This is a genomic window from Nocardioides ureilyticus (assembly GCF_051280745.1).
Classification (GTDB): domain Bacteria; phylum Actinomycetota; class Actinomycetes; order Propionibacteriales; family Nocardioidaceae; genus Nocardioides.
Window position 1 is genome coordinate 1 of sequence record NZ_JBNCOG010000017.1, and the last position, 93,022, is coordinate 93,022.

At 72.0% G+C, this 93,022-nt stretch carries 117 protein-coding genes and 1 pseudogene; 41 read left to right on the top strand and 77 right to left on the bottom strand.

Going from position 1 to position 93,022, the window contains the following annotated elements:
- The 3 genes from ACSMHG_RS10995 to ACSMHG_RS11005 form a co-directional block, all read left to right on the top strand.
- A partial coding sequence (locus ACSMHG_RS10995; RefSeq protein ID WP_435744773.1) for a DUF6912 family protein occupies positions 1 to 339 on the top strand: 339 nt, incomplete at its 5' end.
- Between the two features lie 35 nt (positions 340 to 374).
- Positions 375 to 2,003 (top strand): L-glutamate gamma-semialdehyde dehydrogenase, encoded by a 1,629-nt coding sequence (pruA, locus tag ACSMHG_RS11000; protein WP_435744776.1) that lies wholly within the window; start codon positions 375 to 377, stop codon positions 2,001 to 2,003.
- Positions 2,004 to 2,031: 28 nt separating this feature from the next.
- Positions 2,032 to 2,166, top strand: coding sequence for a hypothetical protein (locus ACSMHG_RS11005; RefSeq protein ID WP_435744778.1), 135 nt, complete (start codon positions 2,032 to 2,034; stop codon positions 2,164 to 2,166).
- 32 nt (positions 2,167 to 2,198) lie between these two features.
- On the opposite strand, the gene ACSMHG_RS11010 is transcribed toward ACSMHG_RS11005, so the two are convergent.
- Together ACSMHG_RS11010 and ACSMHG_RS11015 are read right to left on the bottom strand one after the other, a co-directional pair.
- Positions 2,199 to 2,693 carry a DUF2505 domain-containing protein gene (locus tag ACSMHG_RS11010; protein ID WP_435744780.1) on the bottom strand — a complete coding sequence of 165 codons (495 nt, stop codon included), beginning with the start codon at positions 2,691 to 2,693 and terminating at the stop codon, positions 2,199 to 2,201.
- Between the two features lies 1 nt (position 2,694).
- A complete protein-coding gene (locus tag ACSMHG_RS11015) occupies positions 2,695 to 3,174 on the bottom strand; it encodes a DUF2505 domain-containing protein (RefSeq protein ID WP_435744782.1) in 480 nt (159 codons plus the stop codon).
- An 81-nt stretch (positions 3,175 to 3,255) separates the two neighbouring features.
- Here ACSMHG_RS11015 and ACSMHG_RS11020 point away from each other — a divergent pair, with 81 nt between their 5' ends.
- A complete protein-coding gene (locus ACSMHG_RS11020) occupies positions 3,256 to 8,151 on the top strand; it encodes an NAD-glutamate dehydrogenase (protein WP_435744785.1) in 4,896 nt (1,631 codons plus the stop codon).
- A gap of 69 nt (positions 8,152 to 8,220) precedes the next feature.
- Positions 8,221 to 8,475: pseudogene (locus ACSMHG_RS11025) on the top strand (sigma factor); the annotation flags it as partial.
- A gap of 100 nt (positions 8,476 to 8,575) precedes the next feature.
- On the opposite strand, the gene ACSMHG_RS11030 reads toward ACSMHG_RS11025, so the two are convergent.
- Positions 8,576 to 9,049: a hypothetical protein gene (locus ACSMHG_RS11030; RefSeq protein WP_435744787.1), complete on the bottom strand. Its 474-nt coding sequence runs from the start codon at positions 9,047 to 9,049 to the stop codon at positions 8,576 to 8,578.
- Positions 9,050 to 9,391: 342 nt separating this feature from the next.
- On the opposite strand from ACSMHG_RS11030, the gene ACSMHG_RS11035 reads away from it, so the two are divergent.
- Positions 9,392 to 9,949: a DUF2238 domain-containing protein gene (locus tag ACSMHG_RS11035; protein WP_435744789.1), complete on the top strand. Its 558-nt coding sequence runs from the start codon at positions 9,392 to 9,394 to the stop codon at positions 9,947 to 9,949.
- Positions 9,946 to 10,695: a glycosyltransferase family 2 protein gene (locus ACSMHG_RS11040; RefSeq protein WP_435744791.1), complete on the top strand. Its 750-nt coding sequence runs from the start codon at positions 9,946 to 9,948 to the stop codon at positions 10,693 to 10,695. The genes ACSMHG_RS11035 and ACSMHG_RS11040 overlap by 4 nt, the downstream gene beginning before the upstream one ends.
- A 77-nt stretch (positions 10,696 to 10,772) precedes the next feature.
- Here ACSMHG_RS11040 and ACSMHG_RS11045 read toward each other — a convergent pair whose 3' ends face one another.
- The 6 genes from ACSMHG_RS11045 to idi are packed head-to-tail and all read right to left on the bottom strand — an operon-like array spanning position 10,773 to position 15,423.
- The gene (locus ACSMHG_RS11045; RefSeq protein ID WP_435744793.1) at positions 10,773 to 11,645 is read right to left on the bottom strand and encodes a prenyltransferase; all 873 of its coding nucleotides are present in this window, start codon (positions 11,643 to 11,645) and stop codon (positions 10,773 to 10,775) included.
- Positions 11,642 to 11,950: a lycopene cyclase domain-containing protein gene (locus tag ACSMHG_RS11050; RefSeq protein WP_435744795.1), complete on the bottom strand. Its 309-nt coding sequence runs from the start codon at positions 11,948 to 11,950 to the stop codon at positions 11,642 to 11,644. The genes ACSMHG_RS11045 and ACSMHG_RS11050 overlap by 4 nt, the downstream gene beginning before the upstream one ends.
- Positions 11,947 to 12,306: a lycopene cyclase domain-containing protein gene (locus ACSMHG_RS11055; protein WP_435744797.1), complete on the bottom strand. Its 360-nt coding sequence runs from the start codon at positions 12,304 to 12,306 to the stop codon at positions 11,947 to 11,949. Before ACSMHG_RS11055 ends, ACSMHG_RS11050 begins: the two co-directional genes overlap by 4 nt.
- Positions 12,303 to 13,931 carry a phytoene desaturase family protein gene (crtI, locus tag ACSMHG_RS11060; protein ID WP_435744800.1) on the bottom strand — a complete coding sequence of 543 codons (1,629 nt, stop codon included), beginning with the start codon at positions 13,929 to 13,931 and terminating at the stop codon, positions 12,303 to 12,305. Before crtI ends, ACSMHG_RS11055 begins: the two co-directional genes overlap by 4 nt.
- Positions 13,928 to 14,842 carry a phytoene/squalene synthase family protein gene (locus ACSMHG_RS11065; protein WP_435744802.1) on the bottom strand — a complete coding sequence of 305 codons (915 nt, stop codon included), beginning with the start codon at positions 14,840 to 14,842 and terminating at the stop codon, positions 13,928 to 13,930. Before ACSMHG_RS11065 ends, crtI begins: the two co-directional genes overlap by 4 nt.
- Positions 14,839 to 15,423, bottom strand: coding sequence for an isopentenyl-diphosphate Delta-isomerase (gene idi, locus ACSMHG_RS11070; RefSeq protein ID WP_435744804.1), 585 nt, complete (start codon positions 15,421 to 15,423; stop codon positions 14,839 to 14,841). Before idi ends, ACSMHG_RS11065 begins: the two co-directional genes overlap by 4 nt.
- Positions 15,424 to 15,608: 185 nt before the next feature.
- On the opposite strand from idi, the gene ACSMHG_RS11075 reads away from it, so the two are divergent.
- From ACSMHG_RS11075 to ACSMHG_RS11095, 5 genes are all read left to right on the top strand, one after another.
- Positions 15,609 to 16,556, top strand: coding sequence for an ABC transporter ATP-binding protein (locus ACSMHG_RS11075; RefSeq protein ID WP_435744806.1), 948 nt, complete (start codon positions 15,609 to 15,611; stop codon positions 16,554 to 16,556).
- Positions 16,553 to 17,614, top strand: coding sequence for an ABC transporter permease (locus tag ACSMHG_RS11080; protein ID WP_435744808.1), 1,062 nt, complete (start codon positions 16,553 to 16,555; stop codon positions 17,612 to 17,614). The genes ACSMHG_RS11075 and ACSMHG_RS11080 overlap by 4 nt, the downstream gene beginning before the upstream one ends.
- An 8-nt stretch (positions 17,615 to 17,622) precedes the next feature.
- Entirely contained in the window at positions 17,623 to 18,522 is a 900-nt protein-coding gene (locus ACSMHG_RS11085) for an SDR family NAD(P)-dependent oxidoreductase (protein ID WP_435744810.1), read from the top strand.
- Positions 18,523 to 18,590: 68 nt separating this feature from the next.
- Complete coding sequence (locus ACSMHG_RS11090; RefSeq protein WP_435744813.1) at positions 18,591 to 19,103, top strand: RsiG family protein; 513 nt, start codon at positions 18,591 to 18,593, stop codon at positions 19,101 to 19,103.
- A complete protein-coding gene (locus ACSMHG_RS11095) occupies positions 19,100 to 19,825 on the top strand; it encodes a FliA/WhiG family RNA polymerase sigma factor (protein WP_435744815.1) in 726 nt (241 codons plus the stop codon). The genes ACSMHG_RS11090 and ACSMHG_RS11095 overlap by 4 nt, the downstream gene beginning before the upstream one ends.
- Here the strand turns inward: ACSMHG_RS11095 and ACSMHG_RS11100 are convergent.
- The 3 genes from ACSMHG_RS11100 to ku form a co-directional block, all read right to left on the bottom strand.
- Positions 19,819 to 22,248: a sensor domain-containing protein gene (locus tag ACSMHG_RS11100; RefSeq protein WP_435744817.1), complete on the bottom strand. Its 2,430-nt coding sequence runs from the start codon at positions 22,246 to 22,248 to the stop codon at positions 19,819 to 19,821. The genes ACSMHG_RS11095 and ACSMHG_RS11100 overlap by 7 nt on opposite strands.
- The gene (locus ACSMHG_RS11105) at positions 22,245 to 23,000 is read right to left on the bottom strand and encodes a hypothetical protein (protein WP_435744819.1); all 756 of its coding nucleotides are present in this window, start codon (positions 22,998 to 23,000) and stop codon (positions 22,245 to 22,247) included. Before ACSMHG_RS11105 ends, ACSMHG_RS11100 begins: the two co-directional genes overlap by 4 nt.
- Before the next feature lie 88 nt (positions 23,001 to 23,088).
- Positions 23,089 to 24,168, bottom strand: coding sequence for a non-homologous end joining protein Ku (gene ku / locus ACSMHG_RS11110; RefSeq protein WP_435744821.1), 1,080 nt, complete (start codon positions 24,166 to 24,168; stop codon positions 23,089 to 23,091).
- A 17-nt stretch (positions 24,169 to 24,185) separates the two neighbouring features.
- Between ku and ligD (ACSMHG_RS11115) the strand changes: the two genes are divergently transcribed.
- From ligD (ACSMHG_RS11115) to ACSMHG_RS11125, 3 genes are all read left to right on the top strand, one after another.
- Positions 24,186 to 25,112, top strand: coding sequence for a non-homologous end-joining DNA ligase (gene ligD / locus ACSMHG_RS11115; protein WP_435744824.1), 927 nt, complete (start codon positions 24,186 to 24,188; stop codon positions 25,110 to 25,112).
- Positions 25,109 to 26,026, top strand: coding sequence for a non-homologous end-joining DNA ligase (gene ligD, locus ACSMHG_RS11120; RefSeq protein WP_435744827.1), 918 nt, complete (start codon positions 25,109 to 25,111; stop codon positions 26,024 to 26,026). The genes ligD (ACSMHG_RS11115) and ligD (ACSMHG_RS11120) overlap by 4 nt, the downstream gene beginning before the upstream one ends.
- Positions 26,027 to 26,123: 97 nt before the next feature.
- A complete protein-coding gene (locus ACSMHG_RS11125; RefSeq protein WP_435744829.1) occupies positions 26,124 to 26,813 on the top strand; it encodes a response regulator transcription factor in 690 nt (229 codons plus the stop codon).
- Between the two features lie 38 nt (positions 26,814 to 26,851).
- Here ACSMHG_RS11125 and ACSMHG_RS11130 read toward each other — a convergent pair whose 3' ends face one another.
- The gene (locus tag ACSMHG_RS11130) at positions 26,852 to 27,751 is read right to left on the bottom strand and encodes an alpha/beta fold hydrolase (protein ID WP_435744832.1); all 900 of its coding nucleotides are present in this window, start codon (positions 27,749 to 27,751) and stop codon (positions 26,852 to 26,854) included.
- Between the two features lie 97 nt (positions 27,752 to 27,848).
- On the opposite strand from ACSMHG_RS11130, the gene ACSMHG_RS11135 reads away from it, so the two are divergent.
- From ACSMHG_RS11135 to ACSMHG_RS11150, 4 genes are all read left to right on the top strand, one after another.
- Complete coding sequence (locus tag ACSMHG_RS11135) at positions 27,849 to 28,748, top strand: ABC transporter ATP-binding protein (RefSeq protein ID WP_435744834.1); 900 nt, start codon at positions 27,849 to 27,851, stop codon at positions 28,746 to 28,748.
- Positions 28,745 to 29,557 carry an ABC transporter permease gene (locus ACSMHG_RS11140; protein WP_435744837.1) on the top strand — a complete coding sequence of 271 codons (813 nt, stop codon included), beginning with the start codon at positions 28,745 to 28,747 and terminating at the stop codon, positions 29,555 to 29,557. Before ACSMHG_RS11135 ends, ACSMHG_RS11140 begins: the two co-directional genes overlap by 4 nt.
- A 219-nt stretch (positions 29,558 to 29,776) precedes the next feature.
- A complete protein-coding gene (locus ACSMHG_RS11145) occupies positions 29,777 to 30,448 on the top strand; it encodes a hypothetical protein (RefSeq protein ID WP_435744839.1) in 672 nt (223 codons plus the stop codon).
- 73 nt (positions 30,449 to 30,521) lie between these two features.
- Positions 30,522 to 31,187, top strand: coding sequence for an Ig-like domain-containing protein (locus tag ACSMHG_RS11150; protein WP_435744841.1), 666 nt, complete (start codon positions 30,522 to 30,524; stop codon positions 31,185 to 31,187).
- Between the two features lie 13 nt (positions 31,188 to 31,200).
- Here ACSMHG_RS11150 and ACSMHG_RS11155 read toward each other — a convergent pair whose 3' ends face one another.
- From ACSMHG_RS11155 to ACSMHG_RS11170, 4 genes are all read right to left on the bottom strand, one after another.
- Entirely contained in the window at positions 31,201 to 31,647 is a 447-nt protein-coding gene (locus tag ACSMHG_RS11155; protein WP_435744842.1) for a pilus assembly protein TadG-related protein, read from the bottom strand.
- Positions 31,631 to 32,110, bottom strand: coding sequence for a hypothetical protein (locus ACSMHG_RS11160; RefSeq protein ID WP_435744845.1), 480 nt, complete (start codon positions 32,108 to 32,110; stop codon positions 31,631 to 31,633). Before ACSMHG_RS11160 ends, ACSMHG_RS11155 begins: the two co-directional genes overlap by 17 nt.
- Positions 32,107 to 32,523 (bottom strand): TadE/TadG family type IV pilus assembly protein, encoded by a 417-nt coding sequence (locus ACSMHG_RS11165; protein ID WP_435744847.1) that lies wholly within the window; start codon positions 32,521 to 32,523, stop codon positions 32,107 to 32,109. The genes ACSMHG_RS11160 and ACSMHG_RS11165 overlap by 4 nt, the downstream gene beginning before the upstream one ends.
- 114 nt (positions 32,524 to 32,637) lie before the next feature.
- Positions 32,638 to 32,922, bottom strand: a complete 285-nt coding sequence (locus tag ACSMHG_RS11170; RefSeq protein ID WP_435744849.1) for a DUF3263 domain-containing protein — start codon at positions 32,920 to 32,922, stop codon at positions 32,638 to 32,640.
- A 70-nt stretch (positions 32,923 to 32,992) separates the two neighbouring features.
- Here ACSMHG_RS11170 and ACSMHG_RS11175 point away from each other — a divergent pair, with 70 nt between their 5' ends.
- Positions 32,993 to 33,202 (top strand): hypothetical protein, encoded by a 210-nt coding sequence (locus ACSMHG_RS11175; protein ID WP_435744851.1) that lies wholly within the window; start codon positions 32,993 to 32,995, stop codon positions 33,200 to 33,202.
- A 100-nt stretch (positions 33,203 to 33,302) separates the two neighbouring features.
- On the opposite strand, the gene ACSMHG_RS11180 is transcribed toward ACSMHG_RS11175, so the two are convergent.
- Both ACSMHG_RS11180 and ACSMHG_RS11185 read right to left on the bottom strand, forming a co-directional pair.
- On the bottom strand, positions 33,303 to 34,001 hold the full coding sequence (locus ACSMHG_RS11180; RefSeq protein ID WP_435744853.1) for a thermonuclease family protein: 699 nt from the start codon (positions 33,999 to 34,001) through the stop codon (positions 33,303 to 33,305).
- Positions 33,998 to 34,285, bottom strand: a complete 288-nt coding sequence (locus ACSMHG_RS11185; RefSeq protein WP_435744855.1) for an excalibur calcium-binding domain-containing protein — start codon at positions 34,283 to 34,285, stop codon at positions 33,998 to 34,000. The genes ACSMHG_RS11180 and ACSMHG_RS11185 overlap by 4 nt, the downstream gene beginning before the upstream one ends.
- A 145-nt stretch (positions 34,286 to 34,430) precedes the next feature.
- On the opposite strand from ACSMHG_RS11185, the gene ACSMHG_RS11190 reads away from it, so the two are divergent.
- The 4 genes from ACSMHG_RS11190 to ACSMHG_RS11205 are packed head-to-tail and all read left to right on the top strand — an operon-like array spanning position 34,431 to position 35,715.
- The gene (locus ACSMHG_RS11190) at positions 34,431 to 34,730 is read left to right on the top strand and encodes a hypothetical protein (RefSeq protein WP_435744857.1); all 300 of its coding nucleotides are present in this window, start codon (positions 34,431 to 34,433) and stop codon (positions 34,728 to 34,730) included.
- A 24-nt stretch (positions 34,731 to 34,754) separates the two neighbouring features.
- On the top strand, positions 34,755 to 35,162 hold the full coding sequence (locus ACSMHG_RS11195; RefSeq protein ID WP_435744859.1) for a DUF6941 family protein: 408 nt from the start codon (positions 34,755 to 34,757) through the stop codon (positions 35,160 to 35,162).
- 32 nt (positions 35,163 to 35,194) lie between these two features.
- Complete coding sequence (locus ACSMHG_RS11200) at positions 35,195 to 35,407, top strand: hypothetical protein (protein ID WP_435744862.1); 213 nt, start codon at positions 35,195 to 35,197, stop codon at positions 35,405 to 35,407.
- The gene (locus tag ACSMHG_RS11205; RefSeq protein WP_435744864.1) at positions 35,404 to 35,715 is read left to right on the top strand and encodes a DUF2283 domain-containing protein; all 312 of its coding nucleotides are present in this window, start codon (positions 35,404 to 35,406) and stop codon (positions 35,713 to 35,715) included. Before ACSMHG_RS11200 ends, ACSMHG_RS11205 begins: the two co-directional genes overlap by 4 nt.
- A gap of 77 nt (positions 35,716 to 35,792) precedes the next feature.
- Here ACSMHG_RS11205 and ACSMHG_RS11210 read toward each other — a convergent pair whose 3' ends face one another.
- A complete protein-coding gene (locus tag ACSMHG_RS11210; protein ID WP_435744866.1) occupies positions 35,793 to 36,017 on the bottom strand; it encodes a DUF2188 domain-containing protein in 225 nt (74 codons plus the stop codon).
- 430 nt (positions 36,018 to 36,447) lie between these two features.
- Between ACSMHG_RS11210 and ACSMHG_RS11215 the strand changes: the two genes are divergently transcribed.
- On the top strand, positions 36,448 to 36,786 hold the full coding sequence (locus ACSMHG_RS11215) for an STAS domain-containing protein (RefSeq protein ID WP_435744868.1): 339 nt from the start codon (positions 36,448 to 36,450) through the stop codon (positions 36,784 to 36,786).
- 32 nt (positions 36,787 to 36,818) lie between these two features.
- Here the strand turns inward: ACSMHG_RS11215 and ACSMHG_RS11220 are convergent, their stop codons facing one another.
- The 6 genes from ACSMHG_RS11220 to ACSMHG_RS11245 all read right to left on the bottom strand — a co-directional run bounded on the left by ACSMHG_RS11220 (position 36,819) and on the right by ACSMHG_RS11245 (position 40,092).
- Positions 36,819 to 37,094 carry a hypothetical protein gene (locus ACSMHG_RS11220; RefSeq protein WP_435744870.1) on the bottom strand — a complete coding sequence of 92 codons (276 nt, stop codon included), beginning with the start codon at positions 37,092 to 37,094 and terminating at the stop codon, positions 36,819 to 36,821.
- Between the two features lie 278 nt (positions 37,095 to 37,372).
- Positions 37,373 to 37,738, bottom strand: a complete 366-nt coding sequence (locus ACSMHG_RS11225) for a hypothetical protein (protein WP_435744872.1) — start codon at positions 37,736 to 37,738, stop codon at positions 37,373 to 37,375.
- Positions 37,735 to 38,433, bottom strand: coding sequence for a hypothetical protein (locus ACSMHG_RS11230; protein WP_435744875.1), 699 nt, complete (start codon positions 38,431 to 38,433; stop codon positions 37,735 to 37,737). The genes ACSMHG_RS11225 and ACSMHG_RS11230 overlap by 4 nt, the downstream gene beginning before the upstream one ends.
- A complete protein-coding gene (locus ACSMHG_RS11235; RefSeq protein WP_435744877.1) occupies positions 38,430 to 39,089 on the bottom strand; it encodes a hypothetical protein in 660 nt (219 codons plus the stop codon). The genes ACSMHG_RS11230 and ACSMHG_RS11235 overlap by 4 nt, the downstream gene beginning before the upstream one ends.
- Positions 39,090 to 39,160: 71 nt before the next feature.
- Positions 39,161 to 39,667, bottom strand: coding sequence for a hypothetical protein (locus ACSMHG_RS11240; RefSeq protein WP_435744879.1), 507 nt, complete (start codon positions 39,665 to 39,667; stop codon positions 39,161 to 39,163).
- A gap of 8 nt (positions 39,668 to 39,675) precedes the next feature.
- Complete coding sequence (locus tag ACSMHG_RS11245; RefSeq protein WP_435744882.1) at positions 39,676 to 40,092, bottom strand: hypothetical protein; 417 nt, start codon at positions 40,090 to 40,092, stop codon at positions 39,676 to 39,678.
- Positions 40,093 to 40,370: 278 nt separating this feature from the next.
- Between ACSMHG_RS11245 and ACSMHG_RS11250 the strand changes: the two genes are divergently transcribed.
- Positions 40,371 to 40,817, top strand: a complete 447-nt coding sequence (locus ACSMHG_RS11250) for a hypothetical protein (protein ID WP_435744885.1) — start codon at positions 40,371 to 40,373, stop codon at positions 40,815 to 40,817.
- Positions 40,818 to 40,928: 111 nt separating this feature from the next.
- On the opposite strand, the gene ACSMHG_RS11255 is transcribed toward ACSMHG_RS11250, so the two are convergent.
- The 17 genes from ACSMHG_RS11255 to ACSMHG_RS11335 form a co-directional block, all read right to left on the bottom strand.
- On the bottom strand, positions 40,929 to 43,499 hold the full coding sequence (locus tag ACSMHG_RS11255; RefSeq protein ID WP_435744887.1) for a Kelch repeat-containing protein: 2,571 nt from the start codon (positions 43,497 to 43,499) through the stop codon (positions 40,929 to 40,931).
- Positions 43,499 to 43,873: a hypothetical protein gene (locus ACSMHG_RS11260; protein ID WP_435744889.1), complete on the bottom strand. Its 375-nt coding sequence runs from the start codon at positions 43,871 to 43,873 to the stop codon at positions 43,499 to 43,501. Before ACSMHG_RS11260 ends, ACSMHG_RS11255 begins: the two co-directional genes overlap by 1 nt.
- A complete protein-coding gene (locus ACSMHG_RS11265; protein WP_435744891.1) occupies positions 43,870 to 46,374 on the bottom strand; it encodes an RHS repeat domain-containing protein in 2,505 nt (834 codons plus the stop codon). Before ACSMHG_RS11265 ends, ACSMHG_RS11260 begins: the two co-directional genes overlap by 4 nt.
- Positions 46,375 to 46,788: a hypothetical protein gene (locus ACSMHG_RS11270; protein WP_435744894.1), complete on the bottom strand. Its 414-nt coding sequence runs from the start codon at positions 46,786 to 46,788 to the stop codon at positions 46,375 to 46,377.
- Complete coding sequence (locus ACSMHG_RS11275) at positions 46,788 to 50,852, bottom strand: phage tail tape measure protein (RefSeq protein ID WP_435744896.1); 4,065 nt, start codon at positions 50,850 to 50,852, stop codon at positions 46,788 to 46,790. Before ACSMHG_RS11275 ends, ACSMHG_RS11270 begins: the two co-directional genes overlap by 1 nt.
- Before the next feature lie 28 nt (positions 50,853 to 50,880).
- Positions 50,881 to 51,264 carry a hypothetical protein gene (locus tag ACSMHG_RS11280; RefSeq protein WP_435744898.1) on the bottom strand — a complete coding sequence of 128 codons (384 nt, stop codon included), beginning with the start codon at positions 51,262 to 51,264 and terminating at the stop codon, positions 50,881 to 50,883.
- Between the two features lie 29 nt (positions 51,265 to 51,293).
- Positions 51,294 to 51,935 (bottom strand): SNARE domain-containing protein, encoded by a 642-nt coding sequence (locus tag ACSMHG_RS11285; protein WP_435744899.1) that lies wholly within the window; start codon positions 51,933 to 51,935, stop codon positions 51,294 to 51,296.
- 122 nt (positions 51,936 to 52,057) lie between these two features.
- Positions 52,058 to 52,576 carry a phage tail tube protein gene (locus ACSMHG_RS11290; RefSeq protein WP_435744901.1) on the bottom strand — a complete coding sequence of 173 codons (519 nt, stop codon included), beginning with the start codon at positions 52,574 to 52,576 and terminating at the stop codon, positions 52,058 to 52,060.
- 4 nt (positions 52,577 to 52,580) lie between these two features.
- Positions 52,581 to 52,802 carry a hypothetical protein gene (locus ACSMHG_RS11295; protein ID WP_435744903.1) on the bottom strand — a complete coding sequence of 74 codons (222 nt, stop codon included), beginning with the start codon at positions 52,800 to 52,802 and terminating at the stop codon, positions 52,581 to 52,583.
- 37 nt (positions 52,803 to 52,839) lie between these two features.
- Entirely contained in the window at positions 52,840 to 53,325 is a 486-nt protein-coding gene (locus tag ACSMHG_RS11300) for a hypothetical protein (RefSeq protein WP_435744906.1), read from the bottom strand.
- Positions 53,325 to 53,690: an HK97-gp10 family putative phage morphogenesis protein gene (locus ACSMHG_RS11305; RefSeq protein ID WP_435744908.1), complete on the bottom strand. Its 366-nt coding sequence runs from the start codon at positions 53,688 to 53,690 to the stop codon at positions 53,325 to 53,327. Before ACSMHG_RS11305 ends, ACSMHG_RS11300 begins: the two co-directional genes overlap by 1 nt.
- A gap of 28 nt (positions 53,691 to 53,718) precedes the next feature.
- A complete protein-coding gene (locus ACSMHG_RS11310) occupies positions 53,719 to 54,153 on the bottom strand; it encodes a DUF6093 family protein (RefSeq protein ID WP_435744910.1) in 435 nt (144 codons plus the stop codon).
- On the bottom strand, positions 54,153 to 54,518 hold the full coding sequence (locus tag ACSMHG_RS11315; RefSeq protein WP_435744912.1) for a hypothetical protein: 366 nt from the start codon (positions 54,516 to 54,518) through the stop codon (positions 54,153 to 54,155). The genes ACSMHG_RS11310 and ACSMHG_RS11315 overlap by 1 nt, the downstream gene beginning before the upstream one ends.
- 89 nt (positions 54,519 to 54,607) lie before the next feature.
- Complete coding sequence (locus ACSMHG_RS11320; protein ID WP_435744914.1) at positions 54,608 to 54,973, bottom strand: hypothetical protein; 366 nt, start codon at positions 54,971 to 54,973, stop codon at positions 54,608 to 54,610.
- Between the two features lie 10 nt (positions 54,974 to 54,983).
- Positions 54,984 to 56,114: a phage major capsid protein gene (locus tag ACSMHG_RS11325; protein ID WP_435744915.1), complete on the bottom strand. Its 1,131-nt coding sequence runs from the start codon at positions 56,112 to 56,114 to the stop codon at positions 54,984 to 54,986.
- An 11-nt stretch (positions 56,115 to 56,125) separates the two neighbouring features.
- Entirely contained in the window at positions 56,126 to 56,527 is a 402-nt protein-coding gene (locus ACSMHG_RS11330; RefSeq protein WP_435744917.1) for a DUF2190 family protein, read from the bottom strand.
- 2 nt (positions 56,528 to 56,529) lie between these two features.
- Positions 56,530 to 57,822 carry a hypothetical protein gene (locus ACSMHG_RS11335; protein ID WP_435744919.1) on the bottom strand — a complete coding sequence of 431 codons (1,293 nt, stop codon included), beginning with the start codon at positions 57,820 to 57,822 and terminating at the stop codon, positions 56,530 to 56,532.
- Positions 57,823 to 57,858: 36 nt separating this feature from the next.
- Here ACSMHG_RS11335 and ACSMHG_RS11340 point away from each other — a divergent pair, with 36 nt between their 5' ends.
- Both ACSMHG_RS11340 and ACSMHG_RS11345 read left to right on the top strand, forming a co-directional pair.
- On the top strand, positions 57,859 to 58,056 hold the full coding sequence (locus tag ACSMHG_RS11340; RefSeq protein WP_435744921.1) for a hypothetical protein: 198 nt from the start codon (positions 57,859 to 57,861) through the stop codon (positions 58,054 to 58,056).
- Complete coding sequence (locus tag ACSMHG_RS11345; RefSeq protein WP_435744923.1) at positions 58,056 to 58,220, top strand: hypothetical protein; 165 nt, start codon at positions 58,056 to 58,058, stop codon at positions 58,218 to 58,220. Before ACSMHG_RS11340 ends, ACSMHG_RS11345 begins: the two co-directional genes overlap by 1 nt.
- On the opposite strand, the gene ACSMHG_RS11350 is transcribed toward ACSMHG_RS11345, so the two are convergent.
- From ACSMHG_RS11350 to ACSMHG_RS11375, 6 genes are all read right to left on the bottom strand, one after another.
- Positions 58,184 to 59,254 carry a phage minor head protein gene (locus ACSMHG_RS11350; protein ID WP_435744925.1) on the bottom strand — a complete coding sequence of 357 codons (1,071 nt, stop codon included), beginning with the start codon at positions 59,252 to 59,254 and terminating at the stop codon, positions 58,184 to 58,186. The genes ACSMHG_RS11345 and ACSMHG_RS11350 overlap by 37 nt on opposite strands.
- A complete protein-coding gene (locus ACSMHG_RS11355; RefSeq protein ID WP_435744927.1) occupies positions 59,254 to 60,870 on the bottom strand; it encodes a hypothetical protein in 1,617 nt (538 codons plus the stop codon). The genes ACSMHG_RS11350 and ACSMHG_RS11355 overlap by 1 nt, the downstream gene beginning before the upstream one ends.
- A 44-nt stretch (positions 60,871 to 60,914) precedes the next feature.
- Entirely contained in the window at positions 60,915 to 62,432 is a 1,518-nt protein-coding gene (gene terL, locus ACSMHG_RS11360) for a phage terminase large subunit (protein ID WP_435744929.1), read from the bottom strand.
- A 190-nt stretch (positions 62,433 to 62,622) separates the two neighbouring features.
- The gene (locus ACSMHG_RS11365; protein ID WP_435744932.1) at positions 62,623 to 63,534 is read right to left on the bottom strand and encodes a DNA adenine methylase; all 912 of its coding nucleotides are present in this window, start codon (positions 63,532 to 63,534) and stop codon (positions 62,623 to 62,625) included.
- Positions 63,531 to 64,880, bottom strand: a complete 1,350-nt coding sequence (locus ACSMHG_RS11370) for a ParB N-terminal domain-containing protein (protein ID WP_435744934.1) — start codon at positions 64,878 to 64,880, stop codon at positions 63,531 to 63,533. The genes ACSMHG_RS11365 and ACSMHG_RS11370 overlap by 4 nt, the downstream gene beginning before the upstream one ends.
- 134 nt (positions 64,881 to 65,014) lie before the next feature.
- A complete protein-coding gene (locus tag ACSMHG_RS11375; RefSeq protein ID WP_435744936.1) occupies positions 65,015 to 66,457 on the bottom strand; it encodes a hypothetical protein in 1,443 nt (480 codons plus the stop codon).
- A gap of 45 nt (positions 66,458 to 66,502) precedes the next feature.
- Between ACSMHG_RS11375 and ACSMHG_RS11380 the strand changes: the two genes are divergently transcribed.
- Positions 66,503 to 66,946: a hypothetical protein gene (locus ACSMHG_RS11380; protein ID WP_435744938.1), complete on the top strand. Its 444-nt coding sequence runs from the start codon at positions 66,503 to 66,505 to the stop codon at positions 66,944 to 66,946.
- Here the strand turns inward: ACSMHG_RS11380 and ACSMHG_RS11385 are convergent.
- Entirely contained in the window at positions 66,915 to 67,304 is a 390-nt protein-coding gene (locus tag ACSMHG_RS11385; protein ID WP_435744940.1) for a hypothetical protein, read from the bottom strand. The two genes, ACSMHG_RS11380 and ACSMHG_RS11385, sit on opposite strands and share 32 nt — an antisense overlap.
- 260 nt (positions 67,305 to 67,564) lie before the next feature.
- Here ACSMHG_RS11385 and ACSMHG_RS11390 point away from each other — a divergent pair, with 260 nt between their 5' ends.
- Complete coding sequence (locus ACSMHG_RS11390) at positions 67,565 to 67,870, top strand: hypothetical protein (RefSeq protein WP_435744942.1); 306 nt, start codon at positions 67,565 to 67,567, stop codon at positions 67,868 to 67,870.
- A gap of 58 nt (positions 67,871 to 67,928) precedes the next feature.
- On the opposite strand, the gene ACSMHG_RS11395 is transcribed toward ACSMHG_RS11390, so the two are convergent.
- The 10 genes from ACSMHG_RS11395 to ACSMHG_RS11440 all read right to left on the bottom strand — a co-directional run bounded on the left by ACSMHG_RS11395 (position 67,929) and on the right by ACSMHG_RS11440 (position 73,987).
- Positions 67,929 to 68,315, bottom strand: coding sequence for a DNA N-6-adenine-methyltransferase (locus ACSMHG_RS11395; protein WP_435744943.1), 387 nt, complete (start codon positions 68,313 to 68,315; stop codon positions 67,929 to 67,931).
- Positions 68,270 to 68,491: a hypothetical protein gene (locus ACSMHG_RS11400; RefSeq protein ID WP_435744945.1), complete on the bottom strand. Its 222-nt coding sequence runs from the start codon at positions 68,489 to 68,491 to the stop codon at positions 68,270 to 68,272. The genes ACSMHG_RS11395 and ACSMHG_RS11400 overlap by 46 nt, the downstream gene beginning before the upstream one ends.
- Positions 68,488 to 69,144, bottom strand: coding sequence for a hypothetical protein (locus ACSMHG_RS11405; protein ID WP_435744947.1), 657 nt, complete (start codon positions 69,142 to 69,144; stop codon positions 68,488 to 68,490). Before ACSMHG_RS11405 ends, ACSMHG_RS11400 begins: the two co-directional genes overlap by 4 nt.
- 286 nt (positions 69,145 to 69,430) lie before the next feature.
- Entirely contained in the window at positions 69,431 to 71,038 is a 1,608-nt protein-coding gene (locus ACSMHG_RS11410) for an AAA family ATPase (protein WP_435744949.1), read from the bottom strand.
- Positions 71,039 to 71,196: 158 nt separating this feature from the next.
- The gene (locus ACSMHG_RS11415; protein ID WP_435744951.1) at positions 71,197 to 71,709 is read right to left on the bottom strand and encodes a hypothetical protein; all 513 of its coding nucleotides are present in this window, start codon (positions 71,707 to 71,709) and stop codon (positions 71,197 to 71,199) included.
- Complete coding sequence (locus ACSMHG_RS11420; RefSeq protein WP_435744954.1) at positions 71,706 to 71,981, bottom strand: hypothetical protein; 276 nt, start codon at positions 71,979 to 71,981, stop codon at positions 71,706 to 71,708. The genes ACSMHG_RS11415 and ACSMHG_RS11420 overlap by 4 nt, the downstream gene beginning before the upstream one ends.
- On the bottom strand, positions 71,978 to 73,213 hold the full coding sequence (locus ACSMHG_RS11425) for a hypothetical protein (RefSeq protein WP_435744956.1): 1,236 nt from the start codon (positions 73,211 to 73,213) through the stop codon (positions 71,978 to 71,980). The genes ACSMHG_RS11420 and ACSMHG_RS11425 overlap by 4 nt, the downstream gene beginning before the upstream one ends.
- Entirely contained in the window at positions 73,213 to 73,383 is a 171-nt protein-coding gene (locus ACSMHG_RS11430; protein WP_435744959.1) for a hypothetical protein, read from the bottom strand. The genes ACSMHG_RS11425 and ACSMHG_RS11430 overlap by 1 nt, the downstream gene beginning before the upstream one ends.
- Positions 73,383 to 73,865, bottom strand: coding sequence for a RusA family crossover junction endodeoxyribonuclease (locus tag ACSMHG_RS11435; protein WP_435744961.1), 483 nt, complete (start codon positions 73,863 to 73,865; stop codon positions 73,383 to 73,385). The genes ACSMHG_RS11430 and ACSMHG_RS11435 overlap by 1 nt, the downstream gene beginning before the upstream one ends.
- On the bottom strand, positions 73,862 to 73,987 hold the full coding sequence (locus ACSMHG_RS11440) for a hypothetical protein (protein ID WP_435744964.1): 126 nt from the start codon (positions 73,985 to 73,987) through the stop codon (positions 73,862 to 73,864). The genes ACSMHG_RS11435 and ACSMHG_RS11440 overlap by 4 nt, the downstream gene beginning before the upstream one ends.
- A gap of 51 nt (positions 73,988 to 74,038) precedes the next feature.
- On the opposite strand from ACSMHG_RS11440, the gene ACSMHG_RS11445 reads away from it, so the two are divergent.
- Positions 74,039 to 74,194: a hypothetical protein gene (locus ACSMHG_RS11445; protein ID WP_435744967.1), complete on the top strand. Its 156-nt coding sequence runs from the start codon at positions 74,039 to 74,041 to the stop codon at positions 74,192 to 74,194.
- A gap of 8 nt (positions 74,195 to 74,202) precedes the next feature.
- Here ACSMHG_RS11445 and ACSMHG_RS11450 read toward each other — a convergent pair whose 3' ends face one another.
- From ACSMHG_RS11450 to ACSMHG_RS11505, 12 genes are all read right to left on the bottom strand, one after another.
- On the bottom strand, positions 74,203 to 74,592 hold the full coding sequence (locus tag ACSMHG_RS11450) for a hypothetical protein (protein ID WP_435744970.1): 390 nt from the start codon (positions 74,590 to 74,592) through the stop codon (positions 74,203 to 74,205).
- Complete coding sequence (locus tag ACSMHG_RS11455; protein WP_435744973.1) at positions 74,589 to 75,233, bottom strand: hypothetical protein; 645 nt, start codon at positions 75,231 to 75,233, stop codon at positions 74,589 to 74,591. Before ACSMHG_RS11455 ends, ACSMHG_RS11450 begins: the two co-directional genes overlap by 4 nt.
- Entirely contained in the window at positions 75,230 to 76,108 is an 879-nt protein-coding gene (locus ACSMHG_RS11460; protein ID WP_435744975.1) for a 3'-5' exonuclease family protein, read from the bottom strand. Before ACSMHG_RS11460 ends, ACSMHG_RS11455 begins: the two co-directional genes overlap by 4 nt.
- A gap of 26 nt (positions 76,109 to 76,134) precedes the next feature.
- Complete coding sequence (locus ACSMHG_RS11465) at positions 76,135 to 76,404, bottom strand: hypothetical protein (RefSeq protein ID WP_435744978.1); 270 nt, start codon at positions 76,402 to 76,404, stop codon at positions 76,135 to 76,137.
- Entirely contained in the window at positions 76,401 to 77,600 is a 1,200-nt protein-coding gene (locus ACSMHG_RS11470) for a recombination directionality factor (protein WP_435744981.1), read from the bottom strand. The genes ACSMHG_RS11465 and ACSMHG_RS11470 overlap by 4 nt, the downstream gene beginning before the upstream one ends.
- Before the next feature lies 1 nt (position 77,601).
- A complete protein-coding gene (locus ACSMHG_RS11475; protein WP_435744983.1) occupies positions 77,602 to 78,507 on the bottom strand; it encodes a hypothetical protein in 906 nt (301 codons plus the stop codon).
- Positions 78,504 to 78,827, bottom strand: coding sequence for a hypothetical protein (locus tag ACSMHG_RS11480; RefSeq protein ID WP_435744986.1), 324 nt, complete (start codon positions 78,825 to 78,827; stop codon positions 78,504 to 78,506). The genes ACSMHG_RS11475 and ACSMHG_RS11480 overlap by 4 nt, the downstream gene beginning before the upstream one ends.
- Positions 78,824 to 79,186, bottom strand: a complete 363-nt coding sequence (locus ACSMHG_RS11485; protein ID WP_435744988.1) for a hypothetical protein — start codon at positions 79,184 to 79,186, stop codon at positions 78,824 to 78,826. The genes ACSMHG_RS11480 and ACSMHG_RS11485 overlap by 4 nt, the downstream gene beginning before the upstream one ends.
- Complete coding sequence (locus tag ACSMHG_RS11490; protein ID WP_435744991.1) at positions 79,183 to 79,509, bottom strand: hypothetical protein; 327 nt, start codon at positions 79,507 to 79,509, stop codon at positions 79,183 to 79,185. Before ACSMHG_RS11490 ends, ACSMHG_RS11485 begins: the two co-directional genes overlap by 4 nt.
- Complete coding sequence (locus ACSMHG_RS11495; protein ID WP_435744994.1) at positions 79,506 to 80,060, bottom strand: hypothetical protein; 555 nt, start codon at positions 80,058 to 80,060, stop codon at positions 79,506 to 79,508. Before ACSMHG_RS11495 ends, ACSMHG_RS11490 begins: the two co-directional genes overlap by 4 nt.
- Before the next feature lie 92 nt (positions 80,061 to 80,152).
- A complete protein-coding gene (locus ACSMHG_RS11500; RefSeq protein WP_435744996.1) occupies positions 80,153 to 80,344 on the bottom strand; it encodes a hypothetical protein in 192 nt (63 codons plus the stop codon).
- Positions 80,344 to 80,586 (bottom strand): helix-turn-helix domain-containing protein, encoded by a 243-nt coding sequence (locus tag ACSMHG_RS11505; RefSeq protein ID WP_435744998.1) that lies wholly within the window; start codon positions 80,584 to 80,586, stop codon positions 80,344 to 80,346. Before ACSMHG_RS11505 ends, ACSMHG_RS11500 begins: the two co-directional genes overlap by 1 nt.
- A gap of 283 nt (positions 80,587 to 80,869) precedes the next feature.
- Between ACSMHG_RS11505 and ACSMHG_RS11510 the strand changes: the two genes are divergently transcribed.
- From ACSMHG_RS11510 to ACSMHG_RS11525, 4 genes are read left to right on the top strand one after another with little or no spacing between them, the layout of a single operon-like run.
- On the top strand, positions 80,870 to 81,319 hold the full coding sequence (locus ACSMHG_RS11510; protein WP_435745000.1) for a helix-turn-helix domain-containing protein: 450 nt from the start codon (positions 80,870 to 80,872) through the stop codon (positions 81,317 to 81,319).
- 46 nt (positions 81,320 to 81,365) lie between these two features.
- The gene (locus ACSMHG_RS11515) at positions 81,366 to 81,782 is read left to right on the top strand and encodes a hypothetical protein (protein ID WP_435745002.1); all 417 of its coding nucleotides are present in this window, start codon (positions 81,366 to 81,368) and stop codon (positions 81,780 to 81,782) included.
- Between the two features lie 10 nt (positions 81,783 to 81,792).
- Positions 81,793 to 82,029: a hypothetical protein gene (locus ACSMHG_RS11520; RefSeq protein WP_435745004.1), complete on the top strand. Its 237-nt coding sequence runs from the start codon at positions 81,793 to 81,795 to the stop codon at positions 82,027 to 82,029.
- A 3-nt stretch (positions 82,030 to 82,032) separates the two neighbouring features.
- Entirely contained in the window at positions 82,033 to 83,493 is a 1,461-nt protein-coding gene (locus ACSMHG_RS11525) for a recombinase family protein (protein ID WP_435745006.1), read from the top strand.
- Between the two features lie 6 nt (positions 83,494 to 83,499).
- On the opposite strand, the gene ACSMHG_RS11530 is transcribed toward ACSMHG_RS11525, so the two are convergent.
- From ACSMHG_RS11530 to ACSMHG_RS11550, 5 genes are all read right to left on the bottom strand, one after another.
- The gene (locus tag ACSMHG_RS11530; protein ID WP_435745008.1) at positions 83,500 to 83,628 is read right to left on the bottom strand and encodes a hypothetical protein; all 129 of its coding nucleotides are present in this window, start codon (positions 83,626 to 83,628) and stop codon (positions 83,500 to 83,502) included.
- Positions 83,629 to 83,670: 42 nt separating this feature from the next.
- Positions 83,671 to 84,612, bottom strand: a complete 942-nt coding sequence (locus ACSMHG_RS11535) for a type II secretion system F family protein (RefSeq protein WP_435745011.1) — start codon at positions 84,610 to 84,612, stop codon at positions 83,671 to 83,673.
- Complete coding sequence (locus ACSMHG_RS11540) at positions 84,609 to 85,463, bottom strand: type II secretion system F family protein (RefSeq protein ID WP_435745013.1); 855 nt, start codon at positions 85,461 to 85,463, stop codon at positions 84,609 to 84,611. The genes ACSMHG_RS11535 and ACSMHG_RS11540 overlap by 4 nt, the downstream gene beginning before the upstream one ends.
- Positions 85,463 to 86,743 (bottom strand): TadA family conjugal transfer-associated ATPase, encoded by a 1,281-nt coding sequence (locus ACSMHG_RS11545; RefSeq protein WP_435745015.1) that lies wholly within the window; start codon positions 86,741 to 86,743, stop codon positions 85,463 to 85,465. The genes ACSMHG_RS11540 and ACSMHG_RS11545 overlap by 1 nt, the downstream gene beginning before the upstream one ends.
- Positions 86,744 to 87,056: 313 nt before the next feature.
- Entirely contained in the window at positions 87,057 to 87,695 is a 639-nt protein-coding gene (locus tag ACSMHG_RS11550) for a TetR/AcrR family transcriptional regulator C-terminal domain-containing protein (RefSeq protein WP_435745019.1), read from the bottom strand.
- Between the two features lie 133 nt (positions 87,696 to 87,828).
- Between ACSMHG_RS11550 and ACSMHG_RS11555 the strand changes: the two genes are divergently transcribed.
- The 6 genes from ACSMHG_RS11555 to prfB all read left to right on the top strand — a co-directional run bounded on the left by ACSMHG_RS11555 (position 87,829) and on the right by prfB (position 92,944).
- A complete protein-coding gene (locus tag ACSMHG_RS11555; protein WP_435745022.1) occupies positions 87,829 to 88,485 on the top strand; it encodes a DUF2306 domain-containing protein in 657 nt (218 codons plus the stop codon).
- A gap of 185 nt (positions 88,486 to 88,670) precedes the next feature.
- On the top strand, positions 88,671 to 89,963 hold the full coding sequence (locus ACSMHG_RS11560; RefSeq protein ID WP_435745024.1) for a hypothetical protein: 1,293 nt from the start codon (positions 88,671 to 88,673) through the stop codon (positions 89,961 to 89,963).
- A gap of 8 nt (positions 89,964 to 89,971) precedes the next feature.
- Positions 89,972 to 90,685 (top strand): class F sortase, encoded by a 714-nt coding sequence (locus tag ACSMHG_RS11565; protein WP_435745027.1) that lies wholly within the window; start codon positions 89,972 to 89,974, stop codon positions 90,683 to 90,685.
- 10 nt (positions 90,686 to 90,695) lie between these two features.
- Positions 90,696 to 91,175 (top strand): CAP domain-containing protein, encoded by a 480-nt coding sequence (locus ACSMHG_RS11570; protein WP_435745030.1) that lies wholly within the window; start codon positions 90,696 to 90,698, stop codon positions 91,173 to 91,175.
- A gap of 67 nt (positions 91,176 to 91,242) precedes the next feature.
- Entirely contained in the window at positions 91,243 to 91,734 is a 492-nt protein-coding gene (locus tag ACSMHG_RS11575; protein ID WP_435745032.1) for a CAP domain-containing protein, read from the top strand.
- A 91-nt stretch (positions 91,735 to 91,825) separates the two neighbouring features.
- Positions 91,826 to 92,944: a peptide chain release factor 2 gene (gene prfB, locus ACSMHG_RS11580; protein WP_435745034.1), complete on the top strand. Its 1,119-nt coding sequence runs from the start codon at positions 91,826 to 91,828 to the stop codon at positions 92,942 to 92,944.
- The last annotated feature ends 78 nt before the right edge of the window (positions 92,945 to 93,022 follow it).

The following is a 93,022-nucleotide window of genomic DNA, read 5'->3' on the forward strand; positions in this document are numbered from 1 at the left end:
ACCCCCCCCCCCCCCCGCCCCGGCCTGCCCCCCCCCCCCCCCCCCGGGGGGGGGCCGCACCGCCCCGACCGGCTCGTCGCACCGGACGCCACCGAGGAGGGGGAGTACGCCGCGCTGCTGGGCGCCGCCGACGCCTCCGCCGCCCTGCTCGAGGGGCCGGGCCGCCGGGTGGTGGTCGTGGCCGAGCTCGACGACGCGGCCGACCCCGACGGGAAGGTGGTGCTGCAGCAGGTCGTCGCCGTGCACGCCGACGTCGAGGACCGCGCCCCCGACGCCGACCCCGACGAGGACCTCGCCTGGTTCGCGACCCAGGAGATCCCCTTTCTCATCGGGTGCTGACCTCATCGTGGGCTGAGCCTCGTACCGTGGGATCCATGGACGCCATCACCACGCCGCCGGTCCCGGTCAACGAGCCGAACCTGACCTACGCCCCGGGTAGTCCGGAGCGGGAGGCATTGTCGGCGGAGATCGCCGTGCTGGAGAAGGACCGTAGGGACCTGCCGGCGCGGATCGGTGGGGAGTGGCGGGCCGGTGGTGGTGGTGAGATCGAGGTGGTGCAGCCGCACGACCACCAGCACGTGCTGGGGGTGATGCGGAACAGCACGCGCGCCGATGCGGAGGCCGCGGTGGAGGCTGCGCGGGCCGCGGCGCCGGGGTGGCGGGGCCTGCCGTTCGACGAGCGGGCGGCGGTGCTGTTGCGGGCGGCGGACCTGTTGGCGGGTCCGTGGCGGCAGCGGTTGAACGCGGCGACGATGCTGGGGCAGTCGAAGACGGCGTTCCAGGCGGAGATCGACGCGGCGTGCGAGCTGATCGACTTTTGGCGGTTCAACGTCGGCTACGCGGCGCAGATCATGGGCGAGCAGCCGATCGCCAACAGCCCCGGGGTGTGGAACCGCACCGACCACCGGCCGTTGGAGGGGTTCGTCTACGCGATCACGCCGTTCAACTTCACCGCGATCGCGGGGAACCTGCCCACGGCGCCGGCGTTGATGGGCAACACGGTGGTGTGGAAGCCCTCGCCGACCCAGCAGCTGGCGGCGTCGTTGACGATGGAGCTGCTGGAGGAGGCGGGGATGCCGCCGGGGGTGATCAACATGCTTCCCGGCGACGGGCTGGAGGTCTCCGAGGTGACCCTGTCCCACCCGGACCTGGCGGGGATCCACTTCACCGGTTCCACGCCGACGTTCCAGCACCTGTGGCGCACGGTGGGGGAGAACATCGGCTCCTACCGGTCCTACCCGCGGCTGGTCGGGGAGACCGGCGGGAAGGACTTCGTGCTGGCCCACCCCTCGGCCGACCCGGACGTGGTCCGCACCGCGCTCGTCCGGGGCTCGTTCGAGTTCCAGGGGCAGAAGTGCTCGGCGGCCTCGCGGGCCTATGTGGCGCGGTCGGTGTGGAACGCGATGCGTGACGACCTTGTCGCGGAGGTCGAGGAGATCGCGATGGGCGACGTCCGGGACTTCTCGAACTTCATGGGGGCGGTCATCGACGACCGTGCGTTCGCCAAGCACGAGGCGGCGATCGCCCGGGCGCGGGAGACCGACGGCCTGGACGTGCTGGCCGGTGGCCAGAGCGATGACTCGGTGGGCTGGTTCGTGCGGCCCACGGTGATCGAGGGTGGCGACCCGACCGACGAGATGTTCAAGACCGAGTACTTCGGCCCGATCCTGGCGGTCCACGTCTACGAGGACGGGGACTTCGAGAAGGTCGCGCGGCAGCTGGAGGGCTTCGCGCCGTACGCGTTGACCGGTGCGGTGATCGCGCGGGACCGTCGGGCGATCGCGTGGGCCAGCGAGGAGCTGCGGTTCGCGGCGGGCAACTTCTACGTCAACGACAAGCCCACCGGCGCGGTCGTGGGGCAGCAGCCCTTCGGCGGTGGCCGGGCGTCGGGGACCAACGACAAGGCCGGCGCGCCGGTCAACCTGCTGCGCTGGACCAGCCCCCGCTCGATCAAGGAGACCTTCGTCCCGCCGACCGACTACCGCTACCCCTACATGGGCTGACCGGGACGCGTCGGGGAGGATGGCGGGCATGGTCCCGCTCCACCTCGGCGCGCTCCACCCGGTGGAGCAGGCGCTGACCCTGGCCCTGGCCTTCGGGCCGTTCCTGGTGCTCGGGCTGGTGGTCCTCCTCCGTCGCCGCCAGGAGCGCGACGAGGAGCAGTGAGCCGGGCTGGGACCGGGTCGGCGAGCGCCGGCTCAGCGGCTGAGGTACTCCCGGCCCACGGTGTTCTCCACCTTCAGCGACTTCAGCAGCATGTCGCCGACGAGCGACTCGATCTTGCCTCCCACGAGGGGGATCGAGACCCGGATGGTCATCTCGATCTGCTCGACGGTCCGTCCGCCCTCCTCGACGAGCCGCACGTGACCGCTCATGTCGCCCGGCTTGCCCGGGATGGTGACCACGACGGTGGCCTCGGTGGGCGAGGTCCAGGTCTCCTCCTGGACGATCTCGATCTCCTCGCCGACGAACTTCTTCGCGAACGACGGGATGCCGGCCGCCGTCTGCCACTGGTCGATGCGCACGGAGGCGCCCGTGGCCAGGTCGCCGCCTCGGGGCTGGACCGTCACCTGCTTGCGCAGCACGCCGCTGCGGTCGCACACCTCCTCGCGGAACGACGCGTCGGTGAGCATCGCGTAGACGTCCGCCGCGGGTGCGTCGTAGGTGAGGTCGTGCTTGATGGTCGTGGCCATGTCAGGCCCCTTTCAGGTACGCGACGCCGACGCCGTGCTCGGCGTCCAGGCCGGCGGTGATCTTCTCGGACATGAGCTTCTCCAGCTTCCCGCCGAGGAGCGGGACCTTGACCGTCACGTCGAGCTCCACGATCTCGCGGGTGCCGGACCCCTCGGCGCGCAGGGTGACCGTGCCGGACACGGTGGCCGGCTTGCCGGGGGCCTCGATCCGCACCGTGCCCCCGGTCGGGTCCGCCCATGCCTCGTGCTGCACCGCCCGGGTCGTCTCGCCGGCGAAGGTGCGGGCGAACGACGGCAGGTCGTCGGTGCGCTGCACCTGGTCCACGGTGAGGGTGAACCCGTTCCCGGTGCGCTCGAGCGAGACGTCGGCCGACACGACACCCATGGCGACGCAGGCGGCCTCGCGGAACGCCGGGTCGGCCAGCATCTCGAAGACGGCGGGGGGCGGGGCGTCGTACCGGAGCTCGTGGCGCAACCTCATGGGCGCCATCATGCCGTCCGGCCCGTCGGTGCCGACACAGCCGTGTTGAGGGGCCGTCGCGGAGCGTCTACGGTCGCTGGCGTGTCAACGGCGACGCACCACCCCGACAACAAGGCCGAGCTGCTCGGCAAGGCGATCGAGCTGGCGCGGGCGGGCCGCGGGAGCGGCGGGCCGCCGCACGACACGGTGGACGGGCTGGTGCGCGGCTACTACCGCCACGTCCCGGCGGAGGACCTGGTCGACCGCAACCCGGGCGACGTCTACGGCGCCGTCGCGTCGCACTACCGCCTCGCCGAGCAGCGCCCCCAGGGCCGCGCCGCCGTCCGGGTGCTCACCCCCACCCTGGCCGAGCACGGCTGGTCGGCCGGTGGGCACTCGGTCGTCGAGGTCGTCATCGACGACATGCCGTTCCTCGTCGACTCGCTCACCATGGAGCTCTCCCGCCAGCAGCGCGACGTCCACGTCGTCATCCACCCGCAGGTCGACGTCCTCCGCGACGTCACCGGTGCGCTGCAGTCGGTGACGCCGGTCGAGGACGGCGCCAAGGAGCCGGCCAACGGTGCGTGCCGCGAGTCGTGGATGCACGTCGAGATCGACCGGGTCCGGGAGGGAGACGACGTCGCGGCGATCGAGGAGGACGTCCAGCGGGTCCTCACCGACGTCCGGGAGTCGGTCGAGGACTGGGAGAAGATGCACGCCCAGGTGCACGACGTCGTGGCCGGCCTCGAGGAGGACCCGCCGCCGCTGGACGCCGACGAGGTCCGCCAGGCGCGTGAGCTGCTCCAGTGGCTGGGAGCGGAGCACTTCACCTTCCTCGGCTACCGCGAGTACGACCTGGTCCACGAGGACGGCGAGGACCTGCTCCGCGCGGTGCCCGGGACCGGCCTGGGCATCCTGCGCTTCGACCCGACCGAGCCCCGGCGGCTGCCCGAGCCGGTGCGCCGCAAGGCGCGGGAGAAGACGCTGCTGGTGCTCGCCAAGGCCAACTCGCGCGCGACCGTGCACCGCCCGGCGTACCTGGACTACGTCGGCGTCAAGAAGTTCGGTCCCGACGGCGAGGTCGTCGGCGAGCGCCGCTTCCTCGGGCTCTTCTCGAGCGCGGCCTACACCGAGTCGCTCATGCGCATCCCGCTGGTGCGGGAGAAGGCCGCGGCGGTGCTCGCGCGGTCGGGCTTCGACCCGCGCAGCCACGCCGGCAAGGCGCTGCTGAACACGCTCGAGACCTTCCCGCGCGACGAGCTCTTCCACACCCCCGTCGACGAGCTGGCGCCGATCGCGGGGGCCGCGATGCAGGCGCGCGAGCGCCGCGCGGTGCGGATGCTGGTGCGGCCCGACGTCTACGGCCGCTACGTCTCCGTGCTCGTCTACCTCCCGCGCGACCGCTACAACACCGCCGTCCGGCAGCGGTTCGCCGAGCTCCTGCAGCAGCAGCTCGGCGGCGAGTCGGTGGAGTTCACCGTGCGCATCGACGAGTCGACGACCGCCCGCGTCCACTTCGTCGTCCACCTCCCGCCCGGCGGGAGCGGTCGCGAGGTCGACACGGCGGACCTCGAGCGCCGGCTCACCGACGCCAGCCGCAGCTGGCGCGACGACTTCCTGACCGCGGTGCACAGCGAGTACGGCGAGGAGACGGGCTCCGCGCTCGGGCGGCGCTACGCCGGCTCCTTCCCCGAGGCCTACAAGGAGGACTTCTCGGCCCGCACCGCTGCGGTCGACCTCGGCCGGCTCGAGGCGATCGAGGGCGAGGAGGGCATCGACCTCGCCGTCTACGAGCAGGTCGACTCCGGCCGGGGCGAGGCCCGGCTGAAGATCTACCGGATCGGCGAGCCGCTCTCGCTCTCGACCGTGCTGCCGATGCTCTCCTCGCTGGGCGTGGAGGTCGTCGACGAGCGCCCCTACGAGCTGGCCGGCCTCGACCGGCCCTCCTTCATCTACGAGTTCGGCCTGCGCCACGGGGACGCGCTCGCGCCGGGTGCGCGGGAGCTGGTGCAGGAGGCGCTCCGGGCGACGTGGGACGGCTTCAACGAGACCGACGGCTTCAACGCCCTCGTCCTGGGCGCCGGCCTGAGCTGGCGGCAGGCGACCGTGCTCCGGGCCTACGCGAAGTACATGCGGCAGGGCGGGTCGCCGTTCTCCCTCGAGTCGATCCACGACGCGCTGGCGCAGCACACGGCGATCACCCGGCTGCTCATCGAGCTGTTCTGGACCCGCTTCGACCCGGCGTTCCCCGACAGCCAGGACCGGGGCCAGGACCAGGGCAAGGACCGCGACCAGCGCCAGGCGGAGCTGCGCGAGAAGATCAGGGCGGCGCTCGACGAGGTGGCCAGCCTCGACCACGACCGGATCCTGCGCTCCTACCTCGCCCTCGTCGCCGCGACGCTGCGCACCAACTTCTTCCGCCCGGAGGACGACGTCCCGGGCGGTCGGCCCCGCCCGTACATCTCGTTGAAGATGGACCCGTCGCAGGTGCCGGACCTCCCGGCGCCGCGCCCCCGCTTCGAGATCTTCGTCTACTCGCCGCGGGTGGAGGGGGTCCACCTGCGGTTCGGCTCGGTCGCCCGCGGCGGCCTGCGGTGGTCCGACCGCCGCGACGACTTCCGCACCGAGGTGCTGGGCCTGGTGAAGGCCCAGATGGTGAAGAACACCGTCATCGTCCCGGTCGGTGCGAAGGGCGGCTTCTACTGCAAGCAACTGCCCGACGTCACGCGGGACCGCGACGCCTGGCTCGCGGAGGGGGTGGCGTGCTACCGCACGTTCATCCGGGGGCTGCTCGACCTCACCGACAACCTGGTGGACGGCGACACGGTCCCCGCGCCGCACGTCGTGCGCCACGACGGCGACGACAGCTACCTGGTGGTCGCCGCCGACAAGGGGACGGCGACGTTCTCCGACATCGCCAACGAGGTCGCGCAGGACTACGGCTTCTGGCTCGGCGACGCCTTCGCCAGTGGTGGCTCCGCGGGCTACGACCACAAGGCGATGGGCATCACCGCCCGCGGCGCCTGGGTGGCGGTCCAGCGCCACTTCCGGGAGCGGGGCATCGACTGCCAGACCGAGGACTTCACGGCGGTCGGCATCGGCGACATGTCCGGCGACGTGTTCGGCAACGGGATGCTCTGCTCCGAGCACATCCGCCTGGTCGCGGCCTTCGACCACCGCGACATCTTCCTCGACCCTGACCCGGACGCCGCCACGTCGTACGCCGAGCGCACCCGCCTGTTCCAGCTGCCGCGCTCCAGCTGGCAGGACTACGACGAGGAGCTCATCTCCGAGGGCGGAGGCGTCTGGTCGCGCTCGGCGAAGTCGGTGCCGGTGAGCCCACAGGTGCGCCGGGCGCTCGGCCTCCCCGACGACGTCGAGCGGCTCCCGCCCAACGAGCTGATCCGGGCCATCCTCACCGCACCGGTCGACCTGCTGTGGAACGGCGGCATCGGCACCTACGTGAAGGGCTCCGACGAGGACCACGCGGCCGCCGGTGACAAGGCCAACGACGCCATCCGCGTGGACGGCTGCCACGTCCGCGCCCGCTGCGTGGGCGAGGGCGGCAACCTGGGCCTGACGCAGGCCGGGCGCATCGAGTACGCGCGGCAGGGGTGCGGCGGCGAGGGCGGCCGGATCAACACCGACTTCATCGACAACTCCGCGGGCGTCGACACCTCCGACCACGAGGTCAACCTCAAGATCCTGCTCGACCGGGTCGTCCGCGACGGCGACCTGACCGGCAAGCAGCGCAACGCCCTGCTGGCCGAGATGACCGACGAGGTCGCCGAGCTGGTGCTGCGGGACAACTACGAGCAGAACCTCGCCCTCGCCAACGCGCAGGCCCACGCTCCGTCGATGCTCCACGTCCACGAGGACTGGATGCGGCGCCTCGAGGGTGACGGCGTCCTGCAGCGCGAGGTGGAGGGGCTGCCCACCCGGGCCGAGGTGCGCCGCCGGCTGGAGCGGCACGAGGGGCTGACCGCGCCGGAGCTGGCCGTGCTGATGTCGTGGACGAAGATCGTCCTGGCCGACGAGCTGCTCGCCTCCGAGCTGCCCGACGATCCCTACCTCGCGATCGACCTGCGCGCCTACTTCCCGCAGCCGGTGCGCGAGGGCTTCGCCGAGCAGGTGACCCACCACCCGCTGCGCCGGGAGATCATCGTGACCCAGGTGGTCAACGACCTCGTCAACGGTGCCGGCATCACCTACTGGCCGCGGCTCGCGGGCGAGACGGGTGCGGACGCCACCGAGCTGACCCGGGCCAACTTCGTCGCCCGGGAGATCTTCGCGTCCCTGCCCCTGCGCCTGGAGCTGCAGGGGTGGGACAACAAGCTGGACGCCCGCGTCCAGACGCGGATGCGCATCGAGATGCGGACCCTCGTCGAGCGCGCCTCACGGTGGCTGGTCACCAACCGGAGGCCACCGCTGGACAGCCAGGCGACCGTCGAGCAGTTCCGGCGGCCGGTGCAGGCGGTGATCGGCCGCCTGCCCGAGCTGATGACCGGCCGCGAGCTCGCCGCGTGGGAGCGTCGGCGCGACGAGCTCACCGCCGACGGCGTGCCCGAGGAGCTCGCCGCACGCGTCGCGGTGCTCGCTCCGGCCTACATGGTCCTCGGCATCGTCGAGATCGCCGCCCGGGAGTCGATCGACGCCGCCGACGTGGCGCGCGTGCACTTCACCCTCGGCGAGCGGCTCGGCATCCCGGCGATGGTGGACCGGATCCTCTCCCTGCCGCGCAACGACCGGTGGCAGACCATGGCGCGGGCGGCGCTGCGCGACGAGCTGCACTCGGTGCACGCCCAGCTCACCGGCCAGGTGCTCGCGTCCACCTCGCCCGACGACCCGGCGCCGGTGCGGGTCGCGGCGTGGGAGGAGGCCGACCGCACCCTGATCGGCCGGGCCGCGGACACGCTGGAGGAGATCTGCGCGGACGACACCGCCGACCTCGCGCGCATGTCGGTCGGCCTCCGCGTCGTACGGGGGCTGCTCACCTGAGCCCGGTCCGTCCGGCGGGCGAGGCAACCGGCCGGGCGGCTCGGCGCGTTCTTCCGTGCCACCTGTTCCCGTCTCTTCCGCGTTGCTCTCGCGGTCGCCGGTGAGGCCGCCGCCGCGGAGGACGCGCTGCAGAGCGCCTACGCGAAGGCCTACGCCGCCTGGCCGCGGGTCTCCACGGCCGCGGACCCGGAGGCCTGCGTCCGGCGCATCGTGGTCAACGAGGTCGTCGGCTGGGTGCGACGCCTCGGGCCGGATCCCAGGGGCTCGCCCCGGTGTGCGCCGGCCGCGGCATGGTCGCGCGCTGGTGGATGGAGCTGCGGATGACCAGTGCGTCCGACAGGGACACGGTCGGGTCCGCTGCACGAACAGCCTGGCGCTTGGACAGCGGCAAGTGTCGAGGCGCTTGCCGCAGGTCGCGGAGGGGTCACTCCTCCACGGTTGCCTTCACCACCGGGCCAGTGGCTTGAGTGCCACGTTGCCAGAGCTGCTCTGGCCCCCGGGAGTAGGTGACGGCCATCCCTCTGATCACTACGCGACCTGGTCGCCTCGGCGTCACCGTCATCGTGATGGTCGTCGTAGCGGCAGGGGTGAGCCGGACTCGTTGACCCTCCACGTCGGTGACCGTCTCGCACGACCGAGCGGGTGTCCCACTTGCTGACATGAACGGGATGGTCTTGCGCTGGCATATGGCGAAGGTGACGGAAGCGTCGGCGGTATTGGTTGCGACGCGCGCCCTGATCCGCTCCACAGTGATGGTTTCGGGATCCTGGTGGATGGAGCGCTGCACCATGTCGAAGGTCACCGGGTGGAGGTTCGCGGTGGTCTGCTTGATGCCCAACCCGTTGCCAACGGGCGTGAACGTGGTCGGCTTGGTCCACCACAGGGAGTACGCCAGCACCAGTCCAAGAAGTAGGAGGACGGTGAGCCCACCGGCGACCCACCGACGACTGAGCCGTCGCAGTGGGTGAGTCCGAGAGGAGTGCTCGGCTCCACCTTCGGCCTGCTGCTGAGCCGCGCCTCCGGTCTCCGACATGGCCACAGTATGAGGTGCCGGATGGACTGGTCGGCACGCATCTGAGCCGTCGATGCACATCCCGCCCCTCGGCAGGGCTCGACGCAGAAGACTCACCTGTCCGTGCAGCAGCCCCTCCGCCCGCAACCGCCACAGAGCGAGGCGGCCACGCCATACGTTCCAGGTGCCTGCCGGGGCCGTCCGACCCGACCTCCTAGGCTCGCCGCTGTGAACGGAGTGGTCGCGGTCGACGGTGTCCGCGTCGCCGCCCTGGTGAGCGTCGTCGTGGCGCTCGTCGGGTACGGCGGGGTCGCGGCCGCCGTGCTCTTCCTCGTGCTCGGCGGGACGATGGTGCCGCGGGTGGCCGGCGCGCCGGCCGCCCTGGACGGCGCCTACTGCCTGACCATCCTCGTCGCCGCCTGGGCCGCCGTCCTCGACTGGTACCTCGCCGTGCCGTGGCTCGACGTGGTGGTCCATGCCGCGGCGACGGGGCTCATCGCCGCCGTCGTCCAGTGGGTGCTCGTCCGGGCGGGCATGGCGTCGACGCCCGACGATGCGCAGCCGCGGCACCCGCGCGCCGCGGTCGCGGTGCTCACCGCGGCGATGGGCACCGCCCTGGCCGTCGTGTGGGAGCTGTGCGAGTGGTTCGGGCACACCTACCTCGACGACCGGATCCAGGTCGGGTACACCGACACCCTCGGCGACGTCACCGCCGGCATGGTCGGCGCCGCCGTGGCAGGCGCGCTCCTCGGCGGAGGCGTGCTGCTCCGGGGAGCCCGCGCGTGAGCCAGGTGGGGCGGACGGCGCCGACGGTCAGCGTCGTCATCCCCGCCCGGGACGATGCCGTCGCCCTGCGCCGCTGCCTCGCGCTGCTCGCCCGGCAGACCGTGGCGCCGCTCGAGGTGGTGGTCGTCGACAACGGCTCCACCGACGACACCGCGGCCGTCGCCCGCGCCATGGGCGCCAGGGTGGTCGAGGAGCTGCGGGTCGGCATCCCGCCCGCGGCGGCCACCGGGTACGACGCGGCGACCGGCGACGTCGTGGCCCGCCTCGACGCCGACTCCGAGCCGGGGCCGCGCTGGGTCGAGCGGGTGGCGCGGAGGATGGCCGACCCCCGGCTGGACGCGGTGACGGGGAGCGGGACGTTCCGCGGACTGCCCAAGGGCGTCGGCCTCCTGGCCTCCGCGCTGTACCTCGGCGCCTACTACCTCCTCACGCACCTGGCCCTCGGGCACACCCCGCTGTGGGGCTCCAGCATGGCCGTGCGGCGCAGCACCTGGCAGGAGGTGCGCCACCAGGTCCACCGCGACGACCCCGAGGTCCACGACGACATGGACCTGGCCTTCGTCCTCGGGCCGCAGCGCCGCATCCGGTTCGACCCGGCGCTGGCCGTCGGCGTCTCAGCGCGGAGCCTCCACGGCCGGGCCCAGCTGCGGCGGCGGCTCGACCGCGCGCGCCGGACGATCGAGGTGAACTGGGCGGTGCAGCCGCCGTGGCTGCGGTGGCAGGACCGCTTCCGCCGGGGGCTGTAACGACAAGTTCGCCACCGTTCCTGCACGCTGCAGCGTGCAGACAGAGCAGCGGACGTCGCGTTACATCCGGAGACCCCTCAGCGCAGCGCGACGTAGATGAAGAGCTGGGTCACCAGGAAGCCGGTGAGGTAGTTCAACCACAGGAACCGCCGCCAGCCGGCGTGCGCTGCCTCGCAGGTGGCGTCGGTGATGCGGAGGTACGGCGCCACGTTCGCGACGTACGGCAGCACGAGCACCGCCGCGAGTGCCCCCGGCCAGCCGCAGGCCAGCAGCACCGCGCCGGACGCGACGTAGGCGGCCAGTGCGAACCACACGGTGCCCCGCGCCCTGATCACGGTGCCGATCGAGGCGATGCCGCCCGCGCGGTCGGCCGTGACGTCCTGGACCGCGCCGAAGGCGTGGGAGCCGATGCCCCAGAGGAAGAAGCCGACGACGGCGGCGACCGTCGTCGTGGTGGCCGGCGCGTCGGCCAGGGTCAGGCCGAGGACGGCCGGGCTGACGAAGTGGGTGGAGGAGGTGAGGGAGTCGAGGAACGGCCGCTCCTTGAACCGCAGCACCGGCGCGGAGTAGGCCACCACCGCGGAGACGCTGATGCCGAGCACGAGCGCCGACAGGCGGTCGCCGGCCACGAGCAGGTAGGCCACGAACGGGACGTTGCTGACGACCGCGGCCCCGATGGTGACCCGGTGGACCGAGCGGTCCAGGACGACGCCCTCGACCCCGCCCTTGCGCGGGTTGCGCAGGTCGGACTCGTAGTCGAAGACGTCGTTCACGCCGTACATCAGCAGGTTGTACGGCACCAGGAACCACAGGGTGCCCACGACGAGGCGGAGGTCGACGCCGCCACCGGCGAGGAGGTACGCCGCGGCGAACGGGTAGGCGGTGTTCACCCACGACAGCGGCCGCGAGGAGGCCAGCACCTGTCCCCACGCCTGCCTCCCCACGCTCACTGGTCCTCGTCCCCGGTCAGCAGCAGCCACAGCGCCGGCAGCGCGAGCACGGCTGCGAGCGGCCAGGCCAGGTCCTCGACGGGCGCCTTCCACAGCAGGAACGCCGGCTCCGCGCCCTCGCCGTACCGGAAGAGGTCCGCGGCGATCATCAAGCTGTCGAAGACCACGGTCAGGACCGCCAGCACCGCCGCGGTCAGCGCGGTCGCCGCCCACCACCGCGGCCCCGGGCGACGGCGGACCACCGCCACCGCGAGCAGCGCGGCCGAGAGCGCCAGGAAGATCCCGGCGAGGCCGGCGTAGGTCATGCCGGTTCCCGTCGGCTCGGCGGGCGGTGGCGGACGTGGTGGGGGACGTGGTGGAGGAGGCGGTCGAAGAGGCGGTGCAGCACCATCGTCAGGTAGCAGAGGAAGACGATGAAGAAGAGCTCCTCCAGCGGCAGCTCGGGCGCGAGCTCGATGCCGGTCATCGCCGGTGACTCGCCCCGGTGGTACATGTCGGCGCCGATCGCGACCAGGTCCCACACGAGGAAGAGCACGGTCCCGACCGCCACCACGACCAGCGCCGGCCGTGGCCGGGCGAAGAGGAAGAGCCGCCACCGGTGGTCGACGAGTCCCATGCAGACCGTCGGCACCAGGATGGCGAGCAGGTACAGGACGCTCATGCGCCCCCTCGTGGGAAGACGGTCCGTGGGGAGGGAGTGCGGGTCGGTGCGGGGGAGGGGCCGCTCGACCGGTCCCCGCGGAGCCGCTTGAGGACCAGCTCGGCGGAGATCAGGCACATCGGCAGGCCGATGCCGGGCCGGGTGGCGTAGCCGGCGTACAGCAGGCCGTCGACCTTCCGCGAGGCGTTGCCGGCGCGGAACATGGCGCTCTGCTTCAGCACGTGGCCCGGCCCGAGCGCGCCGCCGTGCCAGGAGCCGAGGTCCTCGGCGAAGTCCGCGGGGCCGATGGTGCGGCGGACCTCGATCCGTTGGCCGAGGTCCGGGACGCCGGCCCAGGCAGCGATCTGCCCGATGGCGGCGTCTGCGGCCTTCTCGACCGCCGGGTCGCCTGCACCGTCGACCCCGCCACGTCCGATGCCGGGGTCCGCGGGCACCGGGACCAGCACGAAGAGGTTCTCCTTGCCCGCCGGTGCCACGGTGTCGTCGGTGGCGCTCGGCCGGCACACGTAGACCGACGCCGGGTCCGGCACCCGCCGGCGGCGGCCGAAGATGTCGTCGAAGTTGGCGGTCCAGTCGCGGGTGAAGAACAGGGAGTGGTGCGCCAGCTGCGGCAGCTCGCCGTCCACGCCGAGCAGTGCGAGCACCGCGCCGGGACCGGCGTCGCGCTTGCGCCACCACGGCTCCGGGTAGGTCTGCAGGTCCCGGGGGAGCAGCCCGGTCTCGAGGTGGTGGAGGTCGGCGGCGCCGACGACCACGTCGGCGGCCAGGTCCCGCACCACGCCGGTGCCGTCGACGTACGACACCCCGCGCGCGGCCGCGACGGCCCCGTGGCCGCGGACCCGCTCGACCGGCCGGGTGAGGACCTGCGTCACCGTGGCGCCGGTCCGGACGCGGACCCCGTGCTGCTCGGCCAGGCGCGCCAGGGCGTCGACGAGCGTGGTGAACCCGCCGCGGGGGTAGAGCACGCCGTCGGCGAGGTCCATCGAGCTCATCAGGTGGTACATGCTCGGCGCACGCTCGGGGGAGGTGCCGAGGAAGACAGCCGGGTAGCCGAGGACCTGGCGCAGCCGGGGGTCGCGGAAGCGCGCGGCGACGTGGCTCCGCAGCGAGCGGGTCAGCAGCTGCCCGAGGCGCGGGCCGTTGCGGAGCACCTGCGCGCTCAGCATCGCGGCGGTCGACTCGAAGCTGGTGTAGAGGAACTGCTGGACGGCCAGGTCGTAGACGTGGCGGGCAGAGTCGAGGTACGCCGCGAGGGCGGCGCCGGCGCCCGGCTCCACCGACTCGAAGAGCGCGAGGTTGGCGTCGCGGTCCGCCGCGATGTCGAGCGGCTGCTCGTGCCCCTCGAAGAAGACCCGGTAGCCGGGGTCGAGCCGGACCAGGTCGAGCTGCTCGGCCGACGACGTGCCGAGCATCCTGAAGAAGTGGTCGAAGACCTCAGGCATGAGGTACCACGACGGGCCGGTGTCGAAGCGGAACCCGTCGACCGACCAGCTGCCCGCCCGTCCGCCGAGCTCGTCGCGCTGCTCGAGCAGGTCCACCGACCACCCGTCGGCGGCGAGCAGGGAGGCGGTCGCGAGACCGCTGAGCCCGCCGCCGATGACGACGGCAGAGCGTGGGCTGCTCATCGGGCGCCTCGGACGAGGGTGCGGGCGACCACGCGCGCCTTCGCGGGCGCGGGCACTCGCACGCGCTCGCTGCGGATCCGCTCCGCCGGTGTCTCCCGCAGCCGGCGGCAGAGCTCGGCGAAGAGCCCGTGCGCCAGGAGCACGGCATTCCGGCAGCTCGCGGGCAGTGCCGGGATGGCGGCGGCGGCAGCGGCCAGGTCCGCCTCGATGTCGCAGAGCAGCTCGTCGCGGGTGCGGTCGTCGAGCCGGTCGGGATCGAGGCCGGGGAAGTAGTGCCGCCCGAGCTGGTGGTCGTCGGCGGCGAGGTCGCGCAGGAAGTTGACCTTCTGGAACGCCGCGCCCAGTCGCTGCGCGCCGGGCGCCAGCTCGTCGTAGGTCTCCTGCGCCCGCGGCTGGCCGGCGAGGAAGGCCCGCAGGCACATGAGCCCGACGACCTCGGCCGAGCCGAAGACGTAGCGGGCGAAGGACTCCTCGTCGTGCTCGACGCGGAAGAGGTCGGTGCGCATCGAGGAGAAGAACGGGTCCACCAGGGACCGGTCGATGCCGCAGGAGCGGGCGGTGCGGGCGAAGGCGTGCACCACGAGGTTCGCGCTGTGGCCGGTGCCCATCGCCGTGCGCACCTCGGTCTCGAGCTGCTCCAGGACGCCCGCCTGATGGGCGCGGGTGCCGTCGGGGCGGGGCGCGTCGACGACCTCGTCGGCGACCCGGACCAGCGCGTAGACGTTGCGGACGTGGGTCCGGACCGGCTCCGCGAGCAGGCGGGTGGCCAGCCCGAAGGAGGACGAGTAGCGCTTGATGACGACCGCGGCGGCTGCCTCGGCGACCCGGTCGTAGTCGTCGGCGGCCGCCCAGCGACCTGGCCGGTCGTCTCCCGGCTGGGGGGCGGCCAGGTGGCGGGCGTCGTCGCTCACGCGCCGGCCCCGACCCGCTCGAACCAGCCGGCCGCCTCCAGCTCGGCCGCTTGCTCCCGCAGCCACGGGCTCAGGGCCCAGGGAGCCGCCCGCAGCGCGGCGCGGACCTCGTCGAGGGGGAGCCACCGGCTCTCCTCGACCTCGTCGGGGTGGTGGCGGGGCGTGCCGTCGGTCCGGGCGACGTGGACGGGGCAGATCTCGTTCTCCACCACGCCGCCGGGGTCGACGGCGCGGTAGCGGAACTCCGGCAGCACGCAGTGCACGTCGGTGACCTCGAGCCCGAGCTCGTGGGCGGCGTACCGGTGCACGGCGGCGACGGGGTCCTCGCCGGGACGCGGATGGCCGCAGAAGGAGTTGGTCCACACGCCCGGCCAGGTCCGTTTCGTCACCGCTCGCCGGGTGAGGAGCAGCCGGTCCTCCTGGTCGAGCAGGTAGCAGGAGAAGGCCAGGTGCAGCGGGGTGTCGGTCGTGTGCACCGTCGCGCGCGGGGCCGTGCCGCACGGGCTCCCGTCGGCGTCGAGGAGCACGACGAGGTCGCCGGTCGCCTCGACGTCCGGCCCGTCAGTGGGTGCCGTGGTCACGTAGAGGTCACCCTCCCTCCCGATCGTGGGCGGCCTCGCGGCCACCGTAGCGGCACGCACGGCGTGCCCGGCCCAGATACCCGGCAAGGTGCGCGCTCATGCGTTCGGGTGAGGTGTCCGGCGTCCTCGCCGGGGCGGACGGGTCTCGTGCCGCGACCGTCCCGGTCTGTCTAGGCTGCCGCACTGTGGGGTTTGCGGGAGAGAACTCGGACCGGGGCAGACCCGGCGGACGCCGGAACGCCATCGAGGTCTCGGGGGTCGCCAAGGCGTACGGCGACCTGCGCGCCGTCGACGGCGTGGACCTGCAGGTCGCCGAGGGCGAGCTCGTCGGCATCCTCGGGCCCAACGGCGCGGGCAAGACCACGCTGCTCGAGGTCATCGAGGGCCTGCGCCGCCCCGACGCCGGGTCGGTGACGGTCCTCGGCGAGCCGGTGTGGCCGCGCAACGCCGGTCTCCTGCGCCGGGTGGGCGTCCAGCTCCAGGCCTCGTCCTTCTTCGAGCGGCTCACCGCCCGCGAGCAGATCCGGACCTTCGCCTCGCTGTACGGCGTGGGCGCCGGGCGCGCCGACGAGTGGCTGGAGCGGGTCGGCCTCGTCGAGAAGGCCGACACCCGGGTCGAGGGGCTCTCCGGCGGCCAGGCCCAGCGGCTCTCCATCGCCTGCGCACTGGTGCACGACCCCGAGCTGGTCTTCCTCGACGAGCCGACGGCGGCCCTGGACCCCCAGGCCCGGCGGAACCTGTGGGACCTGCTGTCCGGCATCCACGAGGCGGGCCGCACCGTGGTGCTGACGACCCACTACATGGACGAGGCCGAGGCGCTCTGCGACCGGGTGGCGATCATGGACGCCGGCCGCGTGCTGCGGATGGACACCCCGACCGCGCTCGTGCGCGGCCTCGACGCGCCGGCCCGGATCACCGTGGCTCCCGGCCAGCTCTCGGTCGACGAGGCGCGGTCGATGGACGGGGTGACCGACGCGGCCGACACCCACGACGGCGTCGTGGTGACGACCCGGGAGCCGACCACCGTCGTCGCCGCGCTCGCGGCGACCGCCCGGCTCGACGGCGTACGCGTGCAGACCGCCACCCTCGAGGACGTCTTCCTCGACCTCACCGGCCGGGAGTACCGCGCATGAGCGCCTTCGGGGCCCTGTCGGTCGCGATCGTCCGCGGGTTCGTGCGGGACCGGGCGTCGGTCTTCTTCTCGATCGTCTTCCCGCTGATGTTCCTCGTGCTGTTCGGTGGCCTCCTCGGGAACCAGGGACAGTCGGAGGTCGACCTGGTGCAGGTGGGCGAGGTGGCGCTGCTCGAGGAGATGGGCGAGGACGCGCGCGAGGCCTTCGACGACACCTTCGACGTCGAGCGCTCCGACGACCTCGACGAGGCCGTCGAGCAGGTGCGCGCCGGCGACGCCGACGTCGCGATCGAGATGCGCGGCGACACCCTGGTGGCGCACTACACCGAGACCGACCAGGTGAAGGCCGCGGTGACCCAGGGAGCACTGCGCGCCTTCGTCGACGGGACGAACGTCGCCGTCGCCGGCGAGCCGCCGCGCTTCAGCCTGGTGACGGAGCGGGTCGAGGACGAGTCGCTCGAGACGATCCAGTTCGTGACGCCCGGCCTGCTCGGCTGGGCGATCGCGATGAGCGCCGCCATCGGGGCGGCCGCGACCCTGCAGGGCTGGCGCCAGTCGAAGCTGCTGCGCCGGCTCCAGCTCGCGCCGGTCTCGACCCGCACGGTGGTCGCCGCCCGGGTCGTCGTGACCCTCGGCATCGCCCTGGTCCAGCTGGCCATCTTCGTCGGCCTGGCGGCCGGTGCCTTCGGGCTGCAGCTGCGGGGCGCCTGGTGGATGGCGCTGCCGCTCATCGCCGTCGGCACGCTGTGCTTCATGGCGATCGGTCTCCTCGCGGGCGCGGTCGCCCGGACCACGGAGGGCGCGGTCAACGCCGCGAACTTCGTCGTCCTCCCGATGGCGTTCCTCAGCGGCTCGTTCTTCCCGCTCGACGGTGCGCCGGCGTGGCTGCGGGGCATCGCCCAGGTGCTCCCGCTCAAGCACCTCAACGAGGGCATGCTCGACGTCATGGTGCGCGGCGAGGGTCCGTCCGCCGCGCTGGTGCCGATGGCGGTCCTCGCGGCCTTCGCCGTCGTCGTGACGCTGGTCGCCGCACGGGTCTTCCGGTGGGAGGGCGCATGAGGCCGCGGATGCCCCTGCCGATCCCCACCGGCCTGCTGCACACGCCGGCGGCCATCGCCCGGCGCGCGCTGCGCCGCCCGAGCCCGCTCGCCGGGCGGACGGTCCTGGTCACCGGCGCGAGCTCCGGCATCGGGGAGGCGACGGCGGTCGCGGTCGCCGCGCGAGGGGCGCGCGTCCTCCTCGTGGCCCGACGCGCCGACGAGCTCGAACGGGTCCGCGCCCGCATCGGCGAGGCCGCCACGGCGTACGCCTGCGACCTCACCGACGGCCCGGCCGTCGACGCGCTGGTCGAGCGGCTGCTGGCCGAGCACGGCACGGTCGACTACCTCGTCAACAACGCCGGCCGCTCGATCCGGCGCAGCCTGGCGCTGTCCTACGACCGGTTCCACGACGTGGAGCGCACGATGGCCGTCAACTTCCTCGGACCGGTCCGGCTGACCCTCGGGCTGCTGCCCGCCATGCGTGCGCAGCGCTTCGGCCACGTCGTGAACGTCGTGACCTGGGGCGTGCAGGTGAAGGCGCCGAAGTTCTCCGCCTACATCGCCTCCAAGACGGCGCTGGACACCTGGAGCCGGATCGCCGGTCGCGAGACGTTCTTCGACAACGTCACCTTCACCAACATGCGGTTCTCGCTGGTCCGGACGCCGATGACCGCACCGACCGAGGCGTACGCCGGCCGCGGGGCCACGCCGGAGCAGGCCGCCGCCCGGGTGGTCCGGGCCCTCGAGGACCGGCCGCTCACCGTCGGGACGGCCGTCGGCGCGGCCGCGGAGGTGCTCAACCTGGTCGCGCCGCGGGGGAGCGACGCGCTGCTGGCGACCGTCGACCGGCTCTTCCCGGACTCCAGGGCGGCGAGCGGCGGGGGCCCCGACGCGTGTGAGATCGGTCGCCGATCCCGGCGAACCTGAGTGCGGCGCGGGTGACCCGGGTTACGGTCGTGCGTCCACGATCCACGGACCCGTCTCGGGAGACCTCAGTGCGCGCGCCCCACATCGGTGCCCCGCAGTCGACGGACGAGGGCCGCACCCTCGCTCCGGCTGCGTTGGCCGACATGTCCCTCCCCGGGCTCCGGGCCTACCGCCAGCAGCTGCTCGCGGAGGACGACCGGGTGTCGTACTGGCGGCGGCTGGTCCACGCCCGGCTCGACCTGCAGGAGGCCGGCCGCAAGCAGGACGGTCCGCTCGACGCCGGCCAGATCGCGGCGGCGCTGCGCGAGACGGGCGCCGGCAGCAGCCGCCAGGTCTTCGCGCCGATCGCCAGCCAGGCGCCGCTGCCGTCCATGCCCGCCCTGCGCCGCTTCTGGGACCACGAGACGCTGCCCGAGGACCTCGACGCATCCCTCGAGGACGTGGAGGAGGAGCTGAGCGCCTACCGCCGCGCGGTCCACGCCCGCCTGGACGAGGCGACCGAGGAGCTCGTGCGGCGCTACCGCGAGGCCCCCGCCAGCGCGCTCGACCTGCTGCCGGACCTGGTCGAGGAGGCGGGGTGAAGGGTGCCGAGGCGCTCTGGGAGGCCTACGCCGCCAGCAGCGCCGAGGACGACCGCAACCGGCTCCTCGTCCACTACGCCCCGCTCGTCAAGTACGTCGCCGGCCGCCTGGCCGCCACGCTGCCCACCCACGTCGACGTCGACGACCTCCTGTCGGACGGCACGATCGGCCTGGTCACCGCCGTCGAGCGGTTCGACCCCACCCGGTCGACCGACTTCGCGGACTTCGCGATCAAGCGGGTGAGGGGGGCGATGATCGACGGGCTGCGCTCGTGGGACTGGCTGCCACGGACGATGCGCAGCCAGGTCAAGGAGCTCGAGGCCGCCACCGAGCGGCTGTACGCCGAGCTCGGCCGACCGCCGACGGACCGGGAGGTGGCCACCGCGCTCGGGATCGCGGTCGACGAGGTCGGCACCCGACAGCGGTACCGCGACGAGGCCCGCGCGGTGCCGCTGCCGATGACGGACGTGGTGACGCGGTCGGTCGCCGGGGACGGGGATGTCCCGGTCGGGGCCGAGGAGCGGCTGCCCGCCGTGCTGGTCCGGGAGCTGCGCTGCCTCCCGGAGCGCGACCAGGTGCTCATGGCGCTCTACTACTTCGAGCGGCTCACCATGGCCGAGATCGGCCGGGTGCTCGGGGTGAGCGAGTCCCGCGTCAGCCAGCTCCACCACCGGATCCGCCGCGAGCTGCGGTCGCGCCTCGCCGGCGACGCGCCTCAGTAGTCCCGGGTCAGGTGGCCGCCGGCCTGCGCCGCCTCGAGGTCGATGCCGGCGGACCAGTACCAGCCCTGGCCGGCGTCGCAGCCGAGGTCGCGCAGCACGGCGACCTGGGCCTCCTCCTCCACGCCCTCGGCGACGGTGCGCATCCCGAGGCCGTGCGCGAGGCCGACGACCGACCGGGCGATGGCCCGGGCGGCGCGGGAGGTGGCCAGGTCGCGCACGAAGGAGCGGTCGATCTTGAGCACCCCCACGGGGAGGTCCTGCAGGTAGGCCAGGGCGCTGTGGCCGGTGCCGAAGTCGTCGAGGGCCACCTGGTGGCCGGCATGGGCGAGCGCCTGAAGGGTGGCGATGCTGACGTCGGAGCGGGTCACGAGGGTCGCCTCGGTCACCTCGAGGACGAGGTCGCGCGGGGCGAGACCGTGCTTCTCGACCGCTCGCTGGAGCTCGTCGAGGAGCGCCGGGTGGTCGAGCGTGCGGGCGGAGAGGTTCACCGCGACGTACCGGTCGGGGGCCATCGCGCCGAGTGCCCGCAGGGTCGCGAGGTCCCGGGCGGCGTTGTGCACGCTCCAGAAGTCGAGCTCCGCGGCGATGCCGCTCTCGAGCGCCACCGGGACGAACCGGTCGGGGGAGACGGGGCCCACTGCGGGATGCCGCCAGCGCGCCAGCGCCTCCGCACCCAGCACCGCGCCGGTGTGGAGGTCGACGATCGGCTGGTACACGTGGTGCAGCTGCCCCTCGGTGAGGGCTGCGCGGAGGTCGTGGCTGAGCCGGTACCGGTCCTCCGCCGACGACGCCAGGCTCTCGTCGAAGAACCGGATGGTGCGGCGCCCGGCGCTCTTCGCGGCGTACATCGCGGCGTCGGCCTGGCGGAGCAGCTGCTCCGAGGACTCCGACGGCGAGAGGGCGATGCCGACCGAGGCGCTGGCGAGCAGGCGGGCGCCTGCGCCGGGAACGGGCTCCTCGACAGCGCCCAGCAGTCGCTCGGCGACGCCGCCGACGTCCTCGGCGGTGACCCGCTCGCACACGACCACGAACTCGTCGCCGCCGAACCTGGCCACCAGGTCGCCGGGGCGCACCGAGGCCTGGAGACGCGCGGCGACCTCGCGCAGGACGTCGTCGCCGGCGCTGTGACCACGCGCGTCGTTGACCACCTTGAAGTGGTCGAGGTCGATGAAGACGACCGCCGTCGAGTCCGGCGAGCGCTCGAGCGCTCGCCGGACCCCGTGCTGCAGCTCCGCGCGGTTGGGCAGCCCGGTGAGGGTGTCGTGGGAGGCGGCGTGCGCGAGCTCCCGGGCGGCCGAGTGGCTCGCGGTCACGTCGGAGACCAGGGCGAGCGAGCCCTCGAAGCCGGTGTCGTCCCGGAGCGGCGTCGCCGAGACCGAGAAGTGGCGCACCTGGCCGTCGGGGTGGGGGTACTCGAACTCGTACCGCTCCGGACCCGTGAGGCCGCGGTTGGTCAGCCGGTCCATCACCATCTCGAGGGTGGGCCCGTCGAAGAGGTCGGCCGGGGAGATGGAGTACGCCTGCTCGGCCGTCAGGCCGGTGATCTCCAGCATCCGAGAGTTGACGAAGGTCGTCCGACCGTCGCGCGCAGCCACCCAGATGCCCTCGTCGGCGTTCTCGACGATGGCCCGGTAGCGGGCCTCGGAGGCCGCCAGCGCCTGCTGGGCCTGGACCTGGTCGGTGATGTCCCGCAGGTTGCACACCAGCCCGCCGACGGGGCTGTCGAGCAGGTTCGTGATGGTCTCCTCGACGTGGCGCCAGCTGCCGTCCGCGGCCAGGACCCGCACCGTCGCCGTCCTGGTGCCGCCGTCCCGGACGACGCCCTCGAAGGTCTCCGCGAGCCGTTCGACGTCGTCGGGATGGACGAAGTCCCAGCCGCTGCGCATCAGCTCGTCGTGCGCGGAGTAGCCCAGCATCGCGTTGACCGACGGGGAGATGAAGAGCAGCCGCCCCTCGCCGTCGACCACGATGGCGACGTCCGTGGCCCGTTGGGCGAGCGCGAGGAAGAAGTCCTCCTGCTGCTGACGCCGGCGCTCGAGGTCCTTGAACCGGCTGAGGTCCTGGACGAACGCGGCGGCGCCGACGACCTCGCCGTCCTCGTCACGGAGGAGGTTGGCGTCCACGAGCACCGGTACCGGTCGGCCCCCGCGGCCACGGAGCACCGGCTCCACCTGGACGGTCTCCGTGCGCTGCGCCAGCAGGTCCGCCAGGGCCGGGTGCGCTGCACCCGGGTCGCTGGCGTGGGTGAGATCCGCGATCTGCCGGCCGACCAGCTCCTCGCGCGGCACGCCGAGCAACCGGCAGAACGCGTCGTTCACCTCGGTGAGCCGGGCGTGCGTGTCGGCCGTGGCTTGGGGGAGGGCCGACTGCTCGAACCGGGCCCGGTGCTCGGTGGTGCGCAGGTCGCGCTGCGGTCCGGTCATGCGACCCCTCGGGGCCCCGCCTGCGGGGCCAGCGCGATCCAGCCGGTGCCGGGCCCGTTCGCGACCTCGGCGAGTGCCGCCCGCGCGGCCTCCAGGGCGACGGCCGGACCTGCGGGCCCCACCGCGGCGAGCCCCGCGTGGACCAGCACCGGCGCCTGGGAGCCACCGGTCGTGCGCTCCCCGAGCAGCCGCGTCATCCGTCGCCACGCGACCGCGATGGGAACGGTCCGCATCACCACGAGGAGGTGGGTGTCGTCGATGGTGACGACCTCGTCCGAGGTGCGGATCGAGGCCTCGACCTCCGTGACGAAGACAGGCGTGTGGGCGGCGAGGTCGGCTCGCCGCAGGGTCCCGCCGAGCCTCAGCAGGCACAGCGCGTCACCGGCGGTGACGGGCGCCTTGCAGAGGTCGAGCTCGTCGCGCCAGGGTGCGGGCGTCGGGCTGGCCCCGGCCGACTGCACCGACTGCACCGACTGCGCCGACTGCGCCGACTGGGACGCCCAGGTCGCCGTGACCAGGCCGGCGAGGTCCTCGAGCAGGGCGAGCTGCGTCGCCAGGTGCGCAGCGACGTCCTCGGTGGCGAGCCGGGCCGAGTGGTCGGAGGGTGCCGCGTCGAGACGGGCCCGGGCCTCGCGGAGCACGTCCAGCGCGACGCTGGGGGTGGCCGCCTCGCGCGCCTCGCGGACCGCGTCGTGGACGGCGGTCCAAGAGGCCAGCAGCGTCGCCGTGTCGGGGAGTGGCGCGAGGGTCATGGGGGCTCCGTCAGGTCAGGTGGGGGGACACCACACCATCGGCCGCGCCGGCCCTCTACTTGAGGGTCTGTACCCACCGAACTCGCATTCAGCTCGCCTTCTTTGCCGCCGCCTTCTTCGCCGGCCGCTTGCGGGCCGCCCCGTCCGCGGCGGAGGCCTTCTTCGACGTGCTCTTCCTCACACCCCGGTCGCCCGTGCCGGAGCCCTCTTTGGCGCTGTCCTCCTGGGAGGTGGCCTTCTTGGCAGCGCCCCTCTTCGCCGGGCTCTTCTTCACGGCGCTCTTCTTCGCCGGGCTCTTCTTCGCCGGGCTCTTCTTCACGGCGCTCTTCTTCGCAGCACCCGTCGTCGCGGGGCGGCCCTCGTCGGGCTCCTCCTCCGACGTCGCGGCGTCCTCCCCGCGGGCGGTCCTCGCCGCGTCGACCGAGCGCTGCAGGGCGGCGAGCAGGTCGACGACCTCCCCGGAGGACTTCGTCGAGGTGGGCGTCCGCTTCACCTCACCGCCCTCGACCTTGGCGCGCACCAGAGCCTCGACCGCCTCGGCGTAGTCGTCCTCGTACTCCTCGGGCTCGAAGTCCCCGGCGAGCGTCTCGACGAGCATGCGGGCCATGGTGACCTCCTGCTCGCGCACCTCGCCGGCCTCGACGTTGAAGTCGGGGGTGCGGATCTCGTCGGGCCACATCATCGTCTGCAGCACGATGACGTCGTCGCGCACGCGCAGCACCGCGACGGAGGTCCGCTGGCGCAGCGCCACGGTGACGACGGCCATCCGGTCGGCGTCGAGCAGGGCCTGGCGCAGCAGCGCGTAGGGCTTCGCGCCGGACTTCTCCGGCTCGAGGTAGTAGCTCTTCTCGAACAGCATCGGGTCGATCTGGTCCGACGGCACGAACTTCTCGACCGCGATCTCGCGCGAGGACGTCGACGGGAGCTCGGCGAGGTCCTCGTCGGAGAGGATCACCATCTCGCCGTCCTCGGTCTCGTACCCCTTGGCGATGTCGGCGTACGCGACCTCCTCACCGTCCAGCGAGCAGATCCGCTGGTACTTGATGCGCCCGCCGTCCTTGGCGTGGACCTGCCGGAACGACACGTCGTGCGACTCCGTCGCGGCGTACAGCTTGACCGGCACGCTGACCAGGCCGAAGGACACCGCACCCTTCCAGATCGCTCGCATGGGGTAAGGATGACCCCATGCGCCCCATGCTCGCCACCAAGGGCACCGCGGTGCCCGCCGGCGAGGAGTGGGCGCACGAGGTGAAGTGGGACGGCGTGCGCATCCTCGCCGACACCCCACGCGCCTCCGGCCGCACGCGGTTCTACTCCCGCAACGGCAACGACGTGACCGTCGCGTGGCCCGACCTGGCCGAGTCGCCGCTCGGCGACCGCGACCTGCTCGTGGACGGCGAGGTCATCGCCCTCAACGAGTCCGGGCTGCCGGACTTCCGGGTGCTCCAGGACCGGATGCACGTGCGCAAGGCCGCCTCCGCCGGCCGCCTCGCCGAGCGGGTCCCCGCGACCTTCATGGTCTTCGACCTGCTCCGGCTCGACGGCGAGGACCTCACCGACCGGCCGTTGGAGGAGCGCCGGGCCCGGCTGCTCGACGCCGGCCTGACCGGCTGGCAGGTCCCGGTGTCGTACGACGACGGGCAGATGCTCCACGACGCCACCCTCCAGCAGGGGCTCGAGGGGATCGTGAGCAAGCGCCGGTCCAGCCGCTACACCTTCGACACCCGCACGCCGCACTGGGTGAAGCTCGCGCACCGGCACCGGCTCTCCTACGTCGTCGGCGGCTGGCGGCCCACCGAGGGCACCGACCGGCTGGGCGCCCTGCTCGTCGGTGAGCCGACGCCCGAGGGGCTGCTCTACCGCGGACGTGTGGGGAGCGGGATCGGCGGCCGCGCGAGCGCCGCACTGACCGAGGCGCTGGCGCCGTACGTGCGGAGCGCCAGCCCGTTCGCCGACGAGGTGCCGCGAGTCGACTCGCTCGGCACCCGGTGGGTCGAGCCGGTCCTCGTCGTCGACGTGGACACCCACCACACCTCGCGGGCGCAGCGGCTCCGGCAGCCGTCGTACCAGGGGCTGCGCCCGGACCTCTCGCCCGAGGACCTCGGCCGATGAGCCCGGCGCAGGACAAGCAGGAGGTCCGGGTCGAGGTCGGGGGCCGGACGCTGCGGATTAGCAGCCTCGACAAGGTGCTCTACCCGGCCACCGGCACGACCAAGGGCGAGGTGCTCCACTACTACGCGCAGGTGGCGCCCACGCTGCTGCCGCACCTGGCCGACCGGGCCGTGACCCGGATCCGGTGGCCGCACGGCGTCGAGGACAGCAGCTTCTACGAGAAGAACGTGCCGCTCGGCGCGCCGTCCTGGGTGCGCACCGCCACGGTGCCGACCACCGGCAGCCGGGGGACCTCCCGCAACGGCGACTCCATCGTCTTCCCGGTCGTCGACGACCTCGCCACCCTCACCTGGCTGGTGAACCTCGCGGCGCTGGAGCTGCACGTCCACCAGTGGACGGTCGGCCGCAACGGCCGGCCCCGCAACGCCGACCGGCTCGTCATCGACCTCGACCCCGGTGCCCCGGCCGGCCTGCACGAGTGCTGCCAGGTCGCCCTGCTGGTGCGCGAGGAGCTCACCGGACGAGGCCTCGCCTGCCGTCCGGTGACCAGCGGGAGCAAGGGCCTGCACCTCTACGCCGACCTCCCGGGCCGGCTGCGGTCGGACGACTCGACGGCCCTGGCCAAGGAGGTCGCCGAGGCCCTCCAGCGGCGCCACCCGCGCGAGGTGACGGCGACGATGACCAAGGCGCGCCGCTCGGGGAAGGTCTTCCTGGACTGGTCGCAGAACGCCGCCTCGAAGACCACCGTGTCGCCGTACTCCCTGCGCGGCCGGGAGCAGCCCACGGTCGCCACGCCGGTCACCTGGGCCGAGGTGGAGGAGGGTGCCGAGGACGTCGAGGGTCTCCGCCAGTTCCGGTACGACGAGGTGCTGGACCGCATCGCCGAGCAGGGCGACCTCTTCGCCGCCGGGTAGCAACCGGCGTGCCCGCGCCGGACCTGCGCTGGTGGGTGAGGCGAGCGTCACCGTCGTCGACGGCCGGTCGTCCGGGTGCGCCCCTATGCTTCCAAGCATGGCTCACCGCGTGTTGGTCGTCGAGGACCAGGAGGACATCGCGTTCCCCCTGGTCCGGACGCTCGAGCGCGAGGGGTACGACGTCTTCTGGGTGGACTCCGGGGAGAAGGCGCTCGTCGAGCTGGTGAGCCGCCCGGCCGACCTGGTCATCCTCGACCTCGGGCTGCCCGACGTCGACGGGCTGGAGGTGTGCCGCCGGGCCCGCGAGGGCGGCTTCGACGGCGGCATCATGATCGTCACCGCCCGCGCCGGTGAGCTCGACCGCGTCGTGGGCCTCGACTACGGCGCGGACGACTACCTCGTCAAGCCCTTCGGGCTCGCCGAGCTGCAGGCGCGGGTGCGGGCGCTGCTGCGCCGCACGGTCTCCTCGCGCTCGACGCCGCCGGTCGCGGGGATGCTGCGGATCGACGTCGCCGCTCGACGGGTCTACTCCGGCGAGGACGAGGTCCCGCTCACCGGGAAGGAGTTCGACGTCCTGAGCATCCTCGCCGCCAACCGCGACAAGGTCGTCTCCCGCGACCGGCTGATGGCCGACGTGTGGGACGAGAACTGGTACGGCTCCACCAAGACCCTCGACGTCACCATCGGACGGCTGCGGCAGAAGCTGGAGAGCCAGGGCGTCTCCGACAAGGTGGTCGCGGTGCGCGGCGTCGGCTTCCGGCTCGAGGGCGCGGCGCCCGGCGCCTGAGCCCCGCGTCTGAGCCCTGTGTCTGAACCCAGCCCGCGTCAGGCCGGGACGGCGAGGAAGTCGGCCACCAGCCGGTTCACCTCGGCCGGCCGCTCGAGCTGCAGGAAGTGTCCGGCGCCGTCCACCATCACGGCCCCGGCGCCGCGGGCCATGGCCGGGTGCAGGCAGCCGTCCTGCGCGCCGTGCAGGAGCAGCGACGGCACGACCGGGGTGCCGGCCCAGGTGCGGTGCCAGTCGCGGTAGGCGCCGCGGACCCGCCACGGCCGGGCGAGGTCGCGGTAGTAGCCGAGGGCGGCCGATCGGTGCTCGGGCGCGCCCAGCGACGCGTGGACCAGCGCGAGGTCGTCGGAGGCGTCGTACCGGGGGCTCCACGTGCGCCACAGGTGGTGCACCAGCCGCTCGAAGAGGCGCTCGGGCAGGGCCGGCAGCTGGTTGAAGGCGATGTACCAGCTCATCCGCGCCTGCCGCGCGAGGGTCAGGGGACCGCCCGACACCGCGGGGAGCGGCGGGACTGCCATGGCGACGACCTTGGCGTACGGCGAGGCCGGGTGGGCCCCGAGCGCGTTGGCCGTGATCGCGCCCCAGTCGTGGCCGACCAGGACCGCGCGCTCGTCGCCCCCGAGGACGTCGTGGACTCCGACGGCGTCGGCCATCAGCGCGGCGACGTGGTGGTCGCCGTCGCGGGGGAGCGTCGAGGGGGCGTAGCCGCGGGTGTGGGGCGCCACCACCCGCCAGCCCCGCTCGGCCAGGTGCGGGCCGAGGTGGCGCCAGGTCCAGGCCGTGTCGGGGAAGCCGTGCAGGAGCACGGCCAGCGGGCCGTCCTCGGGTCCCCAGGAGAGGCAGGAGAGCGTCACGGCGGGCAGCCGCACCTCGACCGTGCGCGGCAGCTGCACGTCGGGTGGGGGCCCGTCGGGCGGGGAGGTCGGCCGGGGCGCCACGGGGTCAGGCTAGGGGTCGGCTCAGGGGTGCGGTAGGGGTGGCGCCAGTGCCGCTCCCGGATGCCGAGGGGGTCCCGGCGGCGGGAGGGTCGGAGACATGATCAGAGTCGAAGCGCTCACCAAGACCTACGGCCCCTACCGGGCCGTCGACGACGTCACCTTCACCGCGGAGAGCGGTCGGGTGACCGGCTTCCTGGGCCCGAACGGCGCGGGGAAGTCGACCACCATGCGGGTGATGGTGGGGCTGACCCCGCCGACGAGCGGGTCGGTCACCATCGACGGCCGCCGGTTCGCCGACCTGCCGAACCCCGGCCTGGAGGTCGGGGTCCTCCTCGACGCCTCGGCGCAGCACGCCGGCCGGACCGGCCGCGAGATCCTCGTCCTCGCCCAGGAGACGATGGGCCTGCCGCGCCAGCGGGTGGACGAGATGCTCGAGCTGGTGAGCCTGACGCCCACCGAGGCCGGCCGCCGGGTGAAGGACTACTCGCTCGGCATGCGCCAGCGGCTCGGCATCGCCACCGCCCTCATCGGCGACCCGGGGGTGCTCATCCTCGACGAGCCGGCCAACGGGCTCGACCCGGCCGGCATCCGCTGGATGCGGGACCTGCTGCGCGGGTACGCCGACCGCGGCGGCACGGTCCTGCTCTCCTCGCACCTGCTCCACGAGATCGAGGTGGTCGCCGACGACCTGGTCGTCATCGGCCAGGGACGGATCGTCGCGCAGGGGACCAAGGCCGAGCTGCTCGCCTCGGCCGGCACGCTCGTGCGCGCCCACGCCGTCGACGACCTGGCCCGGGCGCTGACCGGCTCGGGGCACACGGTGGCCCGGGCCGGGTCCGGCGCGCTGCGCGTCGACGCCGACGCCGAGGTGGTCGGCAAGGTCGCCCACGCCGCCGACGTACCCCTGCTCGAGCTGCGCGCCGCCGACGGCGCCGGCCTGGAGGAGATGTTCCTCGAGCTCACCGCAGAGACCCAACGTGAAGGAGCCCCCGCATGACCGCCGCCACCCTGACCCCGCCGCTGACCCCGCCGCCGCTGGCGGCACGGCCGGCGCCCGCGCCGATCCCGCTGCGCCGGCTGGCGAAGGTCGAGCTGCGCAAGATGTTCGACACCCGCTCGGGGTTCTGGCTGATGGCCAGCATCGGCATCGTCGCGCTCCTCGCCACGGGGGCGACGATCCTGTTCGCGCCCGACGACGCGATCACCTACGGGAACTTCGCGACGGCGATCGGCTTCCCGATGGCGGTCATCCTGCCGATCATCGCCATCCTCCTCGTCACCGGCGAGTGGAGCCAGCGCAACGGGCTGACGACGTTCACGCTCGTGCCGCACCGCGGCCGCGTCGTGCTCGTGAAGGCGCTCGTCGCCGTGGCCGTCGGCGTCGTGTCGATGGCGGTGGCCGGTCTCGTGGGCGCCGGCGGCAACCTGCTCGGGTCGGCGGTCAACGGCACCGACGCCGTCTGGGACGTCTCGGCGCTGGAGTTCTGCTACATCGTGCTCGGCAACGTCCTCGGCCTCCTCATCGGCTTCATGCTCGGTGTGGTGATCCGCTCGTCCGCGGCCGCGGTCACGGGCTACTTCATCTACTCCGCGTTGCTGCCGACGGTCTTCGGGATGCTCGCGCAGTTCCAGGAGTGGTTCGCCGACCTGCAGCCGTGGGTCGACTTCATCTACGCCCAGGGGGCTCTCTTCGGCGGGGAGGTGACCGGGGAGCAGTGGGCCCAGCTCGCGGTCACCGGCCTCGTGTGGCTGGTGCTGCCCACCGCCTACGGCGTCTGGCGGGTGCTGCGGTCCGAGGTCAAGTGACCTGGTGACCTGGTGACGCGGTGGCTCACCCGAATCGTTCGATTGAACGATTCGGGTGGGCCTCGTCGTCGGTACACGTGCGAGGGCCCCACCAGAACCGTTCAACTGCGCGGTTGTGGTGGGCGCGGAACCGGGCCCGGGCCCGGGGTGGGGTCAGGGACGTGCGTGGATCGGCTGAACCTTCGTCGTCGTGGTCGGCGGAGATGAGAAGGTGCCCACGTGGACGTCCAACGGCTGCTCCTTCTCTTGACCTCGCTGCTCCTGGTCCTCACCGGTCCGCCGGCCCTCGCGACGGCCGAGAGTGAGCCCGCGGAGGTGCAGCTGGTGCTCGAGGTGACCTCCGGCGAGACCGACGACGCCTTGGGCGCCCGACTGGAGGCGACGCGGAACGGTGCGCCGGCGTCGGGTCTCACCGTGTCGTTCGAGCGCTCGGGACCGGAGGAGGAGTCCGACCGGGCGATGGCCACGACCGATTCCTCCGGAGTCGCGAGCTGGTCCTTCATGGTGGCCGGCGAGGGTCCGTTCGAGGTCACGGCGACCGTCACGGATCCCGCGGGGAACCGGGTCGGCGCGGCGGGGCCGGTCGAAGCACGTGCCTATCCGCCGACGTCGTGCCGCTGCACCCCGATCAGCCCGTGGCTGAAGGGCGTGGCCGCCGCCAACGGCGACGACCGGCTCGTGGTGTGGTACCAGCCCGGGGGCATCGCCCGTCTGATCCGGAGGGACGACACCGGCCGACGGGAGTGGGTCCGCCGCGGACCGCTGGACGCGAACGGGCGGCGGTCCTTCCGGGTCCGGGACCACAACGACCGGCGCCCGACGACGTACCAGGTCGTGGTCGTCCGCCCCGACGGCGTGCGGACGCTCACCAGGCGCGTGACCGTCCGCTGAGGCGTCGGTCAGCCGCGCTTCGATCCCCGCAGAGCCCTGCACTTTCGGCGACGGCGGTGAGAGGGTGTTCGGCATGGACGTCCGACGCCTGTTGCTGTTGCTGATGCTGCTGCCCCTGGTCATCGCCGGTCCGCCGGCGGCCGCGGCTGGGGGCGAGGAGCCGGTCGCGCTCGACCTGGTGCTCTCCTCCGTCCGTGCGGGGCAGGAGGCGACGGCCACGCTGACCGCCACCCGCGGCAGCGCCGGGGTCGAGGGCCTGGCTGTCGCCTTCGAGCACACCGGGCCCGCTCCGGACGAGTCCGGTTCGGGGAGCGCCACCACCGACGCCGACGGCCGCGCGAGCTACGTCGTCGCGATTCCCGAGGACGCCTCGGGGGAGCTCACCGTCCGCGCGGTCGTGACGGACGGCGAGGGCCGGGTGGTCGGCGAGGCGGGCCCGGTGAGCGGCTGGCCGTCCACGATCGTCTGCCGGTGCGGCCCCGGGCTGAAGGCGAGGAACGTGAACGGCGGCACCGACTGGGTGAAGGTCGGGCGCGCCGAGCCGGGGACCAAGGTCAAGCTCTTCCGTGTCCACGACAACGGTCGCCGCACGCTGGTCCGCCGCGGCACCATGGGTGACCTCGGACAGAAGATCTTCCTGCTGCCGGACCGGGCGCGGCGGCACGAGCGCACCTTCCAGGCGGTCCTCCGGCTGCCGGACGGCATGCGGGGCGTCACCGCGCGGGTCTCGATCCGCTGACCGGGCCGTCGGCTCAGGGGCCGTCCACGCCGGAGACCGCGGACCCGGTGGCGCCGACCGAGGGGCGGTCCGGTGACCCGGGGAAGGTCAGCGGCAGCTCCAACGGTGCGGTGAGCCGGACCGTGACCCGGTCGGTGCGGGGGTCGACGCTCACGGAGTGCCGCAGCCCGGGGTAGCGCTGGTGGGCGCCGACGTCGCGGAGGTAGTCGCGCACCGCTGCCGCCGCTTGGGCGGCGGTCACCTCGAGCCGTCCCTCGGGCACGCCACCGTGGTAGATGTCGACCCCGGTCGCTCCCAGGTCCGCTCCGTGGAGGGCCGCGCCGTCGGCCAGCGTGCTGAGGCCCTGCCGCTGGAGGTACGCCGCGGTGGCGTCGACGACGACCGCCACCGCGATGGCGAGGAAGACGGCGAAGCCGACGATGAGCACGGTGACCTGTCCCTGCTCACTGCGCCGCCGCACCGGTCACCTCCTGGTACTGCCCGACCGGGACGGTGTGGGTCGCGTCCAGGGCGAAGCTGGGTGCCTGGCCGCCGAGGACGTCCGGCATCAACGGCAGGTCCACCCGTGACTCGACGCGCACGGTGATGACGGACGTGCCGCTGTGGCAGTCGGCGGGGTAGGGGGTGCAGCTGATCCGCAGCGTCAGGGGTGCTTCGGCGAGCCCCTGGTCGGCCAGGGCCTGGCGGGCCACCTGCTCGGCCTGCCGGGACCCTTCCGCGTCGGTCGGGGCGAGCGCGTAGGCGCGGGCGGCCGACCGCGCGGCCGCGCCGACGCCGAAGGCTCCGCGCTGCACCTCGAAGACGCTCAGGACGATCCAGAGCATGGGCACCAGCAGCAGGATCCCCAGCCACGTCACCTCGACGAGGGCGGTCCCGTCCTCGGTCGATGCTGGAGAACGCCGTTGTCCGAGCCGCCTCGTCATGGGGCGGCCTCCGTGCCGACGGGGGAGAGTGGTCGCTCCTCGACGGCCCGGCCGGTGACCTCGAGCTCCACGGTGGGCCCGCCGAGGCCGAGAGCGGGGACGCGGGCGCGAACGGTGATCGCGACCCCCGGCAGGCCGTCGACGAGCACCTGCCGGGCGTCGACGTCGCGGGCGAACCGGCCCGAGATCGCGCCGGTCACCTGCTCACGGGTGAGCGCCGCCCCGTCCGCGGGGCCGCGGCCGGCCGTCGCGGCGTACCGGGCGCCCTCCGAGGCCGCGGCGCTGAGGGTGTTGCGGACGAGGAGGACCAGGGAGACCTGGAGGATGCCGAGGAAGAGCGGCACCAGGACCACCAGCACCAGCACGAAGTCGACGACCGCGGCCCCGCGCTCCCGCGCGACCGCTCCGCCCACTACTGCACCTTGCTCAGCGCGCTGGTCAGCATCTGGGCGAGCTGGCGGTCGGCCACCTGCCAGATGATCGCCACCAGGCCTGCCGTCATCACCGTGACCGGTGGTCGAAGGCTCCTAGGTAAAGCCGAGGCGGCGGGCGGAGCGCTGGCGGGCGCGCGCTTCGCGGAGCCGGCGGAGACGGCGTACGACGAGCGGGTCGTGGACGAGCGCGTCGGCCTGGTCGATGATCCAGTTCAGGCGGGCGTAGTACCGGGTCGAGGTGAGACCGAAGCGCTCGCGGATGGCGGTCTCCTTGGCGCCGGAGTACTTCCACCACTGCCGCTCGAAGTCGAGCATCGCCAGGTCGGCGTCGGTCAGGTGCTCGTCGGTCATCGGTGCCGGCGTCGTCGTGTCGCTCATGGCCGGGAGGCTGCCACCAGGAGCCGACAGTTCGACCCATCGCGGGCCCGTTCCCAGGTACGGTGCCGCCATGAGTACGGACAAGGTGCTGCTGCGCGTGGCGCTCGTGGTGGCTCTCGCACTGGGTGTGCCGTCGATGGTGCTCGGTTACTCCGGCAACCAGGGGCTGGCCAGCATCGGCAACGTTCTCCTCCTGCTGGCGCTCCTGCTTGCTCTGCCCATCGCCGCCGCCGGCGTGATCGTTCGGGTGGCTCGGCGGAGCCGTCGTTCACCTAGCTAGCCGCGGCGACGAGGGTCGCCACCAGTCAGCCGGTCACCGGGAACGACGACAGCGCCCCGCCCACCGTGCTGGTGGACGGGGCGCTCCACGGGTCGGTGGGTCAGCAGTTGCCCCACATGCCGGCGTTCTTCGACTGCGCGGAGGCCTGGGCGGCGCGGTACTTCGCGACTCGCTTGAACGGCTTCCCGCCGTAGACGTAGACCTCGGCGTGGCCGCGCTTGACCTGCAGCCGGTTGACGTCGGTCTTCTTCTTCATCACGTATCGCAGCAGCCGGTTGTACCGGTCCTTGAGGTCCTGGGTCGGGTCGGAGACCAGCAACACCCGGGTCCGACGGGGGAGGATCTTCTTCGCCGACTTCGACGCCTCGGGGCCGCCGCACTGGACGCCGCCGTACACCTCGGGGGTGTCGATCCCGATCATCCGGACGCGGACCTTGGGGCCGCCGGGGATGAGCTTGACGTCGACGGTGTCGCCGTCGATGACCTTCACGACCTTCGCCTTCTGCTTCACCTGTGCGGGCTTGGGCTCGTCGCCGGGCGTCCCGCCACCGCCGCCGCCCTTGTCGGTGGAGCAGGGGCAAGGGTTGGACTCGCAGGCGATGCCGTCGTTGTCGCTGCCGTCCAGGCGGTGCGGGTCGTTCTGGGGGCCGCCGTTGTTGATGAAGAACTCCTGGGCGGCTGCCTGGGTGGCGAAGTCGCCGCAGTCCTTGTCCGCGGCGATCGCTGCCGAGGGCAGGGCGACGAGGCCGGCGAGCGCGAGGAACAGCGCGAGAACGAGCTGCGGGAGGCGGCTGATCACTTCTTCTCGCAGGCGATGCCGTCGTTGTCCCGGTCGAGGGTGCCGTTGTGGCCCTCGGCGAGCTTGTACTGCTTGGTGTTGCGGTAGAAGGTCGTGACCCTCGAGCCGCTGGTCTTGTCGACGGCGCCCTTGCGGCCGACGCCGTGGGGCCACTTCTTGTTGAGCTGGGTGCAGTTGTCGTGGATGCCGGTGGTGTGGGCCTCGGCCGGGATGGTGAGCGCGGTGCCGGCCAGCGCGAGCGCGGTGGCGGCGAGAGCAGCGCTGAGGCGCTTCGTGGTTCGCATGTGGTTCTCCGATTCGGTGGGCGCCTGGCTCGTGGTGGCGCTGCCCTGAGAAGGTAAATCGCTCGAGGAGCGTTCCTCAGCGGAACGGTGAAACCCGCCAGTGCGGCGGGGCGGGCGTCGGTGGCCGGACCTACCGTCACAAGGCATGGGTGCGAGCGACCGGGACCGGATGGACGTGCGGCGGCCGGTGCCGGTGTGGGTGGACCTGTCGACGCGGTTCGACCGGCTGCCGGCTCCGGGGGTCCTGCTGGAGTGGCGCCAGGTCGAGGGGCATCGTGGGCCGAGGTGGGAGGCGCTTACGACGTTCGCTGTCGGTGGCGGGGAGCTGCCGTGGTCGATGGAGACGAAGTGGGTGCGCGAGGCGTGTCTGCTGCCGATGGATCCACTGTTCCCCCCGGGGGCGGGCGTCGACGATGCCAGGGAGCAGTTCCCCTCGCCTGGGTGACAACGAAGGCTTAAGGTGCAGCCCATGCCTGAGATCGACTATGCCTTCCTGGCCGACTTCGCGAAGGTCGAGCCGACTGGCACGCTCACGGTCGTCGGGGCGAGCTACATGTTCGTGAACGCTCCTCAGCTGCCTACTGCCCACCGTCTGGCGATCGCAGGTCGGATCCGAGCCAGGGCGGACGACGGGACCGTGCCCATCCGTATCACCATCGCAGGTCCCGAGGGAACGTTCGAGATCGCCACCGAGGGCGAGTTGGACTCATCCACCGCGGAGCCCTACGGCGATGGCTATGTCGGGCTTCTCTTCGCTCTCGACCTGCAGGTGCCGCTGCCGGCTGCCGGTACCTACTGGGTTGAGGTGATGCTGACTGGCAGCGATGACCGTCGCCGTCTCGCTTTCGAGGTCCGCCACCGCGGGCCGGAGGCATGAAGTTACAGATCCGAGGACACCCTCGGAGACGGATGACGCAGCGGAAGATCAGCGAGGCCGACATCGAGTCGGCGATCACGAACGCTCACACCACGATCGGAAATGATTCGGCGGTCACCTACGTTGGGCCAGGTGTGAGCGGCGAAGACTTAAAGGTTTGGACACTGCCGCCCGGGTACGTTGACGGGACGACTACAGTCATCGTCAAGTCAGCAGCTTGGAAGAATCAGGAGGACCCCGCATGAGCATCGCCATCGAGGTGGACGCCGCTCTGCATGCCGCCTACATCAGGCTGTCGGACGACGAGGTTGCACGGACCGTCGAGTTCAGCGACCTCATCATGGTCGATCTCAACGAGTTCGGGGTGGCCGTTGGTATCGAGTTACTGGACGAAGGGGCGGTCCTGCCCTTCACGGAGCTTGTCAACGACTTCCACGTGCACAGCGACGTCGTCGAGATCCTTCGGCTCATCCGGCCGAGCGTCTCCTCGTACTTGAAGTTGACGCAGGGCAACGATGGCACTTCTGAGGTTCGGAGCGCTGCGGTCGTCTGACGTCTGTCCCAGAACGCCCCCTCCCACGACGTCGTGGGAGGGGGCGTTTCTCTCTGGGCCTCAGAGTGTGCCGACTGTCAGCCCGGGATGCTGTGAGGGTCGTTGCCGTAGCTGTTGCGCGCACCGATCCGGCCGTCGAGGTCGCGGATGAGGTGCTCGACCTGCCGATCCATCGCTTCAGCGCGGCCCTCGGCCACGGCTGTCTCCTTGATGTCGTACTCGCCAGCCAAGGTCTCGTGACCCTCGATCCGGTTGCGCCACTTCCCGTCCTCGTGGAATGTCTCCACGTCTCCTTCGGGCATGGGTCCTCCTGGTGGGTGGGATGAGCGCGCGGCCTCGCCTGGTGCTCATCCCCGAACCTGGGCGGGGTCGCCGCGCGTCGCGGTTGCAGGTGCCCGGGCTAGCTGGTCGGCATACGCCAGCCGCAAGGCGAGGGCTTGGGGGCTGGCTAGCTCGCTCGTCTCTGGCGTGCTGCCGCGCCGACGAAAGGGTTGGCTGTCTTGTGCGGTGGGGCACCGATCGAGCGGTCGGCCGTCTCGGCATGGGCTGGGCGTGGTCCGCGAGGGCCGTGGTGATGATCGAGGCCGTGCTGCAAAGCGGGGCAATCCTCCTCACATGCTGCGTGGCCTAGACCACGCCGAACTGGCGTGGCCTGCTCGCCCTCGTCTCGTTGCACCTGCGTCAAGAGGCCCGCCAGGGCCTGACGAGCGCGACGAACCTCGGGAGACGCGCATGCAGTCCGGAGTGACGACCACGGTGGTCGCCGAATCCGCGCTGGTCACCGTGACCGGCGAACTCGACATAGCCCTCGCGTCCACCCTGCGTGCCGATTTCCAGGGGGTCCTGGAGCAAGGTGTGGAGACGGTGCTGTTGGACATCAGCGGCGTGACCTTCGCCGACACCGCCGGTCTGGACGGACTGCTGTGGTGCAGGCAGAGGGCCGTCGGCGTGGGGGTCGGGTGCGGGCTGACCACTCCACCGCCGGCACTTCTCAGGCTGATGCAGGTCGCGAGGGCTGCCTCGATGAGTCGGGGCCCGCGGCTGTTCCGTCTGGTCCGCCGCCGCGCCTGAGTGACCGTTGGCCCACCTGCGGCCGGGCCTGCCTACCCGCGGCGGACGTCCTCGGCGAGCACCCACACGCCGGCGACCTGCATCCTCGGGTCGCCGACCCGGACGTAGACGTGGGTCTTCGTCCACCGCTGAGCGGTGCCAGGCAGGAGCTCTTCGCCATCGTGCTCGAACACCAGTCGGACGCGGACGGGGATCGGGTGCTCCTGGTCCTTGATGCCGCGGGCGTGGGGGCCGTCGTCGTCCTTGAGCGGCCAGCTGGTGTTGAGGACCTGCTGGATGCCGTCGATGCGGCGGCGGGACTCAACCACGGTGGGCGCGCCACCAGGAGGCGAGCAGTGCCGTGCCGGCGACGAAGGCGGTGACGACCAGGAGCCACTGCAGGGTGACGGGCATCTGCCGAGCGTAGACGCGACGAAGCCGCCCCGCCTCCCAGCGCGTGGCGGGAGGCGGGGCGGCAGTAGCGGTGGCGGTCAGCCGAACACGGACCGCCTGTGCAGCAGCATACGGACAGCGACGGCCGGCGCGGCCTGGCCGATGAGGGAGCCGACGCCGAGGCAGAGCACGGCGAGCGCGCGGCGGCTCATGGCTACCGAATCCCGGGCAGCGCGCCGAGGAGCGCGAGCAGCAGCAGGACGGCCACCACGGCGAGCACGATAGTGGCCAGTCGCGCGTCGGTGGCGCCCCGCTCGTCTCGCTCCGGCTGGGCCGCGAGGAAGGGCACGAAGCGGCGGAGGAAGGCCTCGACCTCCGGGATGGCCATGACGCGGGTAACGGCCGCTGCCGCGCCGAGGGCCACGACGACGAACGGAACGCCGTCCAGGTCGTAGCTGGTGGCCTCCTCGACGCCGCCGGCGATCAGGGGCGCCAGTGCGGCCAGACCCACCAGGGCCTGGAAGACGGTCCGGACGGTCGCGCGCCAGGGGCGGCGGACCTGGGTGGCGGAGGTGGTCATCGGTTCTCCTTCTTGCGGCGGGGCACCTTCACCCGGGCGGCGACGGCGCGGTGGTTGGACGTGCGCTTCTTGAGCGGGATCTGCTTCGAGGCGAACCGGAGCTCGCCGGTGATGAAGTGGGCGTCGACGTGGTGCACGCGCACCCGGGCCTGCAGCCGGCGGGCCATCGGCTGGGGCGTCTTGGTGTTGGCGTCGGTGGCCAGCCACACCGGGAGCGGGGACTGACGGATCCACTCGCCGAGGGCGGCGTCGTACTCCGGCCACCGCTCGCGCTCGCGCAGCGGGTGGCGGTGGGACGTGGCCAGGCGGACCTGCTGCCGGGAGCCCCAGCCGCCGACCACGACGTCCTGCCACGCGACCCCGCGGGCGAGGATCCCGCCGCCGGCCGGGGTGAGCTGCTGGTAGCCGTGGCCGAACCGCTGCGGCTCGTCGACGCCCTGCCCGATCGGCTTGACCTGGCGGCTGTCGTAGATGACGGCGACACCCTCACTGGCCTCGGTGCCCATGCGCTGCACGACGCCGTACCGGCCGGGGAGGTCGTCGGCGTAGTCGCGGCGCTTGCCCTCCTGCACGCCGATCCAGGCGGGTCGACGGCGGCGGAGGGTGGGCCAGACGTCGCTGGCGTGGTTGGCGAAGTCGTCGTTGAGTGTGACGCCCTCGATGATCCACCGGCGCAGCAGCCGCCACGGGTTCATCGCTTTGGCAGCCGGTCGAGCGTGGCGTTGATCTGCTTGCGGACGGCCTTGAGGTCGTCGATCTCGGCGTGCGCCTTGACCCGCTTCGGGTCGGCGTCGTCGAGCAGGGCGATGGCCTGTGAGACGGTCTGCGTCGACTCCACGAGGCGGTCGCGGGCGCGGGTGATCTTGTTCCGCACGGGCTTCGGCTCCGGCTTCTCGAAGGTGGCCCGGTACTCGGCCATCGTGAACACCGCGGGCGGCACCGGCCGGTGTGAGTCGTCCTCGAGGTTCGAGACCAGGCCGTCACGGCGGGCGTCGTACATCGCGATCTGCCGGAAGCCGGAGTCGGCGATGCCACGGCGGTTCTCCCGGAACTCGAAGATCAGGCCGACGTGTAGGTGGCCGGCCCAGACGCCGGGCCGGTACTCGCGGTGCCAGCCGATGAAGCCGATGTTCTTCAGCACCCGCAGCTTGTTCTCCGCGTCCCACTCGGCCAGGTCGACCATGCGGCCGTCGACGTGGGTGCCGGCCGACGCCTTGGCGCCACCGATGCCCTGCAGGATGGTGAGCTCGTAGCCGAGGCGTGCCTCGGCGATCTTCAGGGCGGCGATCGTGGCGTTGTCGAGCAGCTTCCCGCGGAAGATGCTGTGGCCGTAGGGATCGGGGATGGTCATCGTGCCTCCTTCTGGGCAGGGGTGGTCGCCGCCGGACACGAGTCGTGCGAGGCGGACGCGGAGCGAGACGGTCAGGGCTGCGGCTCGTCGCGGTCGTCGGAGCCGGGCGGCAGCTCGTGCGGGTGGGGGAGCATCCGGTCGAGGGCGGTGCGGGCCGCGATCTGCGCGATCTCGCTGTGGACGACCCGCTGGAGGGCGATGAACGAGTCGGTCAGGGAGTCCAGCTGGGTGCGGCACCTGGCGGCCTGCTGCACGACCTCACGGCGGTGGGCGTCACGCTGCCGGTCGATCGCGTCGTCGAGGTCGTTGTTCTCCCGACGCAGCCGCAGGTTCTCCTCACGCAGGTCCCGTTCGCCGGCCTCGGCCATCTCCGCGCGGAGCCGGACGGCGTTGAGCGCCTGGGCGGTCTGGTCGAGCTCCCGCTTGTCCTCAGCGGCCGCGTCGGCCGCGGCCTGCTGGCGGGCCTGATCGCGCTTGCCGACGATGTTCAGGAAGAGGCCACCGACGCCGACGATGCCGCCGACGATGGCGGTGATGATCCCGGCGAGGGAGGGGTCGATGGCGAGTGGGTGCAGCATCGGCGCGGTCACCCGCCCGGGGTTTCGGCGTACTCCCTGACGAACCGTTCGAAGGGTGAGCGCATCGGCTGTGCGCAGACGACCAGGTCCTTGAGCGTGAGGGCGGTGAAGATGATCGCCCCGATCAGGGTGACGACGCCGCCGACGAAGAACCCCATGAAGAACCCCACCGCCCAGAACGACGACGACATGGCGGACATGACGAGCGCGACGCGGGCGTGGTTCTCCGCGCCCCGGGAGGCGGCGTAGAGCAGGTGGCCGCCGCCGATCAGGGACAGGAGCCCCCACAGCCACATCGGCAGCATGGCGGTGATGACCTGGTAGGCGTCGGCGGTGAAGTCGGCCGGGCAGGCGAGGACGTAGACGCCGACTGCGAGGTGCCGTGCGCCGGCGATACCGAGGTAGCCGCGTGCCCGCCATGTCATCACGTCCGGTGGGACTGGGGGAAGCACTCGTGAGGGGGTCATGGGCGTCTCCGGTGCATGGGTCCTCCCGTGCTGTGGTGTTGTGGAGCGCCCTGATGGCACATGTAGTGAAGGCTCAGTGCGGCTCCGTGCTCTTCCGGCCGTCTCCGGGCGTTGGACTACCTAGCCGGTGATCGTGCGGGTGGCCCGTCGTGGCCGATCGGACTACTTCGGGGGAACCGCCGGACGCGGTCTGCTGGTTGGCTTTACCTTCGCTAGCGGAAGAAGGGGGGCGGGCCGTGCACAACATCGAGCAGGTCAGCAACGGCAGCGTCGAAGACAAGTTCTGGTATTTCTCCGACCGCTGCGACTGCGGCTGGAGGGGTGAGGTCCTCCGCCAGAGCCAGAGCGAGGCGCTGGCGGCACAGGCTGCTGGGCGTCGGCAGCACTTGGCCAACGCGGCGCTGGCACCGGGCGGAGCTGCAGCACGAGGCTCGACCGGCAGCAGTGGGAAGCTGGCCGGTGCGGGGCTCGTGGTCCTGCTCCTAGCCATGGTGGGCATGTGCACGGGCGCCATTGACGCGAGTCCGTCCTGCGGCGACGTCTCCCACTACTCCGACGAGGCATACGACGCAGGCCAGCAGACGTTCGACGAGGACTCGATGAACGACTATGTCAGCGCGCAGCGTGACCTCGCCGCCGCGGAAGCGGACTGCGCCGAGGAGGGGGAGACACCCGAGTACTGACCTGTGTCCGCGTCCCTGCCGGCCGACGAAGTTCGCCGACGCTGCGGTCGGCTCCGCGCCTCTGGCGCCTCGTGGTCTACGTCTTCTCCGGGAACCACCTCAGGGTCCTGATCAGATGGTGAGGAACGGCAGGGGCGGGTAGGCGCGAATCTGGGCCTCGGTGCCGGAGACGTAGGTGAACCGCTGCCAACTGGTGGTCAGGCGGCGGTGTCGGGTGATCGCCAGCGGTGGGTTCCTGCCGTTGGCGCCGGTGTTGGTCTCGGCGCCGGTGTAGAGGTCGCCGGAGAACGCGCCGAGGAGCTTCGCCTGGCTGGCGTCCACGCCGGGTGCGTTGGGGATGAGCCGCATCCGGGCGCAGATGGCGATGGCGCCGCCCTGGGGGAACAGCAGGCGGGGCCAGAGGCCGGAGTAGTACCAGTGGGCGATGGACTCGGCGCTGGGTGAGCCGTCGGCGTTGGCCATCAGGGCGACGTCGAAGGAGTGCCCGCCGTCGGCCTCGACGCGCCAGTGGGTGCCTTCGACCATGGTGGTGGTCTTGGAGAAGGTGGCTCCGGCCCAGTAGCCGCCCTCGAAGTTCTTGATGTCGGCCACTGTGCCGCGGACCTGCTGCCAGGCCGAGGCGCCGGCGGCGAGGTGGTAGACCTTCGGGAGGTCGACGTGGACTCGCACCCGGCGCTCGCCGGCGCCGGCTCCGTCGGGGACGACCTGGCCCCAGATGTTGTGGTAGCGGTAGTCGACGCCCTCGAAGCCGGGGTTGGTGGTGTCGTAGGGGACCGGGCCGGGGCGGGCGCCGTGGTACCAGTCGTAGGTCTGGTTGACCCCGCCGAGCGCGGCTTCGTGCTTGCCCCAGGTCGGGAACCGGCCATCGGTGCGCAGCGGGGCGCCGTACTGGTTGTAGACCACCTCGTCGAGGGGGTTGGCGACGACAACCGGGGGCGGCGGGGTCCAGTCGCTGCCGACCGTCGTGCCGTTGGCTGCGACCGCGACGACCCGGATGGCGTGGGTGTAGTCGCGGCCGGAGACGGCCTGTCGGTACAGCCACGAGCTGTTCGCGGGCACGCCGGTGGCCTTCCGCTTCTCGCCAGCTCCGAGGCCGTCGTCGACGTAGACGTCGTTGTAGGAGGTCGGCTCCTCGTCGACGGTGGGTGTCGGGTTGTTGATGGTGACGAGGAGCGCGCCCCGGGTCGGGTCGGGGGTGAGGGCGAGGGACGGGACGGGCGGGATGTCGAAGGAGACCAGGACACGGGCCGAGCCCCAGTTGGACCACAGACCGCTGTGCTTGATGCGGACCTGCAGGTGCTCGGGGCGCCCGTTGGTCGGGAACTCGACGCGCCGCGTACGGGTGCTGGCGTCGTTGATCTGGCCGCTGTCCCAGTGGACGGTGTTCGGGTCTGGTGTGCCGGCCGCGTCGGCGACGCGGCGCAGCTGGTACGCGCTCTGGTTGGGGGTCGACCAGGTGACCGTGGCGGCCTGGTCGACGTAGGCGCCGTTGATGGGCTCGGTGATCGCCGGGGATCCGGGCTTGTCGGCGACGGTGAAGAACCCCGAGGGTGACCACGGCCCGACAGCGCCGAGGGAGTCGTAGGTGCGGACCTGCCGCTCGTACTCGCCGGCCACCAGCGACCCGGCCGGGAAGTCGTAGAACTGTTTGGGGTTCCCGACGTAGACGTTCGTCCACGTGGCGCCGACGTCGCGGATCCGGTAGCGCAGGTCGAACGCGGACTGGGAGTCGCCGGTGTCGGGGTCGGAGAAGGTGTGCGCGGCGCGGTTGGTGACCGCCCGGTCGACGACCTCACCGCCCGCGAGGGTGGTGAGGATCGGGGCGTTTGGAGCGGTGTTGGGGTCCGCCCGTTGCACGTCAGCGATCGCGCTACCGCTGGTGAGGCTGATGCCGCCGATGAAGTAGAGAGCGCCGTCACCACCTCGTGCAGCTGCGGCGTCAGGAGCGGCGGGGGCAGTCGCGAGCACGGACCAGACGCCGGTGGCGGGGTCGAACTGTTCGGTCCATCCGGCGCCGATGGCGTAGACGCGGCCGGCCGTGTCCGATGCTGCCGTGAGCCGGGCACGGGCGTTGGGGACGCCAGGGAGGTCGCTCCAGACGCCGGTGTCGGGGTCGAACCGCTGGACGCGGTTCGTGGCGGCGATGCTGTTGGTGCCGCTGATCGCGTAGATGCGGCCTTGCCCATCGGTCGCGGCGGCCAACGCGGTTCGTGTACTGATGCTCGGAAGCGTTGTCCACTGCCCGGTCGAGGGGTCGAACCGCTCGACGGTGCCGTAGTAGTTCGAGCCCGCTCGACCACCGATGGCGTAGATCCTGCCTTCAGCATCCGCTGTCGCGGCCAGTCCTTCGCGGACGGTAGGGAGGCTGGCGAGGGTCGTCCACTGTCCGGTCGAGGGGTCGAATCGCTCAACCTTGGTGGTCAGGACGTTCCCGGTCAGGCCGCCGATGGCGTAGATCCTGCCCTGGGCGTCCGCGGCCGCGGCGAACTTGCGCCGGGCGGTCGGCATGCTCGCGAGGGTGGACCACTGGCCGGTGGCCGGGTCGAACCGGTAGAGGGTGCCGTAGGTGGTGGACCCGATCTCGCCGCCGATGGCGTAGACCCGTCCCTGCATGTCGGTGGCCGCGCCGAGCGCCGCGCGGGCGGCTGGCAGCGGTGCGACGTTGGCCCAGGTGATCGGCATCAGCCGTGCACCCCTTCCTGAGTCCGACGGCTCAGCACTTCGCCTAGGTGCGCGAGCGAGCGCAGGTCCTCGGAGGTGGGCGTCCATCCGTCGTGGTCTTCGACGAGGAGCACGCGGCCGTCGTCGGTGCCGGCCAGGTACACGGCGCCGTCGGTGAGGACCGCGAGCCAGTCGTCAAGGTCGACGTGGACGACCGTGAGCGTGGTGGCGTCGAGTGGGGCGAGGCGGGTGGCGATGGTCTGGCACACGATTCCGACGAGGGTGTCGCGCATCTGCTGCTCGAGCTCGGCGGCGCGTGCGCGGGCTTCTTCGAGGGCCGCCGCGGCGGCTTCAGCGATCGTCGACATCAGCGACTCCTCACGTTCGGTGGTCACGACTCGACGCCCTGGACGAGCGGCGGCAGCGGGTTGCGGATGGTGACGGTGACGCGCTGGCCGATCGAGTAGGACGCGGCGTCGAGGGCGTTCGCGAACGAGTCCGTGGTGGCGCCGTCGACCACGACGCGCAGCGGGGCGGCGGAGGTGACGGTGGCCTTGGCCTGCGTCTCGACCGGGTCCAGCGGCGGGGCGGGGGCCCCGCCGAGCTGGAGGTCGCCGGGGGAGCCGTCGAGGTTGATGGTCCACGACGCGGCGGCGATCTTCTCGGATTCGCCTGCGTCGGTGAACTGGAAGACGTCGTCCTGCTCCATGATCGGTAGCGGGTCGGTCTCGAGGCTGATCGTCCGGACTGCGGCCATATCGGCGGCGCGGATCTGGTCGCCCTGCGCGACGAGCGCGGCCTGGTCGGCGGCGTCGAGGCGGCGGAACTTCCAGATGGTGCGGCCGAGCGCGTCGATCGAGTTCGGTCCCTCCGACTGGTTCGCGGCCGGCGTGTAGATCCCGTCGCCCTCGGTCGGGGTCGTGTCCATGTTGGTGCGGGCGAAGCGCCAGGCGTTGGCGATCTCACCCGTCTCGACCGTCAGCGTGCGCTCTTCGCCGACGAGGTTGGTGGCTTCGTCGCTCGTGTCGAGCGTCCACTCGACCGGCCGCACCGCGACGTCCTGGTACGGGCGGGAGCGGATGTTGCCGCCGTCGTCCATCCATGGGCGGGTGTAGCCGATCTCGGCGAGGAGGTCGATCATCATCCGCAGCCACGACGTCACCGGGTCGGTCACCGCCCACACGCGCGTCGCCGGCACGGTCGTGGACTGCAGCGTCCCGTCGAGCAGCAACCGGGCGCCGATCCCCGAGGCGTCGACGATGGCCTGCAGCGCCGAGAAGTACGTCGTGCCGGACGTGACCACCCAGGTGTCGGCCGGGCCGGTCTGCAGCAGGGACAGGAGGTCGTAGCCGGTGACCTCGAAGGTGGGCGGCTCTTCGCCGCGGCGGGTGTCGGGGGTGGTGAGAACGAAGACGCCGAGGTTGAACCGGGCGGACTCGACCTTCGGCTGGGTGGTCCGGGTGGTGATTTGCTCGCGGCGCACGCTGGTGGAGGCGTGCGGGGTGCCGGTCCACCAGTAGGCGTGGGTGTCGGTGTCGGCGGTGTCCCCGTCGAGCGGCGAGGACGGGATCGGCTGGTCCGAGATGACGGCGTCGCTCACGATCGCCGTCGCGCCTGCGGCCGGAGGGCCGCCGCCCGGCAGCGCCCAGACCATCGCCACGTCGAGACTGCCGGCGGGGACGTCGCCGGTCAGGGTCCACGTCGCGGTCACCGTCTGCGGTGCGCCGGTGCCGGCGATCCTGCGGGTGCCGCTGTGCCAGTTGCCGCTGTAGTAGACGTTGCCGTCTCGCCGGTGCACGTCCACAGCGAAGACGTGTCCGACGGGCACCTGCACCGTCATGGCCACGTAGACGGTCTCGCCGACACGCCATGCCCGGGAGGACTGCCGGGAGAAGGCATACGGGGTGCTGTTGCCGGGGGCGACCGAGGTGATCGCCTTCGCGCCGGACCGCCACGGAGAGTCGACTACGCCGCCCGACGAGATGGCCCATCCGGCGCCGGTGGCGGGCTGGGGGTTCGGGCACCAGTTGGTGATGTGGTGTCGCTCCACCGTCCGCCGCAGTGACTGCGACGAGCCGGCCGACCCCAGCCAGGCGTAGTCGTACATCGCTGCGCCTGGGGTGTTGCCGTCGAAGTAGTTCGGTGGCGCATCGGCCGTCTGCGCCACGAGCGGCTCCCGCACGAGGATCGACGAACCGGCCGGGCCGGAGACGTCGACGAAGCGGTACGTCGCGTCGAAGCCGGTGCGTGCAGTCGTGCGGATCACCGTCTCGGCTCCTGGCTGCAGCAGAGCTGAGCCGGCACCGATGTCCCCGAGATCGGCGTGCACGGTGACGGCGGTCGGGCCGTTGTTCGCGACGCGCACGGACGCGCGGTAGGGGACACCCTGAGTGAAGCGATCGAGCGGCACGTTGAGGCGTGCCCCGTGGTTGTTCGTCGCTGGCGCGACCTGCGTCCACGTCCGCCCGCCCCACGAGACGTTCGGGGTCACCGTCGACGAGCCGAGTGAAACCCACACGAGGTCCGGGCTCACGATGTTGCGGAGCTCGCCGGTCACCCGGTCGGGCACCGGCCGGTGCGCCACCACCACCTCCGAGCCCACCCGCCGCGAGAACTCCATGTACGGCCGCACCCGATCCCGGCCCCACACGAGCTCCCGCTGCAGCGCCAGCCGACACGACGCATGGACCGCGTCCCGGTTGTCCCACGACACCGACCCAGACACCAACGCGCCCTCGGCGTCCCGCTCCAGCACAGCCGAGATGTCCTCGACGACCGCGTTCGCCCCGTCGAGCAGCTCCAACCCAGCCGTCACCGAGACCGACGGCGCCGTCAACAGCCCCCGCACCGCAGCGGCCGTCAGGTGCCCGCGCGGCGCAGCAGCCAGCGGCCGCACTCAGACCTCCTCGGAGAAGTCGGCCTGCTCCACGACGAGCTTCACGTCGACCCGCTCCCTCGTCCACGTCGCAAGCTCCCGCGGCAGGGTCAGGTACGCGCCATAGAACTTCGTGCCCACGTGGTCGCGGATGCACAGCAACTCCCCGACGTTCCGACGCAGCCACGCCCCCTGCTCAGGGGTGCACCCGGGCAGCGTGAGCGCGTAGGACTCGTAGGCATTCACCCCGCGGCGGATCAGCCGCCGACGGTTCGCGAGCTGGCGGATCTCGACACGCGGGTCGGTGGTAAGGCTCAGCCCATCACCGACCTTGGTGAAGACGCACACGTCGTCCGGGTCGACGGCGACGTTGAGCCAAATGGCGCAGAGGTACAGGCCCGCACCTTCGGGCAGCGGAGCCGCAGCGGCCGGCATCAGGGCTTGCCCTTCCGGTTGTTCTCGGCCTGCTTGCGCGGGATCGCCCTCACCGCGGCGGTGAGCTGGCGAATCTGCGGCTCCAGCGCCCGGATGCCATCGGCGGCGCCGTCGCGGACCTGCTGGCCGAGGATCGCGGCCTGCGCGTTCAGGACCGTGAGCGTGGCGTCGACGACCGCGAGCGCGTCGTTGGTGACGTCGATGAGGCCGGTCAGCTCGGCGTGCTGCTGGCCGTACACCGCCTGCGTCGCCTGCGCAGCGACCACGGCCGCCGACCCCTCCCGGGCGGCGAAGAGCTGCTCGTAGTAGTCGACCTGCGCCTCCGACAGCGCCGCGAGCTCCGAGGCGGTGGCGAAGTCCCCGGACGCCGCGAGCTGCTGGTACAGCCCCCCGAGCGCCCCCGTGGTGTCCAGGCCCTTCTCCTCCAACAGCGCGAGCGCCTCGGTCATCGCCTCCGCCGCGGCGGTGTCGGCCAGCAGCGTCTCCTCGAGCGCAGCCAGCCCCGTGACCGTCTTCTCGATCGGCTGGGACTGCGCCTCGACCGCGGCGCGCATCTCGGCGATCTCCCCGATCAGCCGCGACGCCTCCGCGGCCGCCGCCACGCTGTCCCCGGTCGACGACGACCGCAGCTCGACGAGCCGGGCCTCGGCCGTCGACAGCCCGGCCACCAGGCCTGCGTCCGGCGTCCCCGCGACAGTCTCGGTGCGGGAGCCGTCGAACGGGTTCGACAGGAACTGGTTGGCGACCGAGTCGGCGTACGACGCCATCGTCCGGTTCAGGTCGTCGAGCTCACGCTGCTGCTCGGCCAGGGACTCCACGAGCTGCTCGCGCTGCTCGGTCTCCCGCGCGATCGCGGCGTTCGTCCGGTCGAGCTCCCGGGCCGCGCCCATCATGTCCTTCGCCCAGTCCCGCAATGCTCGCGTCCAGTTCCCCCCGGCGTCGACGACGTCAGCCCGGAACTGGTTGATCTCCGCGCGCATCCCACCGGCGACCGTGGTGGGCCGGTCGTCGGGGACCAGCCCGTCGAGGGAGAACCCGGAGCCGACCTCCCGCAGCGCGTTCGCCTTCTCCCGGGCGGCCTGCCGGTCCTCGCGCTGCTCGCGCTTCCGCAGCAGCCGCAGCTCCTTCTCGGCCGCCTCCAGCTGCAGGTTCGCGATCCGGCGGTCGATGCCCTTGAGGCGGTCCTTGCCGTCGGCGTTGAGCGACCGGCGCAGGTCGCGCAGCTGGCGCATCATCTCCGCGATCGCCAGCTGGTCCTCCAGCGACCGGCGGTCACCATCGGTCGACGACGCCGGGCCCATCCAGCCCACGCGCGGGCCCGTGGTCGGCCCGCCATCGGCGAGCCGGCGGGCGTTCATCGCGAACATCGTGTCGAGGCCATAGTGGTCCACCGCGGCGGCCGACATCATGAACTCCCCGTCGGACGCCAGGATCGGCACCGAGTCGGACGTCTTCGTCCCGGGGCCGACGATCGGGCCGCCAGCGGCCTTCTTGCCGTACACGAAGTCGGTGATCGAGCGGACCGTCTTGATGTACGTCGTCGCCGTGTCCCCGTCGAGGGCCGCGAGCTCTGCCCGCACGCCCCGGATCGCACCAGAGGCCTGGTCGTTCAGCAGCGCGAGCGCCTGCGCCTTCGTGAGCCCGTAGGTGTCGATCAGCCCCTGGACCGTCTTGATCTTCCCCGACGCCACGTCCCGCAGCGCCGCATCCGCCGTCTCGGTCGTGAGGCCGTAGTCGTCGAGCTGCCCCTCGAGCCGCTCGAGCATCCGGGCGGCCTTCGATGCGTCGACGTCCAGGTCCGCGTCGGGCACCCCGCCGACCGCGTCGGTATACCGGTTGATCTCCCGCTCCCCGCGACGCCAAGCGCGGTTCGCCCGCTCGATCTCCGCGTCCGAGGCGTTGGCCAACTGCCGCAGCCGCATCGCCCCCTCAGGGCCCGCCTCCTGCAACGCCCGGACCAGACCCCCGCGGACGCCCTCCTCGGCGGCCTTGATGGCGTTGCGACGGAAGTTCTCCAGCGCGTCGGCCTGCTCCTCCAGCTGGCTGATCCACCCGTCGAGGGAGACGTCGGCGTCGTTGAGCCCCTCACCGAGGTTGAAGAACTCCATGGCCGCCTCGCCGGCCGCCTTCCGCGACTCCCGCAGCGCCTCGGTCATCTGGTCGACCCCACCGGCGGCGCCACCCGTGGACGCCCCAAGGTCCTCGGCCGCGTCCGCTGTCCCGCCCAGCTCGTCGGCCAACAGTCCACCGCTGATGCCGTCGAGAATCCCGAGCATCTCCCCAGTCGCGCCCTCCGCGTTCCGCACCGCAAGCGCGTAGGCGTCGAAGTACTTCGCCGACTCCTCCGCTGACAGACCGGCGTCAGCGACGAGCTGCTCGAACAGCTCGAGCGCCTGCGCCTCCTCGCCGGTCTCCACGAGCTGCGCGAGCGCCTGGTCGACCTGCTCGACGTTGTCGGCGTACTTGTCCAGGGTCGAGTCGCCGAAGAGTCCGAAGAGCGTGACCGCCTCGCCCGCGTCGATCGCGTTGGTCCACGACGTGAGGTCCTTGAGGTTCTCGACGACCTGCTCGACGTCGCCGACGACCTCGCCGCGGCCGAGCGCTTCGAGGGCGCGGTCGAGGTTGGCCGAGTCGATGCGACCGATCCCGTCGGCGAGCGCACCGACGGCCATGCCGACGGCGGCGATACCGACAGCGGTCTTCGCGATGGTCGCGAGGCGGCTGCCGGCCCGCTTCCCGGACTCGCCGAGACCGTCGAGGTCCGTGGCCGCGGTGCGGGACGTGCCGCCCAGAGCGTCGAGCGCAGCCCGGGTGTCGGCCACCCCGCGGACGACCTTCGACCCGAACCATGCGCCGCCACCGAGGATGGCGGTGATCGCGAGGAGCTTGGTGACGACCCCCTGCATGGCGGGCGGCATGTCGTTGAAGATGTTGACCGCCGTCGTAGCCCCCTGCACGAGGTCACGGAGGAACCCCTGCGAGTCGGTGCCAGCGCCGATCAACGCCGTCTCCAGCGACCCGGTGAACTCCTCCCAGTCGCCGGCGAGGTTGTCGAGGCGGATCCCGGCCGTCTCGGCGGCGTACCCGGAGTCATTGACCTGGTTGGTCCACTTCTCGATGCCCGCGGCGCCGTTGTCGTAGATGATCGCCGCCGCCCGGACGGCGTCGGACCCGAAGATGGTCTCCAGGGCCATCGCCCGCTGCTCGTCGGTCAGGTGACCGAGGCCCCGCTCGAGCTGCCCGGCGAGCTGCGTCATGCCGACGAAGTTGCCCTGGGCGTCGAAGGCGTGGATGTTGTACTGCTCCATCGCCGACGCGGCCTTCTCGCTGTTCGGCGTCAGCGCGGCCAGCATCGTCTTGAACGACGTGCCAGCGTCAGAGCCGAGGAGCGACTGCTCGGCCATCGCCGCGAGCGCGCCGGTGGTCTCCTCGAGGGTGAGGCCGGTCTGCGCGGAGACGGTGCCGGCCTGCTTGAGGGCCATGACCATGTCCGAGACGTCGCCCTGGGCCTTGCCGGCAGCCGCGGCGAGGAGGTCAGCGATGTGCGGTACCTGCTCGCCCTCGAGGCTGAACTGGGCCATCGCGCCGGCGGCGGCCTCGGCGGCGTCGGCGACCTCCATTTCGCCGGCGGCCGCCAGATCGAGCGCACCCGCGAGACCCCCGCCGAGGATCTCCTGGGTCTCCACGCCGGCCTTCGCCAGGTTCTCGATGCCGGCCGCCGCCTCGGAGGCGGAGAACGCGGTCTCAGCGCCCGCATCGATGGCTGCGTCGCGGAGGAGCCCCATGTTGTCGGCGGTCTCGTGCGTGGCTGCCTGGACCGCCGACATCTGCTTCTCGAAGTCGGCGGTCGTCAGGACGATCGCGCCGAGCCCGGCAGCGGCGGCCAGCCCGATCTTCCCCGCGGTGTTGCCGAGGTCGTCCATCGCCTGCGACGCCGAGGTCGACGACCGTTCCGCGGCCGTCATGGCGTTCTCGGTCATCTTGCCGGCGGCCTGCATCTGCTGGATGTACTGCGCGGTCTCGGCGGTAAGGCGTACGACGACGGAGCGGGCCTGAGCGGTCACGGGTCACCTCCTCGGCGTCTCAGTGGGGCTAGTCGGCTGGGGTGGTGGTCTCGCCGAGCACGAACGGCGGCAGAGGCCCATGCGCCTCGGTGCGGGTGTTCATCGCGATCGGGTAGTGCACCTGGCGGCCGTGGATGGCGGAACAGGCGTGGCAGACGTACTTCTCGGCCTCACCGTTGTCGCCGAACCAGCCGTCCATCTCCGAGTGCCAGGCGACCGACCGGGGGTAGCCGCAGCGGCAGAGCGTGGACTCGTACATCTCGAGGCCCATGAGGAGCGCCCGGTCCTCCGGCGTCCACGCCGGGGTGGCGATGGTGGACGTCGGCCGATCGGGGTGCTCGGAGTCGTCGTCGTAGACGAACGTGGTGGTGATCATCCGCAGGCCGAGGAACACCGTCGGCGCGGTCCCCACGGCCCGGGCCGCGGAGATGAGCTCGCGCGCTACTGCCGCGTGAGGTTCAGCAAGGAGGCGGGCAATTTTGGGACGTCGACCCCGCCCCGGGCGCACACCTCGTGGGCCGTGTTCGTCAGCTCCCGCATCGCCCGAGCACCGAGCTTCTTCCGCAGCGCCTTGACGTCGCCCACGGACATCGTCGGCTCGACGGCGCAGGCCGCGACGAGCTGGACGTTGTAGTCGGTCATGTCGGCGCCGTCGCCCTTGGGCTCGTGGCGCTTGTTGAACACGGCGAGCTCGTCGGTCGAGAGGCCGCGGAAGAGCGGGAACCACATCGCGCTCGTCATCTCGCGGCGTACGGCGGCAAGCTCGTCGTTCAGGGCCTGGGCGCGGGAGGCGGCGGAGACGTCGGCGGCGGAGGCCTCGGGGTCCTCGATGAGCTCGCCCTGGGCGTTGACCATCGCGGCGAGCTGCGCGATGAGGTCGTCGTGGCGGGCCTGGAGGTCGGCGCGGAGGCAGACGCGGGCGTGCTTCTCGGGCAGCTTCGCGGAGGCGAGGACCTCTTCAATGGTCAGCTGCCGGCGCACGGGCGTCGGCTGGTCGGTGGGGGCGTTGGGGTTGCCGAAGGCGCCGCCGGCGGGCAGGGCGTCGGGCGGGGTGGGGTCGCCGAGGGACTGGTCGGTGCTCATGGTGGTGCTCCTGTCGAGGTTGTCGAGGTTGTCGAGGTGGTCGTCGAGGTGGAGGGGTGGTGCTGGAGGGGTGGCGGGCGACCTCGACGCGCGCCCGCCACCCCTGCTCAGGGGTCAGCCGGTCAGGCCCCGGCGGCTGCGGCGACGACGCCCTCGTCGCCGGCCTGCGGCTCGAACGGCACCCGGCGCTTGATGTAGCCGCCGGCGTTCTGCGGCCGCTGCGGCCGGTCGGTGAGGAGCTCCATGTAGAGGAACTCGTCGGCGGCGGCCCAGTCGGCGGTCGAGAGCTTTCCGTCCTCGCGGAGGTAGCCCCACACCGTGGTGCCCTTCTCCTTCACGGCCTGGAAGGCCTCGTCCTCGGCGGGGTCGACGGCGCCGGTGGCGTCGGTGAAGTAGCGGAAGAAGGTGGCGCCGGCGGTGAAGTTGTCGGCGCCGATCGCGTTGGCGTTGTTCGTGGTGCACAGCGCCTTCTCGTTGACCTTGTCGGAGTCGCCCGCGGAGAAGGTGAAGTCGGAGGCGAGGATCGCGCAGGAGGCGTCGATGCCGGCGTTGAGCTCGGCCGCGGTCGGGTTCGCGGGGTCGGCCGGCTTGGCGACGAGGATCGTGAACTTGAGGTGGCCGTCGGCCAGGCTCTTGGGCATGGTGTTACTCCTTCGCCCCGGCGGCCGGGGTCTCAGTGGTGGGGGTGGCCGAGGTCGCGGTCGCGACGTCGGTGGCTGGGGTGGCGGACTCGGCTGCGGCGTCGTCGGTGGCGCGCTGCTTGGGCGTCAGCCGGAACGGCTTCTTGAGCGTCGGGTGGTCCATGAAGTGCTTCGGGACGCGGTGCTTCTCGCCCGTCGCCCGGCTGTAGACGTTGATGAATCCCATCGGGGCCTCCTGGTGGTGCGCCCCGGTCGGTCCGGGGTCAGGTGTGGGCGGTGAGGTGGAAGAGCAGCGGCGTGTAGAGCCGGTGCGGGGTGACGCCGCGGTCGACGAGCAGCGGACCCGGGTCGTAGCCGTCCGGCACCTGCAGCGGCCCCGTCTGGAACCGGTCGTCGCCGACGCCGAGGGAGCCGGGGGACCAGCGCCGGAACGCGCCGCGGATCCGGTCGACCAGGGCGAGGACGTCGTAAGTGTCGCCGCCCGCGGCGGTGATCTGGATGGGCCAGTCGAGGTCCACGTAGGTGTCGGCCAGGTCCTGCTCGTCGCCCGGGGTGCCGACGCCGGGGAAGAGCACGAAGTACGGGCGCACCCGGGCGTCGGTCGGGGACTTCGCCGGCGGCTCCGCGGGCGTGTCGACGTCGGGGAGGCCGTGCATGGCGCCGACCTGGCCGACGTACCCCGTGGCGTGGGTGATCGTCTTCGCGCGCTCGGCCACGGCGAGGGTCAGCAGCCGCAGGTTGATCCCCATCAGAGGACGTCGCTGGCGAGCTGGGCGAGCGCCGCGGTGTAGCCGGGCACCTGCCGGTCGAACGCCGGCCCCAGGAACGGGGTGCCGGCCTGGGTGGAGGTGCCGTACTCCTGGTAGACGCCGTAGTCGACGGTCGGGCCGATCTCGGCGGCCATGGCGCCGTGCCGACCGTCGCCGCTGATCGTGGTCGAGATGGACCCCTGCAGCGCGCCGGTGTCGACGGGGGCGAGGGCCTTCGCGTCGGCCTCGATCGCGAGCGCCGTGCGCCGCAGCGCGGCGGAGGTGGCGGCGCCGACCCGGCCCGTGCTGGTGGTGAGGCGGGAGCCGAGGTCGCGGACGGCGGAGGTGTCGAGCTCGATGCCCATCGCGGCTACCTCCTCGAGGTCGGGCGGGTCAGTCGTTGAGGGTGCAGAACAGGTCGCGCTCCATGCGCTCGGTCCCGACCAGGACCTGCAGGACACGCAGCGTCCGGCCGTCGAGCAGCGGGTCACCGGAGCCGGCCGACACGTCGACGAGGTCGCCCTCGGCGGGTACGGCCGCGGCGTCGACGGCGACGAGGTAGGAGGCGACGGTCTCGGTGTCGCCGGCGGTGACAACCACCCGAGCCTGGGTGGCCAGCGCCTGGACCCGGGCGGTCCCGGTCCAGTACGGGTCGAGCAGGACGGCGACCATCTGCTCTTCGGCGTCGGACCACGCCTGGGTGGTGCCCGGCTTGCGGAGCCCGATCGGTGCGGTGTGGGTGGCGGCGACGACGGGGCGGTGGACCTCGGCCCAGCCGTCGAGCGGCCCGGGCCAGCCGGGGCGGCCGGTGTGCAGCCGGCGAGGCATCAGGTCGGCCAGGCCGTGCGCTCGGGCCGCCCGTCGGTCCCCTCGAGGTCGATGACCTCGAAGTAGCCCTCGTCGGCGTCGTCGTCCTCGCGGTCGGCCTGCGACCGGAGCGACGCGGCGCGCTTCCGCAGGCTGTCGGCGACCTTCGTGCCGTCGGTCTGCAGGTCCTGCGTGTGGATCGCCTTCCCGACGAGCGCCTCGTTGTCGGCGATCGTGTCGAGGACCTGCGCGGCCGCGCGCTTCACGCTGCCGCCCTCGAGGTCGAGGAAGTCGGTCAGCTCGGCGTCGGGGAAGAGCCGGTCGCCATCCGCGGTGGCGGTGTCGTTGATCAGGGAGCGGAGGATCCGCAGGTCATCGGCAGCCACGGCGGGAGCTCCTCACGCTCGAGCAGGGTGGTGGCCGGGTGGCCGGCGCGGGATCGCCACGCCGACCACCCGGGGTCGACCCGAGAGGGTCAGGAACCCGACGGGGTCCCGTACTTCGCGCGGAGCTCGTCGCGACCGAGGGGCTCGCCCTGGTCGTCGACGAGGTCCTCGGGCTTCGCGCCCTTGACCTTCACGGCGTACTCCGCCCACGCCTCGGTGGAGGCGTTCCCGGCCGGCTCGGCGTTCGGGTCCGGCGGCGTCTGAGGCGTCGACGAGCCGCTGGTCGAGCTCGCGCGCGTCGACGTCGACCGCGAGGTCTTCTTCTCCGCCCCGGCCGGCAGCTGGTCGCTGCCCCAGTGCTTCGGCACCGACGGCAGCGCGGTGCCGTCCTCGGTCACGACCTGGACGAAGTCCTTCTCGGCCAGCAGGTGCCGGCCCGTGGTGTTCTCAGCCATGTCGTCCTCCTCAGACGCCGCTGTTGTCGGAGCCGTAGGTGAGCGTCGGGTCGCCGTGCGCGACGCCCATGATGTGGCGGCCGCGGTACCAGATGGTGTCGTCGTCGAACGACCCCGCGGTCACCACGATGTCCCCGCCGCCGACCGCGCGGCCCTGGTCGGCCTTGTAGCGGAAGTCGGGGCGCTCGAAGCCGCGGACGCGGCCGAACCAGAACGGCGAGCGGCGCGCAGTGCCCGGCTTGGGCATCACGATCCAGGACTCGCCGAGCTGCTTCTCGTTGACGACGAGGTCGACCTTGCCGCGCAGCGGGTTGGGCTCGAAGGTGAACCCGCCGTTGCCGTCGGAGACCTGCACCCGGTCGACGTTCAGGATCCGCTCGGCCTGCGCCTCCAGGGCGTAGCCGACGACCAGCTGCAGGCGGCCGGCCGGGATGATCGCCCCGGTCTTCGGGTCCCGCTTCGTGCGCAGCGAGGTGAGGACCGTCTCCAGGTTCGCGGCGTTCAGCTCGAGCGTCCCGATGTTGCCGTTGCCGGCGTTGAAGAACGACGTGTTCAGCGCGCCGGTCTCGAGGTCGATCATCAGCCGCAGGCCGCGGTCGTCCTCGGTGTCGACCGCCATCTGCGGCATCTGGTTCGGGATCAGCATGAGCTGCTCGAGGTCGTCGTTGACCTGCGCCTCGAAGGAGAACCCCCACAGCAGACCGGTCTTCTTGCCCCGGATCGGGTACTCCTCGAGCTCCGGGCCCTGGGCCATCGGGTAGCCGGTCCGCTCGGGGACGTCCTTGAAGACCTGGGAGCCGAGCTCGAGCTGGCTCATGTACTTCGGCTTGAAGTTCGCCAGCGTGGTGGGGGTGAGGAACTTCGGCCACTGCGTGGGCAGCGCGTCGTAGTTCTGCAGCATCTCCCGCTCGATGACGGCGCCGGAGGCGAACTGGGCGAGGTCGCTGGTGGTGAGCGCCTCGTTGAGCTCGAACGCGGCGCGCTTGGAGCCTTCGCGGGCGTGGGTCATCAGGCGCGCCACGCCCATGGCGGCCTCCATGAACCCGGGGCGGGCGGTGAGCCGGCGGCGGTGGGCCTCCGGGGACGTGCCCGAGCTCTCCGCGGAGATGCTCTCCGCGATCTCGAGAAGAGTGTTCGTCATGGTGGGTCTCCTCAGATCCGGACGAGCTTGACGTTGACGGTGCCGGCGCCGGCGGCCTTGGTGGCGCCGGTGGCGACACCGCGGTCGATGACGGGGACGGTGTGGCCGAACAGCACGTTGCCGGCGGCCGTGGTGGTGAGGTCGTTGGTCGCCGCGACGATGAAGATCGGCGTGCCGGCGGCGCCGACGGCCTCGGGGACCTCGAGGGCGTAGACGCCGTCGGGGGCGACGGAGGCGTGCCCCTCGGGGTTGCCCACGCCGCCGTACTGCTTGCCGTCGACGACCTCGGTGCGGTCGGTGTCGCAGACGCCGATCAGGCCGCCGACGATGACCGGGTCACCGGAGCGGGTGCCGGCCGGGACGGGCAGGGAGAGGGCCGGGCTGGTGCCGGCGAAGACCTGGTTCTTGGACATGATCAGGCGCCCTTCTGCTCGGGGAGGCCGAGCACGTTGTCGATGTCGCCCCAGCCGATGGAGCCGTTGCCGGACTCGGTGACGACGGTCCCGCCGTGGCCGACGACGCGGCCGGAGCCGGCGTCGGCCTTCTTCGCGGCCGACTCGGTGTCGACGAGGGTGGTGAAGGCGGCCTCGTCGAGGTCGCCGGACTCGGTGACCTCGATGTCCGCGAGGAGGCCCTTGACCTCGCGGGGGGTGAAGGTGACGCCGGCCTCCTTGGCGCGCGCCTCGACGATCTCGGTCGCGCGGTCGGTGCGGGTGCGGACGGCGGCGGCCTCGCGGAGCTCGTCGCGCTCCTTCTCGGCGGCGGTCGCGCGCTCCTCGAGCTGCGCCACCCGGCCGGCTGCCTCGGTGAGGCGTCGGTGCTCCGACTCCTCGATCGAGATGTTGCCCATGGTGTCCTCCTCGGACTCCTCGGTGGTGGGGTTGGTGCTGTCCGGCCGGGTGGCCGGGACGTACTTGGTGACGGGGCGGACCTGGGCCCGCTCTCCGGTCAGGGACACCGACAGGTCGTCGTCGGCGACGGTGTAGGCCTGCTGCCAGGTGCGGGACGGCTCGTCCTCGCTGGAGGCCTCGAACCACACGATGGTCTCGTCGAAGTCGCGGACCCACGCCCAGCGGCGGTCGCTGCCGTACGCGGTGCGGATGGCGTCGGAGAGCTGCTCGCGGCGCTCGTCGGCGGTGGCCTCGGCGATGCCCCGCTGCACGGCCGCCTCGATGACGGCGGACGGCGGGGCGGACTCCAGGACTTGGAGGACCTTCCCGCCGCGGCCCGCGCGGGAGACGAAGTCGACGGAGTTGATGACGGCGACGGACTCGATGATCTGCCCGCGGCGGCCCTCGGCCTCGCCCTCAGTGACGTCGGAGGCGGAGCCGCGGATGGAGAGGCCGATGTGCGGGGCGAGGTGCTCGTCGGCGAGGAACTCGCGGTACGGGGCGGTGACGGTGCACTCGGCGACCACGGCCTGCTGGTCGGCGTCCCAGCGGCCGGCTTCGGTGATGACAGCGGCGATGTCGCGGACGGACCGGTTGCCGTTCACGTCGAGCCCGGACCCGTCCTGGTGGGGGTGGTCGAGGTACATCTGGGTCCCGACGGCGACGAGGTCGGCGGCGGACTCGCAGACCTCGGGGGAGTAGTAGCCGGAGGAGCCCCAGCCGGGGGTGAGGACCTGGATGGTCATGCGGCCGGACTTGCGGTCCGAGGTGGTCGCGGCCTCGGCGAGCCGGAGGCTCTCGCGGATCTGCTGGGGCATGGCGTGACCTCCCGGTCGGGGCGTAGCGTGCGGCGCGTGATGGACACCTGTGACAGGTGCGGGACCAAGCTCGAGGTCGTGGGGTCGTTCCGTGAGCCTGAAAGGACCGACCAGCTCGGCATGGACGCTGGCAAAGTCGTCTTGGCGGGTCGCTGCCCGAACCCGGAGTGCGAGGGGCCGCGTGGCGGAGAGACGGTGGAGAACGAGCTCTTAGCGGAGGAGGACGGCTCCTGATGGGAGCTGACAACGACGCGGACTGCGTCGAGCACGTGTGGGTGCTGACCGAGATCGGCATGAACGGCCGTGCCCTCGACACGACCTCGGAGTGCGGACGGTGCGGGACGCCCCGGTACGAACCCGGTCAGGCAGCGCGCGACGCGCGGCCGCCGCTGGGCTGAGGCGCCGGGGACACACCCCAGGAGTCGCGCCACCCGTCGGTCGTACGCCGCTGCGTCCACCCGCCCATCGGGTACTCGCCACGCATCCAGGCGTCGTACCGCTTCGGACCGAGGATCTGCAGCTGCTGCTCGGACGACAGCGCGTCGAACCGGTCGCCGGCGTCCGGCACCAGCGACGGCGGCTCCTCGACGTCGACGCCGAGGTCGGCCCACGGCTTCACCAGCGGCAGCGCGGCGCACCGGCCCTGCTGGTGGTCGTCCGGCCCGGGCATCTCGATGGGGTGCACGGTGCCGTGCTTGGCCCAGCACGACGGGCAGGTGCGGGTGTCGAGCGCGGAAACCCACTGCCAGCCGCGGAGCACGTCGGCGTGCTGCAGGCGGCCGATGCGCGCGCCGGCGCGGTGCGCGTCCAGCGTCTCGGTGCGGGCGATGTTGAGCGCCCGGGAGAGGCCGAGCCCGCCGTTGAACGCTTTCTCGGCCCGCCGCACCATCCGCGCCGCCGTTTGACGCGGGTTTGAACCCGAGGCGACACCGCGGATCAGCTCGCGGCGTACGACCTCATAGGTCTCGGCCGGCAGCGGCTGCAGCAGCGAGGTGATCTGCTGCGTGGACCGCTCGACGATCGCGGTGATCTGCCGTTCGTCGACGCGGGACCAGGTCTCGAACCCGTCGGAGATGTCGCTGTTCGGCGGGAGCTGGGAGTCGATGACGGAGGCCTGGGCGCCGCCGGCGAGGTCGACGACCTGGCGGAGGTCGCCGGTGAGGCGTACGCCGGCCGCGGCGGTGAGGGCCTCGAGCTGGTCGGCGACGATGGCGAGGGCCTTGCGGAGGCGGGTGGAGCGGAGCAGCTGCGCGCGGGTGACCTTCTCGCCGGCGGTGAGCTGCTCGAGGAGCGCGGCAGTGAGGTCGGGCTCGATCTCGTTCCAGGCGTCGACCCAGGCGCGGACGAGGTCGCGGGTCTGGGCGTCGGTGATGGTGCGGAGGGCAGCGTTGAGTTGCCGCTGGAGGCGGAGGGTGCGGGCGGTGACGGCCATCAGTCGTCTGCCGGGTCGTCGTCGGCCGGGTCGACCGCGACCGCCGGGTCCTCGCCGCGCCGCGCACGCTGCACCGCGGCGTCACCCTGCGAGGCCTCCGGATCGATCCAGTTCCCGTCCTCGTCGGTCATCTCGTCGAGCAGCTCGTCGACGTCGTCCACTCCGAGCGCGGACATCAGCAGCCGCGCCGTCTCCACCGGCGGCAGCTTCCCCGTCGAGTCGGCGTTCACGATCGCCTCAACCAGCTTCACCGGGTCCAGATCGTTCAGGTCCGGCCAGTCGACCACCACGGTCCGCTCGACGTCGCCGGTCAGCGTGATGGTCTCCCGGCCGGTGCGCTGGTCTCGGATCACCGTGCCCCGCAGCGGCCCGCGCGGCGCCCGCACGGCCTGGTCGATGACGTACCCGAGGATCGTCTGCAGCACCGACGTCCAGAGCCGCCGGCGGGCGTTCATCTCCAGCACGACCGGCTTGTCGAGCGTCTCGGCGACCGCCCGGGCCCCGGTCACGCCCGGGTCGGCCAGCAGGTCCACGACGGAGACGCCGAGCGCGGCGGCCACCATCGACGCGAGCGGACGGCCGGACTCGGAGTCGATGGTCGCGCCGGACTTCGGGATCGCCTCCAGCGAGACGCCGGGGCCGCCGGCGGCGACACCACCGATGAGGCCCTGGTCGGGATCCGCGCTGGCCACCTGGCGGGGCATCGCCGCGGCCAGCTTCTGCGCGGCGTTCCGGGCCCTCGAGGACTTGTCCCCGGTCAGGCGCCACGCGAACTTCGACAGCGCCTTCACCAGCCGAGCCCAGTCGGTCAGGAACCCCTCGTAGGCGCGGGCCCACGGCAGCGCGGCGTACACGTCGGGGATGCCCCACTTCGCGCCCTCGGGCCGGTTCACCGTCACGTGCAGCATCGGCTGGTCCCACAGCACCGGCAGACCGTCGATCGACCGGGGCCGGGTCGCCGGCCAGTAGCCGAGCGCAGGGTGCAGGACCCGCCGGGTCTCGGTGCGGCGGCGGGTGCCGCCGCCGTAGCCGGCCTCGATGACGGAGGAGGTGTAGGTGCGGAAGAAGAACCAGGTCTCGTCCCGGTCGTCGGGGTTGGCGATCTTGTCGCCGATCTCCTCGAACGGGGTGACGCGGATCTGCACCCGGCCGGTGAGCGGGTCGGGGAACAGGGTGAAGATCAGGTTGCCCTGCTTGCCGAGCCGGCGCTCGAGGTTCTCCTGTGCCTCCGGGCTGGTGAGGGCGACCTTGTTCGACTCGTCGTCCCAGAACGCCTGGATGACGGCGTTGACGTCCTGGTCGGCGCCGTCGCCGGCGCGGGCGGAGACGTCGAAGCCCTGGCCCCAGACGTAGCCGAGGCGCAGCTGGAGTCCGCGCTTGATCATGGGGGAGGCGATGGCCATGACCGAGCAGTTGCGGATGACCGAGGTGAGGCCGTCGCGGGAGAACTCGCGGTCGAGCTCCATGCCGGCCTGGCGCCAGCCGCGGTCCTCGGCGGCGAGCTCGAGGTCGGAGAGGGCTTCCTCGAGTACCTCGACGGTGAGGCGTTCAGCGGCGAGCTCGATGGCGAGCTGGTCGGGGGCGGTGGTGGGGGTCTCGGTGACTTCGAGCGTCATCGCGCTCACCCCCTCAGGGCCGGTCGGGTCTTGTAGGCGGGCGGTCAATATGGGGTGATCTGGAAGTCGGCCAGCTCGTCGTCGAGGTCGTCCTCGGTGACCAGGTCCCCGCCGAGCAGCGGCTGCAGCAGCAGCCGGTTCAGCCCCTGCGACAGCGCGTCGACCTGGTCGTCGTTCGTGGCGGTCGGGAACCCGGCGCACTCCTCGATGAGCGCACCAACCCACGGCGCGATCGCCGGGGCCGGCAGCCACACGTTCTTCGCCTCGACCAACGGCGACACCGCCCGGGCCCGGGCCTCCTTCGACCCCTGCGGCTCCTCGGGCACGATCCCGCCGACGCGGTTCCGCAGCGACGCGATCACGGCCGGCCCGTTCGCCTTGTCCTCGACGATTTTCAGCACGGCCTGCGGCCAGCGAGCGGCGAGCTGCTCGAACTGGGCGCAGGTCTCGACGAAGTCCCAGCGGCCGCGGACCTGCTCGAGGAGGTAGGCATCGACGCCGCGGCGGGCCCACACCTGGCCGACGACGAAGTCAGAGGAGTCGGTGTCCTTGAACGCCATGTCCCAGGACATGAGGATCTCGTCGAAGTTCGTGACGATGCGGGCGCCGTCGGGGCGTTCGAGCCAGAGCGGCTGGTCGTAGCGCTGCCACCAGTCGCGCTTGAGGATGCCGCCCTCGACCGGCGCGGGTCGGCCCTGGTACATCGCGTTCCAGACGCGGGAGCCGACCTCGCGGATCTTCTTGAGCCAGTCGCGGGCGGTGCGGCCGCGGGCGGACTCCATGAACTCGCCGGGCTCGCGGCCCAGCGGGTCGGGCTGGCCGTGGTCGGGGTCGTCCTCGGGGAGGGTGGTGGAGTCGATGGCCTGGGCGGCGATGTTGAGCACGTCCCACTCGTCGGGGTGTTCTTCCTGGAGCCAGCCAGAGAGGTCGTCGCGGCGCCACCGGGTCTGCACGATCACGACGGGGGCGCCGGGGGCGAGGCGGGTCAGGGCGACGGACTGCCAGAAGTTCCGGACGGTCTGGCGCCAGGCCTTGGAGTCGGCCTGCTTCTCGTCCTTGTACGGGTCGTCGATGATCAGCAGGTCGACGGGCTTGCCGGTCAGCGAGCCTTCGATGCCGACGCAGACGACGCCGCCCTCGTAGCCGAGGAGCTTGAACTCGTGCTTCTTCGCGGTGGACTTCGACAAGGTCAGGCCGAGCTCGGGGTGGGCCTTGAGCTTGTCGCGGATGGCCTCGCCGAAGGTCTGGGCGAGCTCGAAGCCGTTGGAGACGATGGCGATGCGCAGGTTGGGGTTGCGGTGGAGCAGCCACAGCGGGAACCAGATGCTGGTGCGGAGGCTCTTGCCCTCCTGCGGGGGCATGTTGATCTGCTGGCGTTCGACTTCGCCGCGGGCGACGGCGGCGAGGCGTTCGTCGATGAGGCGGAGGGCGGGGGTCTGGATGGTGGTGCGGTCGAGGGCGGCGGCCATCTCGCCGGGGGTGGCGTAGGGCTGGGCGCGGAGCTCGGGGGCGAGGCGGGTGCGGATCTTTTCGACCATGAGGTCGTAGGCGGTGGCGGTCATCGCTCACCTCCCCCTGGACGCACGAAGACCCCGCTGCACCGTGTTTTGGGTACGCGAGGTCTGGGCTCGAAGATGACACAGAATCGAGTGGCACGCAACTGCCATCCGCGTGCCTGTCCTGATGAGGCGCCGTTCCAGGACCCGACTCACGCAGGTGAACGGCGGGCTGCGACCGCGCAGCAGTCATCCGCTAGATGAGTGCTGGCTGGTGCTTCACCTGTTGAACCGCGGCGCTTGTCACAGTTGATGGCACCACGTCGGGTACGCGGAGACCGGGAGAGAAGAACATGACCTCCGACCCTCGACCCCGACGGTTTGCGCTGTAGCTCAATGAGTACCGGATCTGCTCGAACCCGTCGTACAGGCTGACGATCTCGGGGGCCGCGTCGTACGACACGATCCACGGGTGCTCGACCTGCCCAATGGCGGCGGCGATCCTGGCGTGGTCGTCGGGGCCATAGAAGTTGTCATAGAGACCCTTGCCCTTCACGTAGTAGGGCGGGTCCAGATACAGGAAGGCCTTGGTACCTGCGCTGTCTGGCTTGGCCCACGACAGCAGGAAGTCAGCGGCGTCCTGCTGCGTCACCTCGATCCGGGATCTATGACGGCCGATCTTCTGGATGCGTGAGACCAAGTCGCTCTTGTTGAACCGCGCGTCGAGCTTCCAGTCGCCAGACTGGTCCTTGCCGCCGATGACGCCGCCACTGATGATGCCCGAACGATTGGTGCGATTGAGGAAAAAGGTGGCGTACCCCAACTCCAACGGCGTTGCGCGAGGGTTTTCGGCGACCTCGCGCTGACGGAACCACTCGTCCATAGTCACCTCGGTGCCGACGATGAGTGCGCAGAGGTCGGCAGTCGAGTTGAGGACAGAGGACCAGAAGGCGTGCACACCTGGGTTGAGGTCGTTGATGTGGACAGTGTCGGCGTAGTCCTCGAAGAGGAGGGACAACGCCACGCTGGCACCGCCGGCATACGGCTCGACGTAGTCACAGCCGACTAGGTCGTTTTCGAGGAGCAGGAGCTTGACGTAGTTGGCCAGCTTGCCCTTGCCGCCCGGGTAGCGGAGCGGGGAACTGTGAAGGCCTGGGACGAAACTCACGAGAAGACCGCTTCGAGGAACGGCTGCAACTCGTCCCAGGTGGTCCTTAGTTCGCTCGGCTTCGGGTGCACGTATGGATTGTGCACGTACTGGTGGAAGTTCGTGACGCTCGCGGCGATGGTGTGTTGCCCGTCGGCGATCTTGTTGACGGCTCGCTTCAGGGCGTTGGGGATCTTGCCCTTCTTCTCGAGGTCTGCCGCCACCGCCTTCAGCCGCTGCGCGAGGTTCGGATCGCCCTTGGACTCGACGGTGACGCTCTCGCGGTTGATGTAGTCATCGACGGCGAGCTCGAGGAACACGCGCAACAGGACCGAGCCCGCATTCACGAACGTCTCGGAGGAGAGCTCGACCAGCTCGTTGTAGATCTTGTTCAGGCGTGGCAACTGTGGGTTGAGCGGGCTGGTCGGCGACGCGACCGTTGTGCGCTCGAGCGGGGGCTTCGGCTTGCCCTTCGGCTTCTTTGTCGCGCTCTTCGACGCTGGCGTGCCTGTCGCAAGGTCAGTCAGCTTGACCGGTTCGACCAGACGAGTGGCGGGGTCGGGAGTGCTCTGTGTCGGAATGCCTTCGGCGTACTTCTTGCGGTCGGACGCGTGGTACACGTCCTTGACGTCTACCCGCCCTGATTCGAAGTCGTCGACGACGCGTCGGAGTCCCTTGAGGACCTCCTCGAGGGGGTACCACGACAGGATCTCGCCTTGTGAGCGTTCCACTCCGAGACGTTGCTGCACGTCGGGGTTGCCTATGACGCGGGTGAGGTTGGTGCTGATTGGGCTGCTGGGCTTCGACCCGTCGACGGCCTCGAGGAAGTCGATGATCTGCCCTCCAAGGCTCCGCTTCTGGCTGTCGCCATGACGCGAAGCGAAGCGGTCCTTCTCGTCGGAACCCCACTCAAGGAGCCCCGCACCTTCCTGCGAGCCCGCGTGGCGGCTCAAGACCCACTGATACGCCGCGTCCGCCTCGGACGCGGCGTACACGACGCAGTTGATCTCCTCGACCGGGTCACGGGCGAACTCGAGCGACAGTGCTTGCAGCTTCTTGTACTCCCCGGGCTTCAGGGCGCCTTGGACGATGGTTGGTGTCTCGAGCGCCTTCACGGCAAGAAGCCGTCGGTTACCTTCGATCACTCGGTATCGACGGCGACGGTCGGCGGTGGGAAGCACCGAGAAGGGCTGCGCGGGATCGAGACCCCGCTCGACGATCGTGGCTGCCAGCTTCACCAGACGCTTGCCCTGCAGAGTGGCGAGCGCATGCGCAGCCTGCTGCTGGGACGCAGACTCCTGTCCGAGACGGGCGTTCGTCTCGTCGAGCAGGAGGTCGGCGACGGGGATCTTGGCCTGCTGGGGCATGAAACTTCCGCTCTACGTGCCTGGTGGGGTCGGCGGCACGCTACTTGTTCCTTTACCCGGCCGGAGGCGGAACGAAGTACGAAGTCGGAGGCTCCATGTCGTCGGGTGTCTCCCTGGCGTCGTCGACGCAGCCATCACGCGCTCTCCTGCCGGGTGGCGTCCCACTCGTCGACGAACCTCGCCACCCGCGCCGGGTGGATGCCCAGCTGCCGGCCCGCCGCTTGCACGTCTTCCCCGCCGTCGACCGCCGCCCGCAACGCACGCCGCTGCTGGTCCTCCCGCGCCCGCTCAGCGGCAGCCCGCTCCGCGCGCTCCACCATCCGCGCCGCCTGCTCCGACACCGACGGCCAGAACACCAGCCGCAGACCCGGCGACCCGTGCACCCGACCAGCGAACGCCTTCACCAGCTGGTCGTGGCCCGGCCGGCCACCACGGGCCGGGCCCGGCGCGGCCGGCACCTCCCGCGCGCCGTCGACCGACGAGACCCACCGGCACACCGACAACACCTGGTTCCGGTCCATCCACCGCCGCACCGTCGACGGCGCGACCACCACCTGCGTCATCGTCGTCGCCGCCTCAGCCGCCATCGCGATGTGCGTCCACCCGTCCCCGGACGGGCCAGCGGTCAGCAGGTGGCGGCGCACGGCGTTGGCGTACTCGCCCGGGTCGTACTGCTTCCGGCACCCCAGGCACTCCCACGACTGCCCGACCGACGGGTCCGCGATGCCGCCCTGGTCGCAGCGGCCACACGGCTGCTGAGCGAGCCGCCGCTCGAGCGCGTTCGGCGCGAGCTCCGGATAACCGAGGTCGACGAGCCGGTCGCCCTCCCGCACCCACGCCCGCTCCGGCGTGGTGTGTCGGCACGGGCGGGGCCGGGCGAACTTCCGGACCAGGCGCCGGTCGCCGCACTCGAAGCACGCCACGCCCTGCTCTGGGTCCTGCTCGTCGTGGAGCACTCGCTCGAGCTGGCGGCGTACGGCGGCCATGTCGGTGGTGAACCGCTGCCAGTCGATCCCGCCGGTGGTGTCTTGGGCGAGGTCGGTGAGGCGGTCGGCGAGGTAGTGGGTCGTGCCGGTGACGGTGGGCGGGGCTGGGAGGGCGTGGCCGTAGTGGGCGCGGATGGTCTGATTCCAGGCGGTGAGGGGGAGGAGGACGGGGACGACGTCGTCGGCGCGGTGGTCGTCGTCGAGGTGGGGGGACCAGGTGAGGTCGTCGCGGTCGGCGCCGGCGCGGGTCATGAGGACCATGGCGTCGCCGCCGGGGATGGGTGCGGCGGCGATGAGTCGTCCGTCGCGGCCGCCGCGGACGGCTTGGAAGCGGAGGTGGCGGGAGAGCCAGCGGATTTCTTCGAGGTCTTCGCGGACGACGGCGATGCAGTCGGTGCAGGTGAGGGGGTGGTCGTTGTCGAGGTGGCGGTAGCTGCAGAGGACGCAGTGGTGGGCGGTGCAGGGTGCGCAGCCGTCGGCGCCGGGGCAAGGGCCGCCGGTGTGGGTGGGGCAGTCGTCGCGGTGGTCGCGGGTGACTCGTTGGCCGAGGTGGCGGTCGTGGTGGCAGGGCTTGGGGCGGCGGTCGGTCACGCGTTCTCCTGCGAGTGTCGGTACCAACGACTACGGTCCAGCGCCATGTGGCAGATGGCGGTTGGGTGGGGCATCGCCGTGCTGAGCATCGGCGTCAGTGCGAACTGGTTCGCCGGAAGACAGACGCGCAGCCTTCGACGGTTGAAGTCGGAGGCTGACCTCCTCGCGGTTCTTCCGGACAGCGATGGCAAGAGCAAGCTGCACAAGCTGCTGGACCGGGAGCTGCAGTCGTACGTCCGATCGCGGAGATTTGGCCCGCTCACCCGGCGGCGGCGCACGGTAAGAGCCATCGAGTTTCTGCGCCTGGTGCTGGCGGTCCTTCTGTTCGGTCTTGGTGTTGCCCTCATCGCGAAGGGTGACGAACTGCCCCGGTGGATTGCGCCGGTCTCGCTGGCGGCAACCGTGCTCTTCCTCATCGGTCCGTCTGTGATCATCCGGCGACTGGAGCAAGGCGCGGTCACGGCCGGCGCTCCCATCCGGCGTCGTTGAGCAGCCGGCACACCAGCGCCTCGTGGAGCCGGACCCGGCCCTCAGCGTCGACCTCGAGGTGAATCTGTTGGGTGGGGACGTCGGTGCCGGGGACCCTCTGCTCCCAGGTCCGGCGGTCCATCAGGCGGCCCCACGGGGCGCAGTGCGGGGCTTCTCGGCGCTCCGCCTGGAGCGCGTCGTTGACGCTGGCGACCAGCACGTTCCTGACTGCTTGCGGCCGGTGCTCGGGCATGGCCGCCAGGACGGCGGCGACCAGGCGCTCGGCGAAGTCGTCCGAGATGAGCACCATGCGCACCACGTTGAGCCGTTCGGTGTCGGTCAGCGTCCGGGCGTTCTCGGGCTTCAGTTGCTCGGTCATCGGCTGCTCCTCGGTCGGGTCGGGTGGTAGGGCTGGGTGCGGTCGTGGCATCCGCAGCCCTGCTGGTTGCACTGGCAGGCGCACGTGGGGCGGCAGGTCATCAGGCGCTCCTGGAGGTCGAGCGGGGTTGACGCCTTTGGGGCGCCTTTCCGAATGGTCGGCGTGCACGAAAGTGCAATCTTTCGGGAAGTCGAAATAACCTTTCTGCGACCTTTCCGTTTTCTATTCCGAAATAGAAAAGCGTCGGGCACGATTCCGGCATGGATAAGCGAATCGACGCACTCGTCAGCCGAGCAATCACCACCGCCGAGGTGCTCAACAACGGACGCGCCGAGGACCTCCAGGTCTTCTTCGACGTCGACGCACTCAAGCGGCTCACCACGGCGATCACCACGCCCGAGAAGCTGCTCCTCGCATGCGACTCAGCCCAGGAGCAGGCGTACGAAGCCATCCGTAACCGGGACATGCCACGCGCCCAGGCCGGGCTCGTGCTGCGGGACCGGATCGGTGGGTCCGGCGGCCGGCGGTACGGCGACGGCCCGGACGGATGGCGTCCGCTCGACTGAGGCACGACGGCACCCCCTCGGAAGCCACCGCTGGCGCTTCGCAACTCGGGCTGGTCGGTCATCGGGCCTCCTGGGCGTTGAGGTCGAGCAGCGGGACGAAGCGGCCGGGCAGCGAGCAGCCGGCCAGGACGCGGGCGTCCGCCCGGCCGTAGGCGACAAGCACCGACGGCGCGCCCGCGTTGAACCCGGAACGGCGGCCGTCGACGTGGTGGAAGGTCAGCCGCCCGCGGACGAACAGCAGCCCCGCGGCGTACGGCCAGACGTGGTCGAACCAGGCCGCGGTCTCCGTTCGGGCGAAGATCAGCGCGGTGCCGCAGCCGTGGAACGCCAGTCGACGCAGCCACCGACCAGCCTGGGAGTACGGCGGGTTGAGCCATACACGGCCCGCCCATGGGGCGGTCAGCCCGTCGTCCTCGACGAGAGATGTTGACGGGCGGTGTCCCACGGTCGGCGATCGCCGGGCGAGCAGGGGTCGAGGTCAAAGGGGCCGAGGGCGGCGATGACCTCGCGCGGGGTGATCCACTCATCGGTGATGCTGCTGGTCGCCTGGTGCGAGCCGATGCCGGCGCGGCGTCCGCCGGGGGCGAGGACGGTGTCGCCGAAGAGGTCGATGTCGGTCATGCGACCACCTCGCCCGCCACCGTCGACCCACCGAGCCGGTCCAGGAACACCTCGATCGCCCGCGACCGCTCACCAGGCACCAGACCCAACGCATCGATCGCCGCCAAGAAGGCACCCGTCACCAGCTCCGCACGCTGCTGCTCCAGCTCGACCACCCGCTCGGCGATCCCCATGTCGTGCGCCGCCTTCGCGAACCGCACCACCCGATCCCGCCACTCCGCCTCCAACGCAGCCAGACCGCGCACGCGCTCGCCCGTCTCGACCCGGGTGCCCTCACGGCCCACGGCATACGTCGCACCGACGAGCCCGTCGACGTCTTCGCCGGCGACCTGGATCCGCAGCAGCTCCCCGTAGATGTCCGCCCGCAGCACCGCCACCCGCAGCTGGTCCATCACCACCTGCCCCGGGTCCAACGCGGCGGCGCTCGAGCGGCTGGCGGCCTCCGAAGACCAAGCCAGCAGGTTCGCCTCGCCCTGCGTGCGGGCCAGGTCGAGCTCCTTGCCGACGTGGTGGCGGCACATCGCCATGCCGCGGACGGCGGAGGCGTGGTGGTCGGGCTTCTTCGCGGCGCACTCCCAGCGGTCGTGCTCGGGGCACCAGCGGGCACCCGAGCGGCTCATGGGGTCGTCCGCCCTCATGGGCTGGCCGGTCATCGAGCGCAGCTCATTGGGAGAGCGACGACGAGGGGTCGGGTGGCGGTGGCGGCGAGGCCGCGTCGGGGGGTGTGGGAGGTGTCGGTGGAGGTCGTCCCTGAGGTCGTCCCCGGGACGAGGTGGGTGGGGTGGTTGTGGGGGGTGTCGAGGACGTCTCCGGCGACCTCGTCCCCCGTAGGGGAGGGGGACGAGGGACGAGGTCGGCTGTGGAGGTCGTCCCCGGTGGCGGGACGAGGTCGGGACGAGGTGGGACGAGGTGGGTTCGGGTGGGTGTTGGAGGGGTGCATCAGGACTCCTCTCCGGGGTCCGTGGACGGGGCGTCGGAGGGATCGCCGTCGGCGTAGTACGGCTTGATGTGGTGGTGGGAGATGCGGCCGCGGGACTCCGACTTGGCCAGGACGTAGCCGCGGGTGACGAGGAGCTCGATGGCGAGGCGCTTGGTGGTGGCCTTGCCGCCGACCATGTCCTCGAGAGCCTTCTTGGACATGCCGGGGTTGAGCTGGACGGCGCGGCTGATCTTCTCCATGAGGACGGTGGGTTCGAAGGTGTCGCCCTTGCGGCCGGAGTCTTCGCCGGGTGGGAGGAGGTGGGCGGTGAGGACGACGTCGGAGGCGGTGGCGTCGAGGGTGAACTCGGCGATCTTGTTGCCGAAGGCGTTGCCGCGGACGTGGCCGGGGCGGTCCTTGGCGACCTGGACGGAGGCGAGGCCTCGTTTGCCGCGGCCGAAGGGCTGGAGCATCTTGACGATGTAGGCGGCGCCGTCGATGCCGGCGAGCTTGTGCTGGGCGCCGAGGGCGAAGCGGTCTTGCTTCTCCTTGTCCTTGACGACGTGGTCGATCATCACGACGGCGGGGCCGTGGTCAGCGATCCAGCGGGGGAGGAGGCCTTGGAAGTGGGCGGAGTCCTCGTTGGAGTTGAGGTCGAAGCCGTGCATGGTCATGGCTTCGGTGACGCCGTCGAGGACGACGAGGCGGGCGTCGGTGAGGGCGGGTTCGAACTGGGCGCGGCCGCCGTCGTCGAGGGGCCGGTCGGGGCGGACGTAGGTGAAGTGGTTGCGGATCTGGGTGGGGGTGGCGCCGAGCGCGAGAAGGCGGCCGATGACGCGGTCGGCTCGGTCCTCGAAGTCGAGGAAGGTGACGTTCTCGTCTGCCTGCATGAGCTGGATGGCGGCGAGGAGGGTGAGCCAGGTCTTGCCGGACTCGGATTCGCCGGAGACGGTGTGGACGGCGCCGTCGTAGAAGAGGAAGACGCCGTCGGAGCGCATGAGCATGGTGGGTGGTGGGTCGAGGTATTCGCCGGCGAGGACCTGCTCGAGGTCAACTGGTGACCAGGTGGTGGGTGCGGCGAGGGTGGTGCGGGCGCCGAACCGGGTGACGGTCTCGTCGAGGCGTTGGAGGGCTTCGCCGAGGTAGAGGTCGATCTCGTCGACGCGGCCCTTGGCGGCGATCTGGTTGAGGCCAGCGGCGACGTCTCCGACGACGCGGAGGCGGCTGGTGTCGCGGACGATGCAGGCGTGGTGCTCGGCGAGCAGGGTGTTCGCGGGGTGGCCGATGAGGTCGGTGAGGGCGCGTACGCCGTCGGCGTCGCGGGCGGCGACGAGGGCGGCGTTGAAGGTGACGAGGTCGGGTGGGACGGCGTGCTTGGCGTGGAGCTGGTGCCATGTGTCCCAGAGGCGCTGGTGGACCGGCCAGTAGAAGTCGCCGGTCTCGAGCACGGTGGCGAGGTGTTCGCCGGGGTGGTCGCCGTCGGGGCCGGGCGTGGCGAGGAGGGCGGCGAGGACGGCTTGTTCGGCTGCTCGGTCGCCTGGGGCTGGGCGGCCGGGGTTGTCGTAGTCGGGGTCGAATGGGGGCTCGACGGGGTGGAGGTGACGGGGTGGTGGTCCGTCGTGCGTCACGTGGCTGTCCCTCGAGGTTGGTGCGTCCCGGTCGGCGGTGATGGAGCCGGGGTGGTGCTGGGGTGCGCCCGGGAGCAGGTACGCCACCGCGGTGATCGGCGTTCGCGGCGTGGGGCGTCCTTCGGCTGGAAGAGGCCGTTGACTCCCGGGCGCTGGTCTCAGGAGGCTGGTGCGGGGTCGAACGGGGAGCTGACGCCGGAGCTGCGGGGCGTCGTGGGGTCGATCTCGCCGCCGGTGACGTCCTCGTCGTGCTGGTCGTCGAGGTCGAGCTCGGGGTCGTTGAGGTCGTCGTCGGTGAGGAGGCGGGTCTCGCCGTCGTCGGTGGTGATGACGCTGCGGCCGAACTGGAGGACGTCGGCGACACGGGGCTCGGGGCCGTCGCCGGGCTCGAGGAGCTGGGGACCGTCTTCGGCGAGCTTGCGCTCGTAGTGGAAGGCGCGGGCGAGGTCGCGGAGGTGGTCTTCGGTGAGGCTGTTGGGGGCGACCTCGATGGTGTTGATGGAGAGGACGACGGTCTCGTCGCCGGCCTTGTTCTCGGTGCGGGTCTCGGCGGTGAGTTCGACGACGGCGACGATGGTCTTGCCGAGCTGGTCGTGGAGGCGCTTGGCGAGGTCTTCGGTGAGGCCGGTGTTGGTGCAGCCCTTGGCGGCGATCTTGGCGGTGGTGGTCATGCGGCGGTGTCTCCTGTCGAGGTGGCGGTGCGGTGGTAGGGGCGGGCGGGGGTCTTGATGGCGGGGGCTTCGTAGAGGAGGACCCAGGCGGTGGTGCGGCCGGAGCCGGGGATCTGGGCGGAGGGGGCGACGCTGAACCGGCCGGGGCCGGTGGTGCGGGCGTGGGCCTGGGCGAGGAGGAGCGGCAGGTCGTGGCGGGCTTGGGCGGCGAGCTGTGTGATGCCGGCGCTGTGGTCGGTGATGGGCCAGAGGGCGCGGAAGAGGTGGGTCACGACGCTGCCTCCCGGGGGTGGGTGGCGGCGTAGGCGTCGACGACTGCGCGGGAGGGCAGGCCGACGGTGATGCGCTCGAGGAGGCCCTGCTCGACGGCCCAGGCCTTGATGTCGCGGGTGGGGACGCCGAGGGCGGTGATGCGGTCCTTGAGACCGCGGGCGGTGTCGCGGCCGACGCGGGCCTTGGCTTCGCGGCGGTCGACGCCGGCCAGGTCCATGGCGGTCTGCACGACCTTCGTCGAGACACCGAGGATGGTGGCGATCTCCGCCTGGGTCTTCTCCTCGGCGGTGTAGAGCCGGCGGACCTGGTCGATGAGCTCGGGGGTGTAGTCGACGCGGGCGGCGCGGAGCTGGACGCCGTGGTCGAGGAGCCACCGACGGACGGTGGGGATGCTGACGCCGAGTTCGTTGGCGAGCTGGGTGGTGGTGGCGCCGGCGCGGTAGCGGTCGACGGTGTCGGCGGGGAGCTGGAGGCGGACGGGTCCGTTGTGTTGGCGGTTGGCCGGCCGCCGGGTGGGCTTCCCCTTCCCGGTCCCGGCGGCCGACGTGTGGCCCGCCGCGGCGTTGACGCCCGTGCTGGACGCCGCGGCGGGGGTCTGGTGGAGGTGGTGGATGAGGTGGAGCGCTTCTAGTGCGCCGATGGCGTTGGCGCGGAGGACCTTGACGGCTGGGTGGGCGCTGGTGGCGGTGTCGCGGAGCACCCGCGTGGCGTGGTCGAGCTGCGCCTGGAGGTTCGCCTGCTCGGTGTAGACGGAGGCGGGCTGGTCGGCGTCGAGGTTCTCGGGGCGGACGTGGTCGTCGGGCCGGGTGATCCGGTTGATGGTGTCCTGCAGGCGTGCGGCCGAGGCTGCGACCTTGGGGTCGGTGGCCTCGAGGTCGGCGAGGTCGCGGCCGAGGGGGGTGTCGTCGCTCGGGGGTGGGTCGGTCGGGGCGTTGAACCGCTGGGCGAGGTCGTCGGGGTGGGCCTCGGCGTACGTCTGGTTGCGGCCGCGCGCGGCGATGGGCAGGGGCTTGGGTGCTTCGCCGCGGCAGGTGGGGCAGTGGCTGGCGGCGTCCAGCTGCCCAGACTTCTCGCCGCAGCCCTTGCAGGTGGGGGTGAGGGCGTCCCAGTCGAGGCCGGTGGCCTTCTTCTTGGTGGCGTGGGCCTGGCGGTAGACGTGGCCGTCGGCGCGGGGGATGTCCAGACCCTTGGCGCCGCCGACGTAGGCGACCGAGTCTCCGGTGGGTGGCATCAGGCGTCACCTCCTGCGCGGACGTGACGGCGCTGGTGGTCGACGGCGAGCTCGTCGGCGTCGATCCGTAGCGCGCGCATCGCGTGGAGGTCGCACTGGTTGCAGGTGATGAGGTGGCCGCCGCCGGCTTCGACCGGGGTGACGCGGACCTGGGCGAGCTTGGTGGCCATCAGAGCTCCTCGAGGATGATGTCGACGCCGGGTTCGGCTGGGGCGTACTCGTCCTCGCCGGCGAAGTACTTCTCGACGGTGTGCTTGACGACGAGTCGGTCGTCGGTCCAGACCTCGGCGTCGGTGAGGGCGTCGAAGACGGCGCGGGTGAGCTTGTCGCTGTCGCCGTGCTGGCTGCCGATGGGGAATCGGGGTGCCCTGTCGCGCAGGAGGTGGGCGTTCTTGCCGGTCCGGTAGTGGCTGGCGGGGCGCTCGAAGGCGAAGCGGAGCCAGACGCGGATGGGGCCGGTGAGGGTGTCGCGGTAGGTCCAGGTGTCGGCGGCTTCGGCGCGGATGGTCTCGCGCCAGGGCTTGAGCCGGTCGGCGTTGGTGTCGAAGAGGATGGCGCGGCCCTTGGCGACGCGGGCGCCCTTGGAGCCTTGGGGGATGGGGGTGCCGTGGACGCGGATGGCGATGCGTGCGGCGAGTGGGGTGGTGGTCATGGGTGGGTCCGTTCGATGTGGACGGCGAGGGTGCGGTGGCCGCGTGCGCGGTGGTTGCAGGCCGGGTAGGGGCAGGCGGGGCCGGTGAGGATGTCGGCGAGCCAGGCGAGGAGGGACCTCATGACGGACCGCGGGGGCGGATCGGGGCTGCTGGCGGTGGGCACCGGTTCGCCATGACCGAGAACAACGCTGAGACGCCGCCCGCACTCGACATGTCCGAGGTGGCCCAGGAGCCCGCTGACGAGTCGATTGCGAAGGAGCGCGAGATCGCAGGCGACGAACCCGGCGGTGACGTCGGCGGCACCGTGCCGGAGGACGACGCGCAGTAGAACGCGGCTCACCGGTCGTCACCGCCGCGGCTCACTCCGGGCCGTAGGACTCGATCCGGCGCGGCCGGGCACGAGTCGCAGACGCCCTCGCCGCCGTAGCAGTCCAGACACTCACCGGGCGAAGCGCCGGGCGGCGTGCGTAGGTCCAGCCCGCGCGACTCGACCGCGACCTCGCACCACAGGTCGAACTCCTCGACGGCGTGCTGCCAGGCAGGCGACCCCGGCATCGGGTCCGGCGTGATGAATTGCTTGCGGTCGAGGAAGTCGTCCCACGGACTGCCGTCCTCGAAGTTGATGCACCACCCGGCGGCGCAGCAGTCGCACGACTCGCACGCCCCCTCGTCGCAGTGCTGGTGCGGCTCGATCTCGGGCAAGAGCTCCGGCTCCTGGCCGCTCATGCCGCCACCCCCAGCACCCGGGCGGCCTGCTCGACCTGGTCCCAGAGGGTGCGGTCGCCGGCGTGCCGATCGGGATGAGCAGCGCGGCGTGCCCGACGCCAGGTGGAGTACAGCGACTCCGCCTCGAGGTTCAGGTGCTCCGGCGGCACGTCGACGTAGCTGGCCAGGATGGCGATCGCACGCTCGCGGGTCATGTGGCTGGCGGGCATCGCACGGCCCGCGGGCAGCGCCTTGAACCCGGCGTACTGCTGACCGGTCTCAGTGGCGCCGTACCGGTCGACCGCGCGCAGCGCCTCCAGAGTCAGCGCGATCGCGCGGACGTTGTGCTGCCAGTCGATCTGCCCGCTCCACCGGGCCACGAACCGGTCACAGCGGTAGAGCATCGGGCCGTGCTTCGACTCGAACGCCACCACGACAGCAGGGCTCGCGGCCTTGGCGTCGGCGCGCAACTGCCCGTCAAGCCGGATGCCGCGCTCGGGCACGTCGACCTCGATCACCAGGTCGCGGCCGCCCAGAGCGTCGACCTCTCGAGCGAGTAGGGCCTGGGTCTTCGGCCAGGTGGTGTCGAAGCGGCTGTACTCCCGCTCGGAGTCGGGCCTCAGCCAGGTGCGGTCGGAGAGCGGCCGGGTCGTGTACCTCATGCCGCACCTGCCAGACCCAGCGCCCGGGCGACCGAGGTCTGCACCGGCCACCCGTCGCTGGCCTCGACCGACACGGCCTCCTCGCTCTTCCCGACCTTCCGGAAGAACGACGCGAGGCCGGCCTGCTGCTCGCGGCGCCACGTCTCCTGGTTGCGGTGCAGCGTCCCGAGCTTCCACCGGGCGACCTCCGGCCACTGCTCGGCGAGGCGGAGCGCGAGCCGGGTGGAGGCGAGAGCGTCGGCCGCGGCGTCGTGGGCGCCGGTGTGGACGATCCGGTAGTGCGCGCACAGCGAGGTGAGGGTGCGGTCGGTGGATCCGCAGCCGCCGCACCGGTACTTCCCGCCGCGGCAGCCGCCGCAGACGTGGGTGCGGGTCTCGGGGTCGCAGGCGGCGCCGTCGGGGGCCTTCTTGTAGCACTGCTTGCGGTAGGGGTCGTGCTGCTTCTCGATGACCATCGGGTCGACGACGCCGCGGATCCCGGAGGGCCGGGCCGAGAGGGGGTCGATGCCGACGCGGACGAGCTCGGTCTCGAGCATGGAGAGGTCGAAGGCGGCGTTGTGGACGATGAGCGGGGCGCCGACGTGGAGGGCGGTGGCGCATTGGGAGGCGATCTCGAAGAGGGCGCCGTCGCGGGGGATGGCGACGGTGCGGCGGTCGGTGATGCGGAGCGCTTCGGCGCCGTCGAGGTGTGCGTGGAGGCGGTCGTTGGTCCAGCCGTGGACGGCGGCGGCTTCGTCGGGGATGTCACGGCCGGGGTTGAGGAGCCAGGAGATGGTGCGGGGCCGGGCGCCGGGGGTGCGGTGGACGATGGAGGCGGTGAGGATGCGGTCGTCGTTGAAGTCGAGGCCGGTGGTCTCGGTGTCGAAGGCGACCATGGGGCCCTCGTGCCATTTCGGGGCGTTCATCGCGCGCCCCCGATCGTGGCGACGATCGCGGCCCAGAGGGTGTCGTCGTCGACGTCGCCGGCGTTGAGGACGCACAGGGGCTCGCCGTCGCCGCGTCGCCACACGCACGGGGTGTCGTAGACGTCGACGTCGACGAAGTAGCCGGCGAACTCGCCGACCCCGGGGACGAAGGTCGAGGTGGCGCTCTCCAGCTCGCAGCCGCGGCAGTCGTCCCGGCAGTCCCCGTTGCGGTGGGCGTCGACGTCGCTGAACGTCGGGGCCCTCACGCGGCACGCTCTGAGGTCAGCAGGGCGAGGTAGTGCTGCAGCTCGGTCGCGGACGCCTCGGCCGACGAGACGCCGCCCATCCGCTGAGCGAAGTCGTCCTCGACATCGGCGAGCGACATCCCGCGCTGACCACCGGCCGCGAGGACCTGCTGCCAGATCGCGTCGGCGTCGAGTCCAGAGTCGTCCTGGCCGACGTCCGGCAGCGGGGTGTCTGCCTCACCAACGACCTCGGCGTCGACGGCGCCGTCAGCGTCCGGCTGTGCGGTCGCAGCGGCCTGGTCGTGGGCGGCCTTGAGTTCGTGCGCCCGTGCCTTCCATGCCGTGATGAACGCTTCGCGGGCCGCCGACGGCTCCGAGGTGTTGCCGACCATGTTCCGCTCCCGGGCGGTGTCCCAGATCAACGCGAGCCGGTCCAGGTCGGCGGCGTCCGCGATCGCGCGCATGGCGGGCTCGTACTGGTCGATGTACTGCTGAGCCGGCGGCTCAGCCGACGCGGACGCCGGGGTCTCGAGCGCCGGCCGCTCACCAGCACCCGACGAGGGCGCCTCGAGCTCCGGGGCGCCCGATCGGGCCGCGACGATTTCCTTGAGCCGAGCCGTCCCGATCTGCAGGTCGAGGACCGGCACGACGAACCGCGACGTCTTCCCGTCCTTGATCGCACGCCGCTCGACCAGGTGCAGGTTTGCCGGCACCAGGTCCCCGACGAACTGCGCGAGCTCGGCCACGGCGGGGATCTCCGCGGCGGCGTTCCAGCCGTGCGACTCCATCCGCCACACGCCGATCGCCTCGAGCTCGGGCAGCATCACCGAGAGGCGGGTCGTCGGCTTCGCCATCTGGTGCGCGCGGTCGTCGGGGTTGCACAGCTCGCCGTCGGCTCCGCGCTCGCCGTCGCAGCGGTGCACGCAGCCACCGCCGGACCAGGTCTCCATCCACTGGGTGAGGCCGCCCTTGACGGCGATCACCGGGACGGACGTGGCGTCGGTGTAGACCTCCCACGACGGGACGCCGTTGTTGTCCCACGGCTGGGGCTTGCCGCCGTAGAGCTCGGCGAGGTCGCGGACGTACCGCTCGGAGTGGCTGGTGAAGCGGAACTGCTCGAGCTTCATCGGGGCGCCGTTGCCGCCCCGCTTCGCGCCGAGGCGGATGCGGCCGAGCTCGGCGTGCCTGCGCTGCAGGACGATGGGTGAGATGGGCATGTCAGGACGCCTTCCGGGTCGAGGTGGTGGGCGCGGGCATGGCCGGCGCGTCGAGCTGGACCCAGGCCTTGGTGTCCTGGGCGTGGAAGTGGAGCTGCAGGTCGACCGCGCCGAGGAACGCCCTGAACGCGGCCCGGTCGGCGGGCAGCGGGATCAGCTGGAAGGCGTCGGCGCGGAGGTTCAGCAGCGCGGCGCCGCGGAACTTCGGCACCTCGATGACGGAGTCGTCGGGCAGCAGCGCCTCGGGGGCGTAGCGGAGGCCAGCGAGCTGCAGCTCCTGGTCGGGGTAGACCCGGTTGACCGGCGCGGTGCGGCTGGTCTTGATGTCGACCAGCCACAGCTCGCGCTTGCCGCCCGGGCCGGTGGGCAGCCAGAGCCAGACGTCGCCGGTGCCGGCGTACCGCTTGGCGCGGTGGATGACGGTCGTCTCGGCGGCCTCGACGTGCTGGTCGATGTCGACGTGCCAGACGGAGAGGAACCGGATGTACTGCTGGACGAAGGGCTCGACGTCGGGGTCGTAGGGGCGGGGCTCGCCGACGACGTGCGCGAAGGCGTGGCCGTGGACGAGGGAGCCGAAGTCAGCGGCGGTGTCCCACTGGTTGCGGTGTTCGGCCTTGATCTGCGCGGTGATGCAGAACCGGCAGTGGCCGCAGCGTTCGGCGACGCGCTTCTTCTCGCAGGCCCCGGCGGGGGACTGCCGGCTGGTGGCGACCATCTCGGGGAGCCGAGTCCAGGCGGTCTCGGCGGTGACCTTCACGGCGGCTGGGACGAGGGCGGGCTTGGCGACGACGCCCTGGGCGTTGGTGACGGAGATGAGGAGGTCGTCGCCGAAGGGGCAGCCTTCGCCGCAGGAGCCGTAGTAGCGGCCCTTGCCCTTGATGTCGCGGGCGTGCTTGGGGGACGTCATCGCAGGCTCCCGTGGTCGTGGGTGCGACCCGTGGCCGGGTCGATCAGGGCGCGGATCGCGGCGACCCCGGCGCGGGCGGACTCGACCGCCTCCGGGGACCGCGGGGCGCCGGCGCACCAGGCCGACCGGTCGCCGTCGGTGAACTCGTGGCGCGGGTGCGGGAAGGCCCGGTCGCAGGACCCGAGGCCCGCGTCGACCAGGTCGACAACCTCCGGGATGTCGTCGGACATGACCGGGGGACCGAGGAGCGGGTCCTTGAGCGGCCGGGTGAACGCGAGCCGGGCGGCGGTGTTCTCGGTGTGGGACTTGGCGGTGGTCATCCGAGCACCCCCGCGTCGTCTCGGGCGTTGATGCGGCAGTCGGCGCAGTGCTCGAGGCGGCAGTCGCCGCAGAGAAACTCGTGGTGAGGGCACTCGGACGGGACGTGACCGGGGCACGTCTGCTCGTCGAGGCAGAGGACCGTGCCGCAGCCGCCGTGGCACGGGGTGTGGTCGCCGCGGAGGACGCCGGTGGAGCGGGCGATGTCCTCGACCGACTCAGCCGACCGCCGGCGCCGACGGGGGCGGACGTCGGTGACGTAGGTGTGGAGAGCCAGGGCGGCGAGGACGAGGAACACGACCAGCGCGCCGGGCCAGTCGGCCCCGGTGTCGCCGGTGATCGTGGATGCGGTGGCGTTCATGCCGACACCGCCCGGGTGTGGTCGAACGCCAGGTAGTAGAGGTCGACGCGGACACCGGTGTCGGGGAGCCGGCCGAAACAGTGGACCTCGCGGAGCCGGTCGCGGTGGTCCTCGCGGAGCTCGTCGGTCTCGACGGAGTCGACCCAGGCGATCATCGAGGTGGGGTCGAGCTGGACGAGGATCCGGTCGAGGCGGGAGCCGGCGGCCGGGGTCTCGATGTCGAGGTAGAGCGGGAGGTTCCGCTCGGCCATGTGGAGGCCGAGGGCCATGAGGCCGTGGGCGGTGACGGCCGCGGTAACGGCGGTGTCAGTGGTGGTGGTCATCGGTAGTCCTCCTCGCCGAGCTCGTCGCCGGTGGCGTAGACGGCGGCGGGGGTGGTGACTTCCCACTGCTCGAGGGGCGTCGGGTCGTCGTCCTCGTCGTCGGCCGGAGCGTCGTCTGCGAGGAGCGGGGCGCAGCGCCACTCGACGACCTCGCGGACCTCGGTGCGCTCGGGCTGGGCCTCGATGACCTGGGCGTCGGTGGCCGGCAGGGTGACGGTCTCGGTGCCGACGACGACGCGCTCGCAGACGGCGTCGCGCTGGACCTGGATGTCGAAGGTGAGCGGTCCACGGGTGGTCTTGAAGCGGAACTCTTCGCCCCAGGGCTGCTTCTCCCAGTCGCCGCCGACGGCGCGGACGATCGCGGCAGCGGTCGCCTTCTGCTCCGCCAGGGTGCCGCGGGCGTTGATGTGGAGGTAGTAGTTGAGGTCGACCTCGCCCCGGTTGAACGACGTGACGTAGGGCGCCGGGAGGTCGGGGTGGGCGTCGATGAACTCGGCGGCTGCGAGGAGCGCCTGAGCCTGTGTGGCGGTGGTGGTGCTGGTCTCCGTCATGGGAGACTCCTTCCAGTTCGTGAACCCCGGTGTTGCTGTCCAGGCGGGCCGGGGTTCCGGCTTTCTCAGGTGGTGTGGTGCGGGCGTCGCGGTCAGGCGGCGTCGTGGATGGGCGGCAGTCCGCGGTCCGCGCGGATGAGGTCCTCGAGCTCGTCGACCGTGTGGTGCGACGTCGGGGTCCAGGCCGCTTCGGCCTGCTCGCGAGGGGTCATCTGCTCGCAGGCGACGTACGCCGTGGCGAGGACCTCGCCGGCGTTGCGGATGCACTCCTCGCGGGACGGCATCAGGCCACGTCCTCGGCGGCGCCGTCGTCGACGACTTCGAAGAGGTCTTCGAGGTCGGCCTTGAGGGCGGTGACGAGTGCGGCGATGAACTTCGGTCCGGGCTGCTGCTTGCCCCGGAGGACGCGCGACAGGTTGCCGGCGTCGATGCCCATGGCCTCGGCCAGGGCGGTGTCCGTCGTGAGGCCGGTCCAGCCACGGATCTTGGCCAGCTGTTCGGTCTTGAGACGGAGGATCGCGGTCATCAACACCCCTCCTCTCTTGCTGCTCGTGAGGCCGCTGACCTGCTGTCTTGCGGCTATGCATAGGAACGTACACGAGCATATGCATGCTCGCAATCACGAGAGGTCACGGTTGGGTAACGGGGTTTTGCGCAAGCCCGCCGAGGCTCTGACGTGCAGAAACACACCGGTTGTCATTCGTGACCAGCGCACTTGCGTAGACGCAAGGCAGAATCAGCGCCGTGAGCACCCCTCAAACCCGCAATACGGTTCAGCCGTGAGTTGGAAGGAGTTCGTCCGCCGAACCATGGGGGACGACCAGCAGAAGGACGCGGCCGCCAAGGCCGGCCTGGATCAATCCGCGATCAGCCGCTGGCTGAGGACCGGAACGCCGGGCCGAGCCGAGAACGTCGCCGCCTTCGCTCGCGCCTACAACCGACCGGTGCTCGAGGCCTTCGTGGCCGCAGAGTTCCTGACGGCCCAGGAAGCGAAGCAGCGGCCGACAGCCGCGCCGACCCTCGACTCGCTCTCCGACGACCAGCTGGTTGAGGAGATCCGCACGAGGTTGAAGCAAGGGGGTGAGCACGGTGGAGACACCGCCGCCACCAGCAAGGCCGGCGCCCGTCTTCCAGGTCTCGATGAGGCCCGGGAAGCGAGGCGCCGGCAACTCCAGGCCGATGCGCTGCCCGAGGGGTACGCCGCGTACGACGAGGACGACAGCGACACCGGCGACGATGAGCCGGTCGACCACCCCTGACGCCGATCCCGTGAGCGCTGTCGGCGGCCTTGCTTACGGTCCCGGCATGCAGCAGCCGTGGAACCCCTGGCGGGAGCTCGCCGACCGCCCCGAGGTGAAGCTCACCTGGATCGAGCGCGGGAGGCGCGGGTGCATCGACTTCGCCACCCGCACGATCACGCTCCGCCGGTCGATGGGCTTCGAAGAGCGTCGCTGCGTCATCGCCCACGAGCTCGTGCACGACGAGCGGGGCGACGTTCCGCGGTGGATGAAGCCCCGCGAGGAAGCGGCCGTGCGCCGCGAGTCCGCCCGTCGGCTCATCACCCTCGCCGAGCTCGAGCGGGCCCTGCGGTGGGCGGAGTACATCGAGGACGCCGCTGAGGAGCTGCGTGTCGATGTCTCCACTCTGCAGGCCCGTCTGGCCACCCTGACCGATGAGGAGCGCGAGTTCCTCGACCACCAGCTCGAGCACCGACAACACTGAGGAGAAGAACGTGAGCAGCACCAACAAGTCCGCCAAGCGGTCCCGGTTCAGGATCGACTGGGGCAACCCGGTGACGTGGATGCTCGGCGGGCTCCTGGTCGCCGTCATCGGTGGCCTAATCGCAGGGACGGCCGGGGACGAGTACGAGGACGGCAACCCACTGACCACGGTCGGCGGGATCGTGTTCTTCATCGGCGCGTTCACTTGGGCCATCCGCAAGGGCATGAAGTCCAGCCGGCGTGACTAGCTGATGCCGCGTCGTTCCTCCCTCCGCGCCGTCCCCGAGGTCGCCCCACGGGCGCTCGGGCTCGTCCGCGTGTCGAAGGAACGCGACGGGATGATGGCCCCCGAGGTCCAGCGCGTCGCCATCGAGAACTACGCCACCGCCCGCGGCTACGACATGACCGGCTGGCTCGAGGGCATCGACGAGTCCGGCTCCCGGGCGAAGTCCGCCTGGTGGCCACGTCTCGACCAGGCCGTCGCCGCCGTCGAGGCCGGCGAGTACGACGTCCTCCTCGTCTGGAAGTTCAGCAGGACCGCCCGGCACCGGCTCCGCTGGGCCGTGGCCATCGACCGTGTCGAGGAAGCCGGCGGCCGTCTGGAGTCCGCCACCGAGCAGGTCGACACCACCACCTCCACCGGCCGGTTCACCCGCGGGATGCTCGCCGAGCTCAACGCCTTCGAGGCCGAGCGGATCGGCGAGGTGTGGAAGGAGGTCCACGCCCGCCGGGTCGCTGCCGGGAAGCCCGCCACCGGGAAGCCGAAGTGGGGCTATCGCTACGACGCCGAGCGGAAGCTGCACGTGCCCGACCCCGAGTCCGGGCCGGTGCTGGCCGACCTCTACCGCCGGTACGTCGCGGGGGAGTCGGTCTACACGCTGGTGCGGTGGCTCAACGCCCACGGGTGGCGGACCACCAGCGGCGGCGCCTGGTCGGACCGGTCACTGCGGCGGGTCCTGGACTCGGGGTTCGCGTCCGGCCGGTTCATGGCCGGCGGCCAGCTGCAGGCGGGTGTGCACGAGCCGCTGATCAGCGAGACGGTCTGGCGGGCGTACCTCGACTCCCGGGAGCGCCGCAGGGCGCGGCCGGCGCGGACGGAGCGGTCGCAGTACGTGCTCTCGGGGTTGGTGAAGTGCGGTCGCTGCGGCGGCGGGATGGTGGCTGGGCAGTTCGGGAACGCGCGGGCGCCGAAGTACCGGTGCCGGGCGGGGAAGGAGCAGGGCCCCGATGTCTGCGCTGGCGGGTACGTGATGGCGGCGATGCTCGAGCGGGAGCTGCTCGCGGAGCTCGGGGCGGTGGCGGGGGAGGTCGACGAGCACGCGACGGCGTCGGTCGCTGCGAAGGCGCGGCGTACGGCGGCGAGGTCGGAGGGGAAGCGGCTCGCGCGGGAGGTGACGCGGGTGGAGGACGCGCTCACGCGGTTGGCGGTGCAGAACGCGACCAGCCCGCTGCCGGCGGCGGTGTACCGGCGGGCGCACGACGAACTGGCCGAGCAGTTGGGGCAGCTGCAGGCGGCGGTGGAGGCGGCTGGGCGGGAGGCGCGGGGTGTGCCGGTGGCGCCGCGGCGTACGGCGGGGGAGTTGCTGCGGTCGTGGGATCGGTTGCCGGTGGAGCATCGGCGGGAGGTGTTGCGGTCGTTGCTGCGGGAGATCAGGGTGTGGACGGGGCGGCCGCGGGCGGCGGTCCGGTTCCGGTGGGCGTGGGACGAGTAGGAGCCTTTAGGGACTACTCACGACGGTGACCAGCACCCATCCCGGCACGTCGCCCCGCTCGTCGCGTTCGCGTGGCGCGACCGCGGCCAGCAGGAGACAGTGCAGCCGCAGCAGTGCGGCGTCCAGGTGTTCCATGTCAGGTCCTACCTTTCCGAGAGCCGACCGGTCGTCGGTCGTTCATGGCGTGGTGAGGCTGAGCCCGACGACGCCGGGCCAGAAGGCGAAGAGCACGGTCACGGGCAGCACGAGGAAGACGACCGGCACCATCATGAGGACCTCGCGTCGTGCGGCGACCTCGATGAGCTCGCGTCGGCCGGCCTCGCGCACGTCGGCGGCTTGGGCGTGCAGCACGTCGGCCAAGGGCGTGCCGCGCTCGACGGCCACGGCGATGCCCTGGGCGAAGCGGGAGACGAGAGGCAGCCCGGAGGCGCTCGCGAGCCGGTCGAACGCCGACGGGACCGGCTCGCCGGTCCGCACCGCGGCGAGCACCTTGCCGAGGTCGGCGGAGAGGTCGCCGCCGCTGCGGCGCACGACGCGGTCGAGCGCGGCGACGGGGCTCTCGCCGGCGGCCACGGAGAGCGCCAGGAGCTCGGCGACGGTCGGGAACTCGGCCAGGATGCGCCGTTCGCGGGCGCGGACCTGTCCGGTGAGGTGGTTGTCCCGGGCGAGCACGCCGGCCGCGAACGCGACGAGGCAGAGCATCGCGGACGCAAGCGCACCGCCGGGATCGGTCAGCGCCTCCAGCAGGCCGTACGCCGCCGCGAGCGCGAAGCCCGCGAGTCCCCACAGCACCTGCTGCACCCGGAAGTCGTGGACCGAGGTGCCGCTCAACCCGGCCCGTTCGAGTCGACGCTTCACGGAGGCCGTGCCGCCGAGCACCCGCTCGACCGTCTGCGCCGCTGACCGCAGTGGTGGTCCGTAGACCGCTGCGACCACGGACGTCGGCGGGCCCGGGGCCGCGGACGGTACGCCGGGCGAGGTGCGCGGCAGGTCCCGGAGGTACGGCAGGACCCGTACGGTCAACGGCGTCCGTCGCCAGGCCACGGCACGTACGGCGACGAGCATCAGTCCGGCGGCCAGCGTGGCCCCGAGGACGCCGCCCCAGGTCGCGGCCGTCACGACAAGATCCTCCGCTCCGTCGGCAGCCGACCGATCCGCATCATCAGCCGGTACGCGACCACGCACGCCGCGGCGCCGACGACGAGGACCAGCACCCCGCCCGGCGACGCGTACCGGCGGATGACCTCGGACTGGAAGGACATGAACAGCAGCACCAGCCAGGGTGCGGCGACCGCGAGCCTGGCTCCGTTGACGGTCCACGCCTGCCGCGCCTCGAGCTCCGAGCGCGTGCGGAGGTCGTCACGCAGGTATCCGGACAGGTTCCGCAGCAACCGCCCGAGCTCGCCGCCGCCGACCTCGCGTGCCACGCGGAGGCCCTCGACGACCCGGTCTCCGACGGGATCGGCGAGGCGCTCCTTGAGCCGGTCGAGGCACTCGCCGAACCGGCCGGTGACCTGGTAGTCGAGGGCAAAGTCCGCGAAGGCTGGCTGGAGCGGCTCCGGCCCGCGGCTCCCGAGGGCGGCGAGCGCGTCGGGGAGGGACATGCCGGCGCGGACGGCGCTGGTGAGGTGGTCGACGGCCTCGGGCCAGACCTCCGCGAGCTCCCGCTGGCGGCGCCGCGCCCGGCCGGCCACGACGGTGACCGGCAGGTAGGCGCCCATCGCGCCGAAGGCGACCGCGACGGGTGGCGTGGCGGAGACGGCCTGCACCAGGAGCCCGACGACGCCGCCCGTCACCAGGCACAACGCCGCGAACGACGTGGGCGACACCGAGGCGAGCCCGGCGCGAGCGAGCAGGGTGCTCGTCCGGCTCGCCGGGCGCGGTCCCTGTCGCGGGGTGCGGGGCAGCTGGAAGGCGGACCAGATGAGCAGCAGGCCGACACCGACGCCGAGCCCGACCAGGGCGCCCATCAGCGGTCGCCTTCGTGGGCAGCCGCCAGCAGCGCGTGGACGTCGATGCCGGCGCGCTCGAAGAGGTCGAGGCGCGGGGGTGTGCCGCCCACGCGTCGCAGCTCGCCGCCGGAGCGCCGGAAGATGGGCTCGGTCTCGATGACGTCGTTCTCCACCCGCCCGGGCACGCCGACGATCTCGTTGACCCGACGCACGCCGTGCTCGTCGACGCCGAGGTGGACGACGAGGTCGACCGAGGCGGCGACGGTCGGCACCACGAACCGGGCCGAGATGTTCTCGCCGGCCAGCAGCGGCAGGGTGCACATCTTGACCAGAGCCTCGCGGGCGGAGTTGGCGTGGATGGTGCACATGCCGGGCAGCCCGGCGTTGAGGGCGAGGAGCAGGTCGAGGCACTCCTCGGCGCGGACCTCGCCGACGATGATCCGGCTGGGCCGCATGCGCAGGCTCTCCTTGATGAGCTCGCGCAGTCGGATCTCGCCGGTCCCCTCGAGGCCGGCCTGGCGGGTCTGCAGGGGCACCCAGTCCGGGTGGGGGAACCGGATCTCGAAGACCTCCTCGGCGGAGATCACCCGTTCGCCGCCGGGGATCGCTCCGGCCAGGCAGTTGAGGAGGGTGGTCTTGCCTGCCTGGGTGCCGCCGGCGACCAGCACGTTGAGGCCGGCTCGGACCGAGGCCTCGAGGAACCCGGCGGCCTTGGGGGTGAGCGACCCGAGCTCGACGAGGTCGCGGAGGCGGGCCGCTTTGAGGACGAACTTGCGGATGTTGACGGCGGTGAAGCCCCGGCTGATGCCCTCGAGGACGACGTGGAGGCGGTGTCCCTGGGGGAGCATGGCGTCGACGAAGGGGTTGCTGAGGTCGATGCGTCGGCCGCTGGACTTCAGCATCCGCTCGACGAGCTCGTGGACCTGGGCGGTGGTGAGCATCAGGTTGGTGAGCTCGTGGCGTCCGTTGCGGGCGACGAAGACGCGGGTGGGGTCGTTGATCCAGATCTCCTCGACGGTGGGGTCGTCGAGGTAGGGCTGGAGGGGCCCGAAGCCGGCGATCCGGGCGATGAGCTCGCTGACGACTGCGGCGGGGTCGGCGAGCGGCGCGACCTGTCCGGTGAGGCTGCGTTCGTCGTGCTCGCGCACGACCGACTCGGCGAGGCGGCGTACGACGGCGCCGTCGCGCTGAGGGTCGACGCCGTCGCGGCGCACGAGCTCGCGGACCCGCTGGTCGAGCTGCTCGACCGGGTCGGCGCGAACGCCCGTGACGTGCGCGGACGGTTGGACCAACGGCATCAGAACCCCCGAGATGGCTTCTGGTTCTGGATGATGGCCGCTGCGGGGGCCGGTGGGAAGCCCTTCCGTCCGCTCTGTGGAAAGCCATCGGTGGCGCTGAGCCCGCGTCTCGACCGCTGCCGGAGCCAGCCCGCCGGCTCGTCGGGTTCCACGGCGGTGCCGCCCGACGTACCGAACCTCGGATCCAGCTTCCGTCGAGCGGGGAGGAGCCGCTTCACGGGAGGATGGGTACGTCCGTAGGTGCCGCTGCTGCGCTGGGGAGTTCCTCCACGGTCGGTGGAGGCCGGACCGGCCCGTAGCGAGGGCTCTGGTATCAGTCTTCTCCCGACCGGGCTCGTTCCAGCCCGTCCAGGAGCAGGTCGAGGGTGAACTCGAACTCCGTCTGGCTGTCGCACCATCCCAGCACGTCGCCATCGGCGTCGTGGATTTCCGCGGCCGTCATGGCTGCCAGGTGGGGGAACGCCTCGGCGAGCGCCGCCCTCTCCGCCTCGCTCGGCGTCGTGGCCGCCGCGTCCGCGGGAGGGGCGGGGAACAGCTCCTGGGCGAAGCCGAGCGCCAGGCTCCCGAACGCGTGCAGTCCGCGGTGGGCGAGGCGGTAGGAGAGCCCGCCGTCCAGCATGGTCGCCAGCACCTCGTCGTAGTACGCGAGGAGCGCCGCCGGGGCGGCCGGGCGGCTTCCGAGCAGTCCGGGGGCCCAGGGGTGCTGGAGCATGACGCTCCGCGCGGTGAGGAACCGCCGCCGCAGCGTCGCGCGCCAGTCGGCATCTGGCGCGCCCGACCCCGTCGCGGCGACCTGGTCGTGGACCTCCTGCACCACGGCCTCGGCCAAGCCGTCGAGGAGCGCGTCCTTGTTCGCGACGTGGTGGTAGAGCGACATCGCCTCCACGCCGAGGTCGGCGGCGACCCGTCGCATCGTCACGTGGGCGAGGCCGTGGGCGTCCGCGACTGCCATGGCCGCCAGGTGGACCCGGCGGCGGTCGAGCGGTTCACGTGACCGGACCACTGCTGTTCACCTCCACGTCTCTGGACGCGGAGGACCTTACAACGTATGGTCGCCTTACATTGTAAGACGAAAGGACGTCCGCATGGCCACCTCCACCCCGCTGCGCCCGAGCGTGGCGCCGAGCCGGCCCCGGCAGTGGCCGGTGCCGACCGGCCTGATCGCGCTCAGCCTCGTGCCGGTCGTCGCCGGCATGGTGCGTGTCGGCTCGCTCGCATCGGGCGGCCCGGTGACGCCGGAGAACGCCCGCTTCTTCGCCGATCCGCTGCCGGTGATCGCGCACATCGTCGGGGCGACCGTCTTCTGTCTGGTCGGCGCCTTCCAGTTCGTGCCGTCCCTGCGTCGGGGGCGGTGGCACCGAACGGCGGGCAAGGTCGTCCTCGTCGGCGGGCTGGTCGCCGCGCTGAGCGGGACGTGGATGGCGGTGCGGTACCCCCTGCCCTACCCCAACCTCGCTGTCACCGACGGCGTCCGGGTCGTCTTCGGTGTCGCGATGTTCGTCTCCCTGGTGCTGGCTCTCCAGGCCATCCGGGCACGCGACGTGCGGCGGCACCGGGCCTGGATGATCCGTGGCTACGCCATCGGTCAGGGGGCCGGTACGCAGGCGGTCCTCGGGCTCCCGTCCCTGCTCCTCTTCGGTGACCCGAACCCGGTGGGTCACCTGACGCTGCACCTGGGTGGCTGGGTGGTGAACGTGGTGGTCGCGGAGGCCGTGATCCGCCGCATGGCCCCCCGGCACTGACGGCGCCCCGTCGCGCAGCCGGCCCGGCACGAGGCCGAGATCACCTGTCTGGACCACCCTGCGGCGCCGTTTCTGCCGTCGTCGAACGGGGATCAGGAATCCCACACGAGGCAGCGCGGTCGGGGGGCCGCGAGCCACTCGCCGTCGACACCGTCGGGGATCCGACAGACATGGGGAACAACGTCATGCGTACCACCGCGCCTGTGAAGAGGTCGCTCGCCGTCGCGGCCGCCGTCGTGCTCACCGGATGGGCCGGGCTTGCGCCCGCCGCCGCGAACCCGGGCAACGGCAACGGCAACGGAGCCGGCCAGGAGACCTCGAGCGAGGGCAACGGCCAGGGCAAGGGCAACGGCCAGGCCAAGAACGACGACAAGGGCAAGGGCCGCCAGCAGGCGCCGAACGCTGCGCCCACGGCCAAGCCGGAGCCCGAGCCGAAGCCCGAGCAGGCCGGCCAGGGCAAGGCACCCGGCAACAGCGGCGCCAAGCCGGGCAAGGGCCCCAAGGACCCGAAGCCGGGCAAGGGCCCCAAGGACCCGAGGCCGGGCAACCCGAACCCTGGCACCCCTGGCGGCAACAGCGACAACGCGGGCGGCAACGGCAACGGCCCCAAGCCCGGCAACGCCAGTGGGAACGCCGGCGCGAAGGGCCCCAAGCCGGGCAACGCCGGCGGCAACGGCGACCCGGCCGGCAACAACGGCACGATCAAGATCGCGCAGCTGGGCGAGGCCGACGGCACGCCCGACAACAACCCGCACCCGGGCTGCCGGTTCCAGATCGAGTGGTACGGCTTCGACGAGGGCGACTACTGGTCACAGGTCAGCTTCGTCGCCCACGCGCCCACCGCCGACGCGGTCATCAGCGGCACCGAGCCGTCCCGCGTCTTCGTCGGCGAGGACCCGGCCAGCGGCGCCGGCACGGCCACCGGCCTCGACGCCGTGCAGGGCTACACCCTCGGCTTCACCGGTACGCCGCACCCCAAGCAGGGCTACCACGTCAAGGTGACCGTCGCGACGCCGTTCTCCCAGGGCAACGACACCAAGTCCAAGGTCTTCTGGGTCCAGCCCTGCGACCAGGCGGCGGCCCCGACGACGCCCGGCACGGAGGCGCCCGGCACGGAGACCCCCGGCACCGACAGCGAGACCCCGGCCGTCGACACCGGCACCGTCGATACCGGCACCGCCATGCCGGACGCCGGCGTGCTCGAGATCATCGCCGGCCTGGAGGAGGGCAACCCGATCGCCGGTGTGCTCGGCATCCAGGCGTCGGCGACGGACGCCGTCGTCGCCGGTGCCGCTGCGGACGAGGTGGCCGTCCGCGCCGCCGCGGGTGACGACGACGCCGCGGTCCCCACAGCGGTGGACGCGGGCGGGGACAACCCGGTCGTCGACCTCGTGACCTCCCCGGTCCCGCTGGCCATCGTCGGGCTGGGCCTCGTGCTCGGCACCTACGCGCTGCTCCGCCGCCGGCAGGGTGCTTGAATCGAGGCGTGCCCGAGGAGTCGAAGACCGCTGAGAAGCCGCGCCGCGGCCGCCGCTGGAGAAGCCCCTGGCTGGTCCTGGCGGCGGCCGCGGTCCTCGTCGTCGCCGGCCTCGTGTGGTGGGCCGTGGACGACCCCGAGCCGTCCACCGGGGCCGACCCCGGGGCCGCCGCCAGCCCCACGCCCAGCCCGTCGCTGGAGACCACCGAGGAGGCCGTGCCGGCCCCCCGCCGCCCCGGCTCGCCGGTGCGGCTGACGATCCCCGAGCTCGACGTGGACGCCCCGGTCATGCCGATCAAGGCCCCGAACCGCACCCTCATCCCGCCCTCGGACCCGCAGCAGCTCGGCTGGTGGGCCGACGGCGCGAAGCCCGGCGCGCGCGAGGGCAGCGCCCTCGTGACCGGCCACACCGTCCACAACGGCGGCGGCGCGCTCGACGACCTCGAGGACGTCGAGCCCGGGGACGAGGTCGTGGTCCGCACCGACCAGGGCACGCTCGACTACGTCGTGAAGCGGGTGAAGGTCTACGACAAGGGTCAGCTGGCCGAGGACGCCGAGCGGCTCTTCAGCCAGGACGTGCCCGGCCGGCTCGTGGTCATCACGTGCGAGGACTGGGACGGCGTCCGCTACCTGAGCAACGTCGTGGTCACCGCGGTCCCCGCGGATCGTCCGAACGGTCAGACCTCGTCCGAACCGGTCCCGGAGACCGCCGACCTGACCTAATGTCGCTGAGGTGCAAGCACGTCTCGGCTCCGCGCTCGGCTCCCTCGTCGCCACCTTCGCCCTGGTGGTGGCGGTCCTCGCCCTGCCCGCACCCGCGGCCAGCGCGGCCGGGCCCGCGCAGGAGTACGCCTCGGCCGCCTTCAAGGCCACCAACAAGGTCCGCGCCCGGCGCGACCTCGACCGGCTCTCGCGCGACCGGTGCCTGCGCCGGGCCGCGGTCCGGCAGGCGCGGACGATGGCCGGCCAGGAGAACATCTTCCACCAGCTGCTCGGCCCGCTGCTCGACGGCTGCCTGCTCTCCCACGTCGGCGAGAACGTCGCCTACGGCTACCCGACCGGGCGCACGGTGGTGCGCAAGGGCTGGATGAAGTCGCCCGGGCACCGCGCGAACATCCTCGCCCGCCAGTGGACCGAGATGGGCATCGCCGCCCGCCGCGCCGACGACGGGACCTGGTACGTCGCACAGGTCTTCGGCACGCCGGCCGGCTGAGGACCCGCAGGCAAAGACTCCCCGCAGCGAGGTGCGGGGCGCCGCTGGAGTCCCTACCGTCACCTCCATGCTCCCTCGCACCATCCGCCGGCCGCTCGCGGCCTGCCTCCTGGCCCTGGCGCTGCCGGCCCTGCTCGCGCCGGCGCCCGGCCACGCCGAGCCGCGCCCGGGCTCACCCGTGAAGCCGCGCAAGCACGCCTCGTACTCCCACGGGACCGTCACCGCGACCAACGACGTCCGTGCCGCCGAGGGGGTCGCCGCCCTCGACGTCGACCGCTGCCTGCGGACCTTCGCCCGCAAGCAGGCCAAGGCGATGGCGGCCGCCGGCCGGATGGCTCACCAGGACCTGCGCCCCGTGCTGCGCAGGTGCGACCTGGACCTGGCGGGGGAGAACCTCGCCTCCGGCTACCGCTCGGGCGAGCGGGTCGTCGAGGCCTGGCTCGGCCCGAGCCACCGCGCGAACCTGCTCGAGCCGCGGTTCGAGGCGATGGCGGTGGTGTCCCGCCGCTCCGAGGACGGCGTCTGGTACGTCGCGCAGGTGCTCGGCAGTCGTCGCTGAGCTGCCCCTGGCCCACCGCTGGGCCACTGCTGGGCCACCGCCGGCTCGCCGATGAGCCGCGGCCCACGCGCCCCGCGTAGTCTTGTCCCTTGTGGCAGGCCCCGACTTCGACGTAGCGATCAAGCAGCTCCACGCGACCATGCGCACGATCGAGCAGGTGCTCGACCTGGACGCGATGCGCGCCGAGATCATCGAGCTCGGCGAGCAGGTGGCGGCTCCGGACCTCTGGGACGACCAGGCGAACGCCACCCGCGTCACCGGCCGGCTCTCCGCGCTCCAGGGCCAGGTCGACCGCTTCGAGGAGCTCTCCGGCCGCCTCGACGACCTCGCGATCATGGTCGAGCTCGGGCAGGAGGAGGGCGACGCCGAGGCCATCGCCGACGCCGAGCGCGAGCTCGGCCGGATCCGCAAGGCCGTGGAAGGCCTCGAGGTCCGCACCCTGCTCTCCGGCGAGTACGACGCCCGCGAGGCGCTGGTGACGATCCGCTCCGGCGCGGGCGGCGTCGACGCCGCGGACTTCGCCGAGATGTTGATGCGGATGTACACGCGGTGGGCCGAGCAGCACAAGTACCCCGTCGAGGTCTTCGACACCTCCTACGCCGAGGAGGCCGGCCTCAAGTCGGCCACCTTCGCGATCCACGCGCCGTACGCCTACGGCACGCTCAGCGTGGAGGCCGGCACCCACCGCCTGGTGCGGATCAGCCCCTTCGACAACCAGGGCCGCCGCCAGACCAGCTTCGCCGCGGTCGAGGTCGTGCCGGTGCTCGAGCAGACCGACGAGATCGACGTCCCCGACGAGGAGATCCGGGTGGACGTCTACCGCTCCGGTGGCCCCGGCGGCCAGTCGGTCAACACCACCGACTCCGCGGTCCGGCTGACCCACATCCCCACCGGCACGGTGGTCTCCTGCCAGAACGAGAAGAGCCAGCTGCAGAACAAGGCGAGTGCCATGGTGGTGCTCAAGGCCAAGCTGCTGGCGCTGAAGAAGGCCGAGGAGAAGGCGCACCTCGACGAGATGCGCGGCGACGTCCAGGCCTCGTGGGGCGACCAGATGCGCAACTACGTGCTCAACCCGTACCAGATCGTCAAGGACCTGCGCACCGGCTACGAGGTCGGCAACCCCGCCTCGGTCTTCGACGGCGAGATCGACGGGTTCCTCGAGGCGGGCATCCGCTGGCGCCGCGGCGCCGACAAGGCCGCCGAGAACTGACCGCAGCCGGGACCGGCACGGGGGCCCCCCCGGCCCCCCCCCGGGGGGGCGCGGGGGCCCGCGGGGACGGGGGGGTGT

What these genes read in the sequence shown, in the direction of transcription:
- ACSMHG_RS11015 (WP_435744782.1), bottom strand. Translation starts at nt 3,174, where the DNA reads ATGAGGTTGCGCCACGAGCTCCGGTACGACGCCCCGCCCCCCGCCGTC.
- ACSMHG_RS11325 (WP_435744915.1), bottom strand. Translation starts at nt 56,114, where the DNA reads ATGACGAACACTCTTCTCGAGATCGCGGAGAGCATCTCCGCGGAGAGC.
- ACSMHG_RS11485 (WP_435744988.1), bottom strand. Translation starts at nt 79,186, where the DNA reads ATGAACGCCACCGCATCCACGATCACCGGCGACACCGGGGCCGACTGG.
- ACSMHG_RS11525 (WP_435745006.1), top strand. Translation starts at nt 82,033, where the DNA reads ATGCCGCGTCGTTCCTCCCTCCGCGCCGTCCCCGAGGTCGCCCCACGG.
- ACSMHG_RS11290 (WP_435744901.1), bottom strand. Translation starts at nt 52,576, where the DNA reads ATGCCCAAGAGCCTGGCCGACGGCCACCTCAAGTTCACGATCCTCGTC.
- ACSMHG_RS11555 (WP_435745022.1), top strand. Translation starts at nt 87,829, where the DNA reads ATGGCCACCTCCACCCCGCTGCGCCCGAGCGTGGCGCCGAGCCGGCCC.
- ACSMHG_RS11185 (WP_435744855.1), bottom strand. Translation starts at nt 34,285, where the DNA reads ATGCGAACCACGAAGCGCCTCAGCGCTGCTCTCGCCGCCACCGCGCTC.
- ACSMHG_RS11195 (WP_435744859.1), top strand. Translation starts at nt 34,755, where the DNA reads ATGCCTGAGATCGACTATGCCTTCCTGGCCGACTTCGCGAAGGTCGAG.
- ACSMHG_RS11230 (WP_435744875.1), bottom strand. Translation starts at nt 38,433, where the DNA reads ATGAACCCGTGGCGGCTGCTGCGCCGGTGGATCATCGAGGGCGTCACA.
- ACSMHG_RS11270 (WP_435744894.1), bottom strand. Translation starts at nt 46,788, where the DNA reads ATGCCGGCCGCTGCGGCTCCGCTGCCCGAAGGTGCGGGCCTGTACCTC.
- ACSMHG_RS11320 (WP_435744914.1), bottom strand. Translation starts at nt 54,973, where the DNA reads ATGGCTGAGAACACCACGGGCCGGCACCTGCTGGCCGAGAAGGACTTC.
- ACSMHG_RS11490 (WP_435744991.1), bottom strand. Translation starts at nt 79,509, where the DNA reads ATGACCACCACCACTGACACCGCCGTTACCGCGGCCGTCACCGCCCAC.
- ligD (WP_435744827.1), top strand. Translation starts at nt 25,109, where the DNA reads ATGAGCCCGGCGCAGGACAAGCAGGAGGTCCGGGTCGAGGTCGGGGGC.
- ACSMHG_RS11305 (WP_435744908.1), bottom strand. Translation starts at nt 53,690, where the DNA reads ATGGGCATCGAGCTCGACACCTCCGCCGTCCGCGACCTCGGCTCCCGC.
- ACSMHG_RS11300 (WP_435744906.1), bottom strand. Translation starts at nt 53,325, where the DNA reads ATGGGGATCAACCTGCGGCTGCTGACCCTCGCCGTGGCCGAGCGCGCG.
- ACSMHG_RS11255 (WP_435744887.1), bottom strand. Translation starts at nt 43,499, where the DNA reads ATGCCGATCACCTGGGCCAACGTCGCACCGCTGCCAGCCGCCCGCGCG.
- ACSMHG_RS11050 (WP_435744795.1), bottom strand. Translation starts at nt 11,950, where the DNA reads ATGACCTACGCCGGCCTCGCCGGGATCTTCCTGGCGCTCTCGGCCGCG.
- ACSMHG_RS11245 (WP_435744882.1), bottom strand. Translation starts at nt 40,092, where the DNA reads ATGACATGGCGGGCACGCGGCTACCTCGGTATCGCCGGCGCACGGCAC.
- ACSMHG_RS11310 (WP_435744910.1), bottom strand. Translation starts at nt 54,153, where the DNA reads ATGCCTCGCCGGCTGCACACCGGCCGCCCCGGCTGGCCCGGGCCGCTC.
- pruA (WP_435744776.1), top strand. Translation starts at nt 375, where the DNA reads ATGGACGCCATCACCACGCCGCCGGTCCCGGTCAACGAGCCGAACCTG.
- ACSMHG_RS11390 (WP_435744942.1), top strand. Translation starts at nt 67,565, where the DNA reads ATGGATAAGCGAATCGACGCACTCGTCAGCCGAGCAATCACCACCGCC.
- ACSMHG_RS11540 (WP_435745013.1), bottom strand. Translation starts at nt 85,463, where the DNA reads ATGGGCGCCCTGGTCGGGCTCGGCGTCGGTGTCGGCCTGCTGCTCATC.
- ACSMHG_RS11415 (WP_435744951.1), bottom strand. Translation starts at nt 71,709, where the DNA reads ATGACCACCACCGCCAAGATCGCCGCCAAGGGCTGCACCAACACCGGC.
- ACSMHG_RS11140 (WP_435744837.1), top strand. Translation starts at nt 28,745, where the DNA reads ATGACCGCCGCCACCCTGACCCCGCCGCTGACCCCGCCGCCGCTGGCG.
- ACSMHG_RS11510 (WP_435745000.1), top strand. Translation starts at nt 80,870, where the DNA reads ATGGGGGACGACCAGCAGAAGGACGCGGCCGCCAAGGCCGGCCTGGAT.
- ACSMHG_RS11505 (WP_435744998.1), bottom strand. Translation starts at nt 80,586, where the DNA reads ATGACCGCGATCCTCCGTCTCAAGACCGAACAGCTGGCCAAGATCCGT.
- ACSMHG_RS11085 (WP_435744810.1), top strand. Translation starts at nt 17,623, where the DNA reads ATGCCCCTGCCGATCCCCACCGGCCTGCTGCACACGCCGGCGGCCATC.
- ACSMHG_RS11430 (WP_435744959.1), bottom strand. Translation starts at nt 73,383, where the DNA reads ATGGCCACCAAGCTCGCCCAGGTCCGCGTCACCCCGGTCGAAGCCGGC.
- ACSMHG_RS11550 (WP_435745019.1), bottom strand. Translation starts at nt 87,695, where the DNA reads ATGGCAGTCGCGGACGCCCACGGCCTCGCCCACGTGACGATGCGACGG.
- ACSMHG_RS11170 (WP_435744849.1), bottom strand. Translation starts at nt 32,922, where the DNA reads ATGAGCGACACGACGACGCCGGCACCGATGACCGACGAGCACCTGACC.
- ACSMHG_RS11080 (WP_435744808.1), top strand. Translation starts at nt 16,553, where the DNA reads ATGAGCGCCTTCGGGGCCCTGTCGGTCGCGATCGTCCGCGGGTTCGTG.
- ACSMHG_RS11425 (WP_435744956.1), bottom strand. Translation starts at nt 73,213, where the DNA reads ATGCCACCCACCGGAGACTCGGTCGCCTACGTCGGCGGCGCCAAGGGT.
- ACSMHG_RS11475 (WP_435744983.1), bottom strand. Translation starts at nt 78,507, where the DNA reads ATGACGTCCCCCAAGCACGCCCGCGACATCAAGGGCAAGGGCCGCTAC.
- ACSMHG_RS11330 (WP_435744917.1), bottom strand. Translation starts at nt 56,527, where the DNA reads ATGTCCAAGAACCAGGTCTTCGCCGGCACCAGCCCGGCCCTCTCCCTG.
- ACSMHG_RS11190 (WP_435744857.1), top strand. Translation starts at nt 34,431, where the DNA reads ATGGGTGCGAGCGACCGGGACCGGATGGACGTGCGGCGGCCGGTGCCG.
- ACSMHG_RS11175 (WP_435744851.1), top strand. Translation starts at nt 32,993, where the DNA reads ATGAGTACGGACAAGGTGCTGCTGCGCGTGGCGCTCGTGGTGGCTCTC.
- ACSMHG_RS11575 (WP_435745032.1), top strand. Translation starts at nt 91,243, where the DNA reads ATGCTCCCTCGCACCATCCGCCGGCCGCTCGCGGCCTGCCTCCTGGCC.
- ACSMHG_RS11335 (WP_435744919.1), bottom strand. Translation starts at nt 57,822, where the DNA reads ATGCCCCAGCAGATCCGCGAGAGCCTCCGGCTCGCCGAGGCCGCGACC.
- ACSMHG_RS11225 (WP_435744872.1), bottom strand. Translation starts at nt 37,738, where the DNA reads ATGACCACCTCCGCCACCCAGGTCCGCCGCCCCTGGCGCGCGACCGTC.
- ACSMHG_RS11150 (WP_435744841.1), top strand. Translation starts at nt 30,522, where the DNA reads ATGGACGTCCGACGCCTGTTGCTGTTGCTGATGCTGCTGCCCCTGGTC.
- ACSMHG_RS11405 (WP_435744947.1), bottom strand. Translation starts at nt 69,144, where the DNA reads ATGACCGGCCAGCCCATGAGGGCGGACGACCCCATGAGCCGCTCGGGT.
- ACSMHG_RS11285 (WP_435744899.1), bottom strand. Translation starts at nt 51,935, where the DNA reads ATGAGCACCGACCAGTCCCTCGGCGACCCCACCCCGCCCGACGCCCTG.
- ACSMHG_RS11355 (WP_435744927.1), bottom strand. Translation starts at nt 60,870, where the DNA reads ATGACGCTCGAAGTCACCGAGACCCCCACCACCGCCCCCGACCAGCTC.
- ACSMHG_RS11240 (WP_435744879.1), bottom strand. Translation starts at nt 39,667, where the DNA reads ATGCTGCACCCACTCGCCATCGACCCCTCCCTCGCCGGGATCATCACC.
- ACSMHG_RS11100 (WP_435744817.1), bottom strand. Translation starts at nt 22,248, where the DNA reads ATGACCGGACCGCAGCGCGACCTGCGCACCACCGAGCACCGGGCCCGG.
- ACSMHG_RS11200 (WP_435744862.1), top strand. Translation starts at nt 35,195, where the DNA reads ATGACGCAGCGGAAGATCAGCGAGGCCGACATCGAGTCGGCGATCACG.
- ACSMHG_RS11235 (WP_435744877.1), bottom strand. Translation starts at nt 39,089, where the DNA reads ATGACCATCCCCGATCCCTACGGCCACAGCATCTTCCGCGGGAAGCTG.
- ACSMHG_RS11350 (WP_435744925.1), bottom strand. Translation starts at nt 59,254, where the DNA reads ATGGCCGTCACCGCCCGCACCCTCCGCCTCCAGCGGCAACTCAACGCT.
- ACSMHG_RS11435 (WP_435744961.1), bottom strand. Translation starts at nt 73,865, where the DNA reads ATGACCACCACCCCACTCGCCGCACGCATCGCCATCCGCGTCCACGGC.
- ACSMHG_RS11480 (WP_435744986.1), bottom strand. Translation starts at nt 78,827, where the DNA reads ATGACCACCGCCAAGTCCCACACCGAGAACACCGCCGCCCGGCTCGCG.
- ACSMHG_RS11205 (WP_435744864.1), top strand. Translation starts at nt 35,404, where the DNA reads ATGAGCATCGCCATCGAGGTGGACGCCGCTCTGCATGCCGCCTACATC.
- ACSMHG_RS11470 (WP_435744981.1), bottom strand. Translation starts at nt 77,600, where the DNA reads ATGCCCATCTCACCCATCGTCCTGCAGCGCAGGCACGCCGAGCTCGGC.
- ACSMHG_RS11380 (WP_435744938.1), top strand. Translation starts at nt 66,503, where the DNA reads ATGTGGCAGATGGCGGTTGGGTGGGGCATCGCCGTGCTGAGCATCGGC.
- ACSMHG_RS11460 (WP_435744975.1), bottom strand. Translation starts at nt 76,108, where the DNA reads ATGGTCGCCTTCGACACCGAGACCACCGGCCTCGACTTCAACGACGAC.
- ACSMHG_RS11545 (WP_435745015.1), bottom strand. Translation starts at nt 86,743, where the DNA reads ATGCCGTTGGTCCAACCGTCCGCGCACGTCACGGGCGTTCGCGCCGAC.
- ACSMHG_RS11445 (WP_435744967.1), top strand. Translation starts at nt 74,039, where the DNA reads ATGACCGAGAACAACGCTGAGACGCCGCCCGCACTCGACATGTCCGAG.
- terL (WP_435744929.1), bottom strand. Translation starts at nt 62,432, where the DNA reads ATGACCGCCACCGCCTACGACCTCATGGTCGAAAAGATCCGCACCCGC.
- ACSMHG_RS11530 (WP_435745008.1), bottom strand. Translation starts at nt 83,628, where the DNA reads ATGGAACACCTGGACGCCGCACTGCTGCGGCTGCACTGTCTCCTGCTG.
- ACSMHG_RS11055 (WP_435744797.1), bottom strand. Translation starts at nt 12,306, where the DNA reads ATGAGCGTCCTGTACCTGCTCGCCATCCTGGTGCCGACGGTCTGCATG.
- ku (WP_435744821.1), bottom strand. Translation starts at nt 24,168, where the DNA reads ATGCGAGCGATCTGGAAGGGTGCGGTGTCCTTCGGCCTGGTCAGCGTG.
- ACSMHG_RS11210 (WP_435744866.1), bottom strand. Translation starts at nt 36,017, where the DNA reads ATGCCCGAAGGAGACGTGGAGACATTCCACGAGGACGGGAAGTGGCGC.
- ACSMHG_RS11440 (WP_435744964.1), bottom strand. Translation starts at nt 73,987, where the DNA reads ATGAGGTCCCTCCTCGCCTGGCTCGCCGACATCCTCACCGGCCCCGCC.
- ACSMHG_RS11135 (WP_435744834.1), top strand. Translation starts at nt 27,849, where the DNA reads ATGATCAGAGTCGAAGCGCTCACCAAGACCTACGGCCCCTACCGGGCC.
- ACSMHG_RS11455 (WP_435744973.1), bottom strand. Translation starts at nt 75,233, where the DNA reads ATGAGGTACACGACCCGGCCGCTCTCCGACCGCACCTGGCTGAGGCCC.
- ACSMHG_RS11105 (WP_435744819.1), bottom strand. Translation starts at nt 23,000, where the DNA reads ATGACCCTCGCGCCACTCCCCGACACGGCGACGCTGCTGGCCTCTTGG.
- ACSMHG_RS11495 (WP_435744994.1), bottom strand. Translation starts at nt 80,060, where the DNA reads ATGACGGAGACCAGCACCACCACCGCCACACAGGCTCAGGCGCTCCTC.
- ACSMHG_RS11160 (WP_435744845.1), bottom strand. Translation starts at nt 32,110, where the DNA reads ATGACGAGGCGGCTCGGACAACGGCGTTCTCCAGCATCGACCGAGGAC.
- ACSMHG_RS11385 (WP_435744940.1), bottom strand. Translation starts at nt 67,304, where the DNA reads ATGACCGAGCAACTGAAGCCCGAGAACGCCCGGACGCTGACCGACACC.
- ACSMHG_RS11370 (WP_435744934.1), bottom strand. Translation starts at nt 64,880, where the DNA reads ATGCCCCAGCAGGCCAAGATCCCCGTCGCCGACCTCCTGCTCGACGAG.
- crtI (WP_435744800.1), bottom strand. Translation starts at nt 13,931, where the DNA reads ATGAGCAGCCCACGCTCTGCCGTCGTCATCGGCGGCGGGCTCAGCGGT.
- ACSMHG_RS11500 (WP_435744996.1), bottom strand. Translation starts at nt 80,344, where the DNA reads ATGCCGTCCCGCGAGGAGTGCATCCGCAACGCCGGCGAGGTCCTCGCC.
- ACSMHG_RS11560 (WP_435745024.1), top strand. Translation starts at nt 88,671, where the DNA reads ATGCGTACCACCGCGCCTGTGAAGAGGTCGCTCGCCGTCGCGGCCGCC.
- ACSMHG_RS11450 (WP_435744970.1), bottom strand. Translation starts at nt 74,592, where the DNA reads ATGAGCGGCCAGGAGCCGGAGCTCTTGCCCGAGATCGAGCCGCACCAG.
- ACSMHG_RS11400 (WP_435744945.1), bottom strand. Translation starts at nt 68,491, where the DNA reads ATGACCGACATCGACCTCTTCGGCGACACCGTCCTCGCCCCCGGCGGA.
- ACSMHG_RS11515 (WP_435745002.1), top strand. Translation starts at nt 81,366, where the DNA reads ATGCAGCAGCCGTGGAACCCCTGGCGGGAGCTCGCCGACCGCCCCGAG.
- ACSMHG_RS11295 (WP_435744903.1), bottom strand. Translation starts at nt 52,802, where the DNA reads ATGGGATTCATCAACGTCTACAGCCGGGCGACGGGCGAGAAGCACCGC.
- ACSMHG_RS11215 (WP_435744868.1), top strand. Translation starts at nt 36,448, where the DNA reads ATGCAGTCCGGAGTGACGACCACGGTGGTCGCCGAATCCGCGCTGGTC.
- ACSMHG_RS11005 (WP_435744778.1), top strand. Translation starts at nt 2,032, where the DNA reads ATGGTCCCGCTCCACCTCGGCGCGCTCCACCCGGTGGAGCAGGCGCTG.
- ACSMHG_RS11345 (WP_435744923.1), top strand. Translation starts at nt 58,056, where the DNA reads ATGGGAGCTGACAACGACGCGGACTGCGTCGAGCACGTGTGGGTGCTG.
- ACSMHG_RS11010 (WP_435744780.1), bottom strand. Translation starts at nt 2,693, where the DNA reads ATGGCCACGACCATCAAGCACGACCTCACCTACGACGCACCCGCGGCG.
- ligD (WP_435744824.1), top strand. Translation starts at nt 24,186, where the DNA reads ATGCGCCCCATGCTCGCCACCAAGGGCACCGCGGTGCCCGCCGGCGAG.
- ACSMHG_RS11125 (WP_435744829.1), top strand. Translation starts at nt 26,124, where the DNA reads ATGGCTCACCGCGTGTTGGTCGTCGAGGACCAGGAGGACATCGCGTTC.